The 115,343-nt window shown below is 52.2% G+C and carries 105 protein-coding genes, 3 tRNA genes and 2 pseudogenes (1 of these 110 cut by a window edge); 42 read left to right on the top strand and 68 right to left on the bottom strand.

Annotated features, from left to right (window positions below):
• From K1Y77_RS04070 to K1Y77_RS04060, 3 genes are all read left to right on the top strand, one after another.
• Positions 1–260, top strand: the end of a protein-coding gene (locus K1Y77_RS04070) for an aspartate aminotransferase family protein (protein WP_264430471.1). Its footprint begins 1,066 nt before the window's first position; only the last 260 of its 1,326 coding nucleotides appear in the window; its start codon lies beyond the left edge, outside the window; it ends in the stop codon at positions 258–260.
• 32 nt (positions 261–292) lie between these two features.
• On the top strand, positions 293–847 hold the full coding sequence (locus tag K1Y77_RS04065; protein WP_264430469.1) for a carboxymuconolactone decarboxylase family protein: 555 nt from the start codon (positions 293–295) through the stop codon (positions 845–847).
• Positions 848–1,025: 178 nt separating this feature from the next.
• Entirely contained in the window at positions 1,026–1,961 is a 936-nt protein-coding gene (locus K1Y77_RS04060; RefSeq protein ID WP_264430466.1) for a cation diffusion facilitator family transporter, read from the top strand.
• Between the two features lie 105 nt (positions 1,962–2,066).
• Here K1Y77_RS04060 and K1Y77_RS04055 read toward each other — a convergent pair whose 3' ends face one another.
• From K1Y77_RS04055 to K1Y77_RS04030, 6 genes are all read right to left on the bottom strand, one after another.
• Positions 2,067–2,447 (bottom strand): RidA family protein, encoded by a 381-nt coding sequence (locus tag K1Y77_RS04055; protein WP_264018699.1) that lies wholly within the window; start codon positions 2,445–2,447, stop codon positions 2,067–2,069.
• A gap of 21 nt (positions 2,448–2,468) precedes the next feature.
• Complete coding sequence (locus K1Y77_RS04050; protein WP_264018700.1) at positions 2,469–3,236, bottom strand: DUF3726 domain-containing protein; 768 nt, start codon at positions 3,234–3,236, stop codon at positions 2,469–2,471.
• Positions 3,236–5,041: a hypothetical protein gene (locus K1Y77_RS04045; RefSeq protein ID WP_264430464.1), complete on the bottom strand. Its 1,806-nt coding sequence runs from the start codon at positions 5,039–5,041 to the stop codon at positions 3,236–3,238. Before K1Y77_RS04045 ends, K1Y77_RS04050 begins: the two co-directional genes overlap by 1 nt.
• On the bottom strand, positions 5,034–6,611 hold the full coding sequence (locus K1Y77_RS04040) for a BCCT family transporter (protein WP_264018703.1): 1,578 nt from the start codon (positions 6,609–6,611) through the stop codon (positions 5,034–5,036). The genes K1Y77_RS04045 and K1Y77_RS04040 overlap by 8 nt, the downstream gene beginning before the upstream one ends.
• 83 nt (positions 6,612–6,694) lie before the next feature.
• Entirely contained in the window at positions 6,695–7,684 is a 990-nt protein-coding gene (locus K1Y77_RS04035) for a dipeptidase (RefSeq protein WP_264018704.1), read from the bottom strand.
• 10 nt (positions 7,685–7,694) lie between these two features.
• Entirely contained in the window at positions 7,695–9,134 is a 1,440-nt protein-coding gene (locus tag K1Y77_RS04030; protein WP_264018705.1) for an aldehyde dehydrogenase family protein, read from the bottom strand.
• Between the two features lie 132 nt (positions 9,135–9,266).
• On the opposite strand from K1Y77_RS04030, the gene K1Y77_RS04025 reads away from it, so the two are divergent.
• The gene (locus tag K1Y77_RS04025) at positions 9,267–10,154 is read left to right on the top strand and encodes a LysR family transcriptional regulator (protein ID WP_264018706.1); all 888 of its coding nucleotides are present in this window, start codon (positions 9,267–9,269) and stop codon (positions 10,152–10,154) included.
• Positions 10,155–10,188: 34 nt separating this feature from the next.
• Here K1Y77_RS04025 and K1Y77_RS04020 read toward each other — a convergent pair whose 3' ends face one another.
• Entirely contained in the window at positions 10,189–10,953 is a 765-nt protein-coding gene (locus K1Y77_RS04020; RefSeq protein WP_264430461.1) for a metallophosphoesterase, read from the bottom strand.
• Between the two features lie 34 nt (positions 10,954–10,987).
• Positions 10,988–11,785, bottom strand: coding sequence for an alpha/beta fold hydrolase (locus K1Y77_RS04015; protein WP_264430459.1), 798 nt, complete (start codon positions 11,783–11,785; stop codon positions 10,988–10,990).
• Between the two features lie 562 nt (positions 11,786–12,347).
• On the opposite strand from K1Y77_RS04015, the gene K1Y77_RS04010 reads away from it, so the two are divergent.
• Entirely contained in the window at positions 12,348–12,470 is a 123-nt protein-coding gene (locus tag K1Y77_RS04010) for a hypothetical protein (RefSeq protein WP_264018709.1), read from the top strand.
• Between the two features lie 112 nt (positions 12,471–12,582).
• Here K1Y77_RS04010 and speG read toward each other — a convergent pair whose 3' ends face one another.
• Positions 12,583–13,104, bottom strand: a complete 522-nt coding sequence (gene speG / locus K1Y77_RS04005; RefSeq protein ID WP_264430457.1) for a spermidine N1-acetyltransferase — start codon at positions 13,102–13,104, stop codon at positions 12,583–12,585.
• Between the two features lie 45 nt (positions 13,105–13,149).
• Positions 13,150–14,364: an NAD(P)/FAD-dependent oxidoreductase gene (locus K1Y77_RS04000; RefSeq protein ID WP_264430456.1), complete on the bottom strand. Its 1,215-nt coding sequence runs from the start codon at positions 14,362–14,364 to the stop codon at positions 13,150–13,152.
• Positions 14,365–14,495: 131 nt separating this feature from the next.
• Between K1Y77_RS04000 and ltaE the strand changes: the two genes are divergently transcribed.
• A complete protein-coding gene (gene ltaE / locus K1Y77_RS03995) occupies positions 14,496–15,503 on the top strand; it encodes a low-specificity L-threonine aldolase (RefSeq protein WP_030069872.1) in 1,008 nt (335 codons plus the stop codon).
• Positions 15,504–15,518: 15 nt separating this feature from the next.
• Here the strand turns inward: ltaE and K1Y77_RS03990 are convergent, their stop codons facing one another.
• Positions 15,519–16,130 (bottom strand): LysE/ArgO family amino acid transporter, encoded by a 612-nt coding sequence (locus tag K1Y77_RS03990; protein ID WP_030069870.1) that lies wholly within the window; start codon positions 16,128–16,130, stop codon positions 15,519–15,521.
• Between the two features lie 102 nt (positions 16,131–16,232).
• Entirely contained in the window at positions 16,233–18,215 is a 1,983-nt protein-coding gene (gene fhuB, locus K1Y77_RS03985) for a Fe(3+)-hydroxamate ABC transporter permease FhuB (protein ID WP_030069868.1), read from the bottom strand.
• Positions 18,216–18,384: 169 nt separating this feature from the next.
• Here fhuB and K1Y77_RS03980 point away from each other — a divergent pair, with 169 nt between their 5' ends.
• The 4 genes from K1Y77_RS03980 to K1Y77_RS03965 all read left to right on the top strand — a co-directional run bounded on the left by K1Y77_RS03980 (position 18,385) and on the right by K1Y77_RS03965 (position 22,940).
• A complete protein-coding gene (locus K1Y77_RS03980; RefSeq protein WP_264430453.1) occupies positions 18,385–19,152 on the top strand; it encodes an ATP-binding cassette domain-containing protein in 768 nt (255 codons plus the stop codon).
• A gap of 102 nt (positions 19,153–19,254) precedes the next feature.
• The gene (gene fhuF, locus K1Y77_RS03975) at positions 19,255–20,025 is read left to right on the top strand and encodes a siderophore-iron reductase FhuF (protein ID WP_264018712.1); all 771 of its coding nucleotides are present in this window, start codon (positions 19,255–19,257) and stop codon (positions 20,023–20,025) included.
• A 114-nt stretch (positions 20,026–20,139) separates the two neighbouring features.
• Positions 20,140–21,006, top strand: a complete 867-nt coding sequence (locus tag K1Y77_RS03970) for a LysR family transcriptional regulator ArgP (protein WP_030069862.1) — start codon at positions 20,140–20,142, stop codon at positions 21,004–21,006.
• A 140-nt stretch (positions 21,007–21,146) separates the two neighbouring features.
• On the top strand, positions 21,147–22,940 hold the full coding sequence (locus K1Y77_RS03965; RefSeq protein ID WP_264018714.1) for a diguanylate cyclase: 1,794 nt from the start codon (positions 21,147–21,149) through the stop codon (positions 22,938–22,940).
• A 22-nt stretch (positions 22,941–22,962) separates the two neighbouring features.
• Here the strand turns inward: K1Y77_RS03965 and K1Y77_RS03960 are convergent, their stop codons facing one another.
• Both K1Y77_RS03960 and K1Y77_RS03955 read right to left on the bottom strand, forming a co-directional pair.
• Positions 22,963–23,520, bottom strand: a complete 558-nt coding sequence (locus tag K1Y77_RS03960) for a cytochrome b (RefSeq protein WP_030069859.1) — start codon at positions 23,518–23,520, stop codon at positions 22,963–22,965.
• Between the two features lie 130 nt (positions 23,521–23,650).
• Complete coding sequence (locus K1Y77_RS03955) at positions 23,651–24,523, bottom strand: LysR substrate-binding domain-containing protein (RefSeq protein ID WP_264018715.1); 873 nt, start codon at positions 24,521–24,523, stop codon at positions 23,651–23,653.
• A gap of 101 nt (positions 24,524–24,624) precedes the next feature.
• On the opposite strand from K1Y77_RS03955, the gene K1Y77_RS03950 reads away from it, so the two are divergent.
• Complete coding sequence (locus tag K1Y77_RS03950; RefSeq protein ID WP_264018716.1) at positions 24,625–25,503, top strand: DMT family transporter; 879 nt, start codon at positions 24,625–24,627, stop codon at positions 25,501–25,503.
• Positions 25,504–25,583: 80 nt separating this feature from the next.
• On the opposite strand, the gene K1Y77_RS03945 is transcribed toward K1Y77_RS03950, so the two are convergent.
• The gene (locus K1Y77_RS03945; RefSeq protein WP_264018717.1) at positions 25,584–27,023 is read right to left on the bottom strand and encodes a hypothetical protein; all 1,440 of its coding nucleotides are present in this window, start codon (positions 27,021–27,023) and stop codon (positions 25,584–25,586) included.
• 316 nt (positions 27,024–27,339) lie between these two features.
• Between K1Y77_RS03945 and K1Y77_RS03940 the strand changes: the two genes are divergently transcribed.
• The 3 genes from K1Y77_RS03940 (at position 27,340) to K1Y77_RS03930 (ending at position 31,661) form a co-directional block, all read left to right on the top strand.
• The gene (locus tag K1Y77_RS03940; RefSeq protein ID WP_009722293.1) at positions 27,340–27,720 is read left to right on the top strand and encodes a septal ring lytic transglycosylase RlpA family protein; all 381 of its coding nucleotides are present in this window, start codon (positions 27,340–27,342) and stop codon (positions 27,718–27,720) included.
• A 191-nt stretch (positions 27,721–27,911) separates the two neighbouring features.
• Positions 27,912–28,916, top strand: coding sequence for an NADP-dependent oxidoreductase (locus K1Y77_RS03935; RefSeq protein WP_264430450.1), 1,005 nt, complete (start codon positions 27,912–27,914; stop codon positions 28,914–28,916).
• Between the two features lie 264 nt (positions 28,917–29,180).
• Complete coding sequence (locus K1Y77_RS03930) at positions 29,181–31,661, top strand: glucose/quinate/shikimate family membrane-bound PQQ-dependent dehydrogenase (protein WP_264430448.1); 2,481 nt, start codon at positions 29,181–29,183, stop codon at positions 31,659–31,661.
• A 75-nt stretch (positions 31,662–31,736) separates the two neighbouring features.
• Here the strand turns inward: K1Y77_RS03930 and K1Y77_RS03925 are convergent, their stop codons facing one another.
• Positions 31,737–33,785, bottom strand: a complete 2,049-nt coding sequence (locus tag K1Y77_RS03925) for a TonB-dependent receptor family protein (RefSeq protein WP_030069846.1) — start codon at positions 33,783–33,785, stop codon at positions 31,737–31,739.
• Between the two features lie 331 nt (positions 33,786–34,116).
• On the opposite strand from K1Y77_RS03925, the gene K1Y77_RS03920 reads away from it, so the two are divergent.
• Positions 34,117–34,290, top strand: coding sequence for a YqaE/Pmp3 family membrane protein (locus tag K1Y77_RS03920; RefSeq protein ID WP_009722289.1), 174 nt, complete (start codon positions 34,117–34,119; stop codon positions 34,288–34,290).
• A gap of 168 nt (positions 34,291–34,458) precedes the next feature.
• Here K1Y77_RS03920 and K1Y77_RS03915 read toward each other — a convergent pair whose 3' ends face one another.
• Positions 34,459–34,932, bottom strand: a complete 474-nt coding sequence (locus K1Y77_RS03915; protein WP_030069844.1) for a nucleoside deaminase — start codon at positions 34,930–34,932, stop codon at positions 34,459–34,461.
• A gap of 135 nt (positions 34,933–35,067) precedes the next feature.
• Between K1Y77_RS03915 and K1Y77_RS03910 the strand changes: the two genes are divergently transcribed.
• Together K1Y77_RS03910 and K1Y77_RS03905 are read left to right on the top strand one after the other, a co-directional pair.
• A complete protein-coding gene (locus K1Y77_RS03910; protein ID WP_030069843.1) occupies positions 35,068–35,283 on the top strand; it encodes a TIGR02450 family Trp-rich protein in 216 nt (71 codons plus the stop codon).
• A gap of 222 nt (positions 35,284–35,505) precedes the next feature.
• Positions 35,506–35,712 carry a cold-shock protein gene (locus K1Y77_RS03905; RefSeq protein ID WP_009722287.1) on the top strand — a complete coding sequence of 69 codons (207 nt, stop codon included), beginning with the start codon at positions 35,506–35,508 and terminating at the stop codon, positions 35,710–35,712.
• A gap of 216 nt (positions 35,713–35,928) precedes the next feature.
• On the opposite strand, the gene K1Y77_RS03900 is transcribed toward K1Y77_RS03905, so the two are convergent.
• Together K1Y77_RS03900 and K1Y77_RS03895 are read right to left on the bottom strand one after the other, a co-directional pair.
• A complete protein-coding gene (locus K1Y77_RS03900; RefSeq protein ID WP_264430437.1) occupies positions 35,929–36,789 on the bottom strand; it encodes a putative RNA methyltransferase in 861 nt (286 codons plus the stop codon).
• Positions 36,790–36,846: 57 nt separating this feature from the next.
• On the bottom strand, positions 36,847–37,605 hold the full coding sequence (locus K1Y77_RS03895) for a helix-turn-helix domain-containing protein (RefSeq protein ID WP_030069839.1): 759 nt from the start codon (positions 37,603–37,605) through the stop codon (positions 36,847–36,849).
• A gap of 134 nt (positions 37,606–37,739) precedes the next feature.
• Between K1Y77_RS03895 and K1Y77_RS03890 the strand changes: the two genes are divergently transcribed.
• Positions 37,740–40,928, top strand: coding sequence for an acyl-[ACP]--phospholipid O-acyltransferase (locus tag K1Y77_RS03890; protein ID WP_264430434.1), 3,189 nt, complete (start codon positions 37,740–37,742; stop codon positions 40,926–40,928).
• A gap of 55 nt (positions 40,929–40,983) precedes the next feature.
• Here the strand turns inward: K1Y77_RS03890 and K1Y77_RS03885 are convergent, their stop codons facing one another.
• Positions 40,984–42,714 carry a mechanosensitive ion channel family protein gene (locus tag K1Y77_RS03885; protein ID WP_264430433.1) on the bottom strand — a complete coding sequence of 577 codons (1,731 nt, stop codon included), beginning with the start codon at positions 42,712–42,714 and terminating at the stop codon, positions 40,984–40,986.
• 273 nt (positions 42,715–42,987) lie between these two features.
• Between K1Y77_RS03885 and K1Y77_RS03880 the strand changes: the two genes are divergently transcribed.
• Entirely contained in the window at positions 42,988–43,869 is an 882-nt protein-coding gene (locus K1Y77_RS03880; RefSeq protein WP_264430430.1) for a pirin family protein, read from the top strand.
• Positions 43,870–43,939: 70 nt separating this feature from the next.
• Here the strand turns inward: K1Y77_RS03880 and K1Y77_RS03875 are convergent, their stop codons facing one another.
• The 3 genes from K1Y77_RS03875 to K1Y77_RS03865 are packed head-to-tail and all read right to left on the bottom strand — an operon-like array spanning position 43,940 to position 46,540.
• Positions 43,940–44,485 carry a GDYXXLXY domain-containing protein gene (locus K1Y77_RS03875; RefSeq protein WP_264430428.1) on the bottom strand — a complete coding sequence of 182 codons (546 nt, stop codon included), beginning with the start codon at positions 44,483–44,485 and terminating at the stop codon, positions 43,940–43,942.
• Positions 44,475–45,569 (bottom strand): DUF4401 domain-containing protein, encoded by a 1,095-nt coding sequence (locus tag K1Y77_RS03870; RefSeq protein WP_264430427.1) that lies wholly within the window; start codon positions 45,567–45,569, stop codon positions 44,475–44,477. The genes K1Y77_RS03875 and K1Y77_RS03870 overlap by 11 nt, the downstream gene beginning before the upstream one ends.
• Positions 45,566–46,540: a DUF2157 domain-containing protein gene (locus K1Y77_RS03865; protein WP_264430425.1), complete on the bottom strand. Its 975-nt coding sequence runs from the start codon at positions 46,538–46,540 to the stop codon at positions 45,566–45,568. Before K1Y77_RS03865 ends, K1Y77_RS03870 begins: the two co-directional genes overlap by 4 nt.
• A gap of 255 nt (positions 46,541–46,795) precedes the next feature.
• Between K1Y77_RS03865 and K1Y77_RS03860 the strand changes: the two genes are divergently transcribed.
• From K1Y77_RS03860 to K1Y77_RS03840, 5 genes are all read left to right on the top strand, one after another.
• Positions 46,796–47,497, top strand: coding sequence for a response regulator transcription factor (locus K1Y77_RS03860; protein WP_030069824.1), 702 nt, complete (start codon positions 46,796–46,798; stop codon positions 47,495–47,497).
• Between the two features lie 3 nt (positions 47,498–47,500).
• Complete coding sequence (locus K1Y77_RS03855) at positions 47,501–48,991, top strand: sensor histidine kinase (protein ID WP_264430423.1); 1,491 nt, start codon at positions 47,501–47,503, stop codon at positions 48,989–48,991.
• 93 nt (positions 48,992–49,084) lie between these two features.
• Positions 49,085–50,101, top strand: a complete 1,017-nt coding sequence (msrP, locus tag K1Y77_RS03850; RefSeq protein ID WP_030069820.1) for a protein-methionine-sulfoxide reductase catalytic subunit MsrP — start codon at positions 49,085–49,087, stop codon at positions 50,099–50,101.
• The gene (msrQ, locus tag K1Y77_RS03845; protein ID WP_264430420.1) at positions 50,101–50,718 is read left to right on the top strand and encodes a protein-methionine-sulfoxide reductase heme-binding subunit MsrQ; all 618 of its coding nucleotides are present in this window, start codon (positions 50,101–50,103) and stop codon (positions 50,716–50,718) included. Before msrP ends, msrQ begins: the two co-directional genes overlap by 1 nt.
• 92 nt (positions 50,719–50,810) lie before the next feature.
• Entirely contained in the window at positions 50,811–51,551 is a 741-nt protein-coding gene (locus K1Y77_RS03840; protein ID WP_030069817.1) for a hypothetical protein, read from the top strand.
• 82 nt (positions 51,552–51,633) lie between these two features.
• On the opposite strand, the pseudogene K1Y77_RS03835 reads toward K1Y77_RS03840, so the two are convergent.
• Positions 51,634–52,323, bottom strand: a pseudogene (locus tag K1Y77_RS03835) (potassium channel family protein).
• A gap of 96 nt (positions 52,324–52,419) precedes the next feature.
• On the bottom strand, positions 52,420–53,448 hold the full coding sequence (locus K1Y77_RS03830; RefSeq protein ID WP_264018738.1) for an SO_0444 family Cu/Zn efflux transporter: 1,029 nt from the start codon (positions 53,446–53,448) through the stop codon (positions 52,420–52,422).
• Between the two features lie 73 nt (positions 53,449–53,521).
• On the opposite strand from K1Y77_RS03830, the gene K1Y77_RS03825 reads away from it, so the two are divergent.
• Both K1Y77_RS03825 and K1Y77_RS03820 read left to right on the top strand, forming a co-directional pair.
• Positions 53,522–53,965: a MerR family transcriptional regulator gene (locus tag K1Y77_RS03825; protein WP_030069810.1), complete on the top strand. Its 444-nt coding sequence runs from the start codon at positions 53,522–53,524 to the stop codon at positions 53,963–53,965.
• An 88-nt stretch (positions 53,966–54,053) separates the two neighbouring features.
• Positions 54,054–54,581 (top strand): hypothetical protein, encoded by a 528-nt coding sequence (locus tag K1Y77_RS03820; RefSeq protein WP_264430418.1) that lies wholly within the window; start codon positions 54,054–54,056, stop codon positions 54,579–54,581.
• 30 nt (positions 54,582–54,611) lie between these two features.
• On the opposite strand, the gene K1Y77_RS03815 is transcribed toward K1Y77_RS03820, so the two are convergent.
• Together K1Y77_RS03815 and K1Y77_RS03810 are read right to left on the bottom strand one after the other, a co-directional pair.
• Entirely contained in the window at positions 54,612–55,403 is a 792-nt protein-coding gene (locus K1Y77_RS03815; RefSeq protein ID WP_264430417.1) for a PhzF family phenazine biosynthesis protein, read from the bottom strand.
• A 78-nt stretch (positions 55,404–55,481) separates the two neighbouring features.
• Entirely contained in the window at positions 55,482–56,681 is a 1,200-nt protein-coding gene (locus K1Y77_RS03810) for a multidrug effflux MFS transporter (protein WP_264430415.1), read from the bottom strand.
• Positions 56,682–56,905: 224 nt separating this feature from the next.
• On the opposite strand from K1Y77_RS03810, the gene K1Y77_RS03805 reads away from it, so the two are divergent.
• Positions 56,906–57,202 (top strand): DUF1330 domain-containing protein, encoded by a 297-nt coding sequence (locus K1Y77_RS03805; protein ID WP_030069802.1) that lies wholly within the window; start codon positions 56,906–56,908, stop codon positions 57,200–57,202.
• A gap of 25 nt (positions 57,203–57,227) precedes the next feature.
• On the opposite strand, the gene K1Y77_RS03800 is transcribed toward K1Y77_RS03805, so the two are convergent.
• A complete protein-coding gene (locus tag K1Y77_RS03800; RefSeq protein ID WP_030069799.1) occupies positions 57,228–57,704 on the bottom strand; it encodes an NYN domain-containing protein in 477 nt (158 codons plus the stop codon).
• Positions 57,705–57,770: 66 nt separating this feature from the next.
• Positions 57,771–58,100, bottom strand: coding sequence for a virulence RhuM family protein (locus K1Y77_RS03795; RefSeq protein ID WP_264430413.1), 330 nt, complete (start codon positions 58,098–58,100; stop codon positions 57,771–57,773).
• A 274-nt stretch (positions 58,101–58,374) separates the two neighbouring features.
• On the opposite strand from K1Y77_RS03795, the gene K1Y77_RS03790 reads away from it, so the two are divergent.
• From K1Y77_RS03790 to K1Y77_RS03775, 4 genes are all read left to right on the top strand, one after another.
• On the top strand, positions 58,375–58,623 hold the full coding sequence (locus K1Y77_RS03790; RefSeq protein WP_162218123.1) for a type II toxin-antitoxin system ParD family antitoxin: 249 nt from the start codon (positions 58,375–58,377) through the stop codon (positions 58,621–58,623).
• The gene (locus K1Y77_RS03785) at positions 58,623–58,922 is read left to right on the top strand and encodes a type II toxin-antitoxin system RelE/ParE family toxin (RefSeq protein WP_264430410.1); all 300 of its coding nucleotides are present in this window, start codon (positions 58,623–58,625) and stop codon (positions 58,920–58,922) included. The genes K1Y77_RS03790 and K1Y77_RS03785 overlap by 1 nt, the downstream gene beginning before the upstream one ends.
• 190 nt (positions 58,923–59,112) lie before the next feature.
• Positions 59,113–59,277, top strand: coding sequence for a hypothetical protein (locus K1Y77_RS03780; protein ID WP_264430409.1), 165 nt, complete (start codon positions 59,113–59,115; stop codon positions 59,275–59,277).
• Between the two features lie 296 nt (positions 59,278–59,573).
• Positions 59,574–61,268: an LA2681 family HEPN domain-containing protein gene (locus K1Y77_RS03775; RefSeq protein WP_264018746.1), complete on the top strand. Its 1,695-nt coding sequence runs from the start codon at positions 59,574–59,576 to the stop codon at positions 61,266–61,268.
• Between the two features lie 55 nt (positions 61,269–61,323).
• Here K1Y77_RS03775 and traJ read toward each other — a convergent pair.
• The 5 genes and pseudogenes from traJ to K1Y77_RS03745 all read right to left on the bottom strand — a co-directional run.
• Positions 61,324–61,677: pseudogene (gene traJ, locus K1Y77_RS03770) on the bottom strand (conjugal transfer transcriptional regulator TraJ); the annotation flags it as partial.
• Positions 61,678–61,850: 173 nt separating this feature from the next.
• Positions 61,851–63,428 carry a glutamine-hydrolyzing GMP synthase gene (gene guaA, locus K1Y77_RS03760; RefSeq protein ID WP_264018747.1) on the bottom strand — a complete coding sequence of 526 codons (1,578 nt, stop codon included), beginning with the start codon at positions 63,426–63,428 and terminating at the stop codon, positions 61,851–61,853.
• 97 nt (positions 63,429–63,525) lie between these two features.
• Positions 63,526–64,995, bottom strand: coding sequence for an IMP dehydrogenase (guaB, locus tag K1Y77_RS03755; RefSeq protein ID WP_030069748.1), 1,470 nt, complete (start codon positions 64,993–64,995; stop codon positions 63,526–63,528).
• 154 nt (positions 64,996–65,149) lie between these two features.
• The gene (locus tag K1Y77_RS03750; protein ID WP_030069746.1) at positions 65,150–65,836 is read right to left on the bottom strand and encodes a PhoU domain-containing protein; all 687 of its coding nucleotides are present in this window, start codon (positions 65,834–65,836) and stop codon (positions 65,150–65,152) included.
• 24 nt (positions 65,837–65,860) lie between these two features.
• Complete coding sequence (locus K1Y77_RS03745; protein WP_030069744.1) at positions 65,861–67,060, bottom strand: Na/Pi symporter; 1,200 nt, start codon at positions 67,058–67,060, stop codon at positions 65,861–65,863.
• Between the two features lie 250 nt (positions 67,061–67,310).
• On the opposite strand from K1Y77_RS03745, the gene xseA reads away from it, so the two are divergent.
• Positions 67,311–68,654 carry an exodeoxyribonuclease VII large subunit gene (xseA, locus tag K1Y77_RS03740; protein ID WP_264018748.1) on the top strand — a complete coding sequence of 448 codons (1,344 nt, stop codon included), beginning with the start codon at positions 67,311–67,313 and terminating at the stop codon, positions 68,652–68,654.
• A gap of 43 nt (positions 68,655–68,697) precedes the next feature.
• Here the strand turns inward: xseA and K1Y77_RS03735 are convergent, their stop codons facing one another.
• From K1Y77_RS03735 to K1Y77_RS03720, 4 genes are all read right to left on the bottom strand, one after another.
• The gene (locus K1Y77_RS03735) at positions 68,698–69,849 is read right to left on the bottom strand and encodes a DUF3618 domain-containing protein (RefSeq protein WP_264430404.1); all 1,152 of its coding nucleotides are present in this window, start codon (positions 69,847–69,849) and stop codon (positions 68,698–68,700) included.
• On the bottom strand, positions 69,846–70,274 hold the full coding sequence (locus tag K1Y77_RS03730; protein ID WP_030069738.1) for a phage holin family protein: 429 nt from the start codon (positions 70,272–70,274) through the stop codon (positions 69,846–69,848). Before K1Y77_RS03730 ends, K1Y77_RS03735 begins: the two co-directional genes overlap by 4 nt.
• A 41-nt stretch (positions 70,275–70,315) precedes the next feature.
• Positions 70,316–70,789 (bottom strand): hypothetical protein, encoded by a 474-nt coding sequence (locus tag K1Y77_RS03725; RefSeq protein WP_264430402.1) that lies wholly within the window; start codon positions 70,787–70,789, stop codon positions 70,316–70,318.
• 254 nt (positions 70,790–71,043) lie between these two features.
• Positions 71,044–71,181 carry a hypothetical protein gene (locus tag K1Y77_RS03720; protein WP_198023685.1) on the bottom strand — a complete coding sequence of 46 codons (138 nt, stop codon included), beginning with the start codon at positions 71,179–71,181 and terminating at the stop codon, positions 71,044–71,046.
• Positions 71,182–71,699: 518 nt separating this feature from the next.
• Between K1Y77_RS03720 and K1Y77_RS03715 the strand changes: the two genes are divergently transcribed.
• Positions 71,700–72,554, top strand: coding sequence for an SDR family oxidoreductase (locus K1Y77_RS03715; protein ID WP_030069733.1), 855 nt, complete (start codon positions 71,700–71,702; stop codon positions 72,552–72,554).
• Positions 72,555–72,687: 133 nt separating this feature from the next.
• Here the strand turns inward: K1Y77_RS03715 and argA are convergent, their stop codons facing one another.
• The 3 genes from argA to K1Y77_RS03700 form a co-directional block, all read right to left on the bottom strand.
• The gene (gene argA / locus K1Y77_RS03710; protein WP_264430399.1) at positions 72,688–74,004 is read right to left on the bottom strand and encodes an amino-acid N-acetyltransferase; all 1,317 of its coding nucleotides are present in this window, start codon (positions 74,002–74,004) and stop codon (positions 72,688–72,690) included.
• A gap of 183 nt (positions 74,005–74,187) precedes the next feature.
• Positions 74,188–75,453, bottom strand: a complete 1,266-nt coding sequence (locus K1Y77_RS03705) for an inorganic phosphate transporter (protein WP_030069731.1) — start codon at positions 75,451–75,453, stop codon at positions 74,188–74,190.
• 9 nt (positions 75,454–75,462) lie between these two features.
• Entirely contained in the window at positions 75,463–76,143 is a 681-nt protein-coding gene (locus tag K1Y77_RS03700) for a TIGR00153 family protein (RefSeq protein WP_030069729.1), read from the bottom strand.
• Positions 76,144–76,279: 136 nt separating this feature from the next.
• Between K1Y77_RS03700 and K1Y77_RS03695 the strand changes: the two genes are divergently transcribed.
• Complete coding sequence (locus K1Y77_RS03695) at positions 76,280–77,188, top strand: CYTH domain-containing protein (protein WP_264430397.1); 909 nt, start codon at positions 76,280–76,282, stop codon at positions 77,186–77,188.
• A gap of 29 nt (positions 77,189–77,217) precedes the next feature.
• Positions 77,218–78,114 carry an ion transporter gene (locus K1Y77_RS03690; RefSeq protein ID WP_030069725.1) on the top strand — a complete coding sequence of 299 codons (897 nt, stop codon included), beginning with the start codon at positions 77,218–77,220 and terminating at the stop codon, positions 78,112–78,114.
• Between the two features lie 147 nt (positions 78,115–78,261).
• On the opposite strand, the gene K1Y77_RS03685 is transcribed toward K1Y77_RS03690, so the two are convergent.
• Positions 78,262–78,885: an L-threonylcarbamoyladenylate synthase gene (locus tag K1Y77_RS03685; protein WP_030069723.1), complete on the bottom strand. Its 624-nt coding sequence runs from the start codon at positions 78,883–78,885 to the stop codon at positions 78,262–78,264.
• A 63-nt stretch (positions 78,886–78,948) separates the two neighbouring features.
• On the bottom strand, positions 78,949–79,911 hold the full coding sequence (locus K1Y77_RS03680; protein ID WP_264430394.1) for a PHP domain-containing protein: 963 nt from the start codon (positions 79,909–79,911) through the stop codon (positions 78,949–78,951).
• Between the two features lie 178 nt (positions 79,912–80,089).
• Between K1Y77_RS03680 and K1Y77_RS03675 the strand changes: the two genes are divergently transcribed.
• Positions 80,090–80,389, top strand: a complete 300-nt coding sequence (locus K1Y77_RS03675) for a YciI family protein (RefSeq protein ID WP_030069719.1) — start codon at positions 80,090–80,092, stop codon at positions 80,387–80,389.
• 170 nt (positions 80,390–80,559) lie between these two features.
• Positions 80,560–82,572, top strand: coding sequence for a bifunctional tRNA (5-methylaminomethyl-2-thiouridine)(34)-methyltransferase MnmD/FAD-dependent 5-carboxymethylaminomethyl-2-thiouridine(34) oxidoreductase MnmC (mnmC, locus tag K1Y77_RS03670; RefSeq protein WP_030069717.1), 2,013 nt, complete (start codon positions 80,560–80,562; stop codon positions 82,570–82,572).
• On the opposite strand, the gene K1Y77_RS03665 is transcribed toward mnmC, so the two are convergent.
• The 13 genes from K1Y77_RS03665 to ccmA all read right to left on the bottom strand — a co-directional run bounded on the left by K1Y77_RS03665 (position 82,566) and on the right by ccmA (position 98,338).
• Positions 82,566–82,838, bottom strand: coding sequence for a YheU family protein (locus K1Y77_RS03665; RefSeq protein ID WP_030069715.1), 273 nt, complete (start codon positions 82,836–82,838; stop codon positions 82,566–82,568). The two genes, mnmC and K1Y77_RS03665, sit on opposite strands and share 7 nt — an antisense overlap.
• A 10-nt stretch (positions 82,839–82,848) precedes the next feature.
• On the bottom strand, positions 82,849–84,912 hold the full coding sequence (gene ligA, locus K1Y77_RS03660) for an NAD-dependent DNA ligase LigA (RefSeq protein WP_264018757.1): 2,064 nt from the start codon (positions 84,910–84,912) through the stop codon (positions 82,849–82,851).
• Positions 84,913–84,999: 87 nt separating this feature from the next.
• Positions 85,000–86,976 carry a cell division protein ZipA gene (locus tag K1Y77_RS03655; RefSeq protein WP_264430389.1) on the bottom strand — a complete coding sequence of 659 codons (1,977 nt, stop codon included), beginning with the start codon at positions 86,974–86,976 and terminating at the stop codon, positions 85,000–85,002.
• 660 nt (positions 86,977–87,636) lie between these two features.
• Positions 87,637–91,128, bottom strand: coding sequence for a chromosome segregation protein SMC (smc, locus tag K1Y77_RS03650; RefSeq protein WP_264430386.1), 3,492 nt, complete (start codon positions 91,126–91,128; stop codon positions 87,637–87,639).
• Between the two features lie 36 nt (positions 91,129–91,164).
• Positions 91,165–92,412, bottom strand: coding sequence for a c-type cytochrome biogenesis protein CcmI (gene ccmI, locus K1Y77_RS03645; RefSeq protein WP_264430384.1), 1,248 nt, complete (start codon positions 92,410–92,412; stop codon positions 91,165–91,167).
• The gene (locus tag K1Y77_RS03640) at positions 92,409–92,879 is read right to left on the bottom strand and encodes a cytochrome c-type biogenesis protein (protein WP_030069703.1); all 471 of its coding nucleotides are present in this window, start codon (positions 92,877–92,879) and stop codon (positions 92,409–92,411) included. The genes ccmI and K1Y77_RS03640 overlap by 4 nt, the downstream gene beginning before the upstream one ends.
• The gene (locus tag K1Y77_RS03635; protein WP_030069701.1) at positions 92,870–93,397 is read right to left on the bottom strand and encodes a DsbE family thiol:disulfide interchange protein; all 528 of its coding nucleotides are present in this window, start codon (positions 93,395–93,397) and stop codon (positions 92,870–92,872) included. The genes K1Y77_RS03640 and K1Y77_RS03635 overlap by 10 nt, the downstream gene beginning before the upstream one ends.
• Entirely contained in the window at positions 93,394–95,397 is a 2,004-nt protein-coding gene (locus K1Y77_RS03630; RefSeq protein WP_030069699.1) for a heme lyase CcmF/NrfE family subunit, read from the bottom strand. The genes K1Y77_RS03635 and K1Y77_RS03630 overlap by 4 nt, the downstream gene beginning before the upstream one ends.
• A 51-nt stretch (positions 95,398–95,448) precedes the next feature.
• The gene (gene ccmE / locus K1Y77_RS03625; RefSeq protein ID WP_030069696.1) at positions 95,449–95,958 is read right to left on the bottom strand and encodes a cytochrome c maturation protein CcmE; all 510 of its coding nucleotides are present in this window, start codon (positions 95,956–95,958) and stop codon (positions 95,449–95,451) included.
• Positions 95,948–96,214: a heme exporter protein CcmD gene (gene ccmD / locus K1Y77_RS03620; RefSeq protein ID WP_030069694.1), complete on the bottom strand. Its 267-nt coding sequence runs from the start codon at positions 96,212–96,214 to the stop codon at positions 95,948–95,950. Before ccmD ends, ccmE begins: the two co-directional genes overlap by 11 nt.
• Positions 96,214–96,954, bottom strand: coding sequence for a heme ABC transporter permease (locus K1Y77_RS03615; RefSeq protein WP_030069692.1), 741 nt, complete (start codon positions 96,952–96,954; stop codon positions 96,214–96,216). The genes ccmD and K1Y77_RS03615 overlap by 1 nt, the downstream gene beginning before the upstream one ends.
• Before the next feature lie 14 nt (positions 96,955–96,968).
• Positions 96,969–97,667 carry a heme exporter protein CcmB gene (gene ccmB / locus K1Y77_RS03610; protein ID WP_030069690.1) on the bottom strand — a complete coding sequence of 233 codons (699 nt, stop codon included), beginning with the start codon at positions 97,665–97,667 and terminating at the stop codon, positions 96,969–96,971.
• Positions 97,668–97,717: 50 nt separating this feature from the next.
• On the bottom strand, positions 97,718–98,338 hold the full coding sequence (gene ccmA / locus K1Y77_RS03605) for a cytochrome c biogenesis heme-transporting ATPase CcmA (protein ID WP_030069688.1): 621 nt from the start codon (positions 98,336–98,338) through the stop codon (positions 97,718–97,720).
• Between the two features lie 257 nt (positions 98,339–98,595).
• On the opposite strand from ccmA, the gene K1Y77_RS03600 reads away from it, so the two are divergent.
• On the top strand, positions 98,596–98,994 hold the full coding sequence (locus K1Y77_RS03600) for a LexA family protein (RefSeq protein WP_030069687.1): 399 nt from the start codon (positions 98,596–98,598) through the stop codon (positions 98,992–98,994).
• Positions 98,995–99,025: 31 nt separating this feature from the next.
• Entirely contained in the window at positions 99,026–99,649 is a 624-nt protein-coding gene (locus K1Y77_RS03595; protein WP_264430378.1) for an IMPACT family protein, read from the top strand.
• Between the two features lie 118 nt (positions 99,650–99,767).
• On the opposite strand, the gene K1Y77_RS03590 is transcribed toward K1Y77_RS03595, so the two are convergent.
• The 3 genes from K1Y77_RS03590 to K1Y77_RS03580 all read right to left on the bottom strand — a co-directional run bounded on the left by K1Y77_RS03590 (position 99,768) and on the right by K1Y77_RS03580 (position 103,259).
• Entirely contained in the window at positions 99,768–101,090 is a 1,323-nt protein-coding gene (locus K1Y77_RS03590) for a sodium ion-translocating decarboxylase subunit beta (RefSeq protein WP_030069684.1), read from the bottom strand.
• A 12-nt stretch (positions 101,091–101,102) separates the two neighbouring features.
• On the bottom strand, positions 101,103–102,908 hold the full coding sequence (gene oadA / locus K1Y77_RS03585; RefSeq protein WP_264018762.1) for a sodium-extruding oxaloacetate decarboxylase subunit alpha: 1,806 nt from the start codon (positions 102,906–102,908) through the stop codon (positions 101,103–101,105).
• Positions 102,909–103,001: 93 nt separating this feature from the next.
• Positions 103,002–103,259, bottom strand: coding sequence for an OadG family protein (locus tag K1Y77_RS03580; protein WP_030069681.1), 258 nt, complete (start codon positions 103,257–103,259; stop codon positions 103,002–103,004).
• 127 nt (positions 103,260–103,386) lie between these two features.
• Here K1Y77_RS03580 and K1Y77_RS03575 point away from each other — a divergent pair, with 127 nt between their 5' ends.
• Complete coding sequence (locus K1Y77_RS03575) at positions 103,387–104,385, top strand: tRNA dihydrouridine synthase (protein WP_232222327.1); 999 nt, start codon at positions 103,387–103,389, stop codon at positions 104,383–104,385.
• 157 nt (positions 104,386–104,542) lie between these two features.
• On the opposite strand, the gene K1Y77_RS03570 is transcribed toward K1Y77_RS03575, so the two are convergent.
• The 9 genes from K1Y77_RS03570 to K1Y77_RS03530 form a co-directional block, all read right to left on the bottom strand.
• Positions 104,543–104,619 (bottom strand) — tRNA-Arg (locus K1Y77_RS03570).
• A 68-nt stretch (positions 104,620–104,687) separates the two neighbouring features.
• A tRNA-Arg gene (locus tag K1Y77_RS03565) sits at positions 104,688–104,764 on the bottom strand.
• Positions 104,765–104,809: 45 nt separating this feature from the next.
• A tRNA-Ser gene (locus K1Y77_RS03560) sits at positions 104,810–104,902 on the bottom strand.
• A 124-nt stretch (positions 104,903–105,026) separates the two neighbouring features.
• Positions 105,027–105,215, bottom strand: coding sequence for a carbon storage regulator CsrA (gene csrA / locus K1Y77_RS03555; protein WP_030069677.1), 189 nt, complete (start codon positions 105,213–105,215; stop codon positions 105,027–105,029).
• Positions 105,216–105,407: 192 nt separating this feature from the next.
• Positions 105,408–106,658 (bottom strand): aspartate kinase, encoded by a 1,251-nt coding sequence (locus tag K1Y77_RS03550; protein ID WP_030069675.1) that lies wholly within the window; start codon positions 106,656–106,658, stop codon positions 105,408–105,410.
• 101 nt (positions 106,659–106,759) lie between these two features.
• The gene (alaS, locus tag K1Y77_RS03545) at positions 106,760–109,369 is read right to left on the bottom strand and encodes an alanine--tRNA ligase (RefSeq protein ID WP_264430374.1); all 2,610 of its coding nucleotides are present in this window, start codon (positions 109,367–109,369) and stop codon (positions 106,760–106,762) included.
• Between the two features lie 181 nt (positions 109,370–109,550).
• The gene (locus tag K1Y77_RS03540) at positions 109,551–110,012 is read right to left on the bottom strand and encodes a regulatory protein RecX (protein WP_264430373.1); all 462 of its coding nucleotides are present in this window, start codon (positions 110,010–110,012) and stop codon (positions 109,551–109,553) included.
• Positions 110,013–110,051: 39 nt separating this feature from the next.
• Positions 110,052–111,116 carry a recombinase RecA gene (recA, locus tag K1Y77_RS03535; protein WP_030069669.1) on the bottom strand — a complete coding sequence of 355 codons (1,065 nt, stop codon included), beginning with the start codon at positions 111,114–111,116 and terminating at the stop codon, positions 110,052–110,054.
• 89 nt (positions 111,117–111,205) lie between these two features.
• A complete protein-coding gene (locus K1Y77_RS03530; RefSeq protein ID WP_030069667.1) occupies positions 111,206–111,739 on the bottom strand; it encodes a CinA family protein in 534 nt (177 codons plus the stop codon).
• A 161-nt stretch (positions 111,740–111,900) separates the two neighbouring features.
• On the opposite strand from K1Y77_RS03530, the gene mutS reads away from it, so the two are divergent.
• Together mutS and fdxA are read left to right on the top strand one after the other, a co-directional pair.
• Positions 111,901–114,468 carry a DNA mismatch repair protein MutS gene (gene mutS, locus K1Y77_RS03525; RefSeq protein WP_264430370.1) on the top strand — a complete coding sequence of 856 codons (2,568 nt, stop codon included), beginning with the start codon at positions 111,901–111,903 and terminating at the stop codon, positions 114,466–114,468.
• A gap of 155 nt (positions 114,469–114,623) precedes the next feature.
• Positions 114,624–114,947 (top strand): ferredoxin FdxA, encoded by a 324-nt coding sequence (fdxA, locus tag K1Y77_RS03520; protein ID WP_009722190.1) that lies wholly within the window; start codon positions 114,624–114,626, stop codon positions 114,945–114,947.
• The last annotated feature ends 396 nt before the right edge of the window (positions 114,948–115,343 follow it).

The following is a 115,343-nucleotide window of genomic DNA, read 5'->3' as shown; positions in this document are numbered from 1 at the left end:
GAAGAGGGCTGTTTCGCGGTATCGAGCTGGTGGCGGATCGTGACACGAAAGCGCCTTTTGATCCGAGCCGAAAAATTCACGCCAAAATTAAGCGTCACGCCATGGCTCGTGGGCTGATCAGCTATCCCATGGGCGGCACGATTGATGGTATTCACGGTGATCATATCCTGCTGGCACCGCCCTATATTATTGAAACCGATGATGTCGACCTAATCATTGAGCGCATTGCCGACGCCATCAACGCCGCCATCGCTGAGTGATGACACGTATCCTATCTGACTGGAGCTCACCCATGACGACCTCCCCCTGCCCGCCTATTGCTGATGCCGATTGGCCAAACGACATCGCTGAATTACGCGAAGACTTTGCCGGTGCGCTCAATGTCTATCGCACCATGGCCCATCACCCAGATTTACTCAACGCCTGGGCACCTTTACGCCAGCATGTTGTTAAGGAAAATGCCTTAGGGCCAGAATTAACCGAGGTGGTGATTCTTCGCGCTGGCCTGCGCATGGAGTCACGCTACGAATGGGCTCACCATGTTAGCCGGGCACTTGCTCTGGGATTCTCCACTGCACGAATCGAAGCCATTAGAACTCGCCCCGAAGGCGTTGATGGTCTTATCGTCGACGCTGTGGATGCATTGTTTGACCAGCGAATGCTGTCCCCTGAGCAAGAAGCAGAACTCGCAGATGCTATCGGACGCAAGGCCGTTATCGACCTAATTGCTATGGTGGGGTTTTATTCGGTATTGGGCTATCTGCTCAAGACTTACGACACACCGGTCGACGACAACATTCAAAAAGAAGCGGAAAAAATGCCAACGCTATTTTCGCTTACCACGTAGATACTCCTGCCCTGGTGCAGGTTTCCTGCCTAGCCAACCTACTCCGGGGCAAGCTGTTAATAACATCGCCGCCTACATCAGGCGGCGATGTTCGCTTTACACAAATCACTGACATTGCGACCAATGATATTGCTATCCTTACTAGCCTTTTGGCTAGGCAATCTCGGAGCAACCGTTCGTGAAAACAGAATCTAGCACCTTAGCATTTTCCGCCTTCATGGCACTGCTGATTGGTTGTGCAGGAATCACGGCAACGTTGGCGTCTAACTCCCAGGCTATTTTGCTGGATGGGTTATTTAACCTTATCTACTTTAGCGTCGCGCTGGTCACTATTAAGGTCAGCAAGTTAGCCAGCCGACCCGATAGCGCCTCTTACCCGTTTGGCTACAGCTATTTCGAGTCGTTGGTTAACCTATGCAAAGGCTTGTTAATATTAGGCGTTTCCATCTTTGCGCTGGTAGATGCCGTGGCTGCGTTACTGACCGGTGGGCGGGAGATCTCAGCGGGGCTTGCCGTTATCTATGCGCTGTTTGCCACCGCCGCTTGCTCGCTCACTGCTTGGATGATGCACCGCAGTCAGCGCCATGTAAGTAGCCCGCTGGTGGCTGCTGACAAGCTTAACTGGCTGGTGAACAGCATTATCTCGGCTGCCGTGTTAGCGGCGTTCTGCTTGGTGATGCTGTTTGAGCGCTTAGACTGGCGGGGAATCGTGCCTTATGTCGACTCCGTACTGGTGATGGCCGTTGTGTTGCTATGTCTTGGCGTACCGGTACGCATGGCCTCTCAAGCCCTGCGTGAGCTGCTGAATAAAACACCGGACGAAGCAGTCGCCGAGCCAGTGCGTCAAGCGGTTGCTCGCGGTCTTGCGGATATCGACACTCAGGAAGTGCGGGTGCGTATGGTACGCCCTGGTCGCCTGCTATACATCATCGTCCACGTGGTGCTACCCAAAGCATTTCATGACGCTACGCTGGCCCATCAAGACACACTACGCCAGCAAATTGATGAGGAAGTACGCCGCGTTTACTCGCCTGTTGTTTGCGATGTGGTCTTCACCGAAGATAATCGCTGGGCAGCGCCTTCCTGCGGGCAGCTAGTAAAGAAGCACACTTAATCGCGCGCCAATAAAAGCGGCCCGTGGGCCTAATGCCAGCCAGTTAAGGCTGACTGGCATCACCCCGCGGGACGCTTCGAATAACGCTTGTGTCTATGGTAACTATTAAACCGCTGAGACAGCAGCATAGGCCACCATCTCGACCAACATCTCTTCTCGCGCAAAACCAGACACAATAATAGCGGCCCGATTGGGGTAAGGCGCGGTGACATAGTCCGCATATACGCGATTAACGGTGGCCAGATCTTCCCGCTGCGTTACGTAGATCAGCACCTGTGTCAGTTGCTGCATGCTTGCACCGGCGCTTTCCAGCGTATGTTGCAGGTTATCCAGCGTCTGGCGCGTTTGTGCTTCGATACCGCCTTCTACCACAACCCCATCGGTACCAATGGGAATTTGCGCGGTGAATAAAATGCCATTGCCAACCACCGCCCACTCAAGTGGAGCTTTGGCCGCGTAGAGATCGGTTTTTACCGGTTGAATCATGACAATACTCTCATTGATCTATTAATCGTTATCGTTGACACCTGCGCCAGCACCGCTTCGAGAAGCTTCGGAGGACTCCACCAGAATACGATGTGCCAGCGTTTTCAGGCGTGCCCATATCGCATCATCCACGTCGATACCTTCCTGTAGAGACCGCTCGCGGCAGGCCATCAGGTCGGATTCTGAATGACGCGCCAGCAGATCAAGGTCGTGGTCTGCGCCCAGGGAAGGAAGTAACTCAACATGGTTGGCCATTACCAGGGTGATGCCGTCGTTGGGTTCGTTTTCTTCTGGTACATCGCGCACTGAATAGATGCGTACTTCAGGCGTCGAGTGGCCAGCGCGAAAGCCCACGACCTGCTCGGTCAGCGGCTCCTGGGCATTGCGCCAGAAAGCAGTAATGTTGATACCCCGCCCGGCCAGGCGTGAAAGGTAGCCCATAATCAGCTGGCGATTATGGCAGCGGCGGATCTTGACCACTGATAGCCCCCGCGCACGGGCCTTAGCAAAGCCCAGCTCGGTGGCTAAGCTAATACTGCGCAGCACGCTCTGGCCATGGCCGTCGAGTACCGCCAGGTCGCCATCCTGATAGATCACCTTTGGTAGAGATTCCGGGTCTTCTTCAAGCAAGAAGTCCAGGCCACGATTGAGTTGTTCAACCGCATTGAAACCATGGCACTGCATCCAAGCCACCATGTCAGCAGCATCGGCGGCATCGCCATCTTCAAACCCAATGCCAGTGAAGGCTTTTCGGCACAGCCCCTGTAGCTCGTTGAAGGAGACTTTCATTATCTTCCTCCATGCGCAGGTTGATTGACATGAGACGCCGCTGACTCGGCATGAGGCGATAGCCCGGCCGCGCCAACGACACCGTTTTCAAGCGTTGGCTGCAGCGGAAAACTCCAGTCATCAAAATGGCTGAGATCCTGCGGCTCGGCGTTGAGTTCTTCCACCAGCGGCGCGCCCTGAAACAGGGTGATGCGCACCCAGCGGTCAGATTTTGGGTCAAAGCGGCTGGCACCGAAAAACGCCAGCTTTGCGCGCAGCAGGTGCATGGGTTTCATATCCTGATGCCACAAATTGGCGTGGATATCGCCGTAAGTATCTTTTACAAGGGACTGTACGCGGCGGATGATTTCCTTGTGACGCGGCTTGGCAAGTAGAAAATCGACCACTTTAGCTCGCGGAGCATCCTCTAAAAACTCACAAATAGCGGCATGGCTATGAGCTACCCTTGGCCCTATGGCAATGGGCACCTCTTTTTCGGCACCTGGCTCTTGGTCGCGCACGCCAAGGCGCGGCTCCTCTTTTTCCGCCGACCGATACCAGAACCAATAGGCGCCCTCATGGCTTGTATAGTCGTAAGAGAGCGCCCAACCATAGTGCGTTTCAATTAGCTGGCGCAGACGCATCAACGGCATATCCGGCTCAAGGTCGAGATTTTCATGAACACCCATCTGGTCTTCTAGCAGGTCGACCTGATCAGGATAGAGCTCGATCAATAGGGTATTGATTAGCTCTTGGGCTTCTAGTGACAGGGTACGCTCGCTCCAGGCTATTAATTGAGCCCAAAGATCCTCTTCCAGCGCGACGCTTTCCAACCAGTTCAGCACATCAGGTAAGGCGGCCACGGTCTCGCCATTGCGCTGGGTCTGCTCGGCGTCTTCGGTCACCGTTTCCGCCAGATGTTGTAAAGCACGCCGAGTTAGACTAATTAGCCGCTGGCGGTCTTCCTCGCTGGGGACCTGACGTTGGGCCAACGCCAGCGCGGTTTCGCGTTGGTGAACCCATTGAGCAATGAGCTGAGGATGGTTGATCAAAAAAGGGGCCATTCCCAAGCCAGTCGAGTTACCGATCCCCAAGTAGCGGCGTAGCTCGGTGGCCAGGGCACAAGCGGTGTTCGGCGCCTGACAGCGGGCCAGATGTTCCACTTGCTCAATGGAGAAATGGCGCAACAAATAAACGCCCGCCATCTGCACCGAAAACGGGCGTCTAAAGTCAGGATTTCCATGTAAACGCGCGAAGTCAGCGAGGCCAAACTTACCATTGCCGTAAACCGCCGTGGTGCGATACAGGTAGCCAACCCGAGTTAACCACTGCGGGTCTGGCTGCTGACCACTGCTTAATGCTTCCACAAAGTGGGCGAAGTTACGCAGGCTTTTATTAGCACGGGAAAGCACTAGCACCCTGGGGTGCTGGCGGCCTGCTTCTTGTAAAGGCACATTGGCCGCCATCTGTTCCAACAGACTATCGTCCACATCACCTTCCACTAAGCCGAAGGTAACGTCCCAGGCGTCTGCAATTACCCGATCGGAGCGGCGCGAATCGTCCAGCGCCTGGGCAAACATCACCCCATGGTAGCGCCCATGGGGAGTTTGGAGGCGATAAACGGCCGTGCCATAACCGTCATCATCCAGATCAAAACGCACCCGACTTATTTGCCAACGCTGACGGCCCATTTGACGCATCAGGGAGCGCACAAAACTCAGTCGACAGGCATGCAGGCTACCCAGGCGTTCCAACCGCATTACCTCATCGGCAGGGCGCAGGCTCAGGGGCGCCAGCGGAGCCAACGCCCAATCTCTGTTACTCATGAACAATCACCTTCTTACGCGTCGTCAGGCCCTGCTCGCGTGCCATCGCGTAGGCCGCTTTTGGCCCTAGCCACAGTGATGGCAACAGCACCAGTGAAACAGGAATAGCGGTAATCACGATAAATTGCTGCAGCACACCAATCTGACCAGAGCCCATATAAAGCAGAATCGCAGCCATTAACGACATCGTGATTCCCCAGAATATTCGCACAGCTGTGTGCGGTTCATCGTGACCAGTACAGACCACGGCAATCGCATAGCTCATCGAGTCGCCGGTGGTGGCTACGAAAATAGTAGTCAGCAGTAGAATCGTCAGCGCCATCACCGCTCCCCCGGGCAGCGCTTGCGCCACGGTCAGGGTCGCCACATCAAACTGGAAGTTATTCAGCGCCTCAGCTAAGTCAATTGTGCCGGTTAACTGATAGTGAATACCGGCACCGCCCAACAGGGTAAACCAGACGGTGGTGGCAATCGGTGCCATTACGGCAACGGCCAGGATCATCTGCCGAATGGTACGACCGCGAGAGATACGCGCCACGAAAATCGCCATCAGCGGACCGTAACCGATAAACCAGGCAAAAAAGAACACCGTCCACCACTGCATCCACCAGCCTGGGGCGGTTTCCGAAGTCATGGTCGCCATGGCGAAGAAGGAGCTGATATAAACGCCAAAGCCCTGCAGGTAAGCATTGGTAAAGAACAGCGTTGGCCCAAATACAAAGATCACTGCCGCAATTGCCAGCGCCAGAAACACATTGAAGCGGCTTAGCAGCTGAATGCCTTTATGAATCCCGGTGGCTGCCGAGGTGACATACACAACGCCCAGCACAATCAAAATCATCAACTGGGTGGCATAGCCCGAACTGATACCAAACAGCTCATGCAGGCCAAAACTGACTTGAGTAGCCAAAAAGCCGATCGGGCCAACGGTACCTGCCACGACGGCAATCACACAGCAGGCATCTACCACACCACCCACCCAGCTGCGCATCAGCCGCTCGCCAAGTACCGGGTAAAGTAACGTGCGTGGCTGCAGTGGCAGGCCACGATCATAGTGCCAGTACGCCAGCACAATGGCGGTCAGCGAGCCGAGCACGGCCCAGGCCAGAAAGCCCCAGTGCATGAACGACTGTGCCAAGGCACTGGCAATGGCTTCCACGGTGCCTGCTTCGGTGTCAAAAGCGGGTGGGGTGACCACAAAGTGATACACCGGCTCACCGGCAGCAAAGAAAACCCCACCCCCGGCCAGTAGGGTACACATGATGATGGAGAGCCATTTGAAGGTGCTCAACTCTGGCTTGCTCAGTCCACCAATCTTGGCGCTGGCAGCCGGGGAAATGGCAAGCCCAATGGCGATAAAAAAAGTCAGTAACAACAGCAACTGGAAATAAGAGCCTAAGACGGCAGCGGTCCAGGCAAAGCCGCTTGATATTGCGCCAGCGACTCCTTCGATGTTGATCAGTGACAGAACGACAAACAGGATGACAAAGCCACCGCTAAGCCCGAGTACAACCGGGTCACCGAACTTACCAAGCCCATGGGCTGGGCCTGTATCTTTGGGTGAGTTCATGGGGGAAACCTCGTTATTATTTATTGTTGGTGGTAAGGGTTGGTAATAACCAATCCATCTTTATGGCGTGATATACCGCTCCGTTAAGACATGGGCAGGGTCGTTCGCTCTAGCAGTTCGACCCAGTTGCGCCCCATGATGCGGGCGACATCTTGCTCAGCGAAGCCTTTAGCGCGCAGGGCTTCAATCAGGTTGGGGAAGTCGCGGCTATCGCGTAGCCAAGCCAGCGGCTTGGGCCAGCCCGCGTTATTGGCGCTGCCTTCGCCGTAATCCATCTCTTTTGACCAGCGCCCGTTGCGCATCCATTCCAGCACCGAGGTTGGCTGGTTCTGGCACAGGTCGGTTCCCAGGCCGACATGCTCGATACCCATCAGGTCAACGGTGCGGGCAATCATGTCGCAGTAATCTTCCAGGGTGCAGTCCGGGCCGTTCTTCAGGTGGAACGGATAGGCCGAAAAGCCCAGCAGGCCGTCGTTCTCGGCAATCGCCTTGAGCACCTTGTCAGACTTGTTGCGCTTGGCGTCATGGAAGAAGCTCGGATTGGCGTGGGAGATAATCACCGGCCGCTCGGAAATCTCGATGGCGTCAAGGGTCGAACGCTCGCTGCTGTGGGACATATCAATCACCATGCCGACCCGGTTCATCTCGCGGATCACCTGGCGGCCGAAGCGGGTAATGCCGCTGTCTTCGCTTTCATAACAACCGCAGGCCAGCAGGCTCTGGTTGTTATAGGTGAGCTGCATGATCAGAAGCCCCAGCTGACGCAGCACCGCCACCATGTCGATATCATCCTCAATAGGCGAGCAGTTCTGGGCGCCAAAAAAGATGCCCACTTTGCCCGCCTCACGGGCGCGTTCGATATCCCCCGGCGCATGAACGGGCATGATCAGGTCGCCGTGGGCTTCAAAACGGCGATTCCATTCGCCGATGCGGGTCAGGGTCTCGCGCAGGGTTTCGTGGTAGACCAGAGTGGCGTGGACAGCATCCACGCCGCCCTCGCGCATCTGTTCAAAAATTTCCCGGGACCAGTTGGAATACTGCAACCCATCCACGGTCAGCATCTGTCTGGACATGCACGACTCCTTACGCCTTGACGTAGCAGGTCTTGACCACGGTGTAGAACTCACGCGCATAGCGCCCCTGTTCACGCGGGCCAAAGCTTGAATCCTTACGCCCGCCAAAGGGCACGTGATAGTCCGTACCCGCCGTCGGCAGGTTAACCATCACGCAGCCGGTCTCGGCTTGTGCCTTGAAGCGGGTGGCCAGGGCCAGGGAATCGGTAATAATGCCTGCGGTCAGACCGAAGTTGGTGTCATTCAGGGTGGCAATCGCCTCGTCCATATCCGCCACCTTGATCACACAGGCAATCGGGCCGAAGACTTCTTCACGGTTAATCGCCATCTCATTGGTGGTATCCACAAACAGGGTCGGCGCCATGAAGTAACCGTCGCTGGCACACTCAACCCGCTCACCGCCGAAGGCCAGTTTGGCACCCTCGGCCTGGGCGCGCTCGATCCAGTTCAGATTGGATTCAAGCTGACGGGCATCGGCCACCGGGCCAATCTGCACACCCTCTTCCAGCGCTGGGCCGACCTTGGCTTTCGCCAAACGCGCGCTGAGCTTGTCGACAAACACATCGTGAACCGCCGTGTGGACAATCAGCCGCGACGAAGCCGTGCATTTCTGCCCGGTGCCGGAATAGGCGCCGTTGAAAGCGGCTTCCACGGCCAGATCCAGATCGGCATCCTCAGCCACAATCAAGGCGTTCTTGGAGCCCATTTCCAGCTGGCACTTGACCAGATTGCCGGCGGTAGCAGCGGCGACGCGGCGACCGACTTCCAGCGAGCCGGTAAAGGTCAGCGCATTGATGGCCGGGCTGGTGATCAGCGCTTCACCGACGCTGCCGCCGCTGCCCATCAGCAGGTTGAAGGTACCTGCCGGTAGCGCCTGACGGCTGATGATCTCGGTCAGCGCCCAGGCGCTGGCGGGCACCAGATTGGCGGGTTTGAAAATCACGGCGTTACCAAACGCCAGCGCCGGGGCAATCTTCCATACCGCCGTTGCCATGGGGAAGTTCCAGGGGCTGATAATCCCCACCACACCCACCGGTTCACGACGGGTCTCGACTTCCACACCAGGGCGCACGGAATCGACCCGCTCATCCAGCTGGCGCAGCACTTCGGCAGCATAGTAGTGGAAGAACTGCGCCGAGCGGGCGACTTCGCCCATACCTTCTGCCAGCGGCTTACCTTCCTCACGCGACAGCAGGCGCCCCAGCTCTTCCTTGCGTGCCATCAGCTCATCGCCAATCGCCATCAGTACGCCGTAGCGCTGCTCCAGCCCGGTTTTGGCCCATTCTTTATGACCGTTGCGTGCAGCATCAATGGCGTCTTCTACCTGAGCGGCACTGGCCTGGGCGTAATCACCGATCACATCCGTCAGATCAGAGGGGTTGGCATTGGTAATGTGGCTTGTACCGTCGACCCATTGACCGTTGATATAAAGCGCGTGCGGGGATGACATAAAGATTTCCTTCAGCAGGGTGAATAACAAGCGTTTGACGCCATGCTAAAGAAGACGTGAAGATAAGGATAATCAATAATACAGATAAAATGATCAGCAAAACTTACCACCTTAAACGGTTGATGACAGACCATGCTCCCCGAACTGAAACTGGCGCCCATGCGCTATGTGCTGGCGATTCTTGATGCCGGTGGTTTTCATGCCGCTGCCCGCCAACTGCACCGCAGCCAGCCGGCCATTTCCATGGCCGTGCGCGACCTGGAAGAGCGGCTTGGCCAGCCGCTGTTCGAGAAAGGCGGCGGTAAGGCCCTGCTGACCCCTTTCGGCCACTGGTGCGTGCCGCGCTTTCGCGAACTGGTGGCCCACCATGACCGCGTCTGCCGGGATGCCCTGGCGATTGCCCGCCAGCAGCACGGTCGGGTGGATATTGCTGCGGTGCCTTCGGTGGCCAGCCGCCTGATGCCCGCGCTGCTGGCCGGGTTTCTGCAACGCTACCCAGGGATTGATATCAGCCTGCAGGACGGCCATTCCGAGCGGGTCAATGAAATGGTGCTCAAGGGTGAAGTCGAACTCGGCATCACCAGCCTATGGCTGCCCGACGAGGCGCTGAGCTTTGAAGCCCTGCTGCACGATGATATTGGCGTGGTCTGCCGCGACGACCACCCATTGGCGCAGCAGAAGGCGTTGCACTGGCGGGCCCTCAAGCCCTATACGCTGATTCGCAATGGCACCTCGCGCTTGCTGGAAGGCTCACCGGCGGCAGAGCTTCTCACCCATAGCACCCTGTATATTTCCAATATGATCTCGCTCACCGCCATGTTGGAAGCCGGTATCGGCGTCACCACCTTGCCCCGGCTGGCGTTTCAGGAAGAGCACAAGCGGCTGCGTTTTATTCCCCTGGCCACCCCGCGTCTTGAACGCCGGATTGGATTATTACGGCGAGCACGGCAAAGCCTTTCACCCGCTGCAGATGCAATGCATGGCTATTTATTGACACGGCTAGAAGAGAGCCATCGTTAAAACGCTTGGTCGTCTTTTATAATTTAAAACTCATTTAAATAACCTCAACGACCAAGTCCGGCTTAAATAAAGCTGGGGTGAACTCATAGGGATAGCCGCCTGGGTTAGCGATAACGCGCGTTCCGTTAGTTAAAATATCGACGGGTTCATGGACATGACCATGTACCCATAAATCCATCTTGCCCATCAATTGAGGCAGGTGGGAGGCAAAAGCTGGTGACAGCGCATCACCAAGATACTGCTCAGGAATGCAGCTGTGTAAAGGAGCGTGATGGCTAATAACAACGCGGGGGCCATCAAACGGTTGCTCAAGCTCGTTGCCCAGCCAGTCAAGCGCTTCCGCGTGTAATACTTGGCTAGCCTGAGGGGTAAAGACCTGGCCTGGAGCCGTGGTCACAATGCGAAAATCGGGCATGTAGCGCAGTGCTTTGGCTTCCGTTTCTTCCGAGAGGCGCGTTGGGTCATCAGCATAGAGCAAGAAATCAGTCCATAGCGTGGTGCCATAAAAACGCACCCCACCGATAGTCACCGCTCGATTATCCAGCAGCTCAATCTTATAGCGGCTGGCCTCACTGGCGAGCTCTTCGCGGAGTAACGGCATGCAAGTGCCATAAAACTCGTGGTTTCCTGGCACATATAAGATAGGTAATGTTGGAAACCGCTGCCTGGCCCAGGCGAGTCCTTCCGTTTTCTGATGAATATCGCCTGCCAAAATGATGAGATCGGCCTTCACCTCTGGCAATTCTCGATCTCCATCAAAAAACTCTAAATGAAGGTCGGATAAAATTCGCAAGCGCATAGCGTTCCTCACTTTTCCCTGTGTAACGGTCTTTTTATGGCGTAAGCCGTTCAGTAAACTCTTTAGCATAGTTAACAACTACTGCTTCCGCTTCACGGTGTGGCACATGCCCAATGCCCGGCAGTATTTCACTGTGCGCAGAACCACTGGTATAGCGAGCGATGCAGTCAGGTTGGCGGTGAGAACCATATTCATCGTTTTCACCATGAAGCACTAGCGTTGGGCAAATAACCCGCCTAAGGGCCGGAATAAGTGACCAGTGTTCAAACTCGGGATGCAACCAAGTATCTGTCCAGCCATTCAATACCCAGCGAGCTTTATCGCTATGATATTTTTCTAATTTGGCGAACTGTTCCGGTACTTGAAAAGCGATCTTCGCTTCTTCAATACCTTGTCGTGTGAGCGCCTCGTTTAACGCCTGCGCTGCAATAGTAATCACTCCTTGGCACTGCTCTACATACTGTCCTGCACAGTGCACTGCCATGCAACCGCCTACGCTATGCCCCAGGGCAATAAAATGCGTTAACTGAAGCGCGCTGTGGAGTGCCGCAAAGCTAGTCGTTGGTTCGTCTTCAATAAAGCTCAGTGGCGGCGGTGCTAAACATGCATCAGAGCGTCCAAAACCTAGCCGGTCATAGGCAATTATTCGCCGTTGAGTGGCCACACATAGTGCTGATGGAAAGCTACGCCATAAATCCACACAGCCTAAGGAGTCATGAAACAGCACAATAGGAACCTCTGAACGCAGCTGAGACGGTTCCCAGGTACGAACAAAGAGATGGCCAATAGAGGCGTTTATTCTGCGATCATGGAAAGTGGTTTCAGATAACATAATGATACTACTCGTTTTTATGAACTATCGTTATGAACTGCTTTTATTAACCATGGCCAAATGCTGCAATGCAACAAAACTAGTCTATACTCTAGGTGTGTCCCACTTAGGAGGACCACCGAATGATTTCTACTTTTGCATTTTCTACGCTAGATGATGAAGTGTTTGCTTTTTGGCGCCTACAAGCCAAGTGGCAACACGCTGCCAATGAAGCGTTAGCGGCTTATTTCGGCTAAAAGCAGCGATTTTTACCGCTATCTTCCCTTATAGACGAAAAGATAACTACATAAGCCGACGCGTCTAGTCGGCTTTTTTGCATTATGAAAACCTTTTCCATTCAAAAGCATAGGTGTACACCTGCCATTTTTGTAAGCAATCTCTTACGCACCATGGCAATTTACTTACATCTTTAGGACTAGCTTTACGGGTTAAAATGCGCATAAACTTGACCTGTAGCTAATTTGCTTCGACGTAAAACGCAAACCATGTACAACAACATCGGGTACAACCGAGCCCCTTTTGGCTGAACCGTCCCTCACCATCTGAATTAGGAGTATTCGCTATGTCATCTTTTGCTGCTCAAGATCAGACAGTAGAAGTGGATGTGATGCAAGTCTGGGCTAATCGTGCCCAACAGCAACGTGCAGCCTTCGACGCTATCGTTGCTTATATGCGCCAGCAGTAGCCTACAACGCCTCAGTCGTGAATTAATTTTCGGACTGAGGCGTTATCATATTTGATTAATATTCCATCGAAAAATGTCTATGCAACACAGCAATTATTCCCTTACTTAATTATCAAGCCAACTGTGCTAAATAAGTATCTTGTAAAATATACATCCGTTTTACGTCACGATATTTACCATTGATAAAAAACTCTTGCACTAAGTGCCCTTCCTCAATGAAGCCACTCTCCTCGTAGAGATGAATCGCTTTAACGTTCTCCACTGCCACAATCAAATATATTTTGTGTAAGTTTAAAATCGTAAACGAGTAGTGCAGTGCTTGACGAATCAATGACCTGGCAAACCCCTTACCCTGGTGGTCAGGCGTGATGATGATCTGAAATTCACCGCTGCGGTGAATGTAGTCAATCTCAATCAGTTCAACTAAACCAATGGCACTCCCATTGCTATCTTCGGCGACGAATCGCCGTTCGGCGTTGTCATGAATATGTTTATTATAAAGCTCCTCCAGCTCATCGAATGATTCGTAAGGCTCTTCAAACCAATACGACATGATGCTCTGGTTATTATTTAACTCGTGAACAAAACGCAGATCATTACGCTCTAAGGCACGTAAATAAAAGTGTTTATCCATTACCGCCTACTCTTATGCATCGTTGTTCGAATCACTGGTTATGCGCTATCTTTTTAATCGCTGGAACGAAAAAAGCTCTGCCAAGGGGTGGTGTTTTCCTTCAATAAGCGCTCGCAGCAGTTTGGCCCCTATCATGCTATAGCTGATCCCATTGCCGCCATAGGCCATCGCAAAATGCACTCGTGATCCATGTGCTTCATGGGGGCCGAAAAATGGTAGTCCGTCGCCAGTTTCTGCAAAAGTACCGCCCCAAGAAAACGTCGGGTTAATATCAAGTTTGGGCCATAGTGTTTCTATCTTGAGTGCCAGACCTCTGGCTTTTTCCTCTACCCGCGCGTCACGGCGTTTAGGAATATCTTCATCGTCATCGTCGCCACCCACAAGTAGCCGACCGTCTCCGGTAGTACGCATATAAAGGTAGGGGCGCGCCGACTCCCACACCATAGTATGGCGTAACTTGCCTAATGCCTCCGGCGGTAGTGGATCAGTGATAAACGCGTAGCTGCTGCGATTGATGGCTACTGGGTCGGGCAACCACGCTTGCGACTCATATCCTGCGGCCATCACTACGTATTGGCAGCGCAACTTGGCACCATTTGCCAGCGTTAACGTGACGCCCTGCTCATCCGGCGACATCGTCTGCATCTGCGTGCGGTCATATACCTCTCCGCCACGCTCTACAACCCTGGAAAACAGTTGATATGCCATTCGATATGGGTCAACAGCGGCGGCTAACTGGGTAAGAATAGCGCCTGGCGCCACAAAACCGTATTCTTCCAAAACCGTCTCACTTTCAAGCCAGTCAGCAGCAAAGTCATGCTTTAGGCGCAGCGCTAACTCTTCTTTTAAAAGTGCTACGTCCTCTTCCATGCTGGCGTAATAGAGACTCTGTTGCCGCTCAAAATCTACATCGCCTAACCCAGCGGCTAAGGTTTCAAGCTCGCCAATGGCCTCTGCGCAGGCGCGGTAGGCAAGCACTGCATCGGCTTCTCCATAGCGCTTGGCTAGCTCAGCCATATGCGTATCAATTTCGTACTGTAGTAATGCTGTGCTGGCGGCCGAGCTGCCCCAGCCTACGTCACGACGCTCAAGCACCACCACATGATGGCCATTGCGGCTAAGCTCATCCGCAATCAGGGCCCCGGTAATTCCGCCGCCGATCACCACTACTTCACTCTGATGGTCACGAGTAAGTTGTGGGAAAGTTTTCAACAGGCCGTTTTTCACGGCCCAAAAAGGGTAGCCACTTTTCAGATCCATCTGCTTGCCTATGCCCAGTTGCTCTAGAGTATGCTATGGATGATAGTCATATGCTGTTAACCATAGTTGGTTCCTGGCAACTTGCTCGGTAAAGCGTCTCTTAAAGTGGCTTACTCAAAAAGGAGTTCTGCATGATTGACTTACGCAGTGACACGGTGACCCGTCCCACCGCTGCCATGAAAGATGCCATGATGGCCGCTCCAGTAGGCGATGACGTGTGGGGTGATGACCCAACGGTCAACGCGTTTCAAGAAAAGCTAGCCGAGCAAATAGGCAAAGAGGCGGCACTGTTATTTCCAAGCGGAACACAAAGTAACCTAGTGGCGCTAATGGCACACTGCGAGCGAGGCGATGAGTATATTGTAGGGCAATCAGCCCATACCTACCGTTATGAAGGCGGTGGCGCAGCGGTGTTAGGCAGCATCCAGCCACAACCAATTGAAAACTCTGCCGATGGCAGCCTGCCTCTAGAGAAAATAAGCGCTGCCATCAAAGCCGATGATTTCCATTTTGCGCGCACAAAGCTGCTGGCGCTAGAAAACACTATTGGTGGCAAAGTGCTGCCTGCGGACTATGTGTTAAAAGCCACCGAACTAGCTTACGAACGCGGCCTGGCAACGCACTTAGATGGTGCACGGTTGTTTAATGCAGCAGTGGCCACAGACACCTCACTTAAGCAGCTCTGCTTACCGTTTGATAGTGTGTCACTCTGCTTTTCGAAAGGCCTGGGCGCTCCTATCGGCTCTGCCTTAGTGGGCTCGCAAACATTCATCGACCGCGCACGGCGCTGGCGTAAAATGGTTGGTGGTGGTATGCGTCAATCAGGCATTATCGCCGCCGCCTGCCAGTATGCTCTGGAGCATCATGTCGCCGACTTAGCCGATGACCACCATCGTGCTGCACGCTTGGCAGAAGGCTTAGTAAAGCTGCCTGGCGTCAAAATCACCGCTCAGGCGACCAATATGGTGTTCGCGCACTTTCCTGACGAACATGTTAAGCCGCTCTCCTCATGGCTAAAAGAGCATGGCATTTTAATTGAACTACTTTACGCCACGCGTTTTGTCGTTCATCGGGATATTGATGATGCTGATATCGATAAAGTAATTGCCGTTATGGAGAGCTATTTCAGCCGTCACTAATCAGCCTGGGGCCTCTCAAAGCAAGGTAGAACCCAGCGCTAGGTGTACAGCAATGACCGCCATCATCAGGCCAATTAGCCCATCAATGGTACGCCACGCACCCGGGCGGGAAAGCCAAGGCGAAAGCGCCGACCCGCCCCACGCCAGCAAGCTAAACCATAAAACAGAGGCAGTCGACGCACCTGCAACGAATACACCAGCGCTTTCCTGTTGGGCACCAATAGCCGGAATTAACAGTAGTGTGTCTAGATACACTTGGGGGTTCAATACGGTGACGGCTAAAGTTGCCAACAGCACGCCGCGCAAGCTGCGAACCTTTACGCTACCGGCCTGCAATCCTTCCCGCCCGCTAACAGCCCGGAGTAAGGCTTGTGCGGCCAACCAGCTTAAAAACACCACCCCCACCCAGCGCATGGCTTCCATCGCATTCGGTATAGTTAACAGAAACGCGCTAGCCCCAAACATACCTGCAGTTAGCAGAATAATATCAGCACTCATGCACAAACCCGCTGACCACCAATGATATTCGCGGCGCACCGCCAGCCCCAATACATAAGCATTTTGCGCGCCGATTGCCATGATGATGCCGCCACACACCACTAAGCCCGTTATGTAACTTTCCCACATTGCCGCCGTTCCTTGTGATTAATAAAGAGTGAAACAAGGCAATAGCGTAAGTCACAGCTCACATAACAAAAAATCATCCTGCTAATGCTGCATTAGAAAAACTTATAGTCGGCGCAAGCCCCACATGAAGTAAGCACCACCTATCAAGGAGGCGACTAGGCCCGCGGGTATTTCATACGGAAATATGATTTGCCGTCCAACCCAGTCAGCCAATACCATCAGGAGCATACCCATCAATGCGGCACCAATCAGATGATGGCGAGCGCGTGAAAAGCCTACTAACCGTGCCATGTGGGGAGCCAAAAGACCAACAAATGAAAGCGGCCCCACGACCAATGTAGCGCAGGCCGTTAACAGCGCCACTAGTAGCAAGAGCGCTGGCCGCGCCCGCTTTAAGTCAACACCAAGTGCCCGCGCCGACGGCTCCCCAAGGGGTAAAATATCTAGCCAGCGAACCAATGGCAGCGTCATTAGCACCAAACCAGCAGCAATTCCCCCCACCACTATTGCGCTAGTAACATCAACATAATAAGTAGAGCCTGCTAGCCAAGCGATGACTTGCTGCCCTCGCGGGTCCCCACCCGCCAATAACACGCTGCGTACTGCATCAAAAAGCGCACTTATCGCCACTCCACTAAGTAATAAACGTTCAGGAACAAAGCCACTTTTACGATTTAAACCTACTAACACCAGCAATGTCGCCAGTGCACCTAACGTTCCAACGCCTATCAACAGGGCGTTATTGGGGGCTGGTAGCAGATAAATACCAAGAATCAGCGCAATCGCGCAGCCGCCACTAATCCCCAACACTTCCGGGCTTGCCATCGGGTTAGCAGAAAGGCGCTGCAGAAGGGTCCCTGCAATGGCCAGCATTAAACCACTGGCAGCGGCAGCAACGACACGGGGTAACCGCCACTCCAATACGCTCCACTGGGAAGGCGCAACAATACTCCAGCCATTCGCGCCCTGCCCCACGAATAACCCAAGACCGATAACAACTAGCAGAGCCATGAATAGCCCGCACACCAACCGTTGTGGCCTGGCGTGACGAGGAAGATAGACGCCCGGACCACTTGGTGGCCGGTCGCCCTGCAGTTTAAGACGCGGAATGAGCCAAAGCAGCAATGGCGCGCCCAGCGCTCCAGTAACGGCTCCGGTAGGGATCAACGTTGCCGCCAAGCCGGAAATACGTTGCAACAACAAGTCCGTAGTTGCCAGTAACACAGCACCAAGAAGTGTTGACCACAACAAGCGAGTACCTAATTTACGCGCTCCCGCCATACGCACAATATTAGGTGCTGCTAAACCTATAAACCCTATCATACCGACGACGCTAACCACGCTACCAGTAATAAAGACCGCCAACCCCAGGCCTGCAAAGCGCAAATATTTCAGCGAGACTCCTAGACTCTTTGCACTGGCATCATCCAACTCCAATACAGCCAGCGGCCGGAGCAATATCCAGGCGGCTATTGCGCTTAGCGCTAGGCGCGGCGCTAACGACGAAACACCATCCCATCCATTTTGGGCAAGCGAACCAGCCCCCCAAATCAGTAATCCAGCAAGGGTTTCATGGTTAAATAGCAGTAAGGCCGTTGAAAGCGCGCCAACGTACAAATTAACCACCAAGCCTGCTAGCACCACAACGATAGGGGCTAAAGCTCTGCGCCACGCCAATGCAAAGACCAAACCAACGGCTGCGCCTCCACCTATTAAAGCAATCCATTCACGGCCAACCACCAACAATCCCGGTGCCATCAGGGTTGCCGCCATCAGGGCAAGATTCGCTCCCGAAGCCACGCCTAATGTTGTCGGCGATGCCAACGGGTTACGCAGAACTTGCTGCATCAGCACTCCGGCTAGCGCTAATCCACCTCCTGCCAGTAGCGCAATCATAAAACGCGGCCACCAAGCAAAATGCAGCATTAATTCATCGAAATTTTCTAGTGTGGGTGATAGCAATGCCTGCAACCCAAGCCCTATGCCTCCCTGTTGCTGCAAGGCCATTACCCATAGCACCATCAGCGGCAGGCTAAGTAAAAAACACGTTTTGGCGGGTGATATACCGTACAGGCGGGCTAGCATGTCAGTACTAACCCGTGCGCAGCTACACGATTGATATCGGCAGGCTTCATCATGAAGGAGACCTAGGGGCGAGAAGAATTTGAATAATAAATCAAAAATGCGATTCTAAATGATAATTATTAACACTACAATTAAAGGATAGACTTATCTGACCTGTTAGGAGCGGTGCATGTTTGATGTTCAGGGCGCGTCATTTGCTATCGATGGCAAACACCTTTTGCAGCCCATTCACCACACTTTCCAAGAAGGCAAGGTATATGGCCTTATTGGTCATAACGGATCTGGCAAATCAACGCTTATAAAGCTGCTGGCGCAACAATATCCAGTCAGCCAAGGCGACATTCATTTTAATCAACGCCCGTTGAATACATGGGGCAACCGCGAGTTTGCGCGCCATGTCGCCTATCTGCCGCAACATTTGCCAAGTGCTGAAAATTTGACCGGACGCGAGCTAATTGCTTTTGGCCGCTATCCTTGGCACGGCTTATTAGGGCGACACAATCAAAAAGATAAGGACGCCATTGAACGCGCCATCGCATTAACCCACACCGAGGCGCTTGCCGACCGATTAGTGGATACCCTTTCTGGTGGCGAGCGGCAGCGGGTGTGGCTGGCCATGCTCATCGCACAAGGAAGTCGTTTTTTGCTGCTTGACGAACCGCTGGCAGCACTGGATATCGCCCATCAAATGGACGTATTAGCGTTAATCCGCAAGCTGTGCAACGAGCTAAATCTAGGCGTTGTTATTGTTCTGCATGATATCAACATGGCATCGCGCTATTGCGATGAGCTCATGGCGCTGCACAGTGGCCGTCTGCTTGCTCATGGAACGCCCGATGAGTTAATGCACAGCTCAACATTAGAAGCCATTTACGGGCTGCCGATGCATGTTATGGCACACCCAAACGGCAACCACCCTATTGCCGTGGCGCAGTGATTACTCACCAAGCGGCATTGCTTACTCCATTTTAATAATGAACACGACGTTTCACTTTGCTTATTGACGAATATCTCTTTTTTCACGCGGAGGAGGCTAGCAATGACCCAAGCCCTGCGCCAACATGACAGAACCTTGCCGTTAACACTAAAAGACTGTTATCAGGGGCCATTAGCACATTTCACGCCACCCTTCATTGGAGATGTAGCGCCTTCTCGGGCTATCAAAGCATCACGATGGCAAAGTGCTGAGCTACTTGAACAAGATATAGCACGGTATGCCGAGCGCTATCCTGGTGGCGATCTGCGCGCTATTACCTCGCTGTGGTCGAAATGGCATTTTAGCGCAATGGCTATCCCCACTCTCGCCGCTCATCTGCTGCTTAATCGTGACTTACCCGTTGGCTTGGATGACGTGCAGGTGATCGTAAACGACCACGGCTGTACCCAAGGGCTATGGCTCCCCCATGAGGGCAAAAAGTTCTGCACGCTGGATACCAATGAACGCTTTGCTACGCTGATAAACCAACATTGGGAGCCGCTCATCGAACGCCTATCAGCCATCTCAGGAGCAGCCCCTCGCGTCTTCTGGAGTAACGCCGGAGGCTATGTAGATTACTATGTTAACGCCTTAGCTACTCACCCGTTAGTGAATCAAGGCGCCCTAACCGCCACCCGCACACTGCTAACGTCACGCACTTTGAACGGCCAACGCAACCCACTATTTGAGCCGGTACGCACCTATCAGCCTAAAGACAGCGAAGCGTTAAAACGGGTACGTAAGCTATGCTGCCTGCGCTATCTATTGAATGATTTTGAGGTGTGTAGCAACTGCCCCTTAGAAGGCTGTGATCGCGTTGCCCGCCATCGATGAGCAACTAAAGGCATGCCATCGCCCATAACTATGTGTCTCTATTGAGCGACTGCTATTTTGCTTAATTCTTTGGTTTTGATTAACGTTTATGATTGCGCATAAACGGGTTACTACATGTTTGACTACAAGCTCCTCCATGCCTTGGCCACTGTGGTAGAGTGCGGTGGTTTCGAACGAGCAGGCGATGTATTAGGGCTTTCTCAATCAGCCGTCTCTCAACGTATAAAAGCACTAGAAGTACGCCTGGGCCAGCCTGTATTAATGCGCCACCCTAAGCTTTCCCCCACCCCTGCGGGCCAGCGGCTACTTACCCACTACCAGCAAGTACAGCTGTTGGAGCGCGACCTACATCAGACGTTACCTACCCTAGATAACGCAGCAGCCCGATTACGAATCGCGATCAATGCTGACAGTGTGGTGACATGGTGGGCATCCGCCGTGACAGACATTTGCCAGACCGAGGGCGTATTGCTCGATTTAGTGATTGAAGATCAAGAGGTTGGGCTTAAGCGTCTGCGTGATGGTGATGTGGCTGCCTGTCTTTGTTCCACTCCAACACCTATTGCAGGTGCGCGATGTATTAAAGTGGGCGAAATGCATTATCAACCTCTAGCTTCTCCTGGCTACGTGGCGCGCTACTTTCCGGAAGGGCCATCCGCTGGAGCATTTCAACGGGCTCCTGCGATTGTCTTCGGCCCACATGATCAGCTTCAGCACCGTTTTTTGGCCCAGTGTGGCTATCACGGTCACTTCCCCTATCACCTTTGTCCTTCATCTGAAGGATTTGTACGCCTTGCCTCAGCGGGCATTGGCTACGGTATGGTGCCCTCGCTCCAGGCCGCTGAACAGCTACAAAGTGGTCAACTTGTCAGTATTGCGCAGGGGCATTCGCTTACGGTGCCGCTTTATTGGCATTTTTGGCGGCACAGTGGCCTGTTAGTTCAGCGACTAACCGAAAGTCTGAACTGCCTCATGCTTTAGCCTCATTGTCAGACTGTCGCTCTGAAAGGCGTCTACACTTGGCTTAGGAGGAAATTCTGTCCAAGGCTGGCAAGGGAACCTAGGCGTTAAGACCTAGCAGAAATAAAACCCAACGCAAAAAAAATAACATAGCGATATTTATGGATGCTTATTGTTGGCTAAAGCGCCTTCCGGCAGGTTTGTTAGTGCTTATTATTAGCTGGCATACTCAGAGTAGTGCGGCCGCCACAGTGGTCGTCTCGTCTGAGCAGGCGCGTTACGATTTAAATGAAGTAAGCGGTTACTGGCATACTTCAGAACCGTTAAATCTGGATGACGTTTTAGCGTTATCCCCCTCATTCCAACCTGTCCGTCAGACCTCTGACTTACATTTCGGCTATACCCAAAACGACACGTGGCTAAAAACACAGCTTCATAATTCGTCCCCACTCCCCACTACTTGGATGGTTAAGTTTGAGTACCCATTTTTAGACCATGTAACACTCTATACGCTGCGCGATGGCTCGAGAGATGTTCAGCACAGCGGGAGCGCTGTGCCAATTGATGAGCGATCAATTGCCCATCGTCAGGCTGTTTTTCCACTACTACTGGCTGGCGGTGAGACCGTAACGCTTTATACCAAAGTGAATGCCACAGGTAGTAAGTTTCTAAGCTATAGCCTGATGACACCAGATGCTTTTTACACCCAGAATGATCGTCACAACTTCTGGCTAGCCACCTACTTTGGCATGCTGCTAGCGCTAAGTGTTTATAACCTACTGCTATTTTTTGGGTTAAAAGAACGGGTATTTCTCTACTATGCTCTCTTTGCCTTCGGGTTTACGCTGGCGATCTTGACATTCAATGGGATTGGCACACTGATGTTTTGGAGCTTTCTGGGCGATAACACTGCACGCCTAGTTGCGATTGGCTTTACGTTTGCTTCTACAATGGCAACCCTGTTCACTCAAAGCTTTCTCAACACAGCTACTTACTGCCCACGCTGGCACCACACCATCACGCTATTTCGCGGCTACTGCTATTTAGCGCTAATAGCGGTGATATTTTTGCCTATTCAACCCGCCCTGCGCTTAATGGATATCACAGGGTTTACAGCTTCATTGTTAATGCTAGCCTGCGGTATTTATTGCAGCTGGCACCGCGTGCCTAGCGCTCGTATTTTTGTACTTGCTTGGTCGATATTTCTATTAGGTGCCGCCGTCTTTGCGCTACGAAATCTTAGTATTCTGCCCGCTAATTTCATTACACTTCATGGAATACAAATCGGCTCTGCTATTGAGATGTTATTGCTATCTTTCGCGCTAGCTGCCCGTTTTAATAAATTAAAATGGCAAAAAGAGCGCGCTCAAGCAGAAACGGTCGCAATGCTAAAAAAGCAGGAAGCGGTTCTAGAAGCCAAAGTAGCTGCGCGTACTCAAGCACTAGAAAAGCTTGCCAATCACGATATGCTCACTGGTTTGCTTAACCGCAACGGCCTAGCACGTTGTGCCGAAGAGGCCCTTGAACGATGTAAACAAACACAGACGCCTTTGGCACTGGTCATGTGTGATCTTGACTGCTTTAAACCTATTAACGACCAGTATGGGCATGAGGTAGGCGACTTTGTTCTTCAGCAAGTGGCTAAACGGCTAGCGCACGTTGCGCGAGAAAGTGACCATTGTGCACGCTTTGGCGGCGATGAGTTTATCCTCTTGCTAGAAGGAATTACTGACCAAACCGCATTAGAGGAAATGCGTAACCGCATCGAACAGGCCATTCGCTCACCCATCAAATTGCCTTGCGGCAGGCTAGTTCACGTCGGTGTCAGCGTAGGGATTAGCTTGAGCAATAAAGATAACGATACGTTAGCCAGCCTGCTTCGCGATGCAGATACCCAGATGTATGCCGTCAAAACCAGCCAAACCACCCGTTATTATGGCTATGGTTCGGCATAATAGTGATGGACATTAAGCTATATTAGTCAAACAAGCTCATACGTTTCATAACGTTATCGCGCTTGATACGCCAATGAAATAGCGCACCCGCAACATGCAACGTAATAAGCACGACTAAGGCCCACCCTAAACGCTCATGCCAAACAAACAGCGTTTGCGAAAGCGCTTCGTTTTTGCCTAACAAGCCTGGCAAATGCCAGTGGAAAAACTCAACAGGAAAGCCGCCAGTAGCGGTGGCTGCCCAACCAATCAGTGGCATAACCACTAACCCCGCATACAGCAAGTGATGCACGCTAGTGCTAACAATCCGCTCGAAGGCATTGAGGGGCGGCTCATGATCAGGCACAACAAAAGCCAGCCGCGTAATGATCCTTAAGGTCATCAGTAGCAGTATCGCCACGCCCAACGTTTTATGGCTGGTGTAAAGCACATTGGTAAGTGTATTCCCAAACAAGGCAACAGTGCGCTCATAGCCCAGGAAGCCAAGCGTCAAGCCACTGGCCAATGACAATAGTACGGCGACTGCCACCAGCCAGTGCAATACTCGGTGTGGATAAATATAGTGATCTAACTCGTGCATTCAAAACTCCTAGCCCAATAGCGTCATGGTAGTTAGCTTAGTTCAGTCAGGTTCGGTTAGAAAAACTAATTATCTACTCCCTCACTGAGGAGCTATAGCTTCCTGTCAACAAATACATCAAAGCAACACCTTATAACGCTTCACTAGGTGCCGCTAGCTGTTCGCGAATCAATTCTGCTAACCGCCGCGCAGGTTCAGAAGGTCGGTGTGGAGCACGATGGAGCGCTAGTTCAATCATTGGTAAAGCAGGCAGGCCACTGCTTTCATCCAGCGGGCGTAGCGATGGGGTCAACATGCTGCGCGTTACCACCACGACAGCTAACCCCGCTGTTACGATAGGCGCAAGACCCGCCATTGACTGGCTGGTGTAGGCAACGCGCCAATCACGTCCAGCTCCCTGTAACGCCTGCTCAGCCACTTCACGAAAGACGTCAGCACCGGGCGAATAGAGCGCCAGCGGAATAGGGTCGCTCAGTGACGGCTGTTGATGGACACCCACCGCCCATATCAGCGGCTCACGACGAATCACATCACCGCCCGGAGAATTTCGTTGGCGGGTCACTAGCGCCAAGTCCAACTCCGCCGCTTTAACCTGTTCGACCAAGTGAGCACTGGTGCCACACTTTACAGTTAGCCCCACTGCAGGATAAAGCTGATGAAAGTACGCAAATACTGATGGCAACAGCGACGCATAGTCTTCGGGAATACCCAATGTTAAATCACCCGTTATCTGGCGCGCCTGCATATCGCTCCACGCCTCATCGTTGAGCGCTAATAGGCGGCGTGCATGCGCCAGTAAGCGATCTCCTTCAGGTGTAAAACGTAGTCGCCGCCCCGCTCGCTCATGCAAACTCACCTCAAGCTGCGTTTCTAAGCGCTGTAACTGCATACTCACCGTTGACTGAGTGTACGCCAACCGTTTTGCCGCCGCCGTAACGCTACCGGTATCGGCAATTGTCACTAGCGTACGCAATAGCGTTAAGTCAAACGTCGGTGCACGCATACATCACCATTATTGATAAGAATCATCATATAAGATTGATATTGTGATGAATGTTTTCTGAGTATGCTGCGCGTCTCAGGTTTAACGCAAGGAGAGACGCCATGTATCCCGCTCATTCCCCCGTTGTCATATCACCAAGGTACAGCGTGTGTGCAGCGCTGGTAGCGGTGATTTTATGGAGCATAGCGCCGCTATTAGCAGAATTGGCGCGAGATACCTCCCCGCTTCAGCTCACCGCCCTGACCTTGTTGGCAGGTGCACTTGCAACATTGCCACTAAGCCGTCGAGTCAATATCGCGGCTTGCCGACTTCGTTGGCAAATGAGCGTATGGCTTGGGCTGCCACTGTTGATTGTCGGCGCTGTTAGCAGCTACTACATCGGTATGCGCTTAGCACCCGCTGCAGAAGCTGCGTTAATCACTTACACCTGGCCTGTGCTGTTTGTGCTGTTAAGCCAATGGAGTCGGCTTGGCCGCCTGCATATCGCAAGCGTAACAGGCGCGCTAATCGCTTTTTCTGGCGCGGCTATTTTATTACTTCCTCAAGCTTTAAATGGTGGCTTTGGTGGGGCTGCTTCAGGGTATGGGTTAGCACTACTGGCTGCTTGCTGCTGGGCGCTCTACTCATGGTTGGGGCAAGTCGCCCCCGTATCACTGACACCACTACTCCCGCGGTTATTAATGATTGCTTGTGCGGTTGCCACCTGCGCCAGCTTGATAATGGAAGGAAGCTTCACACTACCCCAAGGTGAGGCGCTGTTAGCAGGCATTGCTCTCGGACTTGGGCCTTACGGCATTGCTATGGTGGCGTGGGACAAGGCACTACGTTTTGGCCAAGCCAGCCTCGTAGGTAGCCTTGCTTATGGTGTGCCGATCTTAGCGGCACTACTGCTGGTACTGGCAGGCGTCAGCGTATTCGACTGGCGACTGCCAACGGCAGCTTTTTTGGTCGTCGTGGGCTGCCTAAAAGCCAGCCGTTGAGAGCTAATGGTAGAGTAACAACCAACAACGCCCTTGCTGCAATCAACAAGGGCGTTGTTTACCAGATAACGTGAGCTGAATTAAGCGTCAGGCTGCATTTCTGTCGGCTCGGCGCTGACCTGCAGCTCAAACATACCACTGCCGCTAACAGCGAAGCCACGTGCAATAACGGTGTAGGTACCCGGTAAAAGCGCTTGCTCTATGCGCGAGTCAGTACCACTACCACCGTCATCATCACTATAAGAATCGCTTTCACCATAAAGCTCCAAGTACGTATCAAAATCAGTTGAACGCATATTTAGCGTCACTAGCGAGCTTTCTTCTAAGGTGAGTTCATAAGTCAAAGGCTCGCCGCTATACCAGCCATTAAGCGTTTCATTCGGCGTTAACTCACCTTCATTACGTAACTCTACACCGTCCGGTAGTTCACGTGGTTCTACCGAAAGCGTGAACAAACCGCTATCAGAGCCATATGCCGTACGGGCTGTTAACTGATAACTACCTGGCGCTAAGAAATCGGCAATACTGGCGTCCAGGTTACCGGCACTGTCGTCATCTTCGCGGAAATAACCATTAGGCCCTTCCAACACTAGGTAAGCATCAATATCGCTTGAACGCATATCGATTTGATACATACCGGCGTCTTCGATTTCAAGCTGATAACTCAGCTCCTGCCCACTAAACCAACCGCTCAATGTATCGTTGGGCATAACGGTACCATCGTTGCGTAGCTCGCCATCACCTGGTAATTCGCGCGGTTCGGCAGTCAACGTAAATAGGCCACTGCCTTCACCGAAGGCCGAACGTGCGATGATGGTGTAATCACCAGGAGCAAGAAAATCTGAAATCCGTGCGTTTAAGTTGCCAGCGCCGTCATCATCTTCTCGGTAGTAGTTGTTAGGGCCAGATAACTCTAAATACGCGTCAAATTCATCAGCACGCATCTCGATTTGATACATGCCAGCTTCTTCGACAGTGAACGTTACTTCCCGCGACGAGCCATCTAACCAGCTATCCACCGGCGTACCAACAGCCAGCGTATCAGAGTCGCTCAGTTCAATCGTGCGGCTATTAATAGTGAATGGACCATAGCTACGTGCATCTGCACCGCTGACGATCACCACGTATTCACCATCTTCCTCAACATGGTGGCGCACGGCTTCTGCGCTCTCTAGCAGTTGCAGCTGGTCGTCATAAAGAGCCACTAACCCTTGCAACGCTCCGCTAAGAGAAATTTCAACTAATGTGTCCTCTTCAAGGCTAATGGCATAGCGTAAATAGCGGCTACCATCATTACCATTTAGCTCACCTGACGAGGTAAGTTCCCCCCGTGTGCGCTCGCCTAGCGTGATGCTATCGAGACCAGCTAATGCTTGGGAAACCTGTCCCTGTTCCGCGCTAGTAGATTCTTCAGCGACTGCCGTTGCTGTAAAAAAGGGCGCTGTCTGGGCAGCTAAAAAACCAGCAGCAACCCCGCCTGCAGCAACCAAAATCAGCGTTAGAGAAGAGGACTTGGCCATAGGTGCATCCTTGTTCATTGGCTAAAATTTAAAACTGAGCGTGTGCTAATTATATGGTGCTTACCTGATTAAAGTGAGCGTTTATCTGAAATTTACATTAGACCTAAAATACTGCCTAGTTATAACAGACACACTTTGTTAACTTGCTGAATTGCAACGATACTAAATAAAGTTGCAAAAATTCATAATTTAGAAGCCAATTGCGCCGATCTTCGTAAAGCTTGCCGTATCAAAAGGAGCACGTTACTATCAAAAGATATGTTCGGTAACACACCGACATGGACAGAATTTGCACTAGGTAAACTGAGGCACTCCAATGGGAGCATCTAAACGTTTCATCCGAACGAGTTGTGCCGCGGCATTACTCATCTTCTTTACTGCTAGTCATGCATTTGCCATTGATATCGAAATTCGTGAAGGAGTTGCTTCCTTCTATAGTGACCGTTTTCAGGGTTCTCCCACCGCCAGTGGTGAACCATTCGACCAACAGGCCCTGACGGCAGCCCATCCAACGCTTCCTTTTGGCACCAAAGTGCTGGTAACTCGCCCTGATACCGGCCAGGAAGTTGAAGTCTTGATTAATGATCGCGGCCCCTTTGTTAAAGGCAGAATTATTGATCTTTCAAAACGGGCAGCTCGTCAACTCGGCATGATTCGACGTGGCGTTGCGCCCGTCATGATTACCCTGGTCGATTAACGGATAACACACCCGCAAGCGTGTGATACCCCTTAAACAAACAGTGTAGAAGAATTGGAGTAATTGAGAGCGGCTCACAAGAGCCGCTCTTTTTATTGCGCTGAAAAATTATCTTTTAGCGAACTTGAAAGCACGCTAACGGTCTCTATGCTGCAAGGAGATTTTCTAAATCACACATGCAGGAGGCGCCCATGCAATCTCGCTTTTTTACGTTAACCCATTACCCCACTGGCTTACCTAAGCGCGAATTTTTTTCGCTAGAAAGCCAGGAACTCCCTGACCTTGGCGAAGGTGAAGTGAGAATTCGCAATCGCTGGCTATCCGTTGACCCTTACATGCGCGGTCGGATGACAGGGTTGCGCACCTATGTAGCACCTTTCGAATTGGGCAAACCAATGGAGGGCGGCGCAATTGGCGAGGTCATTGCGTCTAACCACCCAAAAATTAAGGCAGGCGAAAAAGTCAGCCACATGGGCGGTTGGCGTGATATCGCACAGGTGCCGGGTGATAGTGTCACCGCGCTTCCTAACAGTGACGTGCCTGAACAAGCCTATTTAGGCGTGTTAGGCATGCCAGGAATGACCGCATGGACAGGTTTGAACCTTATTGCCGAATGCAAACCTAGCGATAACGTACTAGTAAGCGCTGCCAGCGGTGCCGTGGGTTCGCTTGCTGTACAGCTGGCTAAAGCAAAAGGTTGCCACGTAGTTGGCATTGCTGGGGCTGCTCATAAGCTTGCGTGGCTTGAATCACTGGGTGTTGAGCCGGTTAGCTATAAAGACCGTAGCACCCAGGAGCTAAGCGACGCGATTAAGCTTGCTAGCCCTAATGGCATTGATGTGTATTTTGAGAATGTTGGTGGTGTCTGCCTAGAAGCCGCATTAAGTCAGCTTAATGACGGTGCGCGCATTGCTGTATGTGGCATGATCGACAGCTATAACGCCGAAAAACCAGCGCCAGGGCCAAGCAACCTTTCACAGCTGGTCGTACGTAAAGCGAAAATGCAGGGCTTTATTGTCGCCGACCACTGGTCCAGCTACCGCTATTTCCTCAACGAAATCGCTCCCCAGGTAGCACAGGGTAAAATCGTTTATAAAGAAACTGTCAAAGAGGGGTTGGAAAGCACACCCGATGCCTTCCTAGCACTTTTTGAAGGCGGAAACACCGGCAAAATGCTGGTTAAACTCACTGATTAGCCAATACTTGCGTTAAGTTAAAATACTTCCATTCTCCCCTCTCTATCCACAAGCCGCGCTATGGTAACTAGCGCGGCTTGTTAGTTCATGCCAGTCCTTAGCCAGCAAACAATTAGACCAAAAGCGAATTGACTATTAATATTGCCAATAAATGGCGCGTGTTTTAACCCATTATTACTGCCAATGGGTTAGGGCACGCAGTAAATTCGTCGCTTTGCTAATGTCACCAAGCGACCTCAATGCACTGTTAATAGAGGCTTTCTCATGGATGAATACACGCGTGCCCGCAATAAGTGGCCAGCGCTACTGCTCGGCCTATTATTCGCGATAGCTGGTATTGCATTAACCATCGGCGGCGCTAGGCTGCTTAGCCTGGGCGGTAGTGCTTACTATATCATCGCTGGGGTGAGTGTTTTTATTGTTGGTGTACTGCTGGCTATGCGCAAAGGTGCTGCGCTATGGCTGTATGCGCTGACTCTTTTCGCCACGCTCGTTTGGGCGCTTTGGGAGGTGGGACTCGACTGGTGGCAGCTGGTTCCCAGGGTTGCCATTGTCTGTTTAATTGGCATTATTTTACTGCTTCCCTGGTGGCGAAAACCGCTACATTCACGCGGCGGCAGCCTAGCGCTGGCGGCAAGCATTGCAGCAGCGATTATTGTGGCCATTGCTAGCCAATTTAGCTATCCAGGCACGATAAAAGGCACAATTGAATCGGCCAATAACGCTGCCGAAGTAAATCCCGCACAGGTTGCAGACAGTGACTGGCCCGCTTACGGAGGCACCAATGCAGGCACGCATTATTCCTCGCTAAGCCAGATTACTCCCGACAATATAGGCGAACTGGAAGAGGTATGGCGAATTCAAACCGGTGATGAACCCGGCCCTAATGCACCGCCTGAAATCACCAACCAAAACACGCCGCTAAAGGTCAACGATAGCCTTTATATTTGTACATCACACAGCCGTGCGATGGCATTGTCGCCCGAAACTGGCGAAACCCTATGGGAGTTTGATCCTAATATTAGCACCATGGGCGCAGAGGACTTTTCCGGATGGGCGCATATGACCTGCCGGGGCTTGGCGTATTACGATGCGGCTAACTATTCCAGCAGTGCTGAAGATTCCACCATCGATAAAGCAGCACTGTATGCCGATGGCAGTCAGTTTGAACTCGACCTAACCTTCTCGCTCACCTCTGAAGAAGAGCCCACTTCTGAGCTACTGAGCGTCACCGACGTCATGTGCCCGCGCAGGCTTTATCTGCCCACCGCGGATGCCCGCCTAATTGCGCTTAACGCTGATACCGGCGAGCGTTGTGAAAGTTTTGGCGTAAATGGTGAAATCGACCTGACTAATAATATTGGCGAATTCAGCCCAGGAGGCTACTACTCGACATCGCCTGCTACGGTCACTGAAAATTTGGTAATTTTAGGTGGTCATGTTACCGACAACAGCTCAACCGACGAACCCTCTGGCGTTATACGAGCGTTTGATGTGCATACTGGTGAGCTGGTATGGAACTGGGACAGTGGAAACCCTGAAGACACCACCCCGCTAGAAGAGGGAGAAACTTATACCCGCGGCTCACCCAACGTATGGGCGCCGATCAGCGCCGATGAAACGCTTGGTCTGGTTTACCTGCCCATGGGTAACGCCACACCCGACCAGTACGGGGCTAACCGCTCTGAAAATGATGAGACCTATAGTGCCGGGCTAGTGGCGCTTAACCTGGGCGACGGCCAAGTGGCCTGGGTGTACCAGTTTGTGCATCACGACTTATGGGACATGGACACGCCCGCCCAACCCGTATTGATTGACTTGGCGACGACAGATGGCACCCAACCAGCCGTCATTCAACCAACTAAGCAGGGCAGCCTGTACGTGTTAAACCGTGAAACCGGCGAGCCGATTGTGCCCATCGAAGAAGTGCCCGCCCCACAGGGAGCTGTTGAAGGCGATTGGACAGCCGAAACTCAGCCTCGCTCAGCGCTGAATTTACTGCCACCGCCACTTACCGAGCGCGACATGTGGGGCGCATCACCCTTTGATCAGATGATGTGTCGCATCCAATTCCGCTCGCTGCGCTATGAAGGCCAGTACACACCGCCTTCACTGCAAGGCAGCATTGTCTATCCTGGCAACGTTGGCGTGATGAACTGGGGTGGCGTAGCGGTAGACCCCGAACGCCAAGCACTATTTACCGGCGCGAAGTACTTGGCGTTTGTTTCCAAACTGATCCCACGCGATGAAGTTGAAGAGAGCCAAGGCTCAGCTAGCGAGCAAGGCTTACAGCCCAACACAGGCGCACCTTATGCCGTCGAACTCGGCCCACTACTGTCAGTACTCGGCCTTCCCTGCCAAGCGCCCTCTTGGGGTGATGTAGCAGGAATCGACCTGCAAAGTAACGAGGTTGTGTGGAAGCACCGCAATGGCACCACCCGCGACAGCATGCCCTTTGACCTACCCATCGCATTAAATGTCGGGGTACCCGCTTTAGGCGGCCCACTGACCACAGCGGGGGGCGTCTCATTCTTAAGCGGCACCCTGGATCAATATCTGCGCGGCTACGACATCACCACTGGCGAAGAGCTTTATAAAGCGCGATTGCCCGCTGGTGGCCAAGCAACGCCGATGACCTACACCGGTGCAGACGGCCGCCAGTATGTGGTCGTTACCGCTGGTGGTCACGGCACCTTCGGCACCAAAATGGGTGACTATGTGATTGGCTATGCTTTGCCGGAATAGCCATCACTTAACGTGATGACGAACGAGAACGGGCGACTCAATGAGCCGCCCGTTTTTTTGCTAGGCAGCCTCTGATTAAAAACTCAGCTCAACGCCGCCATACACACTTCGCCCTGGGGCTGGCTCGTAAAAGCGGCCAAACGTGCCGTTTAAGCGCACATTGGCGTAGTGTTCTTTATCAAGTAGATTGCGCAGACCAAGATAAGCGCTTAGCCGCGTATCCTCGCTTAGCTGCCAGCCATCGCCTACCCGTAGGTTAAGCAGCCAATAGCTATCTACTTCCGTCGCATTAGCGTTATCCGCCACTAAATCACCGATGTATTCGGTTTCCAACGTGGCAAAACGCTGGTCAAGGTTTTCCCAAGTTAATTGATTGACCCACGTCTGCTCTGGCAGCCCAGGGATCCGGTTGCCATCAAAACGCTCGCTAGGTGTTGCAAACTTATCGAATTCATAACGCGCGAGAGTTAAAGCGCTATCCAGACGCCACTGGTCGGCAAGCTGCCAACCCAGCGCTAGCTCAAGACCATCGCGCTGGGTGTCAGCTGCATTCTGATAGAAAGTACGGCCACCTTCATCATAGGGCACCAGCTCATCACGAACGCGGACCGAAAATAGCGCAAGATCGTAATCCATTGCCAATGGCTCAATATAGCCACGCAAGCCTATTTCGCGGTTCCATGCTTTCTGCGGCTCAACGGCAGGATTAAAACCACCTCCAGACGGGTTAGCAAACTCAGCAAACGTAGGTGTCTCGAACGCGGTACTAGTATCAATATACGCTTGGTGCTGCGGGCGGTAACGGTAGCTTAATCCCGCCGAGCCACTCCATTCGTTAAAGGTACGTTTTCCACTTTGATCGCCGTCAGCAAGAAACGTATCGTCAACATCTAGCGCCACCTGATCAAAACGCGCACCCAATGAGAGCGTGACCTGTTCCGAGAGCGCTAAATCTCCTTGGGCAAACACGCCAGCGGACGTCGCAGTTTGAGTTTCATCCGCTAACTGCTCGCCAACAACCCCCTGGGCATCGACATCATTACGAAAACGTTCATCTTCTTGGCGAGCCACATCAACGCCTACAATATAGCTAAGCGGCAGGCTCCCTAACGCTACCTCCTGATGGTATTCAGCGCTTGCGCCCATATAGTCACGCTGATAACCCAAACGACTACTGCCCACAAATGGGAGCTGCTGTTCAAAGTCACGCTGAGCAATAAAGCTTTTAAGATACAGTTCGCCATCACCTGCAGCTAAGTCTTCGTACTGCAAGCCAAGCATCTGCTGATCAACGCTTTGTCCTGCATCCAGCGCGATTGAATTGGGCGCTGCTTGATCACGCCCAGCGGCGACTTCACGGGCATTAAGTGCACCGGGATCTTCCGAACGGGGGTTCTCCAGTAAATTAATAATCGCGGTAACCGCACGCTCACTGCCTAATTCTCGACGTATTTTGGCATTCAGCAAATACTTCTCGGTTGAGCTTTGTTCGCGATAGCCATCAACATTAAGCGCCGTCAGACTAATATGGTGCGACCAATCGCCCTGGACACCACCATTTTGCAGCGCCACTTTTTGATAGCCATCGCTACCTGCACCCATCCGCAGCCGTGTACCAGGATTATCACGCCCATCGGCAGTAGTCACATCAATCACTCCGCCAGCCGCGTTGCCATAAAGCACTGAAGACGGCCCGCGGATCACCTCAATGCGCTCGGCACTATCTAAATCAATGGCATCCAACTGTGCCTGTCCATCCGGAAGCGTATAAGGAATACCATCCACCATGATGGTTATCCCACGCACCCCAAAGGGCGCACGCGCGCCAAAGCCGCGAATAGCAATTCGCTGCCCTTGAGCGAAATTATCGCGGTTTTGCAAAAACACTCCTGGCACGCGGTTAAGCGCCTCATCCAACCTCACACGCTGCTGACCTTGGGCAATCTCTTCGCCCTCTAAAGTAGAAACTGCCGCAGGCGTGGCATATAGCTCGCGGGCTAAACGCGGGGCACTTACTTCTACGGTAGGCAGCACTGCGTCCTCCCCTGCGGGTAATTGCGCCCAAACAGGTGGCGCTAAAACAGCGCTCATAAGTAGCAGTGACGGCGTTAAATAATAACTCATGGCGTCCCTTCCAAACTGAAGTCGATGGGCTTTCTAGCTCTATACATTAAGTAAATATATCTTAAGTACATGAACGATAGCGCAACCATGGAGTCGCACCTAGGTGAAGTTGCACCTAGATCGTATTGATTCGCTAAATCTAATTATTGTGACTACGCTAGAACCAGCAGTTGCAAGACACTGTTGTTAAAGATCCCACATTAAAGAATCTGTGCTAACAACCCGTATTGAAACCGTGATTGATATCTATGCTGTTGATATCTATATGCTTGATATATAAGCACTAACATGTTTCTGTTAATACATAAACTGTGTAAGCAAAGGAGGCTGCATGGCGTTTACCGCAACTGACCCGATCAAGATGATCTTTGCCGTTATTCTGCCCCCACTAGGGGTGTTTTTTGAGGTCGGTTTCAAAGGACATTTCTGGCTGAACATTATTCTGACGCTGTTTGGCTTTGTACCCGGCATCATCCACGCCTTCTATGTCATATTGAAACATTAGACATATTGAAACATTAGACACATTGAAACCCTGGTGCTCTTTTTTGCACCGATTTAACAAACACCGCCTTGTCGAGCACAAGGCGGTGTTTGTCTTTATCGGTCATACATTTATCACCGAACCTTGCCAGCCAATAAAAACCCTGTCCTTCAAAACTCGGCTCTGACGTTATGCATGCAAACGGCGATGCAAGGCATGGACTTGCTCATCCAGCCCAGGCACTGGGCCATCAACAGCCAAATCGGGCACCACCTCATTAATCGATAGCGGAGCGACAGGCGGTGGCGCTACGCCAAGTTCAGCCAGCCATGCACCCAACTGTTCAGAGGAACTGACATAAACGATACGACCTAGCCCTACCCAGCCATGGGCCGCCGCACACATTGGGCAATGCTCTCCTGAAGTGTAAACAGTTGCTTTCATACGCTCTTCAGGCGTCATATGATTCGCTGCCCAGCGGGCCAGGGCAAACTCTGGGTGCTGAGTAGAATCTCCATCGGCAATGCGATTTCGATCCTCGGCCAGTATCTTGCCTTCATCACTTACCAGCACGCTACCAAATGGCTCATCCCCCGCGTTTAAAGCCTCTTCTGCCAAGGCCACAGCGCGCTTTAGGTAGGCCAGTTCATAGTCGGCAACCATAGGATTCTCCTTGTATTGATAATGTGCCGTAGCACCAGAATTACCGCTTCAACGACGCCCTGCTAAAGATACTACTTTTAATAATAAATATTAGACTGGCTCGCCATATAGCCCCCAACTCACAGGAGCATCATCGTGAATAGCCTCAACCCTAGCAAACTTCTCAACAGCAAATGGACTGCCACTCAGCCTCGCCATAAAGAGAAACACTTTATCGTCACAAAACTCCTGCGCAATGAAGAAGAGCAGGTTGTGGAAGTAGTCATTGAAGCTATTCATTCCAACCGTGAGATCATTCTTGCATGGCAAGATTTAAAAGACGCTAGCACATGGAAAATGGGGTGGAAGTAGCCCGGACCATGACACCGCTTCTAGAAAATATTCATAAAAGGCTTTGACTCGAAGGAAAAATCATGTCACTGTAGCGTCAGTTGGTTAGCAAGCAGCATGGTTTCAGAAGTGTACGATCTATTTCGGCAGCCTGATATTGTATTCCTTGTTTCACCCGCTACTTTTCATCTGGGTAATACCAGGAATTTTATTACGGCGCATTAGCGCGAAAGGATCTACATCATGGCAACTGGCACAGTTAAATGGTTTAACGACACTAAAGGTTTTGGTTTCATCGCTCCTTCTGACGGTGGCGACGACCTTTTTGCTCATTTCTCTGAAATTCAGTCTGACGGTTTCAAAACCCTTCAAGAAGGTGCTAACGTTTCTTTTGACGTTACCCAGGGTAAGAAAGGCCTTCAGGCTTCTAACATCAAGCAAATGTCCTAAGCCTTAACGGTTTAAGAATTTGCTCGAACCTTAACCGGTTCGGATAACAAGGCCCGCTTATGCGGGCCTTGTTGCGTTCATGGGTTAAGAATAAAAGAGAGTGACATTGAGACAGTACTTGAAAAAGTACTTGAAAAAGTACTTGAGAATGTAATTGAGAGAGTGCGATTAGATTTTTTACACTCTCTTTTTTGCTACCCTTCTTATGCCCGCCCCTTATGACCGCTCATATATCATTAGCCTGGCATCCACCGTCAGCGTTAACGCATCCAGCGCCGCTGCACGTGCTCGGCCTTCCTGACTGGCGCGGTATAGATGTGGCGTCATCGCTAATAAATCACCAATCGAGTCTTGCCCTTCCAACGCTATTTGATAGCTAAGTGATTCCGTCTGCAACTGAACAAAGCCCTCCGGCACCTTCCGTTCGCTTGTCGGGTCTGGCTTAAGCGTGGGATAAATCACCTCTCGCAGCTCACGCAAGTGCCCTGCCCCTGCTTCAACCTGTACCAACAGGCCACTCGGCTTTAATACCCGCGCAAATTCGTGATGCACTGGAAAGCCAAACATACATAGCACACTATCGAGCGTTGCCGTTTGCACTGGCAAGTGAGCATTACTACCAACGACCCAACTACAATGCGGCATTTTTTTATCGTCTTGCTTGGCTGCCGCCAGCACTGCCCATTTGGAAATATCTAATCCCACCAGTGACAGTGGCCGCGAATTCAATGCAGCACGGGATAGCTCACGCAAGTAATAGCCTTCACCGCAGCCAGCATCCAGGCAGCCAAACGAGCTGGCAGACCGAACCTCAGCATGGCTTAACAGATGTTTGCTTACGGCCTGAGCAATAGGCTGATAATAACCAGCCTCAAGAAAACGCTGCCTTGCCGCCACCATCGGCTTACTGTCGCCGGGGTCGGTGGAACGCTTTTGCTGCACTGGAAGCAAGTTGACGTAACCTTGCTTGGCAACATCAAAGCTGTGCCCAGCAGCGCAGCGCCAAGCACTGCCTGCCAGATGAAGCGGCTCACCATCTAGCGGACAGGCCAGCGCTTGAAAAGGAGTGCTATTCATAACAATGTAAGCTCATAAGATGTGTACTTTTAAGGTATTCGGTAATAAAAACAGTTTTTATAGACTTTTAGTTTGCTGGTACGACCCGCGAGCAACATCTTTAAACAGCGTTGACTGCCATTGCCGAACAGCCAGTACCGAGGTAGTGCCAAAGCGCTGATGAATGGGCAACCCGCTTTCCCGTTCACACAGGGCGTGAAATTCTTTCGCCAGCCGCTGCATCGTTTGCTGCCATTCCGCATTGCCCGCATGGGAAAGCAAGCCATTCAGTACCATCAGCTTTTCGCCGTCACTATCGAAATGGGAGTGAAAAAACTCCGTGGCAATATATTGCTGGAAAAAACGTTGAATAGGCCCCCCAGGGCGCCAGCGAAAATTCGCGGCCACACGCCGCCGGATTCGATTACCCGGCAACAGGTCAATCAACTTTAGTCGCTCTAGCGCCAGTAGCTGGCGAGTACACTGCGCCTCGCTGAGCTGGTACTGATGATGAATTTCATCAAACCGATAGCCGTTAATCACACACACAGCGACCAAAAACAGCTCACGGTCATCGACAATGCTCTGCTCTTGCGCCTGGGTTAGCTCCTGTAAACGATGCGCTTCTTCTTGCATGGCTTGCACCAGCTCGGAAAATTCCAGGTTAAGCTGGTCGCAAATGCACTCTAACCGCTCTAAGGTGATGTGCTGTTCAGCGAACAGTCGCTTGACCGAGGCCTCGCTTAACTCAAGCCATATCGCCACATCCGCATAGGTTTTACCCTGGGAACGCAGCTGACGCTTTAAGGTATCGATAAGTGCTCTTGTCTGAGACACATGACCTCCAGACACATAAAGTAGCGTATAACGATACCTTAAAGCCCAAATAACACAACTTTAACCACCAGAGTTGCAACATTAGCTCCATTTACCGAAAGTGCCCTAACTTCTGGTTTACAAGGCGTCATTTCATGCAACCTTTACTACGCATCGCGGGCGTCTGGCCCTATCTGATTGCCATTTTCTTAAATGCCTTTGTGGATTTAGGGCATAAAATTGTTATTCAAAACACGATTTTTAAAAGCTACGACGGTGAAACCCAGGTGGTACTCACGGCACTGGTCAACGGGCTTATCCTTTTGCCGTTTATTTTACTCTTTAGCCCAGCAGGCCATGTGGCAGATAGCTACCCCAAAGTGCGTATTCTACGGGTTTCCGCCTGGGCCGCCGTTGCTGTTTCACTGGGCATCACCGCCGCTTACTACCAAGGCTGGTTTTGGCTGGCGTTTGCCATGACGCTGGTGCTGGCGATTCAGTCGGCCTTTTACTCCCCTGCCAAATATGGCTTGGTGATAGGACTGTTTGGCAAGCCTCGCTTGGCAGAAGCTAATGGGCTTATCCAGGCCATCACCATTGGTGCCATTTTGGCGGGCACCGTGGCCTTTACCGCCTTGTTTGAAAGCTGGATTTTACCCAGCGCCCAAACACCCGGCGAGCTATTGCACAGCATTGCGCCGCTGGGCTGGCTGCTGGTATTGAACAGCATCATCCAAGTGGCAGCACTTTATCGCCTGAAGCTGGATAACACGCAGCCCTCGACGACCCCGCTCACTTGGCAACGCTATATCAAAGGCAGCGCACTGAAAGACAACCTGAGCATTCTTGGCCGCCAGCCGGTGCTACGGCTGTCAATCATCGGCCTTGCGACCTTCTGGTCGGTGGGCCAAGTGCTGCTCGCCGCATTTCCCGCCTATGCCAAAGACGCACTCAGCATTGATAACACCTTAGTGCTACAAGGGATTCTTGCCGCTAGCGGTATTGGGATTGCCCTGGGGTCATTACTGGCCAGCAAGCTGTCTCGTAACCGCATTGAAACCGGTTTAATTCCATTAGGTGCTGTCGGCGTTGCGATTGGTCTGTGGTGCCTGCCACTGCTCACCACACCCATTAGCCAAGCGATGAACTTTGTGTTGATTGGCATGATGGGCGGGCTATTCATTGTACCGCTCAATGCACTGATTCAATTTCACGCGGCAGACCATGAGCTAGGCACTGTGCTGGCTGCCAACAACTGGATTCAGAACCTCTCCATGCTGGGCTTTCTGGCGCTCACTGCGCTGTTCGCCTTAGCGGGTGTGGATAGCCACTACCTGTTACTGATCGTGGCAAGCGTTGCCATGGTGGGCGGTGGTTACACCATTTTCAAACTGCCCCAAAGCCTGGTGCGCTTTCTACTCAGTTTTCTGCTAACCCGTCGCTACCGTGTCGATGTTCATGGGCTCGAAAATTTACCCGCCCAAGGCGGCGTGCTACTGCTCGGCAACCATATCAGTTGGGTAGACTGGGCAATGGTGCAAATTGCTAGCCCCCGCCCCGTGCGCTTTGTCATGCTGAAAGATATTTATCAGCGCTGGTACTTACGTTGGTTTTTTAAGGCGCTGGGCTGTATTCCTATCGAACGGGGCGCTGGTGCCGATAATGCCTTAGCCGCCGTTGCCGAACAGCTGAATAGCGGTGAAGTGGTATGCCTGTTCCCCGAAGGCGCGATTAGTCGCAACGGCCAGCTAGGTGAGCTACGCCGAGGCTACGAACGTGCCTGTAAGCTGGCAAACCCAGAGGTACGTATTGTGCCGTTTTACCTGCGCGGACTGTGGGGCAGCCAGTTTTCACGCTCATCTAGCAAACTCAAAGAGCTGCGTAACGCGCCTCTCCATCGCTCAGTCGTCGTTGCATTTGGCAAGCCGCTGCCTAAAGACACCCCTGCGGACGTGCTTAAACGGCGCATCTTCGAACAAGCCACCAACTCGTGGCAACATGCTATTGATGAACTGCCCTCGCTGCCCGACGCCTGGATTCGTAGCGTGAAGCGTAACCTCGGCGCACAAGCACTCACCGACACCCTTAGCCCTCCGCTAACAGCAGGCCAAGCGCTTACCGCCAGCCTGCTTATTGCAAAGCGTATTCACACGCTAACCCCAGAGCAAAACGTGGGCCTACTGCTGCCCAATAGCAGCGTGGGTGCACTGGCCACTATGGCAACCCTTCTCGCTGGAAAAACGCTGATCAACCTCAACTATCATGTTAACGACAGTTTCAATGACACTCCTAACGACAGCCACAATAACGCCTCGAACAACACTCTATTGTCTGCGGCACTCACCCAAGCCAACATCGACACCGTGTTTACCTCGCGCCACTTTGTCGAAAAACTCCAGCAGCAAGGGCTAAACGTCAGTTCACAGCTGGCAAATACTCAGACAATTTACCTGGAAGACCTGCAAGCCGGTATCCACCGCCATGAACGCGTCAGCACTTGGCTTGCCGTTCGCCTGCTGCCTGCGTGGCTACTTCAGCGTCTTTACTGCCGTAGTAGAGATGCCGATACCACCGCCGCCATTGTGTTTTCAGGCAAAAGTGAAGGGCAACCTAAAGGCGTCATGCTGAGCCACCGCAACCTGATGGCCAATATCAAGCAGACCTCCGATGTGCTTAACACCCAACATGATGATGTGGTGTTGGGCTCGCTGCCTCTGTTTCATGCCTTTGGGCTCACCGTTACCCAGTTGATGCCACTTATCGAAGGCCTGCCGCTGGTCTGCCACGCTGACCCGAACGACACTCCTGGCATTGCCAGCGCTGTCGCCAAGCACAGAGCCACCCTGATGTTCGGTACATCAGACTTTCTACAGCGCTTAAATCACAACCCTAACGTGCACCCACTCATGCTGGAAAGCCTACGAGCAGTAGTTATCAGTGCTGATACCCTAAATGAAAATGCATGTAAGGAGTTTACGCATAAATTCCATAAGCCTATTTATACAGGCTATGGGGCAACTGAAACCGCTCCGGTGGCATCGGTCAACCTGCCGGATTCGTTGGGCGCTCATTACCAGAAAATACAGCAAGGCAGTAAAGCAGGCACTGTGGGCATGCCACTCCCCGGCACCAGCGTTAAGATCGTTGAGCCGGAAAGCTTTGCGGAACAGCCTACCGGAGAAGCAGGCATGATTTTGATCAGCGGCCCCCAATTGACGCAGGGCTACCTAAACGACTCGAAACGCACCGCCGCCGCCATTAAAGAACTCGACGGTCAACGTTGGTTCGTCACCGGCGATAAAGGGTTTATCGACGAAGATGGATTTTTGACACTTTGTAAATAAACACTGAGCGATAGAACTGATAAAAGCAGCGGCACTTGCCGCTGCTTAATGTCTATTATTCAGACGGTTTTTCAGCAGAACTATCCGCTTCCCGCGAACGCTTACCTTGCCCTTCTCCGCGTGCAATATCTTCATGGCTGATAACCATGATTTCTCTTGGCCACCACTCTGGATGGTTATCGCGGATAAAGGCTAGCAGCTTCTCGCGCAGGTTCATCTCAGCGGTCCAGCCCGCCATGGGGTCAGATGTCATTAAATAGCAGGTGATGGTTTGGGCCGTTCCCGTTTGTGCCGTCACGTAACAGAGCAGCTTATGGTGTTCAACAACGTTCTCCTCCTCTTTGGCAAATTCGAGGAATTTATCTCTTAGCAATCCTATATCAGCACTTAGGTGAAGCGTCAGCACCAAGGATCGGTACAGCTTGGTGCTCTTCACTGACAAGTTATCGAAAGGCTTAGAAGTGAAGTAGGTGACAGGCACAATCAAGCGTCGTTCGTCCCATGATCTCAGTCGAATATAGGTATAAAAGATCCCTTCGACATAACACCACTCTCCTTCAAAGACCACCAAGTCGCCGATACGGATAGGCTTGGCAAGCGATAACTGAAACGAGGAAAGAATATTGCCAAGAACCGTTTGCCCCGCCACACCCACTAATACTGCCAATACGCTGGCAGACGCTAGAATAGACAAGCCAAGAGTCTCGAAAAGCTGAACTTGGCCTAGGATGTAGATAGATACACCGGTTACAGTGATCAGAATAATGGCGCGGCGCAATGCATATAGCGAGGTTAGCAGCCGTCGCTGATCTTTAGGCTTCGTGTCATCAATTTCCCCCACCAAGCGTCGCGTTAAACGCAGCATAATCGTATCGACAAAACGCAACGCAATAGTACCTGCACCCCAGGCCATAATAGAGATCAACAGCACGCGGAACGTTGTCGTCGCAATAGCGGAAAACGACACCACGTAGTCCAGCAGCATCTGCGTTACCAGCGACATAACAATCATCGCCATGGGCACGCCAATTTGATCGGCAAAAATAGTAGACACGCCAGAAGGCAGGATGCGAGCTACTAGCCCAACGAAGTAATAAGTGACCACTCCCACCGTACCAATGGCGATTAAAAAAATCGGGATTGCTAACCACTCCCAGATTTTTAGCATGCCAAACGATGCTTTTAATCGTTCGGGAATATAGCGTTCCAGCATTGAAGGTCCGTACTCTTCGTAGAGAGTCGGAATAAACGTCACGCTCTCTGGCATGACTAACCACACTGGATCTTCTTCACCCACGCGGTAGCGCCCCAGCCGAACATCGTAGGCTTGGTCGTCTGCGGTTAGGGCTGCTAGTTCAATATTGCGCTGCGGCTCTCCTGCCTGCGGGTTCTGCCCGGAAGGGTCTTCTATCACCGCGTCTTGACGGCCGGACATATTAGATGCATCCAACCACTCACCACGTTTTAATACCTCAGACAATTGTTTAGCAAGCTCGGCTCCCTGAGCCTGCTGTTCGCCTGGATCAATATCGTTGAGGTTAAGCAAATGCGCGGCTGCGGCGTAATCCTCGCTTTCGGTGAACGCTAAAAAGCTGCGAACCATTTCCCGTGGCGACATCCGCCCAACATCCTCAGGCACATCGCCTAGCCCTGTGTTAAGCGAATCAATGGCGAACCATCGCTTATCCTCGCTCTCATCTCCTTGAGTTTGCGCTGTGCAGACGCTGGAAAGCACCAAAGTGACAACCAGCACAGCCCACACAGGCCACGAGCTGTTTTTTTTCATACCAACCTTGTCATTAAAATAAGTGAGCCAAACAACCAGCCACCAACTGGCGCAAAAACCGCCAGCCCTGCGTTGAACACAGTGCCTCCATGTCAGTGGTTGACCAAAGTACAGACTACGTTCTTCAATCAAGCAAGCAAGCAAGCACCTAGTGTTCCAGCACTGCAACTCTGCGCCTCAGATTCACTATCTATTAGTTGCTTCCCCTAATATTAGTTGCTTCCCTTAACGCGTACCCTTATTAACCAACAACGCACTCTGTGAGGAGAAACAATGAAAAAGTTAGTAGGTGTTACCAACGCACCGCACCCTCATTGGGTTGGTGACGGCTTTCCGGCGCGTTCGCTGTTCTCCTATGGCCCGCGTTCTGAACAGTTAAGCCCTTTTCTGCTGCTGGACTACGCAGGCCCTGCAGACTTCACCCCCACGACGCGACCACGCGGTGTCGGCCAGCACCCGCACCGAGGGTTTGAAACGGTCACGATTGTCTATCAAGGGGAAGTGGCGCACCGAGACTCAACGGGCAAAGGCGGCGTGATTGGCCCAGGTGACGTGCAGTGGATGACAGCAGGTGCGGGTATCCTGCACGATGAGTTTCATTCGCCCGCGTTTACAGAGCAAGGCGGCACACTCGAGATGGTACAACTGTGGGTAAACTTACCCGCCAAAGACAAAATGGCCACGCCGGGCTACCAGGCAATTTTTAATGCGCAGATACCTGTCGCAGCATTACCTGATCACGCAGGTAGTGTGCGCGTGATCGCCGGTAACTATATTGATGGCAACCGCGCCGCCCATTCGGGGCCAGCACAGACGTTTTCGCCGATGAACGTGTGGGATGTGCAGTTAAAAGAGGGCAGTAAAACCACGCTAACACAGCCAAGTGGGTGGACAACCCTGCTGGTCGTGCTAAAAGGCACGCTGCAAATTAATGGCGAAGGAGCAATGGGCGAAGCACAAGTAGCCCAACTATCCCGCGATGGTGAAACCTTTACGCTTGACGCCAGTAGTGATGCCACCTTATTGCTGTTAAGCGGAGAACCGCTTAATGAGCCAGTGGTTGGTCACGGCCCGTTTGTCATGAACAGCGAACGTGAAATTATTGAAGCAATCGAAGACGTTAATCGTGGCCGCTTTGGCCAGATGCCAGCCTGATCGTCTTCGCTATTTATTGCGAAAGGTGGTGTTTTTAATTGCGAAAGGTGATGTTTTGCCAATACAGGTCTCACCTTTCCATCTCTCCTAAGCGATTTAGCGACTCATCATACAGTGCTACTAACAGCAGCTCGCCGTGATCGTTGGCTCGGAACTGACCGTAGCAGGCGGACTCAAAACGATCGGCGTGCCCTTCTTGGAAAAAAAACGCATCCGTAGCAAAACGTACATCTCCATGACGCAATCGATAGCGTAAACGCCTTTCGTCATCGCCTAGCGGCGAGCCATCATCCAAACGCTGGAAGTGGGCAATGGAGAATTCATCCAAACGAACTACCACGCTGTCATTGGCTGCCGTTTGTATAGGATTTTCAGCCACCTCTTTGTGGCGGTCAATTGCGCGCTGCACGCGAATACGATTAGCCAACGCAAAGCTGAGCGCCATGTAGTCGCCCTGCATTAACGAGCGCGGATCAACGGGGGCAAGCTCCAAATAAACAATCTCACCTTCAGCTAAGTGATGCTCTTTTTGCCAAATGGCCCAGTTAACCACTGCTAGCACAACAGCAGTGGCAACAATGACTATCCAGCGGTTTCGCTTAACGCTACTGCTCATTAGCATCTCCTAGCGGCGCAGGCTTATGCACTGTTAGCCATCGGTTTAGCAACCAATGCTTCAATATCCAGCGGATGATTAACAGAAACGCCCCCATTGCCAGCAACATGAGTGATTTCACCAACAGCGTCACGTCCAACCAATAGTAATAACTGCTAATCGCCATCAGTAACAGCAACACACCGCTTCCCATCAGCGGTCGATGGCCTATCGCAAACCCGAGCAGTAGCACCGACACTCCAGCGCCAAGCCCTGGCACATAAACAGTCACCACCGCGACTAGCGCAACCGCGACATAAATCGCCAGGCGTTGTGCAATGGCAGGCTGAGAATGCTGACAAAATGCCTGATGAATAACGCTCACCAAGGCCAACGCCACCAACGCAGTGCCCAGCCAGCTGGCGAGCCATGGGCCGAGCCAGAGAGCGTCTGAATCGTAGATCCAGTTAAATTGGTTAGCGTACGCCAACCCCTGAAGCACCAACAGTCCCACTAACAGGCCAGCCCCCCATGCCTGAACAGCGCCTATGTGCCTAGGCCAACGATACTCATTCAACCAGAGCAGTGTCAGCACCAGCACCACTAAGCCAATCGCCACCGGTGCCAACCCATTGGTCGCCAGCGCCAACGTCAACGCTAAACTTGCTAAAAACGCCGACATACTGCGGTGAACTTGGCTAGGCATAATCAACGCCATCGCGCACTGTAGCGCCAGCAAACCCCACCATAGAGTTGCAGAAACGCCCCACATCTCGACCGCTGGCCAAGCCACTAATAATTGCCCAGCTAAACTAAACGCCAGCGCCATGTGTTCCAACACATCGCTTCGCGCTGCGCACAGTAGTGCAAATGCCCCGCCAATCAACAGGCTGCCTGCAATAAGGGAAGCCCCTGTGCTTTCCAGTACAAACACTACTGCCGTGGCAATAAAGCCCAACAGAAATAGCGCTGCTAACCAGCCGGAAAACGCCTGCAGAACCCTCACAAACCAGGGTGATTCCAGCGGCGTTGTTGATGAAGTCTCATTTAGTGAAATGCCAGCCCGAGTTAATCGCTGCGTTAACGTACTCCTAGGCTGACTCATAACGCCTCCTCAGCGTTTAAGCGTTTTAACCACGCCACCGCTGCCGCCCCCATGGCAAAGACAGCGCCTGCCAGCAATAGAAAGCTGCCTTCACTCCACTGGCTTTCCCATAGTACGTAACGTGCGAGCAGCCATATAACTACCGCAATCACCGATACGCAGCCACCGGCCAACATAAAAAGCTCAAGCCGCCACTGGCGATAAACGCCATATAGCACTGCCAACCAAACGGGGTATATCGCCACAATCGGTGTCAATGAATGCGTTTCCCCGCTCACCCACGCCATCATCAATAACGTCAGCGGCACGCCGCTACCCAGCGCCAGCAAGCAAATCGCCCAGCGGCCTGACCATTTACGCCGCTGCACGCCCCACTCCCACAATGTTTGTGCCACTAAGTTGATAAGCGCCAGCCCCCATAAGCCGGCGTTATCAGTAAAGAACACACTGCCTAAAATACCGCCCCAGGTGCTGCTATATAGCCACACTGATAGGTTTAAAAGCCCTAGCCACGCCACCCAAAGTGGATCAAAACGTGCTATCCACACCAGCGGCAAGGTAAGCAGCGCCCAGATGAAAAACAACTGCCATGGGTCAGCACCGGTTTGGTAAACCTGGCCCACCAGCGCTAGTAGTACTCCTATCAATAGAAACGCCGCGGTTAACGCCACGCGAAAAAGCATTACGCTTGTGCTGCCCCACACCGCGACGCCTGCCGCCAACACCAATGCGGCCTGCACTAATGCAAAGCGTGGCAGGCGGCCCATGTCCGACCAATTGAAAGCCACGAAGAACAGCACCGCGCAGGCCAGCGCCAAGCTACCCAGCCACAGCAGCAGTCGATCAATCAATAGCGCCCAAGCGTGGGGCGACGGATGCAGTTCTGCCACTTTAACCGCTAACGGCACTTGTTCAGGAGGTATCACCCCCTGCCCAATCAACGACATGAGTTTACGGCGTGTAGTCGTCATGGGCGCTCTCCTTGCTGAAACACACTTATTGAAATAAGGGGAGGCGTTAATGCAGACATCGCCCTATCGTTAGAGTCCCCGTGACACATTTGTGAACTTTGCGCGATACACTCTATATCACCCCGTGACACCCCCGTAATGGTGTACATCGAAGATAGTCTCGAATCTTCCGAACAATGAGTAGGAAAATATCACGAGTACCCAAGCGCCTAGAGCCATAAGGCGAAAGCACAAAAGAAGATAATGCGACTACCTATGACACGAAACGTATTGATTATTGAAGATAACCCGGGTATTGGTGAGCTCGTCCGCATGCATGTGGCCGAGCTTGGCATGAACCCTATTCTTTGCGAGCGCGGTGATTCCGGGCTTGCGCGTTTTCGTGAAGGGGGAATCGACCTTGTGGTTCTCGACCTGATGCTGCCCGGCCTGGACGGGCTGTCAATTTGCCGCGAAATCCGCGCTGGCCCAGGTTACGTTCCGGTACTGATGCTAACCGCTAAAAGTACGGAGCTGGATCGGGTTCTAGGCCTGGAAATGGGGGCGGATGATTACCTCACCAAGCCCTTCAGTGTGGCTGAACTATCGGCAAGGGTGAAAGCCTTGTTCCGACGCGTAGATGCCATGGCATCTTCCTCAGCCGCGGAACCCAGCCAGCAAGAATTAATCACCGATAGGCTGCGCATTGACCCGCTGCGTCGGCGGGTATTTATAAAAGACCAGCCTGTTGAACTCACTGCCCGAGAATTTGACCTGTTATGGCACTTTGCCACGCATCCCGGGCGGGTATTTAGCCGTGCCCAACTGCTTGATACCGTGTGGGGCTACAGCCACGAAGGTTACGAACATACCGTCAATACCCATATCAATCGCTTACGGGGCAAGATCGAAGCGGACCCCGCTGCCCCGGCGTTTATCCAAACCGTTTGGGGGGTGGGCTATCGCTTCCGCGAATAAGTTATGCTGAAAACACTCTATACTCGGCTAGCCTTAGGCTTATTTCTGTTATTGCTCGCCGTCGGCCTGCTATATACCTTCATCAGCCTCTATTCGCTGCGCGAATACAATGCTTCGGTCAATCAAGCGTTACACCAGAATCTAGCCAAAAATCTAGTATCAGACAGAAATCTGGTCAGCAACGGGCAACTTGATAGTAGCGCTCTAGAAGAACTATTCGCACTGTACATGGCAATTAATCCCAGCATCGAGATCTACCTGCTAGGGCTGGATGGCACCATCCTGTCTTATTCAGCAGACCCAGCGAAGATTAAACGCAAGCAAGTCTCGATGGCTCCCATACGCAGGCTAGTGGATGACATGAGCCTTTATCCGATACTTGGTGATGACCCCCGCAGTCACGATCGGCAGAAAGTCTTTTCCGTTACCCCGGTGCCAACAGCAGACAACCCCGAAGGGTACCTCTATGTCGTTTTACGGGGTGAAGAGTACGACACGGCGGAAACCATGGCCCGTGGTGGCAAACTACTGGAAATGAGCGCCTGGGCGTTGCTAGTCAGCCTAACGGTGACGATGCTCGCAGGGCTGACTATTTTCCGCCTGCTGACTCGCCGCCTGAGATCATTAACACGCCGAGTGGAAGCGTTTGAAAACAGCGACATGAGCCAGCCCCGGCTCGATAGCAGATGGCACGACAAACAGTCCGTGGTGCGCGATGAGATCGATTATTTGGACGCTACCTTCGACGACATGGCCCATCGAATTGCCACCCAGATCGAACAGCTGACAGAAAAGGATACCCAACGCCGTCGCTTGATCGCCCAAGTATCCCACGACCTGCGAACCCCGCTTGCCTCCATGCAAGGCTATATCGAAAGCCTGAAATTAAGGCGTGATCGTCTCAGCCCCCAAGAACAGGATCGCTTTCTCGACATTGCCCTCAAAGAAGGCCGTCGGTTAAGCCGCTTAGTGGATGAGCTCTTCGAGCTTGCCGCCCTTGAGGCAAGAGAGAAACAGCCAGTACCTGAACCCTTCCCGCTAGCAGAACTGGTACATGACGTAGTGCAGAAGCACGATCAAACTGCAAGAGATAACCAATTAGCGCTAACGTTGAGCGGTAATCCAGCGTTACCCAGAGCCTACGCCGATCTTGCTATGACCGAACGCGTACTCGACAACTTGATCAGCAACGCCATTGCCTACAGCCCCGCTGGCGGCAACATCGACGTTGTGCTTAGTCAAACGGACGGCAAACCACAGGTTTGCGTACAAGACAGCGGCTCAGGCATCTCGGAACAGGACCTGCCGCATATCTTTGACCCGTTTTATCGTGGTGAGACCTCTGATGGCGCTGGCCATGCAGGATTAGGGCTGGCCATTGCACGCAGAATCATGACGCTTCAGGGCGGTGATATCAGTGTCGAGAACCTGGACACTGGCGGTGCATCCTTCTGCATACGGTTACCCACCGCCCCTCGCACTCTAACGTTATAAATACGTAATAACCTAGAGAGCTGGTTGTGATAAATCTGGTGCAAACTGGCTAGAGTCATCACACCCCTTCCCCATAGCGAGTGGAGACACCACATGCTTATAAAGATTGCCAAACCGAGTGATTTACACGAATCCGATGTAACACCGGAATCTATTTACCTCTCCCGACGGCGCTTTATGGGCGGCATGGCGGGTCTAGGCGCGGGGCTTGCCCTCTCCGGCCACGTCCGCGCCAACGAAGATTATTCTGATGTGCCGGAAGGCGATGCTCCAGTCTGGCTGAGGGAGAAAATTAGCAACACCCAGTGGCGAGCTATCACCCCAAACGACCCTGATAAAGATAAAATCGCCCCTTTTGACGATGCCAGCGGCTACAACAACTTTTTTGAGTTTGGCACCGATAAACGCGACCCTGCCCGCCATGCAGGCAGCCTGGAAACCCAGCCATGGAGCGTGGTAGTCGACGGTGAAGTGAATAACGGCGGGCGCTTTGCCCTAGAAGACTTCGCTAAGCCTTCGCAGTTTGAAGAGCGTATTTACCGTTTGCGCTGCGTAGAGGCGTGGTCAATGGTGATTCCCTGGCTTGGCATCCCCCTTGCGGAGGTAATTCGACGTGCCGACCCCACCAGCAAAGCCAAGTACGTGCGCTTTGAAACCCTAGTCGACCCAGAGCAGATGCGTGGCCAACGCTCTTCATTCTCGATCATCGATTGGCCTTACGTGGAAGGTTTGCGCTTAGATGAGGCCATGAATCCGCTGACACTGCTCGCCATGGGCATGTATGGCCGTGAATTGCCCAACCAGAACGGCGCGCCCTTGCGGCTGGTAGTGCCTTGGAAATATGGCTTCAAGAGCATTAAATCCATTGTGCGTATCTCACTGGTGGAAGAGCAGCCGGTCAACTCCTGGCAGCAAATCGCCGCTGATGAGTACGGCTTTTATGCCAATGTTAACCCAGAAGTTGACCATCCGCGTTGGAGCCAAGCCACCGAGCGACGTCTACCCAACAGCCTGTTTAATTCTAATACCATTGATACGCAGATGTTTAACGGCTATGCCGACGAGGTCGCCGAGCTCTATGCTGGCATGGATTTAAGGAAGTACTACTAATGGCAGCACCACGGGTATGGTTACTGTGGCGGATAGGCGTTTTCCTGGCGGCGCTCGCGCCGCTGGTGTTCTGGGGCTGTCAGGTAGCCAGTAACGCCGCTGGCCCCGAGCCAGGGAATTACCTGCTGCTGAACATCGGCATTGGCGGGCTATGTATGCTGCTCCTCACGCTGAGTCTTACGCCGCTCACTAAGTTCACCCGCTGGAAAGGCTTTGCATTGATCCGCCGTCAACTTGGTCTGTGGACACTCGCCTATGCCACCCTGCATATGCTCAGCTACGCGCTGTTTATTCTGGGGCTTAACTGGGCACTACTAGGTAGCGAGTTGATCAAACGGCCCTATATCATTGTTGGCATGATCGCACTGATCGGCCTTGCCGTATTAGGTGCTACCTCTAACCGCTGGTCAATTCGCCGCTTAGGCAAACGCTGGAAACCGCTACACAAATTTTCTTATGTCATTTTAGGCTTGGTGTTACTGCACTTTTTCTGGGTAGTACGTGCCGACATGCAAGAGTGGGCCATGTATGCCGCCATTGCCGCATTAGTCATGGCAACCCGCCTGCCGCCCGTCGCTCGCACACTACCAAAACTGCGCTACCGATTGAGTCGGTGAACATATCTCGGTAAAAGTTAAACGGCACGGCTAACATTAAGACACTCTCATTAGGACACTCTCATTAGGACACTCTCATTAGGACAATGACGATGCCCAACGCCCGCTTACTTATTGCCTCAGTTGGCTTTATGGCTGCTGGCTTCGCCGCCAACACCCACGCACAAGACGACTCTTGGCGTTTCCAGCTAACCCCCTATGTGTGGATGACAGCGCTGGCTGGCGATGTCCGGCCACTCTCCAACGCCCCAACCATCAGCACCTCACGCTCTTTTAGTGATGTATTGAGTGACCTAGAAGGTGCTTTTTTTATGGCCGGTAGCGCCCGTAAAGACCGCTGGGTTTTGTTTGGAGATATTACCTGGGCATCACTGAGCCATGAGAGCACGTTGCAGCCCGGCGTTGCGATAGAAGGCAACCTACGTCAGCGTTCGATAACCGCAGCAGCAGGCTATCAAGTGCTCAACACCCCGACCCAATACCTAGATCTATTAGCGGGTGCACGGGCTTGGCGAATAGAAGCTGACGTGAGCGTGCCCGCCTTAGGCATTAGCGCCAGTCACACGGAACGCTGGGTCGATCCACTTTTAGCCGCCCGGCTGCGCTCAACGTGGACACCTAAGTGGTCAACGTTAGTGCATGTTGATGGGGGCGGCTTCGGCATAGATGCCAGTAGCACATGGCAAGCGGTCGCCACGGCGAACTACCAGGTAAATGATGCTTTTCACCTTTCAGCAGGCTTTCGGCACTTAGCAGTAGACCGCGATGAAAACGGCACCCGCGTTGATGTGTCGATGAGTGGCCCACTACTAGGCGCAACCTGGATGTTTTAGTAACACGTTTTCCACGACATGACGCCCCGCTCGTCGTGGGAATAGCACCTAAAAGCCTCAGCGGATGACTTCCCACCGGAGACTAGCGATTTTTCTGAAACGCATCACTTAATACCGCCGCCAAAATCCCCGTGGGCATCGCGATAATCCCGATGCCCGCCACCGACGTTAATCCCGCAAAAAACTTACCTAACCCAGTGATAGGAACCATATCGCCATACCCCACCGTCGTCAGCGTAGTAACACTCCACCACAGCACACGGAGCACGCTGCCAAACACTTCCGTGTTGGGCAGGGGCTTCTGCTAAATACAGGCAGAAAGAGGAAAGTAACAGCAATAGCATCACTAGACCCGCACTCAACACAGCTCATGAGAACGAGATTTCAGCGCCTCTGCCAGCGCTACCCAAGCCTGGCTGAATCGGCCTAAACGGGTTAGTCGCAACATTAGCGCCAAACGCAACATACGTAGTAACAAGCCGTTGTTTTGAACCATAAACCCCAGGAAATACGGCAAAATCGCCAGTAAATCCACCATGGCCCAAAACGAAAATACATAGCGCAACCGGCCTTTTATCCCGCGGTAACGAGGATCTTCACCGACAACATACAGACGCAGTAAATACTCGCCGATAAAGATCACCACAAACACGGTTTCTAGGGTAGGAAAAAGGCGAGGTGAAAGCGCCCGCAGCATTGGCTCCGTTTCCAAAATAGCCACCAGCGATGCCAGCAAAATCAGTACGCAGACGACTCTATTAATGGTCGACAACCCCTGCCGCAGGTGCGTTTCTAAGGCTAACTACCGGTAAAGCTCAGCTCTATTTATGATCATTTCTTCAAAAGACTTATTAGTGAATGCAGCGATCTAAAACCCGAACAACCGCTTACGAACAGGGCGAATAGCAAATACTACCAGTGCTGCTAAGGCCAGCCATTCTAGCCACACCGGCAGCAGCTCCTGAACTTGGCTCGCCTGTTGAACGGGGTCCCACCCTGTCATCGCCAGTCCTTGATCAAACACCCAACCGATCAACACCGTCACCAGCAGAATGCTGACGAGATAAACCGCTAACGCTTGGCTGCCAAACTCACGCCGCAGAATAGCCAGGGTGGCTAGGCTCGTTACAGGGCCAGCAAGCAGAAAGACTAACGCCATTCCTGGTGAAATGCCCGCCAATAGTAAACCTGCAGCAACGGGGGTGGCTGCGGTAGCACAGATATACAAAGGAATGCCGATGACCGCCATAAGGAGTAGCGCCCACAAACCACCTGAAAATCCCACCAGGGTTTCTGGCGGCACAAAGGTCACCAGCACCCCTGCTAGCAATAAACCGGCAAACATCCAGCGACTGATATCATCCAATAAATCACTGAAGGCATACTTCAACCCTGCGATCACCCCCGTCGAATCAGAGGCATGTGCGTTGGCGCTGTCAGCGTCACAGCCTTTTGATGCACAGCAGCTGCTAACAGGGGTGTTTTTCGGCAGCGCTGTTTGGCCGGTAAAGCCCACTAAAATACCCGTCACTATCGCGGTTACCAACGCTCCCAGCACCCGAGCAAGCGCCATTAGGGGGCCTAACAGCACACTGGTGATGAGCATTGAATCTACCCCCACGCCTGGGGTGCTGATCAAAAAAGACGTGGTTGGCCCACGGCCCGCCCCGCCCCGATGCAGCGCCAGCGCGGTAGGAATCGCCCCACACGAACACAGCGGCAACGGCATCCCAATCACCGCCGCTCGGGTAATACTTCCCAGCCCACGCCCACCCATCCAACGCTGTAATAGGTGTTCTGGCATCAACGCCTTAATCAGCCCCGCAATCACCAACCCCAGTAACAGCCAAGGGGCAGCGGTTAAGGCAATACTCAACAGCTCGTTGATCAGCTTCATCGTCAGTTACCTGCTTGTTAACTATCAAAGTAACGACTAGCCTAAACCCTGTCATCGTTACAGGGTCAAGCCGATGAAACGCCACTATCGTATTGGGGAAGTTGCCAGCCGAACCGGATGCTCGCCGGAAAGCATTCGCCATTATGAAAAGTTGGGATTACTGGCACCGCCACAGCGGGGAGAACAAGGCTATCGATTGTATGATCAGGCCGCGCTAGAACGCATTGGCTTCATTCGCCATGGTCGTAGCCTAGGGTTAGACCTGCACAGCATTCAGGAATTGCTAGCGCTTTCCGACAACCCTGATACCGACTGCACCGCCGCCGATGATATCGCCAGCCGCCACCTAGAACACTTAGAAGAGCGTATCGCCGCTTTACAAGCCCTGGCAGGCGAACTGCGCCAAGTGGTTCACCAATGCCGAGGCGGAAAAACTGCCAACTGCCAGATCATTCAAACGCTATATGACCACCAACCCGCCTGCACTGAACGGGGATGTGGGGCAGTGAAAGCATAAGGGCTTACCTGGCAACATACCCCACAACATCGAATTTCGCGCAGCCGTCGGCTACGGTTATATCAGCATCGTAAAAAAGGAATGCCGCATGATTGAGACAAGGGAAGAACTCGACGCTATTAAAAAGTCATGCTATTCGATGGTGACCAAAAGCGCGGGAATCTCGGCGGGCACCGCCGTCATTCCTATACCTGGGCTAGATATCGGTTCAGACGTAGCTATCTTAATGCGCATAATTCCCAAAATTAACGCTCAGTTTGGGTTGTCGCCTGAACAAATCGAAAGCCTGGATACCGAAACCAAACTCTTTGTGATGACCGCCATTTCCAATACGGGAAGCAAGTTAGCCGGAAAATACATCACCAAGAAAATAATTATAACGCTGCTGAACAAGATGGGCGTTAAGGTCGCCGCCAAAGGGGTTACTAAGTTTGTTCCCTTCATTGGCAGCGCCGTGGCTGGCACTATTAGCTTTACTGCCATGAAGTACATGGGCAACAGCCATATTGAGGATTGTTACAAGATTGCCTTGGCTATCCTGGAAAACAAGCAGCTACCTCCCGTCCATGAACCTGCGACCTTTATACCAGCCGACGACCCCGCTAATCCCCATTAGCAAATGACCGACGACGCCTACCCTGCCACGTCACTGTGGTGGCAGCGTAATCAACCCTTTCAAGTAAGGCGCAACGCGGCCTTTGATAATGACGCGGTCGCCTTCTATCTCGCAGCTCAGCGCACCTTTGCGGGCACCACCCTGGCGTGCGGTAAGCTGCTGCTTACCCAGCCGTTTCGCCCAATAAGGCGCAAGCGAGGTATGCGCCGAGCCAGTAACAGGGTCTTCTTCCACACCTACTTTGGGGCCGAACCAGCGGGAGACAACGTCTACATCGCGACCTTTAGCAGTAACGACAATGCCGCGGCCTGGAAGGCGCTTCAATTGCTGCATATCCGGCGTTAGCGATTCAATCAACTGCGCATCGTTAACCACCACCACGATATCGTCAGATATCAGCAGTTCTTCGATCTCGTTAATCCCTAGCGCTGCCTTTACCTCAGCTTCCATCGTGAAGGGTTCGACGACCTTTGCGGGAAAATCCATTGCCAGTTCATCGCCGTCACGCTGCACTAAAAGCTGGCCGCTGCGGGTCTCGAACTGCAGCAGTTCAGCACTATCGCCCAGCATATTAAAAATCACCCACGCCGCCGCCAGCGTGGCATGACCACACAAATCCACTTCTACCGCAGGGGTAAACCAGCGCAGCTGATAGCCAGATTCAGTCGGCACAAAAAAGGCGGTTTCAGAGAGATTGTTCTCTGTGGCTATCGCCTGCAATACCCCATCATCTAGCCACGTTTCCAACGGACAAACCGCCGCTGGGTTACCTTCAAACGGCTTAGAGGCAAACGCATCGACTTGGTAAAGTTCTATATTCATTACAGCCAGCCTTTTCTAACGTCATGGTCATTATGTTTTGGATAACACGAGGCGTTTACCAAGGGCGCGCCGCCTGACCTAGGGCGCCTCAGTAGTGGCACGCCCTTTAATAATAGAACGGGCAAGCATCACATACGCCACCAGCCCACAGGCGGCCATGGCTAGAATGACCGCTTCAAGCGTATGCGGCAACATAGCGGACAGTGCGCTGAGCAGCCCGGCGACCCCGAACTGGGCAGCACCCAAAAGCGCTGCGGCCGTGCCGCCACTGGTGGGAAAGTACTCCAAAAAGCAGGCCTGGATATTCGGTGAGATCGCCCCTATCGAGCCGATGGTCAGCATCATAGCGGGTAGGAAAGCGTACAGCGGCCACTCCATAAAGGCAGCCATCACCAGCAGCAGTATGCCGACCCCCTGACAGCCCGTTGCCAACTGCAGAATACGCAGCGACGGCAACCTGGAAAGCAGGATTCGATTGAGAATATTGAAGATAAGCATCGCGACGATATTCGCGGCAAACAGCATCGAAAACGCCGAAGGCGACTGGCCGAAATGCCCCTGATAAATAAATGAGGCATAGGTGATAAACATCATCAGAGTAGAAAATGAGGCAGCCTGCCAAACGATGAACGGCAGAGCCGGCTTTGTCGACAGAACCAATTTATAACGCGCCAGCAAGCTCATCTTAGGGCTTTTCATGCGAGACACCTTGCCCGTACCGGTAAAGAGTACCCGTACCAGCAATGGCACCAGCAGCAACGCGTAGACCGCCAAGGCGAAAAAGATAGTGTGCCAGGAGCCTAGCGTCAGAATCACGCTGCCTACGCTTGGCGCAATACCTGGCGCCAGTACCATGATAAAGCCCATCATCGAAAACAGTTTCGCGGCATCACGGCCCGCCACCCGGTCACGCACCAGCGCCGGTACAGATACCAGGGTAAAACCAGCCCCAAGGGCCTGCACTGCACGCCCCCAGAGCAGCGTATTTAAGGAATCCGCCATACCAATCACAATGCTTGAGAGCGCAAAAATCGCCAGCCCACTCATCAACACCCGCTGGCGCCCGAAACGGTCTGAAAGCGCACCGCCGATTAACTGACCAAACGCCATCGCGAAGACATACACCGAAACACTCAGTGACACCGCCTGCTGAGAAACCCCCAGTGATTCACCGATAATCGGAAAGGCTGGCAGGTACGTATCCATGGAAAACGGGCCCAGCATCATGGTCATTGCCAAGCTCAGCACCACAATGAAAGGCGTTTTAGATTGAGTCATAGAAGCTCATGGTAAAGGGGCCATAATGATGGACAACATCCAAAGCATCATACCGACAGATGCTATCAAGGCAATCGAATAGGTAAGTGGCTTGCTAGCGGGGCTTTAGGAGTAAGACTGCGGGGGTAAGGCTTTGAGAGCAAGGTTTTGAGAGCAAGTGGACAGCCCCTGACCAATAAAAGGTATGATTGCATAGCGCATTTTATACCAACGAGGAGAACCGCATGCCCGCCTACATCGTACTGACCCGTGAGCACACCCACGATAACGAAGAAATGAAACGCTACAGCGAAAAGGCCAAAGCCGCCCGTGAAGGCCACGACCCACAACCGCTCGCCTTCTATGGTGAGTTTGAGGTGCTCGAAGGTAGCGCCATGGAAGGTGCGGTGATTCTACGCTTCCCCGATATGGCCGCCGCCCGCGCCTGGTACGAAAGCCCCGCCTATCAGGAAGCCCGTAAGCACCGTTTCCAGGGTGCCGATTACCGCGTCTTTTTGGTAGATGGTATCGAAAAGGCCTAAGGATTATTCGGCTCAGCCCTCTCATTCACCCCAACAGCAATCCCCGCTCGATGGGAATAAACTCGCTCGCGGCATTGATGAGAGAGGCTGCGCTGAGCTGGGGCACGCCATAGACCTCGACACGCTTGCCATGTACTTCACGGATTTTCTGGGCCAGAAGATCGAAATCGCCATCGCCGGAGACCAGCACCACCACATCCGCTTTCGCCGCGTACTCGATAGCATCCAGCGTGATCCCCACGTCCCAGTCGCCCTTGGCAGAACCATCCGAGCGCTGGATGAATGGCTTGAGCCTGACCTCAAACCCAATCGAGCGGAGGATATTCTGGAACTCACGCTGCTTGGCATCGCCCTTATCAATGGCATAGCAGCGAGCGGTGAGTACTTCACGGTCCGCCGTCACCTTCGCCCAAAATCGGCGATAATCAAAGTGTTTGCCGTAGGCTTCGCGCACGGTGTAATAGACGTTCTGGGTATCCACAAAAATAGCAACGCGTGTCATGACAAATAGGCCTAGGCAGGAAGTGAAACGCCAGCCTCGCAAGACAGGCGTGGAAGTGTCTACATGTTACCGTGCAGCGATTGGGAATACGCCTTCTGGAAGTAAATGAGCTACCGCGCATCTACCACATTCGGTTAGACGGCGTTGATTGAGGGGATAGCCCTGCACCAGATGGTCTTTGAGAGCCCAGCGAAATTGGACGCCACGCTGAGATTCCACCCGATAACCAACCGAGATAATCATGTCCAGAGTGTAGTGATCAATCTCCCGCTGAACCTGCCACTTCCCCTCTTGACGAACTATCCGGAATTTCCGGATAGTGAAAGCTTTGTCGTTATAGGCTGGCACCTTAAAAGCCATCAACCAACCATATTCCATGACGATGACATAGAGCATCAGTCATCGCATAGCGGCCTGTGTACTCCCTACGCCAAAAGCGGTCAATATTGCTGCTCCCAGAGGTAAATGAGCCGATTTCCCTGCCTATTCAGATCATATTATGAGCCGATTACGGTTTATATTCGGCTCATGGGCTAACAATGCAAAGCTTCACCCGAGCCAAAGTGTAAAAATGAACAGCAAGCCTGACAGACAGAGATTACCTCTCTTGCTAACCTTGCCAACCGTACCTATATTCATATTTGTTACTTTTGAATATAGGAAGAGAATCATGGCTACAACCAGTCTTAGCTTAGGGGAGCACTGGGAAGTCTTTATCAGAAACGAGGTCGCCAGCGGCCGCTATGGCTCCGCCAGTGAGGTTGTGCGTGATGCGTTACGTGCAATGGAAGAGCGCAAAAGCAAACTTGAAGCGCTTCGCACTCACTTAGCTCAAGGTGCAGAGCAAGCGAGAGCAGGTGAATTCGTGGATGATTTTTCGATGGATGCCCTAATCAACGACTTGGATAGCGAGGCTTGATGCCCACTTTCCATATCACGCTGAGAGCAAGAGACGATTTAAAAAATATCGGCCGCTATACAGAGTGGCAATGGGGCAAGAACCAACGAAATACCTATTTGAAGAATTTTGAAAAACGGTTTCACTGGCTCGCAGAAAATCCCCAGCTGGGAAAGCACCGCTCGGATGTTAGCGAGGGTTATTACAGCTACCCTCAGGGCCAGCACGTTATCTTTTATCTAATCGGCCAGGAATGTATTGAAATCATTGGCATTCCTCACAAAGAGATGGATATCGTTTCTTATTTTCTGCCTGAATGAGCCAAAATAGTTTAACGACTGCCCTGCTTAAATGTTTGCCAAGCGTACATCCTGAATAGCCTTGAGTGTTTTGCTGCAAATCCCACTAACGAGTAGGCTTTTCAGCAAACACAGACGAGGCAACAAGCACGCTAGCCCTGCGGGGTTACTGCTATAATGACACCTAACAATCTGCTCTAGGAGTATTGTGATGGTTCGTAAAACTCCAACTGATAAAGTCACTGTTTCCCGCAAGCGTATTTTGCGTGCAGTGGCCAGCTCAAGCGCAATTGAAACAGGCGAGCGCACGGCAGTGATTGAGAAGCGTCTCAAATCTCATACGCGTCGTTTTACCAAGTTAACCCTAGCTCTCTGAGACTATCCGTTCGTTCTCACTGTATTTCCAAAATATCTCAAATTAAATTGAGGGGCTAAGCACCCGCTTTGATGGTTATCACAACCAGTAACAAGCTTCCACGCCTCATAAGCTCCGGTTTGAGCTTTTTTGCGCACTATGCCTGTGACGCTCGGCACTCTTGTTCGCTCATACCGCCTCTCAAACTTATACTAAGAATAAATTGCTCAGTGTATATTTTTTAGCAAAAGAAAAAATTTCTGTCGATTTATGATAACTAGTAAATTTTCGATATTAAATGAAAAAAGGAGTTCTTCATGGTCATGACAATAGATGAGATTAACGATTTAAGTGAAGAGGCTGATTTACATATACTAAACAGAGACTATGAAGCTCTGGAAAGTCTTATTGAGAGATTGACATCAAAAGACTTTGATTTTGAACACTCTCTTTATGAGGCTCATTACCTTTACACAATAGCAAACTGCTATTCCGTACTTTACGAGACTCGGAGGGTTGAATGGTACTCAGACGACCTAATGAAAGCCATAATCTATTACAGAAAATCTCTTCACAGAATACCAAAACCTGATTGGAATAACATGTCTGAAAATATTCAGGCATTTAATAACCTTAAGTCGATGGTTCTAACTAACTTGGCTAACCACCTTTCTTCTCAAGGAAGGGTTTTATGTTGCATACCTTTTTATGATGAAGCCATAGCTATAAATAGAAAAATAGAAGCGATTGCATCAAAGGCTAGAAACCAGCTATTTCTTGGCGAATCTCTTTATGACAACGGGCACAAAGAGTATCACTATTTTATAGCCTACAGGCTTACCAAAGAGGCCGCAGATAATATCGAAGAACTATATCCTGAACACAGAGTCGATTTAGAGGGGAATGGGTACTTAATTAAATTCAAGGAATGGTTCGAGAAGAACTTTGAGGAATCTTCCTTCGATTACTTTTCAGAAGAATATAACAGCTCAAAAACGAGAAAGGAAAAACAATACCTGCAATGGTGTGCAAAGAATAAGCTATTTATTAACGACCTAAATGATGTCTGCGATTTTGAAATATCCCATCAGGATGTTCTTGCTCTTCCTTCTTTCTCTCAATCCATAAACTCAACACTCACTATGCATGAAGAGCTAGCGTATCATGGCAACTTCGATGAAATAAAAAATGACTACTGCTACGCACGCTACTTGTTTTTTACTGCCCACAGCATACCTGATGAAGAACATCACTTCTATAACTCAACATATCGACATGTTGACGACATGTCTCACTCGATAAACAACCTAAAAATCAGTCATTATAAAACGTCATTCCGGATACTTTATTCATTATTCGACAAAATCGCTTATTTATTAAGTCGATTTTTTGATCTCAACGATATAAAAGATGACAACATGATAAGTATTGACAACCTATTTAGAGACTTCAAGTCAAGTAACTGGAGAAAAAATTGGAAGCCAAATAAAAAGCTAGGGACTAGCGACAATCATTTCATTCATGCTTTATTTTATATATTAAAAGATATTCGCGACGTTAAAGACACTTCATCTGTTTCAAAGTGGATAGACCCAGACGCTAAGGCATTTTCTGAAATTAGGAATGCCATGGAGCATAGGTCACTTAAAATAGTAGATGATTTCGGCTATGAGCTAACGACCCCACATAACAGTTATCATGATAGTGAATTAGAAAAGCTTAATCTAGAAATTAAAAAAACAAGAGAGCAGTTACACCCCCCCTTGCCCCCTGAAGAATCCAAAACACTAGAATCCGACCTGAAAAAGCTCGAATCGGATCTTTATGAAAAGAAAAAATTAAGCTCACATTCTCTATTAATACCTATGAGTCAATTTGAGTCCCGGCTAATGACGCTAATAAAACTGGCAAGAAACTCAATCATTTATCTATCGCTATCCATCCACTTCGAAGAAAAAAAGCGCCCTAATAATAAGATATACTTGCCAATGGGCGTCCCATTAAAAGATTAATCAAAGATAAGGCGGGCTGCACCGCCTTATCTTAGTATTGAGTCCGTTCTCAGCTTCATAATTCAGACCTCGGCATAACGACCCTGGTCATGATCTTGCCCATTTCCTCCTGCGTCGTTTCAATCTTGCTGAGAACAGCAAGGACTGTTGACTGGCCGAACTGAGCCGTGCGCACGTCATCGGTAAGCCATAGCTTCAATAGGCCACCCAAGCGGCCAAGGTCGCCGTTGATCCGGGCCAGTTCTCGTACCTGCTGATAATCCACCACACCAGAGATGTGATAACCCTGACCGACTTCGCGTAAGTACCGTGCACTCATACCAACTCGTTTTGCCTGCGCTTCGACCTGCTCTTTTTCCTCGGGCAGGCAGTACACTTTGATAGGAGTGCTGTTCTTCCTAGTCATTCGTTCTGTCTTATCTTTTGCCTTAGTTCCTTGTCACCTGGCGGATAGTGGTGAACGCCTTCTAAAAGTCCTCCGGTGTCGCTCGGCCAGTTTCGATTTGGTAGTACAGGATCATGAACATAGCAAAAAACCCGCCTTTCGGCGGGTTTTGGCGAACAACATCAGTAAGTAACCACTCACTCCCACTCAATAGTAGCTGGCGGCTTGCTGCTAACATCGTAGGTAACCCGAGAAACACCTTCCAACTCATTGATAATACGGTTGGAAACTTTCTCCAGCAGCTCGTAGGGCAGGTGCGCCCAGCGGGCGGTCATGAAGTCGATGGTTTCGACGGCGCGTAGCGCGATAACCCATTCGTAGCGGCGGCCGTCGCCTACTACACCTACCGATTTCACCGGTAGGAACACGGCGAAGGCTTGGCTGGTTTTTTCGTACCAACCTGCGGCGCGTAGTTCTTCAATGTAGATGGCGTCGGCATCACGCAGAATGTCGGCGTACTCTTTCTTCACTTCACCCAGAATACGCACGCCCAGGCCGGGGCCAGGGAACGGGTGGCGGTAGACCATATCGTAAGGCAGGCCGAGTTCGAGGCCGAGTTTGCGCACTTCGTCTTTAAACAGTTCGCGCAGCGGCTCGACCAGCTTGAGCTTCATGGTTTCCGGCAGGCCACCGACGTTGTGGTGGGATTTGATCACGTGGGCTTTGCCGGTTTTAGAGGCCGCGGATTCGATCACGTCCGGGTAGATGGTGCCCTGGGCCAGGAAGTCGACGCCGTCGATTTTGCTGGCTTCTTCATCGAACACGTCGATAAAGGTGTTGCCGATAATTTTGCGCTTGGCTTCCGGGTCTTTCTCGCCCGCAAGCTTGCCAAGGAACAGCTCTTCGGCGTCGACACGAATCACCTTCACGCCCATGTGCTTGGCGAAGGTTTCCATGACTTGGTCGCCTTCGTTTTTGCGTAGCAGGCCGTTATCGACGAAGACACAGGTCAGTTGGTCGCCAATGGCTTTGTGCAGCAACGCCGCCACAACCGAAGAATCGACACCACCGGAAAGGCCAAGCAGTACATGGCGGTCGCCCACTTGCTCGCGCACGCGGCTTACTTGGTCTTCGATGATTTGTGCAGGCGTCCACAGTTTTTCGGCACCGCAAATATCCAGTACGAAGTGCTCAAGAATGCGCTGGCCTTGCAGGGTGTGGGTCACTTCTGGGTGGAACTGTACGCCGTAGAACTGTTTCTCTTCCCAGGCCATGGCGGCAATGGGGCAGCTCGGCGTGGAAGCGGTCACGGTGAAGGTGTCAGGCACTTGGGCTACTTTATCGCCGTGGCTCATCCACACATCAAGTAATGCTTTGCCAGTGCTGGCGTCGACGTGGTCTTTAATGTCTTTGAACAGCGCGTTTTCAGCATCTATTTGAATCTGGGCGTAGCCAAATTCGCGCTGGTTGGAACCTTCCACTTTGCCGCCAAGCTGCTCGGCCATGGTCTGCATGCCGTAGCAAATACCAAACACCGGCAAGCCCATTTCGAACACGCACGCCGGTGCTCGCGGGGAATCCAACTCGGTCACGGATTCCGGGCCACCGGCCAGGATGATGCCGTTAGGGTTGTATTCGCGAATTTCTTCTTCGGTGATATCGAAGGCGCGGATTTCGGAGAATACACCGATCTCACGTACACGGCGGGCGATCAGCTGGGTGTACTGTGAGCCGAAGTCAAGAATCAGAATCTTATGGGCGTGAATGTCACTCATGGCGGGGTCTCGGTTAAGCGGTGTGGGGCCGCTGGTAAGGCCAAAAAGCAAGCGGCGAGCTGCAATGCTCGCCGCGCCATTTTACTAAACGTGCTGGTTAGCTTACCCGGTAGTTGGGAGCTTCTTTGGTGATCTGCACGTTGTGAACGTGGGATTCGTTAAAGCCAGCGCTGGTAATTTGTACAAATTCCGGCTTGGTGCGCATTTCTTGAATATCGCGGCAGCCGGTGTAGCCCATGGAAGCGCGCAGGCCACCCATCAGCTGGTGAACAATAGCGCCCATCATGCCTTTATAGGGTACGCGGCCTTCAATGCCTTCCGGCACCAACTTCTCGGCACCTTCGGCTTTATCTTGGAAGTAGCGGTCGGCGCTGCCCTGGTTCTGAGACATGGCACCCATGGAGCCCATACCACGGTAGGCTTTATAGGTACGGCCTTGGTAAAGCTCGACTTCACCCGGCGCTTCTTCGGTACCGGCTAGCAGGCCACCGACCATTACGGCGCTTGCGCCAGCAGCGATGGCTTTGGCTAAGTCGCCAGAGAAGCGAATGCCACCATCGGCGATCAGCGGAATATCAAACTCTTTCAGCGCTTCTGCCACGTTAGACACTGCGGTGATTTGCGGAACGCCAACGCCTGCCACAATACGCGTGGTGCAGATAGAACCGGGGCCAATGCCGACTTTAACGGCGTCTGCGCCCGCTTCGGCCAGCGCTTTGGCGGCAGCGGCAGTGGCGATATTGCCGCCAATGACTTGGATGTTCGGGAAGTGTTCTTTGATCCAGCGCACGCGATCGATAACGCCTTTAGAGTGACCGTGGGCGGTATCAACAATGATCACATCCACACCGGCTTCGGCCAGGGCAGCAACCCGATCAGGCGTTTCGGGGCCAGTACCAACGGCAGCACCCACCAACAGGCGACCATCGCTATCTTTGGCAGCCATCGGGTAAGTACGGGCTTTTTCGATATCCTGGAAGGTAACCAAACCGCGCAGGTGGAACTCGTCATCGACGATCAGCATTTTCTCAATGCGGTGTTCGCGCATTTTGGCTTTGCTGGTTTCAAGGTCGGTGCCTTCTTTAACGGTCACCAACCGCTCGCGGGGAGTCATGATGTCCGCAACGCTGTCGCCGTGGTTGGGCTGGAAGCGCATATCACGCTCGGTCACAATACCCACCAGGGTTTCGCCTTCTACGACGGGGAAGCCAGAGAAGCCGTTCTCGCGCGCCATCGCCAGCAGGTCATCCAGCTTCGCCTTAGGGCTAACGGTAACCGGGTCTTTTACAATCACGCTTTCGTGCTTTTTAACCTTGCGCACTTCAGCGGCTTGCTGGCTCATGGTCATGCTCTTATGGATAATGCCGATGCCGCCTTCCTGAGCCATCGCAATTGCTAGACGCGCTTCGGTAACGGTATCCATTGCAGCGGAAAGCAGCGGGATATTGAGTGAAATATTGCGGGTCAGGCGGGTTTTGAGGCTGACATCCTTGGGCAGAACATCGGAGAAGCCGGGAACGAGGAGTACGTCATCGAACGTAAGTGCTTCTTGGGCCATACGTAGCATAGCGGCAACACCCTGATTGAAGAGGAAGTGGGGCGTGGAAAGTTAATCCGCTATTATAACGTTTGGAGGGGTGTGCCAGCAATGCGATGGGAGCATATACAAAACAAGCAGCACCACTAAAGGGAGCTGCTTGTCTTTTTCAACCTAGGCGACGTTAATCTAGCGCGCGGTCATCGGCCTCGCTGGGAAAGTCCAGATCCTCCAAACGCCCAGTCACCGCTGTGGCAATATTGGCCAAGTGGGAAGAAACCCGCTTGTAGTGGCGCGCCAACAGCGAATACGCCACGGCCTCATGAAACTCAACCGCCTCTTCTTCACCCAGCAGCGCTTCGATGAGGTCATCGCAGATTCCGCCGATGTCGCGGGTAGCTGTGATAATACGGTGAGCTTGGGCTTCGTTTGAGTCTCGTGTAGCCGCAATGAGCTCTTTAAACAGCCCAGATAAACGCTCGGAGATCTTATCCAAGGGCTTTTGATAATGATCTACGTGAAAGCCTTCACTGTAAAAAGCGCCAACTTCAAAGACGTTTTTACAGTAATCGCCAATGCGCTCGGCATCTTTTGCAACGCTCATCAGCGCTAAGCAGATAGCCACATCGTGGCCGGGATTAACGGTCAGATGGCGCAACACCTTGCGGCGGATAGAGCGCTCAAGCTCGTTGACCGCCACATCACGCTGATAAAGCGGCTGCCGCACGTCTTCGGCAGGCACTGTGCTGTAAAGCACCTCGTTGGCACGTGCGAACATCCAAGCACCATGCTCCAGCATCTTGGTCAGGTCTGCGTAGGCCTGATCGATGCTGGTTTCCGAGGTAAGCGCACTATAAAGCTGTTTAAACATGGGAAACCCCTCGGTTGGCCGCGCTTAGCGCAGGCGCATGAATAATTCGGTCAATGTAATGCCGACCACCGGCACCACCAGGAATACGCCAATCAGGAACATAAAAGCGTAGCGGATCTGCTTACCAGCCAAGCGGCCATACCAGGTGGCAATGCGCAGTGGAATCACCCGTAGCGGCCACCAGATGGCGGTACCGGTTAAGTTAAAAATAACGTGAAACAGCGCCACCGTCATCGCCGCAGCGATAGGATTAGCAGTAGCCGCCAGTACGCTGGTAATCGTGGTACCCAGGTTGGCCCCCATCATAAAGGGTAGCACTCGGCGTAGACGCACCACGCCCGCTCCCGCCAAGGGCACCATCAGGCTGCTGGTAATAGAACTCGATTGCACCAGCACCGTAGACACCACCCCGACCCCGTAGGCCCGCGCATCGGTACGGAAGAAATAGGTGCGGAAGAGGCCATCCATATGGCGCAACAGCGCACCGCGCAGATTCTTCACCATAAAGACCAGCGCTGCGAACATCAGCAGCAGGCCTAAGCCCGCGACGAACAGGCCAGCAGCCGCCACGCTAGGCATCAGGGAAGCCCCCAGCCAATTAGCGACATCAACAATGGGAGCAGTGATTACCTTAATCGGACTACTGGGCTTGGCAACTTCCTCCAAGCCAATCAGCTCCGCTACCCAACCGGCTAGCCGTGTAAAGATGCCGTAACCATTCTCATGGAACATTCCCGTCAGCCACTCCACCGGGAAGATCAGCAGAACCGTGAGAATATTGAATAAGTCGTGCATCAGCGCCGCGGTGAACGAGCGGCGGAAGTTGCGCTTGATCCGCACGTTCGCCAGGGCCACGATGACACCGGTAACGGCGGTGCCGATATTGGCGCCCATAATGGCAAAAACAGCAGTGCCCAGGGTCATCTCGCCGCTAGCCACCAGGGTGACGATCAGCGCCGAGGTGAACGACGAGCTCTGCACGACCATGGTAACCAACACCCCTGCCATCAAGGCAATAAAGGGGTTCGCGCCAAAAGCGAAGGCGCGGGTCAGAAGGTCGCTGTCGCTACCAAAGGTACCCAGGCCCGCGCCCAGCACGTTAAGTGCAGCCAGGAACAGGTACAGGCACAGGCCGGCATAAATACCGCGTAACCACGCGGGCACCTCACGCGGCACCTCGCGAGCAAGAGCAGGACGATCGGTGGAAGGTCCGAGATTCGACATAAGTGGTCTGCCGTGTTGGTGGACAATCTATGTATGACGTTTTGATGACAGTTTTGTGTCGGCGAGCAACTTAGCACGGTTATGTGACACTTTGATGACGAATGCAAAACAAAACGGTGAACATTCGCCTCACGGCTGCAAACCTAAGCACCCTGGCGAATACGTTTGCTGAGACAGGTTAGCGTATTGTCTAATGGTTGCACCCTAACACTGACTATCGCACCGCAAGCGTTGGACGACACCTGCCTCCATGACCGCCTCAAACACCGCCATCTTCTCAGTCAGCGAACTCAATCTCAAGGCTCGCAAAGCGCTAGAGCGAAACATGGGTGAGGTATGGGTGGAAGGCGAGCTTTCGAACGTTTCTCGCCCGGCCTCTGGGCATATTTACTTCACGTTGAAGGATGACCGCGCGCAAATTCGCTGTGCGCTATTTCGCCAGCGGGCAAGGTTTGTTGCCGCACCCATGCGCGATGGCGATCAGGTAAAACTACGCGGGCGCGTCTCGCTGTTCGAACCGCGCGGCGACTATCAGCTGATTGCCGAGGCCGTGCAGGCGGCAGGCTTAGGGGAGCTACTGGCGGCATATGAGCGGCTAAAAGTGCAATTGGAAAGCGAAGGCATGTTTGCCAATGCTCGTTCACTGCCCTTTCCACCCCGCAAGATTTTGATTTTAAGCTCTGCCAGCGGCGCGGCCATTCGCGATGTATTGGCGGTGCTGGCAGCGCGCTGGCCTCTGGCTGATGTCACGTTGATTCCGGTGCCCGTACAAGGTGCCGAGGCCGCCCCTGCAATGATTTCCGCACTGGGGTTATTAAACCGACAGGCACGCTTAGACCCTGACCAGGACGTGGTGCTAATTACCCGTGGCGGCGGTAGCTTAGAGGATTTGTGGGCATTTAATAACGAGCATCTGGCACGGGCGATTTTTCACTCACGCTTGCCGGTGATGTCAGCGGTGGGTCACGAAGTGGATGTCACCCTAGCGGATTTCGCTGCGGATATGCGTGCCCCTACCCCGTCAGCGGCGGCTGAGCGTTTAGTGCCTGACCAGCAAGCGCTAAAGCAGCAATTGTCGCAGCTAGAAAACCGCTTACGTCGTGCCATGCAGGCACGCTTAGAGCGCGATAGCCAGCGGCTGGATACCTTACGCGCCCGGCTTCGCCATCCTGGCGAGCAGCTTGACCGCCAGCGACAACACGTTACCGCCCTTTATCAACGGCTGCAGCGCGCAATGCAGCAAAGCGTTCAGCAGCAGCAAACGCGGGTCACGCAGTTAAGCAAGCGCTTAGCCAGCCAAGACATGGCACGCCTGCACCGTGCAGAGCAAGAGCGTATTAGCCAGCTACAGCGCCGTTTAGCCAGCGCTATGCAGCGGGCGTTGGAAGTACGTCAGGCACGCTTGAGTAGTGCTGCCCGTGAGCTAAATGCCATCAGCCCGCTTGCAGTATTGGGGCGCGGCTATGCCATTGCCCAGGATGAAAAGGGCCATGTTATCCGTCGGGCAGAAGACACCGTGCCAGGCCAGAAGCTCTCGCTACGGCTGGGTGAAGGCAGGCTAAACGTGGAAGTAAAACGGCGCTACAAAAAGTAGCGCCGCTTCTAACCAGCACGCTTACCGCGTCTGCGGCGTTTCGTTATGGCCGCGGTGGTAGGTTAGTGTCATTACCTTGGGTATTCCCAGAAGGCGTATTAGAACCTGCTAGCCCCGGCTGCGTGCTTGGCACCTTTGGCCTATTGGTAGCCACGCCTTCATTCACAGAAGGTTTGCTAGGCGTATGTCCACTAGTAACATCTGTCGTTGAAGGGTTCGTCGTTGAAGGGTTCGACGTTGAAGGACTGCTATTTAAAGCACCTGTACTTGAGGCACTGATGGTTGAAGCACTTTCATCAGCAGTAGGCGTGCTATATGGCGACTCTTGCTTTTCGGCAGGCTGCTTTATTGATTCGGTTTTTTCATGAATCGCTTGCTGGGCGTTATCCACTTGCTCTTCGCCTGCATCAGCTGCTTTTTTCACCACTTGGTCGCGATACTTACCTAAGTATTCATCTTCTTTACGGGTGGATGGGCAAATGCCTGCCAACGCTGCCCCCAGTGCAAACCCTAGCGCTGCCACTACCACCGGGTGCTCTTGAATAAAGTCCGATGAGGTGTTGCTAGCTTGATGGGCACGCTCCTTTATATGGTCAAAGCGTTCATGAGCCCCTTGTTGGGCATGAGAGATGGAATCGTGCATACGACCTCCCTTCTGTTGGGCTTTTTCGCTTAGATGGTGCGCTGCGCCTTTAGCACTATGGCCGATATGCTGGGCGCTCTCTTTCGCCTGCTGCATTCGGCTGCCATTATCCTGCTCACCATTATTATGATTGTGTCCCACTCCCTGATTAGTCTCAGGGCCTTGAGGGTAAGGGTTCTGAGAATAAGGGGGCTGAGAAGAATACGAGTGTTGAGCCACTGCAGCAGGCTGCCCTAAAGACTCGGAGGTAGCATGAACATTAGTTGCGTAGCGCGGTGTTTCAGCCTGTGGGTTACTTTGGCGCAACATTAACCAACCAAGCCCAGCTCCGGTGAGCAGTACCGGCACAGGGTTTTGCTTAATGGTCGTTCCTAGGTTGGAAAAAAACTCGTTGGCACCGCCTTGGCGGAGATAGTCATAAGTGGTGTGTAGCAGTTGATCGGGCGAAAATCGCTCTTCAATTTTATGCAGCGTAGAATCAAGCCGTTCGCGCGATTGATGAATATCTTTTTCAATATCATCGGGATGTCGATGCTGATTATGGTCGCTCATTTCACCTCCTCCTTGACGTGACGCTGATGTTCTTTAGAAAGCGCTTTGTCATTACGCAGACTATTAATGGTGCGATTAGGCATTAGCCCTTGGACACTCACCTTGCTTAGCCCCGCCTTCAGCATTAATGCACCGATCAGCGTAACAACAGCACCTACAATAACGGCAGAAATCCACGGGCTGGTTTCCGGAGGCAGTACCTCATTTAAAAGCAGCACTACCGCCGCCAGCAGGGTTAAAAAACCACCAAGTAGCACTGCACCAGCGAGTGCTATTGCCGCAACACCCGCCATGGCTTGATGGGTCTTTTCAGACATTTCGGCTTTGGCTAGTTCCGCTTCGCCACGCACCAAAGCGGTTATCTCATTGAGTAGCGTTGAGAGTAGCGAACCGACTGAACCGGTCGTTTTGCTATCTGAATCCATTCTGTATCTCCCGCATACAATTTTTAGCCTATGGCTCTGCGTTAAACGCGGTTTGACTGCACAGCATTGTGTTCGCCGGCTTGATGCTGAGAGCCGTTATTAGCAGCATCAGAATGGGTTGAAGAGCTGCGCAGAAAACGCGTGACCAAAAAACCCGCGGCAATAGCGCCACCGATAAATAGGGCTGGCTCTTTTCTTCCGTAGTTTTCTGCTTCTTTACATAGCCCATGCAGATCCTTGTCGCGCATCGTTTGCGAAAAGCGGTCTACTTTTTGGGCAAGCCTTCTTGTCTGCTGTGAGCAAAATGGCTGTTTCTGGCGATCAAATTCGTCCGCAGCCTTCTGGAACACAGCACTTACTATTTTGGTTTGTTCGGCTGCGCTCTCGCGCTGTTGAGCAAACGCATTTTCCGCCTGCTGCTCTGCGGCATCTTTTATCTCTGCAGCGCTCTCTTGGCCTTTTTGTTTAAGCGAATCGTAATCATGTGAAGGGTGATGCTTTCCTTGTTCGGTCATAATGACATCCTCCGTGTCGTTTACTCTCTTCGAAAATGATCTATCCTCCAAAACTATAGCGGGCTACCTTTAGCTTTCAATTTAAAGCAGTCGGATTATCAAATAAACCTGAAAAACCAAACAAATATCAACCAACCCTGCAACTTAAATCAAAATAAAAACTTTTTAAAAATACAGACATTAATTAACAACCTATTCCTATAAAAAAGGGTGCCACTTGTTAGTAGCACCCTTTTATAGGTAAAAACAATCGATTAGGAAGTAGACTTCTTGGGAGACGGCTTATCATCGCCATCAGGATTGACATGGTGCGTGTCGGGCATTGGGTTGGCATCATCGTGATGATCGTCGCGCTGATCTTTCTTCTGATCGTCTTTATCAGGTTGTTGCATATTACCTCCTACTACTTGGCAGCCCTGCTTGGTAGTCGCCCTAAAGCCTTGCGTGCCAAGGGATGTGAATAGGTTTATACACTATAGTCGCTTGTCGTTTACTTGCCACAGCCCAGCACTACTCTCCCCAACCGATCTCGCCACGCCTCAGTTTATAAAACCGTCAAAACAGCCACTTGTGACAGCAGCGCATCATTAACAATGCCTGATTTAAAATTTAAACTGAGTTTATTAACGTTTACTATCCGCATTTTTATCTAACGATCCAACCACCTAATTACCTAACCTCTTGGCTATCATTTGCCCATCCTTGCGTCATTGGTCTACGTTAGTAATGGCGTGATTAAGCCCTTATAGGTGAGCCATCAAACTCTTAAAAATGTAAATGCGTAAATGTAAACACGCAAATGTAAATACATATAAGTAATCCCTTATGCTCTTTCAATTTCGCAGCTTTTTAATAGGCTAGCTTTAAAAGCAATACCAACCCATCTGTGCCAACAAAGGAGTGGACGCACATGAGCGATCAACAGCAACCCCCGCAGCATCAGAATCAACAGCCTGGCGCTGAACATGCAATGCAACCAACGCCGGAGTATATTCGCGAAAGCTATCGCGGTGCCGATAAGTTGTTAGATAAAATTGCCATTATTACTGGTGGCGACAGCGGTATTGGTAGAGCTGTGGCGGTGCATTACGCCCGTGAAGGTGCTGATAGTGTTATCGTGCACCTTAAAGAGCCTAAAGATGCCGAAGACACCAAACGCTTAGTAGAAGCAGAAGGACGACGCTGCCTGGTACTGCAAGGTGATGTGGCAGAACCGGCTTTTTGTCGCGACATTGTTGAACGCACCCTACAAGCATTTGGCAAGTTCAATGTGGTGGTTCATAACGCCGCTGAGCAGTATGACTGGGACGATGTCACGGATATTCCTGATGACCAGCTACTGCGCACGTTTCAAACCAACGTGTTCAGTCATTTTTACCTCACTAAAGCGGCGCTGCCTCACCTAAACAATGGCGATACCATTATCTCCACCTCCTCAATCAACGCTTTTAAAGGCAACGACACGCTGATTGATTACACCGCCACGAAGGGCGCCATTCAGGGATTTGTGCGGTCCATGGCGATGTCGTTAATGGATAGAGGTATTCGAGTTAATGCCGTGGCTCCTGGGCCTATCTGGACACCGCTAATTCCCGCCAGCTTTGATGAAGAGAAGGTCGCCAATTTTGGCGGGCAAGTGCCTATGAAGCGCCCCGGCCAACCGAGTGAAATTGGCCCAGCGTATGTGTATCTTGCCAGTGAAGAGTCGTCTTATATGAGCGGTCAAACGCTGCACTTAAACGGCGGCGTTATTTTGAATACCTGAGACATTAGTTATCAAAAGGGCGGCCAAGCCGCCCTTCTTAGCTTTCTACTTAATCCTCAGCTTTCTACCTAATCCTCAGTTTTCTACTTAAGTAGTAACCATGTGCGACAACTACACTACTATCCACATTTTTCTATCGCGCTAACGTCTTGACCAGCACCTTGGATTTTCGGGCGTGGTTATAGGCTTCACGTTTTAACGGCGGTAGGTCATCTAAGCTTGCCGAGTGGAAACCATGTTCGACAAACCAATGGGCCGTGTGCGTCGTCAGTACAAACATTTCGGTCAGCCCACGCTGGCGGGCGCGTCGCTCTAATGCTTCCACCAAGCGCTCGCCGCGCTCACCGCCGCGATAGTTGCCGTGCACGGCGACACAGGCCATTTCCCCCACAGTGGTGTCAGGGAAAACATGCAGCGCGGCACAGCCAATCACCATGCCATCACGTTCAATGACCATGTAATCGTCAATTTCGTGCTCTAACCGCTCCCGCGAACGAGCTACCAACATGCCCCGTCGCTCAAGCGGCTCCAGCAGCTCTAGCAGACCAGCGACATCGTTTAATGTGGCCGGGCGCAGCTGCTCGTAGCGGTGCTGGGTGATCATGGTCCCAACGCCGTCGCGAGTGAATAACTCCCCTAACAGGGCATCGTGGTTACGCCAAGAAAGCAGGTGGGTGCGCGCCACCCCTTCTCGGGCCGCTGTGCAGGCGGCGTTCAAGTGGCGGGCCAACTCACTACCCGGCGACGCCTGTTGCAGTCGAGGTTCAGCTTCTGCCGGAGAAAGCTGGCGTAATAGTGCGCCCTGCTCGTCTTCAAGCCCTTCTGATTCGCCTAATAGAATGAGCTTATCCGCTTTCAACGCGACGGCAGCATGTTGCGCCACTTCTGAGGCATCTAAATCAAACACTTCACCCGTACTGGAAAAGCCAAGCGGTGGCAGCAACACCAGAGAGCCTTTTTCCAGCAGCCCTTCAATGGCACTCGCGCGCACCCGACGCACTTCACCGCTGTGGTCAAAATCGACGCCTTCACGTACACCAAGGGGCTTGGCGGTCACCAAGTTGCCAGAAATTACGCTTAGCTCCACCCCGTGCAGCGGCGTGCTAGGCAGGCCTAAAGAAAGCCGTGCTTCTAACCATAGCCGCTGATGTGCTGCCACCTGCTCCACATGGGCCATCACCGCTCGGTCAGCTACCCAGCGACCATCCACCCGTGTTGGCTCGACACCAGCAGTCGTCAACGCTTCGTGTACCTGCGGTCGAATACCAAACACCACGACTAACCGCACGCCCAAGGTGTGTAGCAGCGCTAAGTCCTGTATCAGCTGCTCTCCTCGGCCAGACGCCATGGCTTCGCCCTCAATTAAGATGACAAAGGTTCGTCCCCGGTGGGCATTAATGTAAGGGGAAGCGTTACGAAACCAATCAACAAAAGGGAAGCGTGTGTCCAAGGGCCGCTCTCCGGCAGCAGGTAAATGAAAATATCCGCGTTTACTTTAACAGAGCGCAAAAAACAGCGGCACCTTCTTGTGCAAATCAACCCGGAAACAGGCTAATTTGCGTGAAGGTGCCGCTGCGTTATCGACCTAAACTAGCATCGAGCAAGGGCGTACTATGGCGGATTTACTTCCGCATTAACCAAACATGCCTTTAAACATAAAGAAGAACAGGATAGCCAAGCCAGCGCCTGCAGGCAAAGTGATCAACCATGACATCGCAATCGTACCGATAACACGCAGATTAAGTGCCGCCATACCGCGTGCTAGCCCCACACCCAAGATCGCCCCTACCAGCGTATGGGTGGTTGAAATCGGCAAGCCAGTACCCGATGCCAGTACTACCGTAGTCGCGGCAGCCAGTGTAGCGGCAAAGCCACGGCTTGGCGTAAGCTCAGTAATGCCAGTACCTACGGTGGCAATCACTTTATGGCCGTAAGTAACAAGGCCGACCACAATGCCGCCGCCACCCAGCACCAGCACCCACCAAGGCACAAGCGCCGCGCTATCAATAACGCCTTCACTACGCACAACGCTAATGACTGCTGCCAGTGGGCCTACAGCGTTGGCAACATCGTTAGAACCATGGGCGAACGCCATCGCACAGGCCGTAAAGATCATTAGTACGCCGAACACCCGTTCAACGTTGGCGTAGCCAAAGTGATCGCTGGTGTTCTGAACGTATTTAACACGGCGTTCCATGATCACACCGAGCGCCATAATGATGATACCAATGACAACAGAAAGCAGCAGGCTTTGACCAAAGCTTAGGTCCAAACCAATGTGCTTTAAGCCCTTGGTCAGGGTGACCATCGCAACGATAAAGCCGACCAAAAAGATATACCCTGGTACATAACGCTTTGCAGCGCTGAAGGGGTCTTTATTTTCAAAAATAAGATGATGCACCGACTTAAACAGTACAAAGCCGATCGTACCTGCAAGCAGCGGTGAAATAAGCCAGCTAGATGCAATTTGACCTACCTTGCCCCAGGCAACCGCTTCTACACCAAGGCCTACCGCGCCAAAACCAACAATAGCGCCTACGATAGAGTGGGTAGTAGACACTGGCCAGCCACGCGCCGATGCAATCATTAGCCAGATAGCAGCTGCCAGCAGCGCGGAAAGCATGCCGTAAACCAATAGCTGAGGGTTATCTGCTAACAATACGGGGTCAAGCATCCCGCCTCGAATGGTTGCGGTCACTTCGCCACCCGCTAACCAAGCACCTAAAAACTCAAAGACAACCGCAATAATAATGGCTTGTTTGATGGTGATAGCCTTCGACCCTACCGAAGTCCCCATCGCATTGGCTACATCGTTAGCACCAACGCCCCAAGCCATAAAAAAGCCAAACACACAGGCCAGGATAATGAAGATTTCACTGTTCTGGACAATAATCTGCATGGAATTTCCTTAGCGGGCGGTCAAAATCTGTAGGCGGCTGCCCACGCGTTCGGCGCGATCGGATAGCTCACCAACCCAATCGATAATCTTGTAAAGAAAGATCACGTCGACCGGTGGAAGCTGATTCTCAAGCGCAAACAACTGTCGCCGAATGGTGATCTGTTGATCGTCAGCTTGGTGTTCAAGGGTGTGCAGCTCGCGGATCATCTTTTGCATGACATCAGACACATTGCGCCCAAAACCGGACTCAAGTAGGTCTTTCAGCTCTTCTAACGCCTGACGCGCCTGAGCCACGCAAGCTACGCTGGTTCGCATATAATCGCGCATGGGGTCAGCCAGCTCATCGGGCACGCGCATTTTACGGCCAAGCATAATGCCAGTAATGTCGCGCACCTTATTGGCGATCTTGTCTTGCACACTGATAAGGTCGAGCAAATCAGAACGCGAGACGGGAAGGAACATCGTGTTAGGCAGATTAAGCCGTAGCTCTGTTTTTAGCGTGTCGGCGTCATGCTCTAAGCGAGTGACGTTTTCACGCAGTTCAGATGCAGTGTCCCAGTCGCCAGCAAGCGATGCTTCAAAAAACGGCAACAATTGGTCGGCACATTCATTGGCCTTGACGATGTGGGCCAGCAATGGCTGGAATGGCGAGCGGCCAAACATCGCAGAAAAAGGATTGGGGGTAACCATATAGCCTTTAGCCTGTTTTCGGGGAGCCTGGAAATGGCGGGCGCCAGTATAAAGAGTGCGCCAGCCGCCGTCATGAAAAGTTCATAATGTCATCAAAATTTAACTGAAACGTCACGATAAAAAGGTGGCTAATGTCATGAAAAATTCAACTGCTTTTTCATCGCCTATTTCTGAACCAACAGAAATCGAGCTTAAACTTGCCCTTGCCCCCGCCCAGCGGAACGCGTTGCTGAGTCACTACGTGCTAGCCACATCACCCCAACAGCAGCACCTTGCGAACACCTATTTCGATACACCAGCAGGGGATATGGCAAAAGCACGAATTGCTGTGCGCCTACGCCAAATAGATGATCGCGTGCTACAAACGGTAAAAACCGCTGGTAAAGGTGGCGGTGGCCTTTCCACCCGACAAGAGTGGGAGTGGCAAGTCCCTGGTGCGCAGCTTGACCAACGTGGTTTGGCTGCCCTGCCGCCTTTTGAAGGTTCATTAAGCACAGCGATATCAGCGCTACGCCCTGCGCTGCGCACCGACTTTACTCGGCGCAGCTGGCAAATCGACTGGCTAGACAGCCACATCGAGCTAGTGCTAGACGAAGGGGAGATTGTCAGCGGTGGCGCTCAAGCCACTATTTGTGAGGTTGAGCTGGAATTAAAAGCGGGGGTTCCAGAGGCGCTTTGGTCGCTGGCCTTGGTGCTTGCAGAAAGCGTGCCGCTGCGTCCTTCGGATACCAGCAAAGCGGCGCGTGGAAATGCGTTAGGCGCGCAGCAGTGGTTACTACCTGAGGCTGACACACCGGCTCAGTGGCTGCACAGGGCCACGATGGCGCTGGATGCCTATCACGACAGTGGGCTTGCACAGCATCTAACCATCACACAACAGGCGTTAGCCACGCTGGCCGCCCACCCACAGCTGAATGAAAACGCCCGCAGCGATGCTTATACCCTGACCACGGCACTGACGGACAACGGGCAACCAACGCCCGCTTACGGCGTTGCTGCGTTAGCGTTGGCGCATCGCTTCGCCTATCAAACCACGCTACGCTAGAAACATTTAGCCCACTTTAGGATGACGCGATGAGTTTTCAATTAACTCCCGGTGCAGAAGGACTTCGCACGCGACTTTTTCATATTATTTTTGAGTCCGATACGCCGGGGGCCAAAGCCTTTGATATTGCGCTAATTATCGCCATCTTAATGAGCGTGGCTGTCATTTTGCTAGACAGCGTAGACAGTTATTCCGAGCGTTACGGACACATTTTTCTCTATGTAGAGTGGGTATTTACGCTGCTATTTACGATTGAACTAGCGGTGAGGATTTACTGCCTAGAGCGCCCTTTCTTATACTTGAAAAGCTTTTACGGCATTGTTGACCTGCTAGCCATTTTGCCTACTTGGCTCGTACTGCTTGTACCCGGCGCTCACGGGCTCGTCATTGTTCGTATTCTGCGTGTCTTACGCATCTTTCGTATTCTGCGTTTAATGGAGTTTGTTGGGGAAGCACATCTGCTCATCAGTGCACTCAAACGCAGCCTACGCCAAATTTTGTTGTTTTTTAGCAGCATTATGATGGTGGTGATGCTATTTGCGGCGCTGATGTACACCATCGAGTCGCCGGAAGCAGGCTTTACCAGCATACCGATGTCAATGTACTGGGCAATCGTCAGCATGACCACGGTGGGCTATGGCGACATTGTGCCTGCCACCTCAGTCGGCAAGACCATCACGGTGATCTTGATGCTGCTCGGGTACTCGATTATCGCAGTGCCGACCGGAGTATTTTCCGCCCAGGTTATCCGCTCTATCCGCGAAGACCGCTACTCAGAAGAAGCTTGCCCCGGCTGTGGCCACGACCACCATGAAAAACGCGCCCGCTATTGTCTACGCTGTGGCACATGGCTGGATGAAGAAACAGAAGACCCACGCAAGAAATCAGCGAAAACGGGGGAAGACGACGAAAGCCTAAAACAGTAAAGCACTTACAAGCTGCAAAGCACTTACAAACAACAAAGCACTTACACGAAGCAAACATCGCTTTAGCTAGAAAACGTCTATTAACTGGCTAAAGCGATTTCTTTATGCATGTTGAAGCCACTTTCATGACCGGGGTTCTAAACAGCGTTAAGACTCAAACGGCGAAATATCGCCACGCCCTTCCCGTATGATTTTGGGTGGCAGTTCGCGTAGATCAATTACACTGGTGGGATCAAGGTGACAGGCTCCGCCATCGATAATGGCATCAAGATGTGCCCCAAAGCGGTCGCGGATCTCTTCAGGGTCGCTCATTGGCAAGGTATCGCCTACTGGAATCAACGTCACGCTCATCAGAGGCTCACCCAGCGCAGCAAGCAACGCATGGGTAATGCGGTGGTCGGGCACGCGTACGCCAATAGAACGGCGCTTCGGGTGCAGTAACAGCCGCGGCACTTCGGTGGTGGCATCTAAAATAAAGGTATAAGGCCCTGGGGTGTGAGCCTTGAGCAACCTAAATACGGCGTTATCCACTTTAGCGTAAGTGCCAATCTCGGAAAGATCCGAACACATCAGTGTGAAATTGTGTTTATCGTCTAACGAGCGCAGCCACTTGATCTTTTCAATGGCCTTTTTTTCACCCAAGTGACAGCCCAGTGCATAGCCTGAATCCGTTGGGTACGCGACCACTCCACCTTTACGGATGATATCGATGGCTTGATCAATCAAGCGTTTCTGTGGGTTTTCGGGGTGAATCTGAAAATATTGACTCATCACTTGCTCCTGCCCGTGGGCACATCGTTGTCCATTTAGTTTCAAGGTTAGCCGATATGCGCTTTAAGACCCAGGGCCTAACATGCCACTGGGTGCATCGCGTAAATGAATTAAGCGCGAATGCTGCCAAATTGGCGGCGCAGCAGTGCGTGGTATGACACTCATACTGCCGGGGGCGGCATGGCTGCCAGGAAAATGAAAATCGCTGCCCATAGAGGCGTATAAGTTGCGTTCGACCAATTGCCGAGCCAGATCACGGGTGCTATCAGGGTTTTGCTGTCCGCTCACCAGCTCAGCGCTTTGCCCGCCTGCAGCTTGAAAGGCATCCATCAGCAAACCTCGCTTGCGCCGGGTAAGCCCATAGCGCAACGGGTGCGCCAGCACCGCCACGCCGCCAGAGGCAACCACCCAGGCCACTGCTTCACTGATTTCTGGCCAGTGGGCTTTTACATCGCCTTTTTTACCACTGCCTAAATAGCGCTTAAACGCGCCAGCCCAGTCAGCAACCACACCTTCGGCGACCAGCGCGCGGGCAAAATCGGGTCTGCCTAAGGGGCGGTCGCTGCCTGCCTGGGCGCGTGCCTTTTCTAGCGCGTTTGGTAAGCCCATTTTTTCTAATCGCTCAGCGATCACCTCAGCGCGTTGGATACGTGCTTCGCGCTGCTGCTTAAGCCCCTCTACCAGAGGCCCTTGCAAGCCGCCGGGCATAAGCGCCACAACGTGAATATTGATCCCTTGCCAACGCGTAGATAACTCGCAGCCAGGTATCAAGCATAAGCCTGCCTGCTCTGCTGCCGCACTTGCCTCGTCAACACCATCCATAGTGTCATGGTCAGTCAGCGACATGTGGGTAAGGCCACGCTCAGCACATAGCTTTACTAGCGCAGTAGGGGTTAGTGCGCCGTCTGACGCGGTAGAGTGCATGTGTAAATCCACCGAGTATCGCTGGTCGACATCAAACACCGGAGGCAGAGCGTTTGCAGGAAGATAGTTCGCAGGAAGATCGTTCGCAGGAAGTAAGGGCATAAGCATGACGCCATGTGGCGAGTTTGTCAGAATAGGAAGGTGTGAATAAAAATGGTGTGAACAAACAGGCATCCTGTTTCCCTTTCACGGTCTACAGGCGCTCGCCATGGTGCGCGCTTACAAGGGCGCGGTCAATTCGACACTGGACAACCGCCCCAGCACTCAAGGAGTTATCCCCATGCTTTACGCTATTATCAGTGAAGATGTATCCAACAGCTTGGAGCGCCGATTGGCGGCACGCCCGGATCACCTTGCTCGTCTGGAAAAGCTGCGTGATGAAGGCCGCTTGGTTCTGGCAGGGCCTCACCCGGCTATAGATACCGATAACCCAGGCGATGCGGGCTTTAGCGGCAGCTTGGTCGTTGCCGAATTTGAAAGCCTTGATGCCGCGCAAGCATGGGCAGACGCGGATCCATACATCATTGCAGGGGTCTATGCCAAGGTAATTGTTAAGCCGTTTAAAAAAGTTATGCCTTGACCGATTGAGGCGAGTGTGAGGAGTCCGCCTTCTTTTTCACAGAGCCTGTGGAAAACTCTGTGAAAACTCGGCGGACGCTTTTCTCTAGGCCAGAGATAATGCCCGCATCAACAAGTTGATCATTTTTTAACCAATTTATATCACTCATTTTCACACCATGGGATATCCGCGTGACCCAACGCTCCACTGACCTGCCTCCGCTCTTGGCATTAAGCGCCCCTTCACTCACTTGGGACGAGACGTCGCCCCATTCAGACGCTTTCGACGATGTGTATTTTTCTAGGGAAGATGGCCGGGCTGAAACCGAGCACGTTTTCCTGGGGGCGAATCACCTCCCCGAGCGCTTTGCGAATTGGCAACACCACCGCGCGTTTGTGATTGGCGAAACAGGCTTTGGCACCGGACTTAATATGCTGTGCGCATGGGCCTGTTTTGAACAGCACGCACAGAGTACTGCGCGCCTGCATTTGTTATCCACCGAGAAATACCCTCTTGATCGGACGTCTCTTGAGCGCGCGTTAAACGCCTGGCCTTCTTTGGCGCACTACGCACAGGTGCTATGCGCCCAGTGGCCAGAACCAGTCAGCGGTATTCATCGTCTTCATCTCAGCGACCGAGTAACCCTCGACCTGCACTTTGGCGATACAACCGAACGGTTGAACCTGTTAGACGGCCAAGTCGACGCCTGGTTTTTAGATGGCTTCGCGCCTGCTAAAAACCCAGCAATGTGGCAGCCTGAACTATTCGACGCTATGGCCGCGCGCTCTCGCCCTGGGGCCACCTTTGCCACATTTACCTGCGCAGGTGTCGTTAAACGAGGATTAAAAGCAGCGGGGTTTAGCTGGCAAAAGGTGCCTGGATTTGGGCGGAAGCGGGAAATGTTAGCAGGCTATATCGACACACCGCCTAAAGACACTCGCCGCCAATCAACGCCTTGGTTTATGCCACCTACGGACAAGCCTGCTAACCATGTGGTCGTTATTGGGGCGGGCATGGCCGGTTGCAGCGTAGCAGCGGCGTTGGCCAAGCGCGGGATTAAGGTAACGGTCATTGAACGCGATGCTCCTGGCGCAGGTGGCTCCGGTAATCGCCAGGGAGCGCTGTATGTAAAGCTAGCAGCGGAAACGAATCACCAGAGTCGGTTCTATTTATCAGGGCTTCTCTACAGCCAGCGCTGGCTTAGCCAGCAGGCGTTCACCTCACCACAGGAAACGCCGCTGTGGCAGCCGTGTGGCGTGGTACAACTGGCGTTAAGTGACAAGGAGGCTACTCGCCAGCAGCGCTTTATGGCACGCCACCCACTGCCAGAAGCGGTGGTATCTGCGCAAAGCGAGACACTTAGTGAGCTGGTGGGTCTTCCCATCACTGCGGGTCATGGACTGTTTTATCCCCAGGCAGGCTGGGTGCGCCCCAAACTACTCTGCAAACACCTGCTACAGCATGCGAATATCACCTTGCACCACGGGGAAGTAGCCAATCTACAGCCCCACGACAGCGCATGGCAGGTTGAATTGGCCAGCAGTGAAACGCTGACCGCTGATCACGTTGTGGTGGCCAATGCGTCGTTAGCTAACCGCTTTGAACAAACGGCAGCGCTTCCATTACAACAAGTTCGCGGCCAGGTAAGCGAAATGAAGCTTCCTGAGGGAGTTCAAGGCCCGCAACGTGTGGTATGCGCGGGCGGCTATGTGTCGCCGCCAGTGGAAGGCGTGCTGACGTTTGGGGCCAGCTTTATGCCTAATAACGCCACGAGCGACGTTACAACAGCAGATCATCAGCGCAATATTGATGAATTACGCCAAACACTGCCTGAATGGGTCGCAACACTTGAGACTGCGGGCGTGGCGCTGAGCCCTGACACGCTAGCAGGTCGTGCTGCAGTAAGGGCAGCCAGCCCTGACAAAAGCCCCTACGCCGGGCCAGTACCCCATGCCGACGCATGGCAACAGGATTACGTGGCGCTGCAAAAAGATGCTTCTAACGTGCCTGATACCCAAGGTGAGCACCATTCAGGGCTGTGGATATCGACCGCTCACGGCTCTCGGGGACTTTCCAGTGCTCCGCTCTGCGCCGAAGTCATTGCCTCACGACTATGTGATGACCCTATGCCGCTAGAGCTAACGTTAGTGGACCATTTACATCCAGGACGACGAATTATCAGTGCACTAATACGCGCTCAGTAATCGCCCTCTTCCTCATCGTCGGCAAGATCTCGCCCAAAGGAGCGCCACTGGGCGAGGGTCATCACTTCGGTCATTTCCAATTCTAGGTCGTGAGCAATAATCAACTCGTGACGCTCAAGCTGCTGTTTAAGCTCGGCTACCCAGCCATTCATACCTGCGCCAGTATCAGTGGTGTCATACCCCTGACGAGTCACAAATGCTTCAAGCAACGCATCCAGCGTTTCCGGCGGTAGTAGTCGCGCGGGCACTTCTATAAAACGGCTCATATAAAACGGCTCATTCACTCTGCTCCCAGGCAGCTAGACGCTCGATAAAGGTGGCTTCATCGATCACTTCAACGCCCAGTTGCTCTGCTTTGGTTAACTTACTGCCTGCGGCCTCGCCTGCCACAAGACAGGTGGTTTTCTTGGAAACACTGCCTGCCACTTTAGCGCCTAGTGCTTGTAACCGCGCTTTTCCTTCATCGCGGGTCATACTGTCCATCGTACCAGTGAGCACCCAGGTTTGACCTGCTAAGGGCGTTGGGCCTTGCGTTACTTCACTCTCCTGCCAAGTGATACCTGCATCAAGTAAGGCTTTCAGCGTTTCTAGGTTATGGGGCTGACGAAAAAAGGTGTGAACATGAGCGGCGACAATCGGGCCAACATCATTAACCGCTTCCAGCGCTGTTTGATCAGCTTCTTGCAGGGTCTGCAGAGTACCAAAGTGGCTGGCTAAGTTTGCCGCTGTGGCTTCGCCTACTTCCCGAATACCCAAGGCGTAAATGAAGCGTGCCAGCGTGGTGTGCTTGGCCTTATCCAAGGCATTTACTAAGTTGGCCGAGGACTTTTCACCCATGCGTGGCAACTCCTGAAGCTGCTCAGCGGATAGGTGAAATAAGTCCGCCGGTGTTTTCACCCAGTCCAGGTCCACCAGCTGTTCAATCAGCTTTTCACCCAATCCATCCACATCTAACGCTTTACGACTGGCGAAATGCTTCAGGGCCTCTTTGCGCTGTGCGGCACAATAAAGCCCACCCGAGCAGCGAGCGACCGCCTCACCTGCCAGCCGTTCAATATCTGAACCGCACACCGGACAGTGGTCGGGAAAAATAATTTCTCGCGCCTCGGCCGGACGCTTTTCGATATCTACCCGCACCACCTGCGGAATCACGTCACCTGCACGCCGGATGGCCACCGTATCGCCAATCATCACACCTAAGCGAGTGATCTCATCAGCATTATGCAGCGTAGCGTTCGATACCGTCACACCGGCAACAGTGACCGGCGCTAGCCTAGCAACCGGGGTAATTGCACCGGTACGGCCTACCTGAAATTCCACATCGTTTAGCGTTGTGACTTCTTCCTGGGCAGGAAACTTAAACGCTACCGCCCAGCGTGGCGCGCGCGCGACAAAGCCAAGTTCTCGCTGCTGGCGTAGGTCGTTTACTTTAATCACGACGCCATCAATGTCGTAACCCAACTGGTCGCGCTTTTCACCCAGCCGCTCGCAGTAATCGGCTACCAACTCAGGGCCATTGACAGTCCGAAGTTCGGCGCTTGCGCGAAAGCCCCACGCTTTGAGCTTTTCCATTTGCTGGCTATGGGTTGTCATTGCGTCATTGCTAAGCGCGCCGTCACCCAAATGCATCATATCGATGCGGGCAACTTGATAAGCATGAAACTCTAATGGGCGAGTTGCGGTAATTCGCGGATCAAGCTGACGTAGGCTGCCAGCCGCCGCATTACGCGGGTTAGCGAATACTTTGCTGCCTTCTTCCCTGGCTCGATCATTGAGCGCTTCAAAACCCGCGTGGCGCATAATGACTTCGCCACGTACTTCTAACAGCGCTGGAATGCTGTCACCCATTAGCTTTAACGGAACAGACCGTAAGGTTCGCAAATTCGATGTAATACCTTCCCCCGTACGGCCATCGCCACGGGTCGCGCCACTAACCAGTACGCCCTGCTCGTACACTAGCGAGACTGCAGCACCGTCGAGCTTCGGCTCACAGCTAAATTCAATCTCCCCAGCCTCACACTCCAAGCGTTCAGCAACACGCTCGGCAAACGCCGTAATGTCGTCACGGCTAAAAGCGTTATCTAACGACAGCATCGGAATCGCATGAGCAACTTCAGGAAACCCTTCTGCTGGCGCGGCCCCTACCCGCTGAGTAGGGGAATCAGGTGACACTACCTCAGGGTATTCAGATTCCAGCTGCTTCAACCGCTGCAGCTTGCGGTCATAATCTGCATCGGTCAGCTTTGGCTCGTCCAACACGTAGTAGCGGTAGTTTGCATCATCCAGGTCAGCGCGCAGCTGACTAATCTCTTCTAGCAGTATGGTTTCAGGCTGACTCATTCAATTGTTCCGGCATACAAAAACAGGTGTTTAGTAACAAAAACACCCGCCTTCTTAGGGAAGGCGGGTGTTAACGTAATGTGCTGCTTAACGCGCTTGAAGTTGACGATGCAGACGATGACGACGCTCAAACTCATGAACACGCTGTCTTGCGAATTCAATGGTTTGTGCCGTCATTACGCTACGGTTCTCATCTTTAAGCTCGCCACCCATATGGCGTACGACCACCATCGCCGTTTCAACCATGGCTTCAAACGCTGCTGAGCTATCTTCAGCACCCGGTAGTGGCATCAAGAACGTAATACCAGGGGTTACAAACTCATCCATTTCTTCAATCGGGAACGTACCTGGTTTAAGGACATTCACCATTGAAAACTGTAGTTCGCTGTCGAAACTTTCAGTTTCAAAACGATGGAAAACCCCCATTTCACGGCTATAACGAAGGCCACAGGCCATGATTAGCTCAAGCAGCTTTCCGCCATCAAACCCTTCAGGTTCCCGCGAAAGCACACTAATTACGACCATTTCAGCAGCGTCAGTTAGCGTATCTCGGGCTCGCTCGCTATTAACATCGTGACGTAACGCTTTTTCTAATGTGGGATGCGTACGAACAACATTATCCCGATACCCTATTTCAGGTGCGTCATCGTCGTAGCCAACTTCATAGTTATCACCATCGTGGTAACTATCATCGTAACTATCGTCGTAAACGTCGCGAGTAGAGACTGTCGGTTCACTATGTTGTGCCGCTTCACGTTCCGCAGCGGCAGCCATTGCAGCCGCCTCTCGCGCTTCTGCTTGCTCTTGGGCAATACGGGCTTTTTCGGCGTCTGCCGCTTCTTTGGCTTCACGACGCTGTTGCGCTTCAAGCGCCTTACGTTCAGCTTCAAGCGCTTTGCGTTCAGCTTTTTGCTTAGCGAGAGCTTCCGCACGTTTAGCTTTTTCGGCTTTCTTACGCGCTTTTTCTTTACGGCGCTCAATTAAGCGACGTTTAAAGGAGCGTCCAATGCCTTCGAAGTCGACTAAGCGGTATTCATCAACCTCATCATCGTCTAACTCTCTCTCTTCACCAGCAGTGTCTGAACGGAGCTGGCGTCGCTTAGGCACGCCAGACGCATGATGTGCTGCATCTTCCGGTTCGACTCTTAGCGTTGGCTCTGCTTGCTCTTCGCTTAGCTCCGCCGTTGGCGCGGTTTTTACTGCTGTTTCTTCAGCACTCATCGAACTCATCGAGGAGTTGTTTACTTCCTCTGACACCGTCTCTTCAGACATTTGAGGATCAGTAGTTACTGTTTCTTGTGGGGATGCTGCCTGTTTTTTCTCAGCATTAGCCACTTGGTCACCGGCATCCAGCGGCGAATTCTCGGCCCGTTCAGATGTTGGCTGCGTTTCACTATTATCAGCGCTAGAGACATTATCGGCGCTAGAGATACCCGAGCCAGAGCTATCAGAATTAGAAGCGTCCGTGAAAGCTGATGTGTGTGCTTTCTGAGGCTCGGCATTAACATTAGGGGTTTCGTCGGCCATAAATACGCTCGGCTCCCGGCGTTCAGGTTCAGCAACAGCAGACAAGCCCAGCGTGTGCTCGACCGAAGCGTTATCTAACTGAACAGATGAATGTTTCGCCGACGTGGAGTGCCCGACAGTAGACGGCTGCTCGTGTTTGAGAGGCTCATTTTTACGCGGCTCGTTTTTACGAGACCAAGAGAAATGTGCATTAGCTTTTGACTTAGCTGAGCTGGCAGAATTTGAAAAAGAACGGCGAAAATCAGACAGCACCCTGGATGGCCCTGGATGCTCCTGGCGCTCTAGCTTGGGTTTTTGACCAAGATTACTATAATCAGCAGGCTTAATAACTCGGGCTCCGCCGTTGGGCAGCTCCCAGTTTATTTCAGCTTCTTTGATCTCATCATTAAATTCTTCGATCTTAGCTGCTGGTAAATCGTTGACTGCTTGATCCAGACGGGGCACACGACGTTGGCGCTGGAGCCTGCGCACACCATCAACCACAATTAGCGATACCAGTGCCAGTCCTAGAATGATTAACCACTCTCTTAGTTCCATGTCGAGCATTCCATGGGTCAATATACCGGTTGCAAAAGTGCGATGCCTGACGGCGTAACATGTCCAATGTTAGCTAACTACTATCAAGCATAGCGCGGTTGCTACAAAAGGGGCCACTTTTTGTGGATTTTCACGCATTCATGCCGTTTGGTTGGCTTCAAGCGTAATTTTGGACTGGATTACCTGTAAAAAGTGCCATTTTAACGCTAATTTGTCCCGATATCTGCATTATCATGCCATCATTTACGTTTCATCATGCCATCATTTACGTTTCGCTGAGGGCTATTCTTCTTATTGCGTGCACTTTTTAACACGTGCTTTCGATGCATACGCCTCCCTTAACCTACGCGTATGAAGGCGACAGATACAGAGCAGGCTATTTTTTTAACTTTCCGCAATAAAACGACACATTTCTGCTGACAGCTCTCTTCATGATGCTTCCTAAAACACGATTTCTAAAGATCGATTTCTAAAAAGCGTGGAACATCATAAAAGCATTTAATAACCAATAGATTATAGCATATTGCTTTTAATTCTTAACAAGCCATGGGTTAAAGGTAATATAAGTTCATATTTTGTAAGAGGAGCGGTTACTACACCCGTTTTCAAGGATAGGTTTCAAAAACAGGAGCAAAAGCAAGCTTCATTCAAGACCTGCGCTTAATCAACTAGTGCTGCAGCCTCATCTATATCCACTGACACAAGCCTCGACACACCAGGCTCCTGCATAGTAACCCCCATTAAGCGCTCGGCTGCTTCCATAGCAATTTTGTTATGGGTGATATAGATAAACTGAACGCTTTCCGACATTTCTTTAACAAGTTTGGCGTAGCGGCCAACGTTAGCATCGTCTAGCGGTGCGTCTACCTCATCCAACATACAAAAAGGTGCAGGGTTGAGCTGAAAAATGGCGAAAACCAACGACAGTGCCGTTAGCGCCTTTTCACCGCCCGACAGCAGGTGGATGGTGCTATTTTTCTTGCCTGGCGGCCTTGCCATAATGGCTACACCGGTTTCCAGCAAATCATCCCCGGTTAGCGTTAACCAGGCTGCTCCCCCGCCAAATACCCGAGGGAAAAGCGTTTGCAAACCGGTATTAACTTGTTCGAAGGTTTCACGGAAGCGCACTCGCGTTTCCTGGTCAATACGCTTAATCGCCCGCTCTAAGGTTTCTAATGCTTCCGTAAGCTCAGCATGCTGCGCTTCCAAATAATTACGCCGCTCCGCCTGTTGGTCGTACTCTTCGATCGCCGCAAGGTTAATGGCGCCTAAACGGCGAATCTTATCTGACGTGTTTTCCAACCGCTCTTGCCAAGCAGTTTCGCTGGCATCGCTAGGCAAGTGCTCGGCCAACACATTAGGATCATGGCCTAGCTCTGCCAATTGCTCATCCTGGGTAGCCGCTTTAAGCGCCAGCGCTTGAACATCCATTCGACGCTGCTGCAACTGCTCACGACTCTGTTCTAAGTTGCGCTCATGCTGCTGGCGAGCCAGCTCGTCGTTGCGCAGCTGCTCAGCTAATGTCTGAGCCTGCTGACGGGTATCATTAAGACGCCGCTCCTGCTGCTCGCGCTGGTGTAGCAACTCTTCTAACTCTTCAGCAGCCAATTCGTCTGGTTCTACTAGCATTTCCCGTGCTTCTTCTAACTCAGCAATACGTAGCGATAGACGTTCTTCACTATCGCTACTGCGATTTTGCTGGGCACGTAGGCTATCCCGTTCAGCCTTTAACCGCTCTCTCTCTAGCGCTAACGACTGTTGCCGCACCTTCATAGGAGCGTGCTGTTGATTTAGCCGGTCGCGCTGCTCTCGCTGGTAGTTGCGATGTTCGGCGCTAGTTTCACGGGCTTCGGCAGCGGCTTCCAACTGCTCCATGGCGGTATGCCAACGGGCACGCTGTTCTTCTAAGGTGAGTGTTAACTCCGCCTCATCCTCTTGTAGCTGGGCGAGCTCATCATCCAGCTCAGTGGCACGACTCTCTAAATGCTCCAAGCGTTGAGCTAGTCGCTGCTCTTTTACCGCCAGCTGTTGAAGCGAAGCCGCGTGGGCTCGCTCTTGCTCGGCCTGCTGTTCGCGGGCTTGCTCTAGCGCTTCAATGGCTTCACTGGCAGCCTCACACTGCTCATCCAGCAACGTTAACGCGTCTTCATCCTGTGTAAGGCGGGCGTCTAATTCATCAAAACGACGGCGTGTAACCAACAATGCATCAACGCCGTCACCATTGGCCTGTTGATGCAGCCAGCCCCGCCCACGCCATACACCTTCTCGGCTGACAACACTCTCTCCGAGCGCTAAATTAGCTAACAGCGCCTCAGCATCTTCGCTCGTTTCTACGAAGTGAATACTTGCTAACCATTCGCTTAATGCACCTGCTCCCGTCACCAGTGAATTCAAGCGCTGTGTTGATGAAATAGGCCGCTCAGTTTGATCAATTAAGCACCAGTCGGTAGCAAGAGCGTTAGGTAGTGCAGTTAATTGATTCTCAGGTACTAAGCGGGCGTTTAGCCATGGCGCAAGCAACCAGGAGATTACTCGCTCCCAGCCAGATGCCACACTGATCGCCTCGCCAAGCCGTGGCGCATCAACTAAGCCGTGCGCCGCTAACGCAACGCTTAGATCAGGGTCGTGATCTGTCAGGGCGGCATCAATTAACGCCTTTAATGACGCGAGTTCGCCTTGATGTTGGCTGAACTCGGCGCGCTGTTGATCACGAGCATGGGTGGCCTGCTGATAAGCGGCTTTGGCATCGCTATAGCGATGCTGCCATTGGTCTCGCTCGGTTTGAAACGCTTTAGCGCGCTGTTCGGATTCTTCCCGCAGGGCTTGGCATTCAGCGTGTTCGTTGCGAAGGTCAGTGATATCTGCTAATTCACCGCGCTGCTGGCGTCGACGCTGATTTTCTGCCTGCATACGCGCTATGCGTTGCTCTAAATCGCGCAACTGGTCTTGGCTACGGTCTGCTTCTCGACTGGCATCACGCCAGTGATTTTCTGCATCAGCCCATTGCTGCTCAGCAGCTTCTAGCGCGGGAGTGGCATCCGCTAGCGTTTGCTCAAGCGCTTCTAACTGCTCTTCAAGGGCTTCATGCTCTGGAAGTAAGTCATCTAAACGGGTCTCTATAGCGACAAGTCGCTCTTGATCCCCTTCACTGATTCTGCGCTGTTCATCAAGGTCGCGCCGCGCCGTTGCTAAATCGCTCGCCAATTGGGCCTCACGACTGCGGCGGTGCGCTTGATCCTGCTCCAGACGGGCAATCCGGGTAGTGGTTTCAAAAAACTGCTGCTGGTGGCGATCAAGAACATCAGCGAGCTCATCGTGCTGCTCGCGCGCTTGCTCTAGACGTGTTTCACACTGTCGTACGCCAAATACGTCTTTCTCAACCGCAATTTCCAGCTCGCGCACTCGGCTTTCTTGGTGAGATTGCTCAGCGCGCAATGTGCGTCCGCGCACTAACGCCAACTCGCCTTTTAGCCGGTACTCTTGCTGTTTTAACTCTTGGTAGCGCTTCGCTGCTTCTGCCTGACGCTTAAGGCGTTCGAGCTGTTTGTCCAATTCTTCACGGATATCATCCAGGCGTTCCAAATTTTCCTGGGTACGGCGCATGCGATTTTCAGTTTCCCTACGGCGCTCTTTGTATTTTGAAATACCCGCAGCTTCTTCCAGGGTGGCACGCAAATCGTCTGGGCGCGCTTCAATTAACCGTGAAATCATCCCCTGGCCGATAATAGCGTAAGAGCGTGGCCCTAAACCGGTGCCCATAAACAGATCAGCGATATCTCGCCGACGACACTTTTGTCCGTTAAAGAAGTAATTGGACTGGCCATCGCGAGTGACTAAGCGTTTTACCGCGATTTCTGCGTACTGGGCGTAAACACCGCCCATGCCACCATCACGGTTATCAAATTTGAGTTCGATTGAGGCTTGGCTGATCGGCTTACGGCCGGTGGAACCATTGAAAATAACATCGGCCATCGACTCACCGCGCAGAGTTTTGGCGGAAGACTCCCCCATTACCCAACGCACCGCGTCGATGATATTGGACTTGCCGCAGCCATTTGGCCCAACGATGGCCGTCATGTTGCCATCGAAGGGCACGGTCACCGGATCAACAAAAGACTTGAACCCAACAAGACGAATAGAGGTTAAGCGCATTGCGACCCTTTATGACGACTGCTTGCGTGGTGATATTTATTCAAAAATGCGATTAACAGTAACCGCTGTTGCATCATTTTCACTAATAGGCCCAACGCTAACGCTCTCTACATCTCCGAAAAGATCACCTGGCTGAGGCGTTGCTTGGCCAGAAGATGATACACGCACTATTAGACGCACTTCGCGCACTTGAGAAATCTGTGCGTCAGGCGACATAGCCGCAGTATCATCCAACACAACCGTCATCGGCAGTTCAGATACTTGACCACGAATAACCGCAAGTGGCGGCAGTTCGCCTTCCGTATCCCGGGCGGTAATAAACACGGTGGCATCATCACTTATATTATCGGCCAGTGCTTCGTCTAACGAAACAGTAACTCGCACGCCTTGGCTTTGGGCAGCGTCAACGGCGGCCGTTTCTGGCGCGATCCCTAAACGCTCTTGAGCAACGCGGATACCTTCACGCAATGAGGAGGCTGTGTCAGGGTCTTCGATATTGGCTACAGCGCGACGCCAGCGGTCTATCGCGGTTTCGTAGTTGCCACTATCAAATGCATGAATACCAAGCAAACCGAGCACTGTGGGCTGGCGTGGATCTTGCGCTAGCGTCTCATCGACTAACGACTGCACCTCCGGAGTCAGTTCCCGTTCTGCCATAAAAAAGCGAAGCTGAGCAAGTTGTGCTAGCAATGGAGGAATGCGCCCTTCAATAGCAATTAATCGCTCTAAGGCATCGGCGGCTTTATCAGCCTGACCGGTTTCACGGTAAAGTGGGAACAGTGAACTCCACACATTAGGGTTATTTGGCTGACGCTCGGCTTCAGCTTCCATACGTTCAAGGTACATGGCCAGTGAGCCTTCAGGGTCGTTTTGCACCTCTTGCTGAATAGCGTAAAGCGTCAAGTCTCCTTCCGCACCCTTTTGTTGATACCAAAACGTGCTCGCACCCACGACGGCCACCATGAACAGGGGAACCACCAATCTGCCAGCTGTTGCCGTTTTCAAGGGGCGCTTAGTGCGGGTAGCGGTGTCTTCTAACAGGCTACGCTCTAGCTCCAAACGATCTTCTTTAAAGCGCTCTTCATCGATATCACCACGTTCGTGGGCTGCTTCTAAGGAAGCCAAACGGCGCTTAAAAATTGCGACGTTTTGCTCATCAGCGGTATCGTTGGCTTCAAAGTGACTGAGCTTGTCGCGCAGCGCACGGGCTTCACGCATGGGCGCTACTAATAACCAAAGAGCAGGAAGAAGTAGTAAGGCAATTGCAATCCACAGCGGTGTCATGAAGACCTCTCGCGGTTAATCAGGGCATCCAGGCGGGCTCGTTCTTCGGCGCTAAGCGCTTTTGCTGAGGCGTTTCGACGAGCGCGAACCATCATCACGACGACAATCGCGCCGAGCAGCACTAATCCTATCGGCAACCCCCACAGCAGATAAGTCCGGTTTTCTAAACGCGGGTTATAGAGAATGTATTCTCCAAACCGCTGCACCATGTGATTAACAATCTCGATATCTGACTGACCATCTTGGAGCAGTTGGTAGACACGTTCACGCATATCACCAGAAATTGGCGCATCAGAGTCATCAATGGCTTGGTTCTCGCACAAAGGACAGCGCATTGAAGCCGTTAAGTCGCGGTAACGCTGCTCCATAACAGGATCGTCAAACTCACGTATCTCTATGCCAGCAGCCATAGCACTGCTAGTCAGTGCCAGCAGTGCAACGGTAAGCATTAAGCGTATTAGCGCCATTTTTCCACCTCGGGCAGAATGCGTTCACGAACATCTTCCGGTGACACGTAACCTTTGTGGTGGTAGCGAATGATACCGTCAGCATCAACCAAGAAGGTTTCAGGCGCGCCGTAAACCCCCAAATCAAAGCCAAGGCTGCCGTCAGGATCAAACACATTAACGTCAAAGGGATCTCCGAACTCGCTCAAGAATTCCAACCCTTTTTCGCGGGTATCCCGATAGTTAATGCCGATCATGCGGATTCCTTGGTCGGCTAGCTCCAGCAGCTGCGGCATTTCCTGTTTACAAGCAGGACACCATTCGCCCCATACATTTACCAAGGTAACGTCACCAGTCAACAGCGTTTGATCGACTTGGCGATTCTCATCGCGCAGTGTCGTTGCCTCAAACGCAGGAAACGGTCTAGCCATTAACGCTGAATCACGGTGCGACGGGTCTTGCCCCAACCCCTGGTAAAGAAAGAGTGCGATTCCCAAAAAGCTAATGGGCAGTAGTAAAAGCAACAGCCGACGCTTCATACCGTAGCTTCCTTTGGTGTTACAGCAGTCTCTGTCGTCGCTGCCTTACGGGCAACGATGCGACGGTAGCGCTTATCAAGTACCGCCAAGATGCCGCCGAAAGCCATCAACAACCCACCTAACCATAACCAACGTACAAATGGTTTATATTGGACACGCATGGCGTAGCTACCGTCGCCTAGGTCTTCTCCCATGGCGACATAAAGGTCACGGAATAGCCCTGGACGCAACGCCACCTGGGTCATTGGCATTCCGGTGGCCAAGTAAAGCCGCTTTTCTGGACGCATGACAAAACTGCGCCCTGACTCACCACGCTGAACTTGTATGATGGAGGTATCAGCCAAGAAGTTAGGGCCTCGGCGACTTGTCAATTCCTTCATGGTGAACTGATAGCCTGCCACCTCAACCGTAGTGCCCGGCGACATACGCACATTGCGCTCGATGTTGTAGTTTGAAACAACTGCCACGCCAACGATGGTGACTGCAATACCCACATGCCCAAGTATCATGCCCCAATACGCTAATGACAGCTTACGCAGCCCAGCCATAAAGGAGCTAGCATGGCGGGTTTTATCGAATAGGTCGCGTACGATAGGTAGAACTATCCAAAGTGCCGAAACAATTCCTAAAGAAACCCAAAGATTCCATTCGCCGCCATATAACAAAGGCATAGCAACGCCCAGTAGCAATGCTGCCGCACCAGACAGCCACAGCTTACGCCACAGCTCATTGGCGTTCATGCTTTTCCAGCGTGCAATGGGACCAAGCCCCATGAACATGCACATAAGTACCGTCAGCGGCACAAAAAGCGCATTAAAGTACGGAGGGCCAACGCTGATTTTGCCTAATCCAAGCGAGTCCAGGATTAGCGGATAGACCGTCCCTAACAGCACGGTAACCGTCATAATGACCAGCAAAATATTATTAACTAACAACAACGAATCACGAGATAACCAATTAAACCCAACTTTATGGCTCACTCGGGGAGCACGCAGCGCAAACACCAGTAGTGACAACGTCACCGTAATTGCCAGCAGCATCAAGATAAAAAAGCCGCGAGAGGGGTCGTTAGCAAACGCATGCACGGAGGTCAGCACGCCAGAGCGCACCAGGAACGTACCCATGAGAGACAGTGAGAATGTCGAAATAGCCAGCAGCACCGTCCAGCTTTTAAACGAGCCGCGTTTTTCAGTGACCGCCAACGAGTGCACCAGCGCCGTTCCCGTTAACCAGGGCAGCAATGAGGCGTTTTCAACTGGATCCCAGAACCACCAGCCGCCCCAGCCAAGCTCGTAATAAGCCCACCAACTACCTAGCGCAATGCCTACAGTAAGAAATGCCCAAGCAACATTGGTCCAGGGGCGTGCCCAGCGGGTCCAGGCAGCGTCTAAACGCCCACCTAGCAGCGCGGCAATCGCAAAGGCAAATACCACCGAGAATCCTACATACCCCATATAGAGCATAGGAGGATGCACCACCAAACCGAAGTCCTGCAGCAGCGGATTAAGATCTGCCCCGTCTTGAGGCATATTCGGTAATAGCCGTTCGAAGGGATTGGAGGTCATTAAGATAAACAGCAGGAAGCCAACGCAAACCATCCCCATGATGCCTTGAACTCGCGCCACCATATCGCGGGGCAAATCGCCAGAAAATATCGACGCAGCATACCCCCAACCAGCCAGCATTAAGCTCCATAGCAACACCGACCCCTCATGGTTACCCCACACGGCACTGAACTTGTAATACCAAGGCAACAGCGAATTTGAATTATTGGCAACATTCGCCACGCTGAAATCATCCAGCATGTAACTAGCGGTTAAACATAAATAAGCAATAGCAACGAAGAAGAACTGCCCTGTTGCCATAGGTTTACCATAAGCCATCCATAACGGGCGGCGAGTGGCTGCACCTGCAAGCGGCATCACCGCCTGAACCACTGCCATTAATAGGGCAATGACTAAAGCAAAGTGGCCAATTTCAGGAATCATTTTGATGAACATAAGCGCTCCGAATTCGCATTGGGCATCAGCGTATTATGCTGGCGTTAGCCATTAATAGTCGCTTGCTTGGGGGGTGCCTTGCTGCTCTAGACGCTTACCCACTTCGGCCGCTTTTGCCTGGAAATCCGCCGGGGAGTAGCCAGCCTCTTCCAGCGCTTGCGCTACTTCGGGGGGCATATAGTTTTCATCATGGCGGGCTAAGACTTTATCGGCGTATAGACGTCCATCTGCCTGGAGTTCACCCACCACGACCACGCCCTGCCCCTCGCGGAAAAGATCAGGCAAAATACCGCTGTAATAAACCTCTAAGTCATCGACGTAATCAGTCACGGTAAACTCGACATCCAGACTTTCCGAATCGCGAGAAACAGACCCTTCTTTCACCATGCCTCCCGCTCGAATCTGACGCTCCATGGGAGCATCACCTTGGGCGATTTGTACTGGGCTAAAAAATAAATTGATATTTGAGCGCAGCGCATAAAGCGTTAGACCCACGGCAATCGCGGTTAATGATACTAACCCTAAAATAACAAACAGCTTTTGTTTACGTTTAGGCGTCATTGTGGACGTCCCCTTGAGCAGAGTTAACTGGTACTTGCGCAGGCTGGGAGTGAGTGTCGGTGTTTCCTTGCTCAGCCTTAAGATGGGCGTTTTCGCGCCGTACACGGCGTTTTACCCCTTTTAAGAGTTGGCTACGCTCTTGGCGCGCATGCCAAACTATCACCAGCATTAACAACGCAGTAATGCCCCAGGCGGACCACACATAAGGCCCGTGGCCGCCCATGGCAAAAAATTCATTGAGTGAGGAAAAAGCCATTATTTCACCTCCTCTACTAACGCTTGCACCCAGCGCTTATTGGTCTCTCTACGCAGTATTTCGTTACGGGTACGCATGAGGGTCAACGCAATAAAAAAGCAATAGAAACCCAGTACCATGATGAGCAAGGGTGCCCACATTTCCATAGGCATTGCTGAGCGTCCGGTAATCGTGAACGTTGCTGGCTGGTGCAGGGTGTACCACCAGTCAACTGAATATTTAATAATCGGAATATTAATCACCCCGACCATTGCCAATACTGAAGCTGCCCGTGAACCGCTATCTCGACTGTTAAAAGCACCGCGAAGTGCGATCACCCCTAAATACAAAAACAGTAAAATTAGCATGGATGTTAAGCGGGCATCCCACATCCACCACGTGCCCCAAGTCGGCACTCCCCACACAGCACCTGAAAAAAGTGACACAAATGTCATCGCTGCCCCCAAGGGCGCCATGACGGTAGCGGCCATATCGGCTACTTTGATTTTCCAGACCATGAACACCAGCCCAGAGATTGCCATTGAGACAAAAATAGACTGGGCTAAGAACGCGGCTGGAACGTGCACATAAATAATCCGAAAGCTATTGCCCTGCTGGTAATCTGCAGGAGCGAATACTAACCCCCAAACGGTTCCCACCACCAACAGGAGCAACGCTGCTGCCCAGAACCAGGGCTGTAGCTTGGCGCTAATCGAGTAGAACCACTTGGGTGATCTCAGTTTATTAATAAAGGCCCACATGGTGTTTTCGTCCTTTAACCGTTGATACTGATGCGTAGCGAGGCGGCAATAGCCCAAGGTGCTAGCATTAACGAAATCGCTAAAAGTGCGCCTAAAATAGCAAGATGGGCCGCTAGACCATCACCTACAATAGCGGCCTGTACAGCACCTGCGCCAAAAATAAGCACCGGAATATAAAGCGGCAGTACCAACAGTGATAGCAGCACGCCGCCCCTAGCCAATCCCACCGTCAGTGCCGCGCCAATCGCACCAATCAAGCTGAGGCTTGCGGTACCCAATGCAAGCGATAGCGCCAAAACCACGTAGCTACCCGCAGGAAGGGCCAACATAATGCCTAAAACTGGTGCCATCAGTGCGAGAGGCAAACCGGTCAGCAACCAATGAACGGCAACTTTTGCAAGACTAAGGGCCGCTAGTGGCTGAGGGGCTAACAGTAGCTGCTCTAAACTGCCGTCGTCGTAATCGCTTCTGAACAGACTATCCAGAGACAGCAGGGCTGCCAGCAGCGCCGCGACCCACAGCAATCCAGGTGCTATTTCTGCCAATAGCTGAGGATCAGGTGAAATACCGATCGGAAACAGCGTAATCACTAACGCAAAGAACACCAACGGATTAAGCACTTCACCACGGCGGCGAAGTAAAAGTGTTAAGTCACGCTTAAAGGTAGCTCTAATAGCCACCATTAGACCGCCGGCTGGTGCATGCATCGTCATATCTGGGATGCCTGTCGTAGCGTGTAAGCTGGACAACACTGTCTCCTTTTTTATCCCAGTTGAATGCGTCTAAGCACGGATGATGCGGTTAACTCATGATGCGTCGTCACTAATACACAGCCTCCCGCCTGGGCGTGGGCAACCAGCTGAGCTTCAAGCGCTGCCACTCCATGGCGATCAATTGCTGTAAAAGGTTCATCTAGCACCCAGAGCGCACGCTTCGTTAGCGTTAATCTTGCCAACGCGACACGCCGTTGTTGTCCGGCAGATAACTGTCCGGCTGGCACATCTTCAAAACCAGCTAACCCAACGTCAGCTAATGCTTTTTCGCGCTGAGTCTCACTGCCATTATCGCCACTAAGCGCCTGGTACCAGGCCAAGTTTTCTAGCGGAGAAAGGCCCGCTTTTACGCCCGGTGCGTGTCCTAAATAGAGTAGATTGGCGAGAAAATGTTCACGCACCTCGCGCATTGAAGCGCCATTCCAATAAATCTCGCCATGGTAGTCGCTTAACTGGCCTGAAAGAATTTTCAATAATGTGGTTTTACCGCTCCCATTCGGGCCTTCGATACGAACAATTTCACCACTTTTAATATCAAGATCTAGCCCCTCAAAAAGCCAGCGATCATCACGCTCACAGGCTAGCTGTCGGGCTTGCAGGCAGAGGCTCAAGGATATCTCCAAGCACAGTAATTTTGGGTCGAACTCTACACGGAAAGACCACTTCTCGCCAGTCAGTCTCTGCGGCCTGGGGTCGCAGCGCATCACCAATAGCGCTTACTTAAAAACAGTAGAGAATGCAGACCACTAGCACTGTATGCAAAAACAGGCGTATACTCTAGCCACTGTATGGAAAAACACCATTCAAACAAACAGCCATCTGCTCAGTTATACGCTTAGGGAGCGGGCGCTGCATTGGAGAGAACAGCATGACGATGTCAATGCCAACACCCTCGAACACAACTCAACCATCGCTGTTTCAAAAAACGGCAAACGCGCCTAGCCAACCTTTTCCCACTCCCCGCACTACACGACGCAATACTTATGCACTTCGCGTGCAGGGCAACAGAATGCATAGCTATAATCTTTTTGATGGTGATATCGTTATTATTCGTTGTCATCAGCAAGGAAGCCACCAAGAAACCGCCATCGCGATAATTAATCAACAAGAAATTGTCTTAAAACAACTTTCTATTAGTCGCCTTGGCGTTCATTTATGGCCTGCAGATACAACTATTCCTGATGTCTTTCTACGTAACGGTGACATTCAAGCGCTAGGGATGGTGATGGGCGTGGAACGTCACACCAACCAATCTCAGCACCACTGATTCTTCGCCGCTATCTCCATAGGAGTAACGTTTGCGTTATCGGATCCCAGATTTAGCAGCCGGAACATGGCATACCGCCGAGATTGAAGTTGAAAAAAGTCGCTTTCTCACTTGGCTATGTCATGCACCCAATACGGCTGATTTTCATGCATTGCTGCAGGAGGCAAGAACTGCTCATCCCAATGCAAGTCATCACTGTACTGCCTTAATTGCCGGCCCTCCTGGCGAACAAACGCATATAGGTTTCTCTGATGATGGCGAGCCTGGTGGTACTGCGGGCAGGCCCATGTTTCAAGCCTTACAGGGTAGCCATATAGGCGAAATAGGCTGCGTCGTTATCCGCTATTTTGGCGGCACTAAATTAGGGACTGGTGGGCTTGCAAGGGCTTACGCACAGTCGGTTAACGCAGGGATTGAAACGTTACCCACACGCGAAGTTGTCGAACGAGATAATTATCAGCTTCGCATTAGTTTTGCTCACGAGGCAGTAGCGCGCGCCTGGTGTGACGAGCAAAAAGTTCCCGTTCAACAAGCAGAGTACGATAGCGTCGGTGTATGCCTCACGATTGGCTGGCCAAGGGATGAGAACCTCAATCTCGCAACGCTTGAAAACCGACTTAAAACTGCTCTCGATATTCAAAAAGTAACGCTGTAATAAAGCCCTTGATATACCCGACAAAAAAACGCGGCTTACGCGAGCAATTGCTCGGTAAGCCGCGTTTTAGTCACTAACCATCACGTAACAATAGCTGCGTAATGCCTGTTAGCGGGTCTTAGCCTAAATATTTAATCATCACACCCGCCGCAACAGCAGAACCGATAACACCTGCCACATTAGGCCCCATGGCGTGCATTAGCAGGAAGTTGTGTGGGTTAGACTCCAACCCAACCTTATTTGCCACTCGCGCAGCCATCGGAACTGCGGAGACACCCGCGGCACCAATCAGCGGGTTAATCGGCATTTTGCTAACTAGGTTCATTAGCTTCGCCATCAACACGCCTGCGGCGGTACCAATACCAAATGCAACAATACCGAGACCTAAGATCCCTAACGTTTCAAACGTTAAAAAGCTTTCGGCCATCAGCTTCGAGCCTACCGACAGCCCTAGGATAATGGTCACAATGTTGATCAGTGCGTTTTGTGCCGTATCCGATAAACGCTCAACCACACCACATTCGCGCATCAAATTACCAAAGCAGAACATCCCTAACAGTGGCGCTGCATCCGGCAAAAAGAGTGCGACCAAGATTAACAGCATCAGCGGGAAAACGATCTTTTCCAGCTTAGATACCGGACGCAGCTGCGTCATGGTGATTTGCCGCTCTTTCTGGGTGGTCAACAGGCGCATAATTGGCGGCTGAATCAGTGGCACAAGAGCCATGTAGGCATAGGCGGCTACGGCAATAGCGCCAAGCAGCTCAGGGGCTAACACACTCGACACGTAAATAGACGTTGGGCCATCTGCACCACCGATGATGCCAATTGCCGCCGCTTGATTCAGCGAGAAGTCCATCACTCCGATCGACGACAGTGCCACCGCACCAAACAATGTGGCAAAAATACCAAACTGAGCAGCTGCCCCCAAAAAGAGCGTACGCGGATTGGCTAATAATGGCCCAAAGTCGGTCATTGCCCCTACGCCCATAAAGATAATCAGCGGGGCAATGCCAGAGGCAATGGCTACGTTATAGAAGCTGTAAAGCATGCCATCGCCATAACCAACATTCATGGCGATATCTTTTGCTGCACGCAACTGATCCGGAGCGGCAGCATCGTGGGCAATTGTTTTCAGCGATTCCCGCCAGGCTTCCACACTGCTCAATGGATCAAGAGTGGCGCCTAACACAGAGGCCATTTGTTGCAGCACTGCTGGCTTAGCCACCTCAATCGCCTGATCGAGCGCTGAAATTGCCAAGCCAGCCTCAGGAATATTGGCAAGAATGCCACCAAACCCAATTGGCACCAGTAGCAGCGGTTCAAACTTCTTATAAATAGCCAAATAGAGCAGACCAAGCCCCACGAAAATCATAACGGCTTGGCCAAACTCAAGGTTATAAAGCCCTGAGCCTTCCCATAAGGTGATTAACTTATCCATTGCCGAATGCCCTTAAAGCTCGATCAGCGAATCACCGACGGCGACACTGTCACCCTCGCTGACGTTAACTTTCGATACGGTACCGGCACTGCTGGCGCGCACTTCGGTTTCCATTTTCATGGCTTCCAAAATAATCACCACATCGCCTTCCGCCACTTGGTCACCAGGACGCACGTTGACTTTGAAGATATTGCCAGCGAGCGGTGCATCGATGCTTTCGCCACTTGCCACAGGCTCTGCTTCTTTAGAGGGCGTAGCGACTTGCTCTTGGACATCGCCTATTTCGCCACCCTCAGACACCTCTACAACGAACGCTTTGCCATTAAGCTTAACGGTGTAGGTTTCCGGCCCACTCGACACTACTGGCGTTTTGCTTTCGGCTTTTGCTGGCACATTAGCGCTTTTCGATTCAGCTGCCTGAGGAACAGGCTCGAAAGCATCAGGGTTGTCACGATTCTTAAGGAATTTCAGACCAATTTGTGGGAACAATGCGTACGTCAATACGTCGTCTATTTCCTGCTCGCCGCTAGCAATACGAATGCTGTCTGCACTGGCCTTCTCCTTAAGCTCAGCAGCTAGTCGATCCATTTCTGGCGACAAGTTATCTGCAGGACGGCAGGTGATCGGCTCGCCGCCTTCAAGCACACGTTTTTGCAGCTCAGCATTAAACGGCGCGGGCGCGGAGCCATACTCACCTTTTAATAGTGCCTGCACTTCTTTGGAGATCGACTTGTAACGCTCGCCCATCATCACATTCATTACCGCTTGGGTACCGACAATCTGTGAAGTTGGCGTTACCAGCGGGATAAATCCAAGGTCTTCACGCACACGGGGAATTTCACTCAATACATCATCAAGCTTATCGCCAGCGCCCTGCTCCTTAAGCTGGCCTTCCATGTTGGTAAGCATGCCGCCTGGCACCTGGGCAATCAGAATGCGAGAGTCGATACCGCGCAGCGAGCCCTCGAATGCTGCGTACTTTTTGCGCACTTCGCGGAAATAGCTGGCGATGTCTTCCAATAATTCCAAGTCAAGCCCGGTATCGCGATCAGTATCTTTAAGCATGGCGACCACAGACTCTGTCGGGCTGTGGCCATATGTCATGGACATAGAAGAGATAGCCGTATCGACGTTATCAATACCTGCTTCTACTGCCTTCAAAATGGTCGACGTGGATAGGCCAGTGGTAGCGTGACAGTGCAAATGCACAGGAATCGACAGTTCTTTTTTCAAACGCGTTACAAGATCATAGGCAACGTACGGCGTTAATAGCCCCGCCATATCCTTGATAGCCAGTGAATCTGCGCCCATTGCAGCAATGGTTTTAGCGAGCTCTACCCAGCTATCCAGGGTATGTACCGGGCTAACCGTATAGGAGATAGTGCCTTGTGCATGTCCACCTACTTGGCGAACCGCTTTAATAGCACGCTCAAGATTGCGCGGGTCATTCATCGCGTCAAACACGCGGAACACATCAACCCCGTTAGTCTTGGCGCGCTCTACAAATTTATCAACCACGTCATCAGCATAGTGGCGATAGCCCAATAAGTTTTGGCCGCGCAACAACATTGCTTGAGGGGTATTCGGCATAGCTTCTTTTAATGCCCGAATACGTTCCCAAGGGTCTTCACCCAAATAGCGAATGCATGAATCAAACGTTGCTCCACCCCAGGTCTCTAATGACCAGTAGCCAACGTTGTCGAGTTTTTCGGCAATCGGCAGCATGTCATCAAGACGCAAACGAGTAGCAAACAGCGATTGGTGGGCATCGCGAAGGACAACATCAGTGATTCCCAGAGGACGTTTGGTTTCATTCATGGTCGTGGCTCACAGTTTTTACGTTATGGATTTGTAGTAAATTTAACAAAATAATAGTTAGCTAAGCGGTAGGATAGCTACAAAAGTTGGGGCTTATTTACGGCGTGAAGAACGATAACGATGCACCGCAGCACTAATCACTGCCATCACTTCATCATTCTGACCATTCTGTGCAGAAGATTTTACGCTACCTCTACCGCTTGGTGCCGCAACAGGAGCAGGCTGAAAACGGCCAATCAGTTTTGACATCAGCGTAACGCTAATTACCAAAACCGTAAGAAAAACAAAAACAAACCCCATCCCTAACCCCATAAGAGCTAGCCCTTCTTGGAGCAATTCTGACTCTTGCATACCGCATTCCCCTTGTTTCAAATGCTTATCGGCACACCAATGGCCTCTAAAGGCGCTTGGCGCAGTGAGGCTAATACACTAACCTGCCACATCCAAGATAGATTGCAATCGCGCCATAGTGGAAGTCATGGTTGTTAATTTACTACATAAAGGCAAGATAGGCCTAGCGCCTATGGAAGGCGTCATCGACGCCCTAACGCGTGATCTGCTGACTCAACAGTCAGGTTTTGATTGGGCAGTGACTGAATTTGTCCGGGTGGTTGATGCACGCCTCCCTCCCCGCGTGTTTTATAAACACTGCCCAGAACTGACAGCAGACCGCGTCGCAACACCTAGCGGCGTTCCCGTGCATTTACAGCTTTTAGGGTCTGACCCCGCAGCGCTTGCCAGCAATGCGCAGCAAGCGCTATCGCTGGGAGCCATTAGCGTTGACTTAAACTTTGGCTGCCCTGCCAAATTGGTCAACCGCCATGATGGTGGTGCCTCACTGCTACGCCGGCCAGAGCGCGTCTATGCCGCCGTTAAGGCAGTGGCCGAAGCACTAGACGGCGCCATCCCAGTCACGGCTAAAATTCGCCTTGGCTTTTCTGATCGACGCTTAGCAGTGGCCTGTGCCCAAGCGACAGAAGCTGGCGGTGCTGCGCAGCTAGTTGTGCATGGCCGTACGCGTGACGAAGGCTATCGTCCACCCGCGCACTGGGAGTGGATTGGCAACGTTCGCCGCCATGTATCGATTCCTGTCGTTGCAAATGGCGATATCTGGACGCTGGAAGACTACTGGAAGGCTCGTACATTATCTGGCTGCCAAGACGTCATGCTTGGCCGTAGCGCGCTTTCAGACCCATGGCTTGCTGCTCGGATACGCCACTGGCAACGCACCGGTGAGCGCCTACCCGACACTACCTGGGCCATGCGCGCCAGCGTACTAAGGCAATACGCCAACTTACAGCGGCAGCACTTACCAGAGCGCGTGGTGGTTTCATTAGTCAAACAATGGCTGGCACAAATGCGCCAAGGCAATACTGAAGCTAATCAGCACTTTCAACGCTTAAAGCGTCTTACGGAACTTGATACGCTACTCAATAGCCTAGTTCTCGACACACCTCTCTGCTGCGAGCCCGCATAAATCCTGCACTGCGCGCCCAGCGCATAAAAAAAAGCGCCCTACCGCTGCTTGTGTGCGGGGGGGCGCTTTAAACGATCACAAGACCCAAGCACGAGCCACTAAGGTCAGGCTAGAAACAAGAAAACCCGCTTTCTATTGAAAGCGGGTTTTTCGAATCTGGCGCGCCCGGGAGGATTCGAACCTCCGACCCCCTGATTCGTAGTCAGGTACTCTATCCAGCTGAGCTACGGGCGCTTAACAGTTTTTAACTTCACACAATGTGAGCAAAAACATAGTAACATCAATAACTTCGGCGTGCAAGTTGGCGCGCCCGGGAGGATTCGAACCTCCGACCCCCTGATTCGTAGTCAGGTACTCTATCCAGCTGAGCTACGGGCGCTTATCCAAATTGATACTGCTATCTATTGATGTTGCTATATGCAGTTGGCGGAGAGAGAGGGATTCGAACCCTCGATAGGGCTATAAACCCTATACTCCCTTAGCAGGGGAGCGCCTTCAGCCACTCGGCCACCTCTCCTCAACGGCACGGCGCGAATATTACCGATTTTAATGACTGCTGTCCAGCCCTATGCCGATTTTTTTCGCACCGCCCCGCAACTACCGCTTAAACGCCCTGTAATGGGCGTGACACAGACGGCCACTTATTCCGATTCGCTTTCGCTATTGCGCTCACGCTGAATGCGCTGATAGATCTCTTCGCGATGAACCGAAACATCTTTTGGTGCATTAACACCAATACGGACTTGATTACCTTTCACACCTAACACTGTGACGGTGATCTCATCACCGATCATAAGCGTTTCGCCAACACGGCGGGTTAGGATGAGCATGGCTGATCTCCTTCTCAGACGTTTTATACAACGGGATGTGTCCGCTTAAAGCGACACCACACTATTATGCGGCATGGTGTCGCCGCCACCAATGGCTCAAGCCCCTATGACACCTTAACCTCCCGTTGAAAGAAAGCTCACCACCACACGGCAGTAAGTACTCTTCAGCGTAGAAGGTTTGATGCTTAATTGTTATTCAGATTCGATATCAGACTTATCCAAACCGAATGCTTTGTGTAAGGCGTTAACTGCTAGCTCCATATGCTTTTCATCAATAACGACGGAAATTTTAATTTCCGACGTAGAAACCATACGAATATTGACGTTCTCATCGGCCAGCACGCGGAACATTTTAGAGGCAACACCGGCATGTGAACGCATACCAACCCCTACAAGCGATACTTTGGCAATATTGTCATCGCCGCGTAGCTCGCCGCCACCCAAATCAGGAATTACGGTTTCTTCAAGCAATTTCTTGGTTGCTTTGTAATCGCCTTTGGCAACAGTAAAGGTGAAGTCGGTGTAATCACCAGCAGGTGCCACGTTTTGAACAATCATATCGACTTCGATGTTGGCATCGGCGATAGGTCCCAGGATACGCGACGCCACACCCGGCACATCAGGCGTATTCAACAGGGTTAATTTAGCTTCATTTTTAGTAAAAGCGATACCGGAGATTAGCGGTTCTTCCATAGAGTCCTCGTCTTGGTCTGCGTCTGCAACAATTAGGGTGCCGGGGCCATCTTCAAAGCTCGACAGCACGCGAAGTGGTACGTTGTACTTACCAGCAAATTCGACGGCGCGAATCTGTAGAACTTTGGAGCCTAGGCTTGCTAGCTCAAGCATTTCTTCTACGGTAATGCTCTCAAGACGCTGAGCTTTGGAACACACGCGAGGGTCAGTGGTGTAAACACCATCCACGTCGGTGTATATCTGACACTCATCAGCACCTAGCGCTGCAGCAAGCGCAACACCTGTCGTATCTGAGCCACCACGCCCAAGCGTTGTAATATTGCCGTCTTCATCAACGCCTTGGAACCCAGCGACTACTACCACTTTACCTTCATCAAGGTCAGCTTTAAGGTCATCGGTTTCAATGCGCTGAATACGCGCTTTGGTATAAGCGCTATCGGTGTGAATGCCGACTTGGGCACCCGTATGGGAAGTGGCAGAAACACCAATTTGCTGAAGCGCCATTGCCAACAATGAAATCGTCACTTGCTCACCGGTCGAGAGCAGCATGTCCATTTCGCGTGGTGCTGGGTCTTCATTGATTGCGTTTGCCATATCGGTCAGGCGGTTGGTCTCTCCGCTCATCGCTGATACCACCACGACAACTTGGTGGCCTTGATCGCGAAAGCCTTTAACCTTTTCCGCCACGGCCTTGATACGGTCGACAGAGCCCACCGAGGTGCCGCCGAACTTCTGTACGTATAATGCCATATGCCGTTTTTTCCTATAGGTTCGGGAATGGAGGGTGAGTGTTGTTATTGCTATTTAACAAAAAAGGCCGGTAGCACAGATAGTGCCACCGGCCTTTTTAATTAGCTAAGCGTATTTTCCAACCAAGCCGGCACACTGCTTAATGCCGCCGGCAAGGCATCGGGTAAACTGCCCCCCGCTTGAGCCATATCGGGACGGCCACCACCTTTACCGCCCACCTGCGAAGCGACATGATTGACTAATTCACCAGCCTTAACGCGGCCTACTAAGTCTTGGGTAACACCGGCAATTAGGCTCACTTTACCTGCCGCTGCATCCGCAACTCCAAGCAAGATGACGCCAGAGCCAAGCTTGTTTTTCAACTGATCAAGTACGCCACGTAAATCTTTACCGGAAACACCCTCAAGCTGGGTGACCAGTAAATTAACACCATTAATTTCCTGCACTTGGTTAAGCATGTCACTGCCCGCAGCGCTTGCCAGCTTTGCTTTCAGTTGCTCAAGCTCTTTTTCCAGTGCGCGGTTACGCTCAACCAGTGATTCGACCCGTGCTTCGACTTGCTCGGGTTTGGTTTTTAGTCGCTCACCTAACCGTTGAACACGGGCCTCCTGCTCACGGAAATAAGCTAGCGCATTTTCACCAGTAATCGCTTCAATACGACGCACGCCGGAAGCGATACCGACTTCGCTCACCACGTGGCAACACCCAATATCGCCACTACGTTTTACGTGGGTACCACCACATAGCTCGATAGAGAAGTCATCAGCTCCAATGGTCAATACTCGAACGTTATCGGCATATTTTGCCTCAAACAACGCAGCCGCCCCTTTAGCTTTCGCTTCTGCTAGGCTCATCTGCTCTGTTTTGGTCGGAGCATTCGCTAAGATTTGCTCATTTACCAGTCGTTCTACTTCTGCCAACTGCTCAGCAGTCATTGGCTCGAAGTGGCTAAAGTCGAAGCGCAGACGCTCAGCATTAACTAGCGAGCCTTTCTGCTGAACGTGGTCACCCAGCACCATGCGCAGTGCTTTGTGTAGCAAGTGAGTCGCTGAGTGATTACGGATGGTGGCGCCACGCAAGCTTGTATCCACCTCACCCCGGACGTTTGCGCCAACGCTCAGCGCGCCCTCTACCATAATCCCTTGGTGAAGGTGGTGACCACGCTGCTTCTGTGTGTCGGTGACCTGGAAGCGACCGCCCTCAACGTATAAGTAACCAGTATCGCCTACCTGCCCACCCGATTCGCCATAGAAAGGAGTACGATCCAGTACAACAGTGCCTTTCTGCCCCGCTTCCAAGGCAGCTAATGCATTGCCTTCGCTGTCCACGATGGCAGTGACTGTCGCTTGGTCAGCCAGGAGCTCGTAGCCAGTGAACTGGGTTTCGCCTTCCAGGTCGATAGCAGCGCTGTAGTCTGCACCAAACTGGCTAGCCGCTCGCGCCCGCTCGCGCTGCGCTTCTAACTCACGCTGGAAACCGGCTTCATCTAAGGTAACTTCGCGCTCGCGACAAACATCCGCGGTCAAATCGAAGGGGAAACCGTAGGTATCGTAAAGTTTGAAGACGGTTTCGCCTGGCAGCACGCCACCTTGCAGCTCTTCAAGCGCTTGATTCAATAACCCCATACCGTGATCGAGCGTGCGTGCAAACTGCTCTTCTTCTTTAAGCAGCACGCGGCCTATCTGATCGCTGGCATCGCGCAGCTCAGGATAGGCACCTCCCATTTCGGCATCCAGCGCGGTTACCAACTTATGGAAAAACGGCTCAGAAGCGCCAAGCTTATGCCCGTGGCGAATTGCTCGGCGGATAATACGGCGCAACACATAGCCACGCCCTTCGTTAGAAGGCAATACGCCGTCTGCGATCAAAAAGGCACAAGAGCGAATATGGTCCGCAATAACGCGTAGCGACGGCGTTGTAGTGTCCCCATGACCGGTCGCTTCGGCAGCCGCTTTAAGCAGGTTTTGGAACAGATCAATCTCGTAGTTGGAGTGAACGCCCTGCATAACGGCAGCCACTCGCTCCAGCCCCATCCCCGTATCAATGGAAGGTTTGGGCAGCGGATTCAATGTTCCAGCGGCATCACGGTCGAACTGCATGAACACAAGGTTCCAGATTTCGATATAGCGATCGCCATCTTCTTCAGGACTACCAGGCGGTCCACCCCATACGTCGGGACCATGATCGAAAAAGATTTCAGAGCTAGGACCACAAGGACCAGTGTCACCCATTTGCCAGAAATTATCTTCATCAAGCTTTGAGAAACGCTCAGGATCAATGCCGATTTCATCTTTCCAAATGCGCTCTGCTTCGTCGTCACTAATATGCACTGTTACCCAAAGTTTCTCTTTGGGCAGGCCTAGCGTTTCCGTTAGGAATGTCCAGGCAAAGCGAATCGCTTCACGCTTGAAGTAATCACCAAAACTAAAATTACCCAACATTTCAAAAAACGTATGGTGACGCGCGGTGTAACCAACGTTATCTAGATCGTTGTGCTTACCGCCAGCGCGCACACAACGCTGAGCAGAGGTAGCACGCACATAGGGACGCGGGTCGCGGCCAAGAAAAACATCTTTAAAGGGCACCATGCCTGCATTGGTGAAGAGCAGTGTCGGGTCGTTGCCCGGCACAAGAGAGCTAGTGGGCACAACCGTATGCCCCTGCTTTTCAAAAAAAGATAAAAAGGCCTGTCTGATCTCTGCGCTTTTCATAGGGTATCCGTGACAAGAAAGCATGATGCCCCAGGGCGCTGTCGCCGCCACCCGCTGGGGTCGCAAAGGGAGCATTATAACGCAGTTGTCAAACGACTAAAGCCGCAGTTAGTGGCAGAACGAAAACAGATGGCGAAATAGCAATGGGAAGTGACTGACAGAAAGGACTGACCAAAAGAAATTACAAGCAGGATAGCGCGTAGCGTATCTGCTCAAAATCAAAGCCACGAGTGGCAAGAAAGCGCTCACGCTTAGCACGATCCTTGGGCGTTTCGCCTGGTGTAGTAAAACGTCGAGCCAAGGTATCACGGGCTAACTCAAACCAGTCCACAGCTTCTTGCTCTTCTACGGTTTCCAAAGCCGTCACTGACGTTTCTTTATCTACGCCACGCTGACGCAGCTCGCCTTTAATACGAATAAGACCTTGTCCGCGAAGAATACGCGAACGTATAAAGCTTTCGGCAAAGCGCTCATCAGACTGCAAACTCTGCTCTTGCAACGCGTCTAGACAAGCAGCAATAGCATCCGCTTGAAAGGATCTTTGCTGCAATTTACGCGTTAGCTCAGCGCGAGAGTACTCGCGCCGAGCTAATAGTTGAACGGCAACTTCACGTGGCGTTAACTCACCACTGGAAGAAAACATATCGCTCACTCAGTGTAGAGAACAGCATCCTAAAACAGCTTATAGCAAGTCGTCATCACTATCAGCAACTGCGTCTGCCGCGGGCGCTGTCTCTTCTTTTTTAGGATCAGGCTTCGCCAACAACTGTTCGCGAATTTGGGTTTCAATCTCAAGCATAATATCAGGATGCTCTTCCAGATATAGCGCCGAGTTTGCCTTACCCTGGCCAATTTTCTTACCTTTGTAGCTGTACCACGCGCCCGCTTTATCTACCAAGCCACACTGAACGCCCAGGTCGATTACCTCGCCGGCATGGTAAATACCTTTGCCGTAAAGAATCTGGAACTCCGCCTGACGGAAGGGGGGGGCAACCTTGTTTTTAACTACTTTGACACGGGTTTCGTTACCCGTGACTTCATCACCCGATTTTACAGAGCCGGTACGACGGATGTCTAAACGTACGCTTGCATAGAATTTAAGCGCGTTACCGCCGGTCGTCGTTTCGGGCGAACCGAACATCACGCCGATTTTCATGCGAATCTGGTTAATAAACACCACTAAGCAGTTGGCGTTTTTAATATTACCGGTAATTTTGCGCAATGCTTGAGACATTAAGCGTGCTTGAAGACCAACGTGGGAGTCGCCCATCTCGCCTTCTATTTCAGCACGCGGGGTTAATGCCGCCACGGAGTCAATCACAATCACATCAACACCGCCGGACCGTACCAACATATCGGTAATTTCCAGCGCTTGCTCACCGGTATCAGGCTGGGAAACCAGCAAGTCGTCCAGATTAACACCGAGCTTTTCTGCATAGCTTGGGTCCAGAGCATGCTCTGCATCGACAAACGCACATACTTTGCCCTGCTTTTGCGCTTGCGCAATAACTGACAGGGTCAAGGTTGTTTTACCTGATGACTCTGGGCCAAAAATTTCGCATACGCGTCCATACGGCAGGCCACCAATGCCAAGTGCAATATCAAGCCCCAATGAACCAGTGGAGACAGACGGCATCACCACGCGCGGTGCATCGCCAAGGCGCATAACAGTTCCTTTACCAAACTGGCGATCAATTTGGCTAAGTGCAGCATTTAGCGCTTTGGTGCGGTTGTCATCCTGAGCCATGCAGAAATTCCTCATTACAAACTGTATAATTAGCCAGTAGTATGCCAAAGATTAGCGGTTAAACAAATCCTCAGCACTATATTTAATGTTTATTTCTTTTCCTTGTCTTTCGCCTGAGCCATCAAGCGAGCAACCAGCCCTGCCAATGCTTCACGCACGGCCTGCTCGCGCACGGCCTGCCGATCACCATAAAAGTGGAAGCATGCTGCTTGCTGACTTTCCGCACTACCCCAAGAAAGCCATACGGTACCCACAGGCTTCTCTGGGCTACCACCATCGGGGCCTGCCACTCCACTGACTGCAACAGCTAAGCTAGCGCCACTGTCTATACAAGCGCCTTTAACCATCGCATTTACTACCTGTTCGCTGACTGCGCCATGGGCTTCAATAACAGCCTCAGGCACTTTCAACATACGCGTTTTAGCGGCATTGGAGTAGGTCACGTAGCCCGCTGTAAAATACGCTGAGCTACCCGCTACAGAGGTAATCGCGCTGGCAATCCCACCGCCGGTGCAGGACTCTGCCGTGGAAACGTCAACCCCAAGCTGCTGGCACAGCTTTCCCAACCGCTGAGCAAGCAGTGATAGGTCAAGATTCTTGAGGCTTGAAACGCTAGGTGCCATGGTGACTCCTTCATGTGAGACCTTAGTTCAGCGTAGAATACCGTGTTTAACTTTCTCAAAGAAATTGCTCAAAGAAATTGCTCAAAGAAATCGCTTAAAGTAACTGCCAAAGAACATGCCGCAAGCCAACACTGCTTGCGCAACGCTTAACCAGGACGCCCATGTCACAGGCCAGCCCCGCTCACACGCCCATGATGGCGCAATATCTGAAGATCAAACGCGATCACCCTGAGGTACTGCTATTTTACCGAATGGGGGATTTTTACGAGCTATTTTTCGATGATGCCAAACGCGCTTCGATGCTGCTGGATATCACGCTTACCCAGCGCGGCCAGTCAGGTGGTAAGCCCATTCCTATGGCAGGTGTGCCCTACCATAGTGCTGAAGGCTATTTAGCTCGTCTAGTGTCAGCTGGTGAGTCTGTTGCCATCTGCGAGCAAGTCGGTGACCCTGCCACCAGCAAAGGCCCAGTTGACCGGCAAGTAGTTCGCATCGTCACCCCTGGAACGCTTCACGATGAAGCTCTGCTAGATGCCCGCCGCGATAATGTGCTGGTCGCCGTTGCGCCCGGCAAAGAGAGCTGGGGCCTTGCGTGGCTGGAACTTTCCAGCGGTCGCTTCAATATCCTTGAAGTAGAAAGTGAAGCAGAAATGCAGGCAGAGCTAACCCGCCTATCGCCTGCCGAACTGTTAGTACCCGAAAGTTTGACCCTGCCCGACGCATGGTCTCAAAAGCGCAGTCTACGCCGTCAAGGCGAATGGTTGTTTGACTTAGACAGCGCCACTCGCAGCCTGTGCGATCAGTTTGAAGTTCAGGATTTACGCGGCTTTGGCTGTGCACACCTAACCACCGCACTAATCGCTGCGGGTGTGCTGATCGATTACGCCCGCGACACTCAGCGCTCACGCCTGCCTCACGTCACGGCCATTAGTGTCGAAAACCGCGATGAAGCCGTAGTGATTGACGCGGCCAGTCGGCGCAACCTAGAAATTGATATTAATCTCGGTGGCAACAGCGATAACACGCTGGCCAGTGTGCTAGACACCTGCACCACCGCGATGGGATCACGTTTATTAAAGCGCTGGCTGAACCGCCCGCTGCGCCAGCGTGACGTCGTGGAAAACCGTCACGCTGGCGTGGCGTTACTTTCGATAGACGTCGCCTATATGGCACTTCGTGAGACATTAAGCGACGTAGGCGATGTTGAACGTATCCTAGCCCGCGTCGCGTTGTATAGCGCCCGCCCACGAGATCTAGCGCGCCTACGCGACGCCCTAGTAACTCTACCCACACTTGAGCAACTACTAAGTGATATTGATAGCGGTAGCGCCATAGATGCTCTTAAACCGCACATTTGCCCCTACCCTGAGATAGCGGATACGTTAACTCGCGCATTGGTTGAGAATCCGCCGGTGGTGATTCGCGATGGCGGCGTGATTGCAAACGGCTTTGACGCCGAACTAGATGAACACCGTGGTATGGCTGAAAATGCCGGTGATTACCTAGTGCAGTTGGAATTGCGTGAGCGTGAACGCACTGGCCTGGCCAATTTAAAAGTCGGCTATAACCGAGTTCATGGCTACTTTATTGAACTCCCTCGCTCTCAAGCCCAGCAGGCACCCGCCGACTACATCCGTCGTCAAACGCTGAAAAACGCTGAACGCTTTATCATTCCAGAACTTAAAGAGTTTGAAGACAAAGCACTCTCGGCCAAGTCCAGAGCACTCACGCGTGAAAAGTGGCTTTATGAGCGCTTAATGGGAGAGCTCAACGCGGCGCTTCATGCGTTGCAAAACACCTCGCGGGCGTTAGCTGAACTTGACGTACTCTGCGCCTTTGCCGAGCGTGCCGAGGCACTCAACTGGGTAAGGCCCCAGCTCAGCGATGCCACTGGCCTAAAAATTACTGCTGGACGACACCCCGTCGTCGAACACGTTAGCGACACACCGTTTGTACCTAACGATGTCACACTAACGCCTGAGCAGCACATGTTGATTATCACCGGTCCCAACATGGGCGGTAAATCCACCTATATGCGCCAAACCGCGCTCATCGCGCTGCTGGCTCATAGCGGCAGCTTTGTACCAGCCGATAGCGCTGAAATAGGACCTGTGGATCGTATTTTTACCCGTATTGGCTCGTCAGATGACCTGGCAGGCGGTCGCTCTACGTTTATGGTCGAAATGACCGAAACCGCTAATATTCTGCACAACGCGACTGAACATAGCTTGGTATTAATGGACGAAATTGGCCGTGGCACCAGCACCTTTGATGGCCTTTCACTCGCCTGGGCAAGTGCCGAGTACTTAGCTGATGCGCGGGCACTAACACTGTTTGCCACTCACTACTTTGAAATGACCGCGCTACCGGAACAGGCCGAAGGCGTGGCTAACATTCACCTGACCGCTACCGAGCATGGCGACAGTATCGTATTTATGCACCGCATTGAGGCTGGCCCAGCAAGTCAGAGCTATGGCCTACAGGTGGCACAGCTGGCGGGGGTTCCTAGTCATGTGATCCACAGGGCGCGTGAAAAGCTAGTGGCCTTGGAAAAAAAGGAAGTGGTTGAATTGCAGCGCCCTAACGGGAAGCCCACGACCCCGCAACAAAACGACCTGTTTGCTAGCGCCCCACACCCAGTGGTAGAAGCGCTGGGTAAGGCCGATATAGACGATTTAACACCTCGAGAAGCGCTAGCTCTGCTCTATCAGTGGCGAGAACTACTGTGATGGAGTGACCAGAAAGTCATGAGCGCTTGCCGCCGCGTAAGGGCACCACTAGAATGTCGCCCATACTGTTTTATCTTATAAAAAACGATCGATTTATAACCATTAACTATTGACCACGACCGGGACACACCCGGTCCCGCAAGAGGGATAGCAAGATGACGTTTGTCGTTACCGAGAACTGCATCCAGTGCAAATACACCGACTGTGTGGAAGTCTGTCCGGTCGACTGCTTCTACGAAGGCCCCAACTTCCTGGTCATTCATCCAGACGAGTGTATTGACTGCGCCCTGTGTGAACCGGAGTGCCCCGCCGAAGCTATCTTCTCTGAGGACGAGCTGCCGGATGGCCAAGAGCAGTTTATAGAAATCAATGCGGAACTGGCCGATGTATGGCCAAATATTGCCGAGAAAAAAGATCCGCTGCCTGATGCAGAAGAGTGGGATGGCAAAACGGGTAAGCTCGAGAAACTAGAGCGCTAACCCCAAGCGCTATTTTTTCAAATCAGCTTTTCAAACCAGCGTTCGCGCTGGTTTTTTTTATTTTGGTGGTATATCAAGCAACAATAGACTACAAAAAAGTGCGCTATAAAAAGAGCAGGCTACAAAAAAAGGCGGCCCGTAGGCCGCCCGCTCCAAGCACTTCCTCTGACCACTCCCTGTGTCAAACTCCTCAGATACTATCCTTGCCAGGGCTCACCTCACTGTATCACCCGGCGTATCTGACCTGCATCCCGTTGCATCCTGCCTGAAGCATCCTTGCCTCCCCTGTCCTAGATACAGTGTGGCAGAAAGCCATCACAACTCAAGCGGGCAAAAACGACAACAGGCAAGCCGCTGCGGCTCACCTGTTATTAAAAATACCAAAAAAATCAAAAA

The sequence above is a fragment of the Halomonas qaidamensis genome, assembly GCF_025917315.1.
GTDB lineage: Bacteria > Pseudomonadota > Gammaproteobacteria > Pseudomonadales > Halomonadaceae > Vreelandella > Vreelandella qaidamensis.
Note: the sequence above shows the minus strand (reverse complement) of the source record. Positions and strands in the feature narration are given on the sequence as shown.

Excerpts from the sequence above, each read along its gene's own strand:
- K1Y77_RS04065 (WP_264430469.1), top strand. The coding sequence starts at position 293 with ATGACGACCTCCCCCTGCCCGCCTATTGCTGATGCCGATTGGCCAAAC.
- K1Y77_RS04055 (WP_264018699.1), bottom strand. The coding sequence starts at position 2,447 with ATGATTCAACCGGTAAAAACCGATCTCTACGCGGCCAAAGCTCCACTT.
- K1Y77_RS04050 (WP_264018700.1), bottom strand. The coding sequence starts at position 3,236 with ATGAAAGTCTCCTTCAACGAGCTACAGGGGCTGTGCCGAAAAGCCTTC.
- K1Y77_RS04045 (WP_264430464.1), bottom strand. The coding sequence starts at position 5,041 with ATGAGTAACAGAGATTGGGCGTTGGCTCCGCTGGCGCCCCTGAGCCTG.
- K1Y77_RS04040 (WP_264018703.1), bottom strand. The coding sequence starts at position 6,611 with ATGAACTCACCCAAAGATACAGGCCCAGCCCATGGGCTTGGTAAGTTC.
- K1Y77_RS04035 (WP_264018704.1), bottom strand. The coding sequence starts at position 7,684 with ATGTCCAGACAGATGCTGACCGTGGATGGGTTGCAGTATTCCAACTGG.
- K1Y77_RS04030 (WP_264018705.1), bottom strand. The coding sequence starts at position 9,134 with ATGTCATCCCCGCACGCGCTTTATATCAACGGTCAATGGGTCGACGGT.
- K1Y77_RS04025 (WP_264018706.1), top strand. The coding sequence starts at position 9,267 with ATGCTCCCCGAACTGAAACTGGCGCCCATGCGCTATGTGCTGGCGATT.
- K1Y77_RS04020 (WP_264430461.1), bottom strand. The coding sequence starts at position 10,953 with ATGCGCTTGCGAATTTTATCCGACCTTCATTTAGAGTTTTTTGATGGA.
- K1Y77_RS04015 (WP_264430459.1), bottom strand. The coding sequence starts at position 11,785 with ATGTTATCTGAAACCACTTTCCATGATCGCAGAATAAACGCCTCTATT.
- K1Y77_RS04010 (WP_264018709.1), top strand. The coding sequence starts at position 12,348 with ATGTCATCTTTTGCTGCTCAAGATCAGACAGTAGAAGTGGATGTGATG.
- speG (WP_264430457.1), bottom strand. The coding sequence starts at position 13,104 with ATGGATAAACACTTTTATTTACGTGCCTTAGAGCGTAATGATCTGCGT.
- K1Y77_RS04000 (WP_264430456.1), bottom strand. The coding sequence starts at position 14,364 with ATGGATCTGAAAAGTGGCTACCCTTTTTGGGCCGTGAAAAACGGCCTG.
- ltaE (WP_030069872.1), top strand. The coding sequence starts at position 14,496 with ATGATTGACTTACGCAGTGACACGGTGACCCGTCCCACCGCTGCCATG.
- K1Y77_RS03990 (WP_030069870.1), bottom strand. The coding sequence starts at position 16,130 with ATGTGGGAAAGTTACATAACGGGCTTAGTGGTGTGTGGCGGCATCATC.
- fhuB (WP_030069868.1), bottom strand. The coding sequence starts at position 18,215 with ATGCTAGCCCGCCTGTACGGTATATCACCCGCCAAAACGTGTTTTTTA.
- K1Y77_RS03980 (WP_264430453.1), top strand. The coding sequence starts at position 18,385 with ATGTTTGATGTTCAGGGCGCGTCATTTGCTATCGATGGCAAACACCTT.
- fhuF (WP_264018712.1), top strand. The coding sequence starts at position 19,255 with ATGACCCAAGCCCTGCGCCAACATGACAGAACCTTGCCGTTAACACTA.
- K1Y77_RS03970 (WP_030069862.1), top strand. The coding sequence starts at position 20,140 with ATGTTTGACTACAAGCTCCTCCATGCCTTGGCCACTGTGGTAGAGTGC.
- K1Y77_RS03965 (WP_264018714.1), top strand. The coding sequence starts at position 21,147 with ATGGATGCTTATTGTTGGCTAAAGCGCCTTCCGGCAGGTTTGTTAGTG.
- K1Y77_RS03960 (WP_030069859.1), bottom strand. The coding sequence starts at position 23,520 with ATGCACGAGTTAGATCACTATATTTATCCACACCGAGTATTGCACTGG.
- K1Y77_RS03955 (WP_264018715.1), bottom strand. The coding sequence starts at position 24,523 with ATGCGTGCACCGACGTTTGACTTAACGCTATTGCGTACGCTAGTGACA.
- K1Y77_RS03950 (WP_264018716.1), top strand. The coding sequence starts at position 24,625 with ATGTATCCCGCTCATTCCCCCGTTGTCATATCACCAAGGTACAGCGTG.
- K1Y77_RS03945 (WP_264018717.1), bottom strand. The coding sequence starts at position 27,023 with ATGGCCAAGTCCTCTTCTCTAACGCTGATTTTGGTTGCTGCAGGCGGG.
- K1Y77_RS03940 (WP_009722293.1), top strand. The coding sequence starts at position 27,340 with ATGGGAGCATCTAAACGTTTCATCCGAACGAGTTGTGCCGCGGCATTA.
- K1Y77_RS03935 (WP_264430450.1), top strand. The coding sequence starts at position 27,912 with ATGCAATCTCGCTTTTTTACGTTAACCCATTACCCCACTGGCTTACCT.
- K1Y77_RS03930 (WP_264430448.1), top strand. The coding sequence starts at position 29,181 with ATGGATGAATACACGCGTGCCCGCAATAAGTGGCCAGCGCTACTGCTC.
- K1Y77_RS03925 (WP_030069846.1), bottom strand. The coding sequence starts at position 33,785 with ATGAGTTATTATTTAACGCCGTCACTGCTACTTATGAGCGCTGTTTTA.
- K1Y77_RS03920 (WP_009722289.1), top strand. The coding sequence starts at position 34,117 with ATGGCGTTTACCGCAACTGACCCGATCAAGATGATCTTTGCCGTTATT.
- K1Y77_RS03915 (WP_030069844.1), bottom strand. The coding sequence starts at position 34,932 with ATGGTTGCCGACTATGAACTGGCCTACCTAAAGCGCGCTGTGGCCTTG.
- K1Y77_RS03905 (WP_009722287.1), top strand. The coding sequence starts at position 35,506 with ATGGCAACTGGCACAGTTAAATGGTTTAACGACACTAAAGGTTTTGGT.
- K1Y77_RS03900 (WP_264430437.1), bottom strand. The coding sequence starts at position 36,789 with ATGAATAGCACTCCTTTTCAAGCGCTGGCCTGTCCGCTAGATGGTGAG.
- K1Y77_RS03890 (WP_264430434.1), top strand. The coding sequence starts at position 37,740 with ATGCAACCTTTACTACGCATCGCGGGCGTCTGGCCCTATCTGATTGCC.
- K1Y77_RS03885 (WP_264430433.1), bottom strand. The coding sequence starts at position 42,714 with ATGAAAAAAAACAGCTCGTGGCCTGTGTGGGCTGTGCTGGTTGTCACT.
- K1Y77_RS03880 (WP_264430430.1), top strand. The coding sequence starts at position 42,988 with ATGAAAAAGTTAGTAGGTGTTACCAACGCACCGCACCCTCATTGGGTT.
- K1Y77_RS03875 (WP_264430428.1), bottom strand. The coding sequence starts at position 44,485 with ATGAGCAGTAGCGTTAAGCGAAACCGCTGGATAGTCATTGTTGCCACT.
- K1Y77_RS03870 (WP_264430427.1), bottom strand. The coding sequence starts at position 45,569 with ATGAGTCAGCCTAGGAGTACGTTAACGCAGCGATTAACTCGGGCTGGC.
- K1Y77_RS03865 (WP_264430425.1), bottom strand. The coding sequence starts at position 46,540 with ATGACGACTACACGCCGTAAACTCATGTCGTTGATTGGGCAGGGGGTG.
- K1Y77_RS03860 (WP_030069824.1), top strand. The coding sequence starts at position 46,796 with ATGACACGAAACGTATTGATTATTGAAGATAACCCGGGTATTGGTGAG.
- K1Y77_RS03855 (WP_264430423.1), top strand. The coding sequence starts at position 47,501 with ATGCTGAAAACACTCTATACTCGGCTAGCCTTAGGCTTATTTCTGTTA.
- msrP (WP_030069820.1), top strand. The coding sequence starts at position 49,085 with ATGCTTATAAAGATTGCCAAACCGAGTGATTTACACGAATCCGATGTA.
- msrQ (WP_264430420.1), top strand. The coding sequence starts at position 50,101 with ATGGCAGCACCACGGGTATGGTTACTGTGGCGGATAGGCGTTTTCCTG.
- K1Y77_RS03840 (WP_030069817.1), top strand. The coding sequence starts at position 50,811 with ATGCCCAACGCCCGCTTACTTATTGCCTCAGTTGGCTTTATGGCTGCT.
- K1Y77_RS03830 (WP_264018738.1), bottom strand. The coding sequence starts at position 53,448 with ATGAAGCTGATCAACGAGCTGTTGAGTATTGCCTTAACCGCTGCCCCT.
- K1Y77_RS03825 (WP_030069810.1), top strand. The coding sequence starts at position 53,522 with ATGAAACGCCACTATCGTATTGGGGAAGTTGCCAGCCGAACCGGATGC.
- K1Y77_RS03820 (WP_264430418.1), top strand. The coding sequence starts at position 54,054 with ATGATTGAGACAAGGGAAGAACTCGACGCTATTAAAAAGTCATGCTAT.
- K1Y77_RS03815 (WP_264430417.1), bottom strand. The coding sequence starts at position 55,403 with ATGAATATAGAACTTTACCAAGTCGATGCGTTTGCCTCTAAGCCGTTT.
- K1Y77_RS03810 (WP_264430415.1), bottom strand. The coding sequence starts at position 56,681 with ATGACTCAATCTAAAACGCCTTTCATTGTGGTGCTGAGCTTGGCAATG.
- K1Y77_RS03805 (WP_030069802.1), top strand. The coding sequence starts at position 56,906 with ATGCCCGCCTACATCGTACTGACCCGTGAGCACACCCACGATAACGAA.
- K1Y77_RS03800 (WP_030069799.1), bottom strand. The coding sequence starts at position 57,704 with ATGACACGCGTTGCTATTTTTGTGGATACCCAGAACGTCTATTACACC.
- K1Y77_RS03795 (WP_264430413.1), bottom strand. The coding sequence starts at position 58,100 with ATGCTCTATGTCATCGTCATGGAATATGGTTGGTTGATGGCTTTTAAG.
- K1Y77_RS03790 (WP_162218123.1), top strand. The coding sequence starts at position 58,375 with ATGGCTACAACCAGTCTTAGCTTAGGGGAGCACTGGGAAGTCTTTATC.
- K1Y77_RS03785 (WP_264430410.1), top strand. The coding sequence starts at position 58,623 with ATGCCCACTTTCCATATCACGCTGAGAGCAAGAGACGATTTAAAAAAT.
- K1Y77_RS03780 (WP_264430409.1), top strand. The coding sequence starts at position 59,113 with ATGGTTCGTAAAACTCCAACTGATAAAGTCACTGTTTCCCGCAAGCGT.
- K1Y77_RS03775 (WP_264018746.1), top strand. The coding sequence starts at position 59,574 with ATGGTCATGACAATAGATGAGATTAACGATTTAAGTGAAGAGGCTGAT.
- guaA (WP_264018747.1), bottom strand. The coding sequence starts at position 63,428 with ATGAGTGACATTCACGCCCATAAGATTCTGATTCTTGACTTCGGCTCA.
- guaB (WP_030069748.1), bottom strand. The coding sequence starts at position 64,995 with ATGCTACGTATGGCCCAAGAAGCACTTACGTTCGATGACGTACTCCTC.
- K1Y77_RS03750 (WP_030069746.1), bottom strand. The coding sequence starts at position 65,836 with ATGTTTAAACAGCTTTATAGTGCGCTTACCTCGGAAACCAGCATCGAT.
- K1Y77_RS03745 (WP_030069744.1), bottom strand. The coding sequence starts at position 67,060 with ATGTCGAATCTCGGACCTTCCACCGATCGTCCTGCTCTTGCTCGCGAG.
- xseA (WP_264018748.1), top strand. The coding sequence starts at position 67,311 with ATGACCGCCTCAAACACCGCCATCTTCTCAGTCAGCGAACTCAATCTC.
- K1Y77_RS03735 (WP_264430404.1), bottom strand. The coding sequence starts at position 69,849 with ATGAGCGACCATAATCAGCATCGACATCCCGATGATATTGAAAAAGAT.
- K1Y77_RS03730 (WP_030069738.1), bottom strand. The coding sequence starts at position 70,274 with ATGGATTCAGATAGCAAAACGACCGGTTCAGTCGGTTCGCTACTCTCA.
- K1Y77_RS03725 (WP_264430402.1), bottom strand. The coding sequence starts at position 70,789 with ATGACCGAACAAGGAAAGCATCACCCTTCACATGATTACGATTCGCTT.
- K1Y77_RS03720 (WP_198023685.1), bottom strand. The coding sequence starts at position 71,181 with ATGCAACAACCTGATAAAGACGATCAGAAGAAAGATCAGCGCGACGAT.
- K1Y77_RS03715 (WP_030069733.1), top strand. The coding sequence starts at position 71,700 with ATGAGCGATCAACAGCAACCCCCGCAGCATCAGAATCAACAGCCTGGC.
- K1Y77_RS03705 (WP_030069731.1), bottom strand. The coding sequence starts at position 75,453 with ATGCAGATTATTGTCCAGAACAGTGAAATCTTCATTATCCTGGCCTGT.
- K1Y77_RS03700 (WP_030069729.1), bottom strand. The coding sequence starts at position 76,143 with ATGGTTACCCCCAATCCTTTTTCTGCGATGTTTGGCCGCTCGCCATTC.
- K1Y77_RS03695 (WP_264430397.1), top strand. The coding sequence starts at position 76,280 with ATGAAAAATTCAACTGCTTTTTCATCGCCTATTTCTGAACCAACAGAA.
- K1Y77_RS03690 (WP_030069725.1), top strand. The coding sequence starts at position 77,218 with ATGAGTTTTCAATTAACTCCCGGTGCAGAAGGACTTCGCACGCGACTT.
- K1Y77_RS03685 (WP_030069723.1), bottom strand. The coding sequence starts at position 78,885 with ATGAGTCAATATTTTCAGATTCACCCCGAAAACCCACAGAAACGCTTG.
- K1Y77_RS03680 (WP_264430394.1), bottom strand. The coding sequence starts at position 79,911 with ATGCCCTTACTTCCTGCGAACGATCTTCCTGCGAACTATCTTCCTGCA.
- K1Y77_RS03675 (WP_030069719.1), top strand. The coding sequence starts at position 80,090 with ATGCTTTACGCTATTATCAGTGAAGATGTATCCAACAGCTTGGAGCGC.
- K1Y77_RS03665 (WP_030069715.1), bottom strand. The coding sequence starts at position 82,838 with ATGAGCCGTTTTATAGAAGTGCCCGCGCGACTACTACCGCCGGAAACG.
- ligA (WP_264018757.1), bottom strand. The coding sequence starts at position 84,912 with ATGAGTCAGCCTGAAACCATACTGCTAGAAGAGATTAGTCAGCTGCGC.
- K1Y77_RS03655 (WP_264430389.1), bottom strand. The coding sequence starts at position 86,976 with ATGGAACTAAGAGAGTGGTTAATCATTCTAGGACTGGCACTGGTATCG.
- smc (WP_264430386.1), bottom strand. The coding sequence starts at position 91,128 with ATGCGCTTAACCTCTATTCGTCTTGTTGGGTTCAAGTCTTTTGTTGAT.
- ccmI (WP_264430384.1), bottom strand. The coding sequence starts at position 92,412 with ATGACACCGCTGTGGATTGCAATTGCCTTACTACTTCTTCCTGCTCTT.
- K1Y77_RS03640 (WP_030069703.1), bottom strand. The coding sequence starts at position 92,879 with ATGGCGCTAATACGCTTAATGCTTACCGTTGCACTGCTGGCACTGACT.
- K1Y77_RS03635 (WP_030069701.1), bottom strand. The coding sequence starts at position 93,397 with ATGAAGCGTCGGCTGTTGCTTTTACTACTGCCCATTAGCTTTTTGGGA.
- K1Y77_RS03630 (WP_030069699.1), bottom strand. The coding sequence starts at position 95,397 with ATGTTCATCAAAATGATTCCTGAAATTGGCCACTTTGCTTTAGTCATT.
- ccmE (WP_030069696.1), bottom strand. The coding sequence starts at position 95,958 with ATGACGCCTAAACGTAAACAAAAGCTGTTTGTTATTTTAGGGTTAGTA.
- ccmD (WP_030069694.1), bottom strand. The coding sequence starts at position 96,214 with ATGGCTTTTTCCTCACTCAATGAATTTTTTGCCATGGGCGGCCACGGG.
- K1Y77_RS03615 (WP_030069692.1), bottom strand. The coding sequence starts at position 96,954 with ATGTGGGCCTTTATTAATAAACTGAGATCACCCAAGTGGTTCTACTCG.
- ccmB (WP_030069690.1), bottom strand. The coding sequence starts at position 97,667 with ATGACGATGCATGCACCAGCCGGCGGTCTAATGGTGGCTATTAGAGCT.
- K1Y77_RS03600 (WP_030069687.1), top strand. The coding sequence starts at position 98,596 with ATGACGATGTCAATGCCAACACCCTCGAACACAACTCAACCATCGCTG.
- K1Y77_RS03590 (WP_030069684.1), bottom strand. The coding sequence starts at position 101,090 with ATGGATAAGTTAATCACCTTATGGGAAGGCTCAGGGCTTTATAACCTT.
- oadA (WP_264018762.1), bottom strand. The coding sequence starts at position 102,908 with ATGAATGAAACCAAACGTCCTCTGGGAATCACTGATGTTGTCCTTCGC.
- K1Y77_RS03580 (WP_030069681.1), bottom strand. The coding sequence starts at position 103,259 with ATGCAAGAGTCAGAATTGCTCCAAGAAGGGCTAGCTCTTATGGGGTTA.
- K1Y77_RS03575 (WP_232222327.1), top strand. The coding sequence starts at position 103,387 with ATGGTTGTTAATTTACTACATAAAGGCAAGATAGGCCTAGCGCCTATG.
- csrA (WP_030069677.1), bottom strand. The coding sequence starts at position 105,215 with ATGCTCATCCTAACCCGCCGTGTTGGCGAAACGCTTATGATCGGTGAT.
- K1Y77_RS03550 (WP_030069675.1), bottom strand. The coding sequence starts at position 106,658 with ATGGCATTATACGTACAGAAGTTCGGCGGCACCTCGGTGGGCTCTGTC.
- alaS (WP_264430374.1), bottom strand. The coding sequence starts at position 109,369 with ATGAAAAGCGCAGAGATCAGACAGGCCTTTTTATCTTTTTTTGAAAAG.
- K1Y77_RS03540 (WP_264430373.1), bottom strand. The coding sequence starts at position 110,012 with ATGTTTTCTTCCAGTGGTGAGTTAACGCCACGTGAAGTTGCCGTTCAA.
- recA (WP_030069669.1), bottom strand. The coding sequence starts at position 111,116 with ATGGCTCAGGATGACAACCGCACCAAAGCGCTAAATGCTGCACTTAGC.
- K1Y77_RS03530 (WP_030069667.1), bottom strand. The coding sequence starts at position 111,739 with ATGGCACCTAGCGTTTCAAGCCTCAAGAATCTTGACCTATCACTGCTT.
- mutS (WP_264430370.1), top strand. The coding sequence starts at position 111,901 with ATGTCACAGGCCAGCCCCGCTCACACGCCCATGATGGCGCAATATCTG.
- fdxA (WP_009722190.1), top strand. The coding sequence starts at position 114,624 with ATGACGTTTGTCGTTACCGAGAACTGCATCCAGTGCAAATACACCGAC.